The sequence below is a fragment of the Flagellimonas crocea genome, from assembly GCF_033441595.1.
Lineage (GTDB): Bacteria > Bacteroidota > Bacteroidia > Flavobacteriales > Flavobacteriaceae > Flagellimonas > Flagellimonas crocea.
The window spans coordinates 1-115,343 of record NZ_JAUZVX010000002.1; the positions used below are offsets into that span (position 1 = coordinate 1).

Sequence of the window (115,343 nt, forward strand, 5' to 3'; positions counted from 1 at the left end):
ATCTGTCCGTCGCTGGCCCCGCATGTTGAGGGCTGTACGGCCACTGCGGCTATGGTGGGGGCGTCGGGTGACGAGAGCACGACGTCGGGATCCTGTTGCGAGGTACAGCTGTTGACAGTGATGGCCAGGTTGCTGTAGTTGCCGGCTGCCAGTCCCGTTACGGTGGCGGCATTGGATGATACGGCCACGTTTGGGAAACTTCCCCCGTCATAGGCGATGGTATAGTTCCCGTCGGGCACGTTGGCAAAGGTGAACTGTATCTGTCCGTCGCTGGCCCCACATGTGGACGGCTGCACGGCCACGGCGGCTATGGTCGGTGCGTCAGGTGACGAGAGTACGACATCTGGGTCCTGTTGAGAGGTACAACCGTTGGCGGTGATCTTTAGGTTGGAGTAGTTGCCTTCAGACAGTCCGGTGACTGTGGCCGTCCCTCCAGAGACGGTGACATTGGGAAACGTACCCTCGTCATAGGCTATGGTATAGTCCCCGTCGGGCACGTTGGTAAATGCGAACTGAATCTCCCCGTCGTTTCCTCCGCATGTAGAAGGGGGAGTACTGTCCACTACAGTGATGATAAGTGGGGCCTTCAATCCAATTGAAAATACATCTAAATGTTCAAAATCAACATCATCAAAAAAGACATATTGACTATCAGCACTTGTCGCCATAATAAGGTCAACAGTCCCATTAGTAAAATCCCCATTTCCATCTCGATCTATCATAAGATGGATGCGGCATGCATCGTTGGGAAGGATATTGGAACCGGAAAGGTCAAACCGGACACTGACCCCGTAAATGGGATCAACCCCTGTTGAAAATGTTTTTTGGACTTTCCATTCTCGAGGGATTCTAGTTACAATCTCGTCAGATGCAGGTAACTCAATATTTGTTGTGTCCAAACCTGCATGATCATTGCCCCATATCAAATAATTATGACGGTATGAGGTTAGTGATGTTCCAGCCCAAGGATAATTATCGATTTCTGGTCTGGACTGATCTAGATTGTCTGTCGTAAAGTTTGAATCGGTAGACATGGTGACAATGGCCTCATCGTTCTCACTTTTTGCAATGCGTTGGTGCAGGTTGTATCTTAAATCTGGTCCGTCATCTTGATATCTATCTCTTGCCAATCCTGCTATGTCAAAACGGTAGTTGGAATCGATGGTGGGATCCCATATAGTTGTGCCATCTGCAGCCAAGTATGTGAAACCTTGATTTCCTACCACACTTCCCAAAGCACCAGCGTTGTTCAAGGTAATACCATATTTAATGGCCAAATAGGATTGCGCCTGTGTTATGGAAGTTGCATCCAAAGCACCGTCTGCCAATAGTATTTCGGCTATATTCCCTGTGAGGTTGCGGTTGGGGTCGTTACTATTGAAGTGCTTACCGATACTGTTAAAAAAGAACAGACTATTTGCTTCATAAAAGCCAGGTCCTCTTGTTACGGAAATATCGTGTATACCATTTACGAAAGTGTCGAGGTTTTCTTGAAACGATAAAGGGAGTGCGTCTCTGGTGAATACCCCAATAGTCGGTTTACCTTCTAAATCTATTGTCCCTGATTGAAAAAATCCTCCACCATCGTTGAGCCAAGTTCTTCCAATGGAGAAACGGTTGCCATCTGACACGCCCAACGATAAATTTGTTGTACGCTGTTCAACATTGACCGAACTGTGATGTGCATCTACATCGCCGCCAAACAATAGACGTTGGGTCTCTGCTGTGTTTCCTGCTCCTTCTGCGCGGAAGGCTATAAAAATGGTTATATCATCTCTTGAGACAGAACGCATAACAAGTGCATCTCCCTCATCACTTCCATCGAATTCAATGGATGGATTAAAGTTCATATCATTTCTTCGCAGTGTTGGAAGACCTGGGGTCGACCCCGAAGGAGTTAAAAATAAGTTATATGGACCGCTATTTGGAAATGGGTAATCAAAGCCAGCTGGAAATACTAAATTGAAGTTTGAGGAAGGCCATACGACGGCATCTTGTTTATCAGGTACGGTATAATCGACCAAATCGTACCAAGTGTTAACGATTGTTCCATCACCTGGTGCAAAAGGAGTATACAGGTGTAAATCTCCAAGGGGTAAAGGATCACTGTTTACGGCGCGATCTGCACTGTACCATGTGTCTACTTCAATTTGTCCAAAAACAGTGTTTCCTGTAAGCAGGACAATAAATAAGGAGGTCGTGACCAAGATTTTTTGACTCTTGGATTTTTTATAGGGCTTGTTTTGCACTTGAAATGACTTCAATGCATGAGAAAGAGAACTAAGTAGAAGTTTAGCCATAAGGGTCAAGTTTTATTAAGATTTCTTGGTGGGGCCGATCAAGAAATAGATTTGGTATTATAAATTAAAGGACTAATTAGGTAAGAATTAGGGGTGAATTTACCTATGGTGGGTTCCAATTGACGAATGGGCTAAATGGATCAATGTGTGAGAAAGTAGGCTGATTTTCAAAATGTTAAAAATGTAGGAATTTGCCTCATAAATAAATTGATGTTTGTGCCTATCCATAAAAAAGCCGCCAAGGACATCTTGGCGGCTGTGTAGAAGAAGTTTTGCAGTTACACCAAAGCTAGATTTCTACGGGATATTTGAATTACGATATGATGGTTATTTGATCAGGTTAATTTCCACCCTTCTATTCTGCTTTCTGCCCAAAGAAGTGGAGTTGGAAGCTATTGGCTTATCTTCTCCATACCCTATAGCGGACAATCTGTTTCCTGAGATTCCCTCATTGATCAAAAAGTCCCTCACAGAATTTGCACGAGCTTCGGATAGCTTTTGGTTGCTTTCACTGCTTCCCACACTATCGGTATGTCCTTCAACTGTGAATTTAGCCGTTGGATATTCATTAAGTATTTGAATGATATCTACCATGACGGATACGGATTCAGTTTTGATCGTGGCTTTGCCGGTATCAAATAGAATGGTCTTGGCGTAATCGTTCAGTTGTTTTTGTACTTCTTGGGTTACCTCTGGACATCCGTTGTTGCTTACCGGTCCTGCTACTTGTGGACATTTGTCGTCCATATCTGGTAAAGTATCGCCATCGGAATCAGGACATCCTTCATATTCTTTTGCACCAGGTACTTCTGGACATCTATCTTTTTGGTCCACAACACCGTCACCGTCCGTATCCGGGCATCCATTGAATTCTATCAATCCTGATATATTTGGGCAATCGTCATCTTTATCCAATACTCCATCACCATCGGAGTCCTCCCATGGGCATCCGTTGTTTTCCATTGGTCCTGCCTCATTGGGGCAATTATCGTCCTTGTCCAAGATGCCATCTTCATCGCTATCTTCCCATGGGCATCCTTGGTTTTCTATTGGGCCTGCGATTTCGGGACAATTATCTTCTTGATTTATTATTCCATCATTATCCTTGTCCCTTAACTTACTATGGTGAATAGGTACTTTTATACCAGCAAAGAGGTCTAAACCTTTAGAATCTTTGTCCAAAAATGATGAAAGGATAGATCCTGATCCCATGTAAAGGGGGCCTAACCTTAGGCCTGTTCCCCATTGTAAACCAACTCCATTAATGAAACTAATGGGAGAGTAAACGCCCAACCATGTACTTTCAAACCTTGGAGTGAACCTGTATTGGTTCAGAATTCGGCCAGTGTTGACAATATCGGTGGATGTAAGCGAAATATCTGCGTTCAGGTTAAGATAAAAATTGGAATTTAAGCTCCAATCCATATTTGTATGAAGCGCCGTTGGCAATGTATAGTCTCTTGATGGTATATCGTAAACGAGTTCAAAATTGTCGACCAATGCTTCTTCCAGCACATCACCATCAAAATTATCTATGCTCTGGGTTCTGTTAAGATCATAATAGCGGTCCCTACCATTAATCCCTGTTATCTTACCAATATCGGTAATGGATACGCCAACTTTAAGCTTGTATTTGTTTGCTCCTCTGTTAACTACTGAATTTCCATTCGCTTTTAGCTTGGTATACTTGGCATGGTCGGGCCGCCATTCATATATAAAACCTACATCGGCTCCAAGACCGTTCCCATTGTTGAAATCCAATACCTCCCCGGTATGTCCCTGTTCATCTATATCTCCTGTGTCGCCAAGACGCAACCTCCCTGTTGTGGTGACCTCCCTGTTTTCGGAATCGTAGTCTACAGTAAGATCAGACCCAAGTATGTAGGCGTTTCCAAGGGATTGAATCAGCTTTACGGATACACCTCCCTTTAAAAAGTTTTCCCCATCGTTTAAAAGCACTCGGGCATATGTTGCGCCCAATTCGCCCCAAAGGGTAAAAGAGCCGGAAATGTCATCCTCCGTCAAAGTAAAATCTTCTGATTCATTGAACCCGCCTTCTTTTTCCAAAAGATTACCGTTGGCATCATTAAGGTTGAAAAGGCTTCGCCCCCTTGTGAAAATGGCCAAGGAGTGTTTTTCGCTCATACTGATCATTACCGATGGACCTAATATGTCTACGTTAAAGGACAGAAAATTTTCGGTGGTGGGAAATGTGGATGCATCATCAAAAACAGTGCTGAAATCCCTGAAAGCATCCCCCATGTTGACCCCGATATAGTCGTTTCCGTAAAACGCGCTAATACCAGCAAGGTTAACATCTGTTTTAAGTCTGGAATCGGCAATGTTCGCAGGGTTTGAAATTATACCGTGCACACCACTGTAGTTATCTTCCAAGAAACCTACATAGGATTGTGCCGATACGAGATATGCCGAAAAAAGAAGCATAACCGTCAAAAAAATATTTTTTGAATACATAACTTAATTTTTTTAGTCGCCCGATGGGCTAGGGTTATTGTTTTACATTGTTTTGACCTCAAATAGAATACAAATACTTGTTTAAAAGGGTGCTCAATGCACGAAAGGGGTGTTTGAGTTGACGGATGGGGCAAATGGATTTATATAGATTTTTGAAGTAACCGTTTTTTGGTGCTTTTTTAGCTCAATGGATGAAGGACTGAGGTATTGTTTTTTATTTGGAAAGAGGAATAAAAAGGGCATAAAAGCAAAAACCATTACAACCAAGGAATTAAGAAATTCCTTGGCGTAACGGAAACCTCAACTAAACTAAACACTTTTAGGACCAACAGTCATCAAAAGTGAATTGCTATATGTGCATACGTTAAAAATTGATCTTGCTTGTTCAATATTGCTTAACGCTTGATTGCAGTACAAACATAGAATCATTTTATGGGATTAAATGGGTGCGATTGACGAATGCCCTGTTTCAGTTTATGAATGCCCCATTTGACTTGAGGAAGAAAAAAGAGGGCATAAAAAAACAGCCCTTTTTTGGGCTGTTTTTAATATTGTTCGGAATGGAACTGATTATTCAACTTCTTCTACGGATGCACCGGGGGCATTCTTTTTAACAGAGGCGATACCATTTTCCATGGCGGATTCACTGGAATACATTTCGCTATTGCCAATAACTTGGCCGTTGGAAGCTTTTAGGTTAAAGTATGGACTCCCGTCTTTCGCTGTGTTTCTTTCAAAGTTGTCATCGTCCTGTGAATGTTTTTTCACTGATTCGATACCATTTTCGCAAGCAGATTTGGTGGTGTACCCTTGGCTGCTCAAAATAACTTGGCCATTTCCAGCTTTTAAATTAAACCTGAACTTTCCGGCTTTATCCGTGCTAATCTCAAATTTTCCCATATTTTATATATTTTAAGTAATAAATCTAGAGATTTTCTTAAAAAACTACCAATAAATACGTTGAAATTTGATAATAAAATAAAGTTTCAGACCTTGCTGGATGTGCCTTATAAAAAAAAGGAGGCCAATGGCCTCCTTTTTTAGTTTGATATAATATATAGGTTATACCCTTATCTGGCCATCGCCAAATACGTAGTATTTGTTGGTGACCAATTGTTTTAGGCCCAATGGTCCCCTGTGGTGCAATTTATCCGTACTGATTGCGAGTTCCGCACCTACACCCATTTGTCCACCATCGGTAAATCGAGTGGAGGCGTTTTGGTACACGGCCGCACAGTCTACGTTTTCCATGAATGTTTTGGCAACATCATTGTTTTCCGTCATTATGGAAGCGGAGTGTCCACCGGAGTTTTTGTTGATTTTCTCCATGGATTCTTCAATATTATCGACAGCACCGATAACACACTTCATGGCCAAGAACTCTTCTTGCCAAATGGATTCATCGGTAATGGTATCCTCATTGGTCAAGGTTTTTTTGACTTCATCGTCCACAATAATGGATACATTGTTTGCCGTAAGTACTTGTTGTAATTCCTTCAGCTTGTTTTCGTAACCATCAATTTGAGTATCTATGAGGATTTTATCCAATGCATTACAGGCCGAAATTTTATGGGTTTTTGCATTCAAAATCACTTTTAAGCTTTTTTCCCAATCGGCTTGTTTGTGAACATACAGGAAATTGTTCCCTCTACCACTAATTAGTACTGCACACTTGGCATGTTCTTTTACAAAATTGATCAAGCGTTCACCGCCACGGGGAACAATAAGATCAAGCTCTTGGTCAGGATTTCTTAAGAACTCCTGTGTTTGGGTCCTGTCCATCTCCATAAACTGGATATAATCTTTGGACAGACCGTTCTCGGTAAGTGCTTGGTGCCAAAACTTAACCAAGGCCTTGTTGCTATGGTAAGCCTCCTTACCTCCTTTGAGCAATATTTTGTTATTGGCCTTGAATGCCAGTACGGCTGCTTCAATGGTCACATCGGGACGGGATTCATATATGATCATGATTGTCCCGAAAGGCGCCGTTCTGTTGATGATTTTTAGCCCATTGTCCAATTCTCTTGTGGAGATTTCCTGGTTTACAGGATCATCTTGCAAACGGACTTCCTTTACGGCCTGGATCATTTGATCCACTTTATTTTGGTCCACTACCAAACGATCGTACAATGCTTGATCGTCCCTGTTAAAAGCGTCTAAGTCTTTCTTATTTGCTCGGAGCAGTTCTTCCCGATTTTCATCAAGGATACGCTCCATATCTTGTAATACTTTATTTTTTAAATCTGTTTTTAATAATTTCATTGTTGTTATTTTGAAACTTCAGTTCCTACGTTTTTTCCTTCTACAATATCTAAAATGACATTTTCTCTTTTACCATTAACAATGTAGGATGGTATGTTGTCGGCTGCGGCCTTTTGGGCATAGCTTAGTTTTGAGCCCATACCGCCACGGCCTTCGCCTTCTTGTTTGTTTCCTTCTTCAATATACTTGTCCAAGTCTTCTTTTGGTTCGACTTTGCCAATAACCTTTGAGTCGGCCTTGTCCGGATGACCGTCGTAAAGACCATCGATATCTGTCATTAATATCAGCTTGTCGGCCCTCATCAATTGGGCAAGCAAGGTGGCGAGCTCATCGTTGTCCGAGAACATGGACATGGATACGGAAACGGCATCATCCTCATTGGCTATCGGTATAACTCCTTCGGAAAGGAGTCCTTCGAGACAATTGATCATATTGTCACGGTGCACTCCGGGGTTAAAATCCCTTTTTGTGGGAAGCACCTGGGCACATTTCATACCGTAGTCGTTGAATATGTTATAATAATGCCTCATCATTCTGGGTTGCCCAATGGCAGAGTAAACTTGCCTCCGTTGGGTCTTGTCCTTGATTTTGGCTTTTCCCAGTACCTCTTTACCGGCGATTACCGATCCAGAGGAGACCAAAATGGTCATGATATCTCTTTCGTATAGCTCAGCAATTTGTTGCACCAAACTGTTGAGCACTGGTCTTACAATTCTGTTGTCTTTATTGGTCATCACGTTTGTACCTACTTTGATGACCACTAGTTCTTTATACATGATTTAGTATTCTTCGCCTAGTTCCACAGCCCTACTAAAGGCCGCAAAGGCAGCTTCTTTGATTAATTCGTTTACATTATTGTCTTGCATGGAGTCCAGGGCGGCCCTTGTGGTACCTCCCTTTGATGCTACCATTTCCATCCAGGTGTCGGGGTTGAGATTGTTCTGATTGAACAATTCCACGGCCCCGGTAAAGGTTTGGCTTACCAATACCTTGGACACGTTTTCACTAAAGCCCATTTGCAGTGCGGCCTCCATCATACTCTGCATAAAATAGAATACGTAGGCCGGCCCACTTCCGGAAATTCCCGTGGAGGCATCAATGAACTTTTCATTTTTTACCCTGAGCGATTTCCCTGTGGTATCCAACAAACCTTCTACCATAAAGAGCTCCAAACGGGAGACTTCTTCGGCGGAAACATAGCTGGTGAGTCCCTTGCCCACTTGTGCGGGAAGGTTGGGCATGGCCCTGACCACTTTTTTGATGCCAAGGGCTTCCTGTATATAGTTGATGGTGACCCCTGCCATTATGGAAATGAACAATTGTTCCGGGTTAACCAATGGTTTCATGCGTTGAAAAAGTTCCTCGGCATGATAAGGTTTTACTGCCAAAAAGATAATGTCCGCCTGCGGAACGCAGTCTTCAATTTTATCTATGGCATCGAAATAGGCAATTTTGCCAACTTCTTCCAGTTTTTCTTTGGACTTGTCCAATACCATGATGTTGCGTTTTTTCAACATTTTTGATTTGGACATACCTGTGGCATAGGTAAGCCCCATGTTACCTGCGCCAATTACCAATACTTTCATTGTTTATATTAAAGGGTTAAAGAATAAATTCTGGTTGCTTTATGATAGCACATTACATTCCTTGCAATCTTTGATTTTACCGTAATAGGTTCCGCGATATTTGTGCAAAGTGCGGATGGGAAGTCCCATAACATATCTTTTTATGTATGTTACACGGGTGGTAAGCTCCCCCATTTTAACGCTGTAGCGTTTTTCATATCTGGTTTCCCTTTTAATTCTTGAAAGTCTCATTTTGTTTTTGATACTTTGGTTTTTAAAATTATTGGTCTTCCTGTTCGTTCAGGAATTGTTCCTTGTATTGTGCCTTTTTTAATGTTTTTCGGCGTTCTACTGATTTTTTTGTGTATTCTTGGCGACTTCGAATCTGGTCCAAACGCTTGGTGTTCCTGTATTTTCTTTTGTAGCGTTTTAGAGCTCTTTCGATACTTTCGCCTGGTTTTACTTCTATTTTTAACATATAATGGTTTATCTGTTCAATCTCATTTCTAAATGGGTCGCGTTGAACCCTTTCTCTTCAAAAAATTTTTTATTGGGGTATTGATTTTCATCCGTAATGTGAATGGCAACGTCCCCTTTGCAATATTGGAGGGTATAGTCCAATAGCTTTTGTTCGATGTTGTCTCCCCTGTGGTCCCGGTGAATCACGAAGAACACCAAGAAATTTTCGGGGATATAGTCTCCCATACCTGTTTTGTTCACTACGGCCAAACCTAGGATTTCATCTTTGTCCTCCATGGCAAAAACATAACCGCCCAATCCGGGAATGTCCTTTGTGGAATACTGAATTGCTTTTCTTATAGCTTTCTTCGTAGCTTTTTTTCCTTCTTGGTGGGCAAAAAGGAAGTTCGCAAATCGGTCTGCTTCCATGGTAGAAAGCCTGGTGTAGGCATCGTAGGTCTTGATTACCATACTTTTATTTTGAACGATAATGATTTTAATTTTTTAGTTAACAGTTAGAATTAGGGCATAATGGAAATAGCGGAACTTATTTTTCCGAAATTCCCATACTAATTGGGTCAACTTCCCGGGTTAGGGGAAGGTCGTTATCGTGTAGGCGGGATGAACTTATCCGACTGGTTTCTGAATACCAGATAATGGAAACTTAAAATTCTGCAGTTTTTTCTCTCGTGGAGCTTGACGTTCATCGGGGCAAAGGTATGAAAAACCGTCGTTAAATCCCAATTATACTGGGCTTTAAGATTATTATAACGCTTTTTTAAGGCTGTTTCTCCATATCGAAAACGTTGTAATAATGGACAGTTTTAGGATAAAGGAATGCCTCCAGCATCTTATTTAAAAATCATAGATTAACATACCCTTTCTCCTCCTTGCCTGCATTTGTCTTAGCGGTGCCGCCCTTGAAATTTTCAAAAAAAGATATCAGTTTGCTATTCTCATGGTCCCAGTAAAAAGCATTTTCCATGTTTATACTGATCAAGGTCAAATTGGAATCTTCTTTCCCATCAAACCATTTTAGCAGGTTGGAGTTCCAAAGCTCATCTCTTTTTTGGGTCGCTTTAATATGAGTGGCATTTCCGAAAATAGAAATGTAGCTCTGTTTTGCATCATCGGTGTAGATGATCTGCACCCTGTTATCATTCTCAATATCCTTGAAAAGCCCACTTTCTTTGGACACAAAAAACCATAAATCGCCTTTTTCATCCATTTGCTGCAGGGTCATTGGGCATACCGAGATTGGGATTTTATCCAATTGGCTCCCCACCATTACGGTTTTTTGTTCGTCTATCAAGGTTCTTAGTTTTCTGAGCCCTTCCGGGTTCTTCATATAATTTTTTTTATCCATCTTTCTTTTTGTTTTTGAATTTTTGATTCGCTGATTATCTACCTATTTGGCAGTTTTATCAAGCATCAACGGGAAGGTAAGAAGTATAAATCGGTTAGTTTTGCTCAAATGATGTTATGTTTAACGGTTTTGCCAATAATAAATATGGTTGGCACCAACACGGTATCGAGATACGCAAAAGCGTAGCGACAATATTTTGGACGGGTTGCAAATAAAAAAGTAGGATGAGGGTGTGTTATTCGGTTTTTACTTTTGGTAGAATAAGCTTAAAAGTGGTGCCTTTTCCTTTTCCCTCGGATTCGGCCGTTATAGTTCCCCCGTGGGAGTCCATTATTTTTTTTATCATATAAAGCCCAAGCCCTGTACCCTTGACATTGGAATGAAAGCGTTTAAAAGGTGTAAAGAGTTCTTTTAAAGAACTTTTGTCCATACCCGAACCATTGTCGCGGACGCGAAATATGTTCGTTTCCCCGTTGTCCTCATATTCAATATCAATGGTGGGGTTTGGTTGGTCTCCCATGTATTTTATGGCATTATCCAGTAAATTGTTGAAGACCTGAATTATTCTTTTCCGATCTCCATAGATAGGGGGTAGGTTTTCTGATATATTAAGCTGTGTTTTGGAAGTTTCGAGTTTAGCCTTGATCAGGTTGCTGGTATAGTTCAGAATCTCGTTGGTATCCAATACTTCGTTTTGATTTTCAATCTTGCCCAAATGAGCTATTTTGGCAATATCGTCAATAAGTTCGCTCATATTGTTACAGGACAAATCTATCAGGGTCAAATATTCTTCTACCTCTGGAAAATCCTTAAGACTGATTTCCATCGGAATCAGGTTGGCCATTCCCCTAATGTTGTTCAATGGACTCTTAAGGTCATGGGAAACGGCATAGGTAAACCGCTGTATTTCTTCGTTTTTTTGTTCCAGATTTTTCTTTGCCTCAACGAGCTTTGCTTTCTGTTGTTGCAACTCCCTGGTGCGCTCGTCTATTTTATGCTCCAAGATCTGTTGGTTTTTCTTGTAGTTCCTTACTTTGATGTAATAGGCCATGTATAAACAGAATAGAATACATAGTATAAGCAATGTCCTGAACCACCATGTTTGCCAAAACGGTGGGATAATTTGAATGTGCAGACTTGTTTCGTTGTTGACCCAAACACCATCGGAATTGGTAGATTTGATTCTTAAGGTATAATCTCCTGGGCTTATGTTGGTGTAAGTTGCGCTGGATTCATTTCCCACATAGTTCCAATCTGTTTCGAAACCATCCAAATAATAAGCGTAATTCACTTTTTCGGGGTGTCGATAGGTAAGTGCCTTAAAATCGAAATTGAAGACCGATTGATTATAATCAAAGCTCAGTGAATCGGTTTGACCAATGTCTTTTTGTAGAACACCACTACCATCATTTGGGGAGACAGGACGGTTGAATAATTTGAGTTCGGTTATAAGTATGGGCGGGACATCCTCTCTTTTTTTGACTTTTTCAGGGTCGAATATGTTCAGGCCGTTTATACCGCCAAAAAGGTATTCTCCTTTTTCGGTGGTCAGAAATGATTTTGGGTTAAATTCATTTGACTGCAGACCGTCGGCAATGTCGTAATCGATTGTTTCGCCCGTTCCCACATCAAACCTAATCAAGCCACCCTCAGTGCTCAACCATAGTTCGTTATCGGCATCATTTGGAATAATGCCCTTAATGGCATCGTCCACCAATCCATCCGTGCGAGTAAAAGTCTGGAAGGAATCACTGTCGGGAAGGTATTTGTTCAGTCCTCTTTGTGTCCCTATCCATATTGTACCATCATTGTCTTGGACAATGGTATTTACATAATTATTGCTTAAAGATTGTTCGCCTTGATTTTTGTAATAATGTACAATTTCCCAAGAGTTATCCTTTTCCGTCAACTTAAAAAGACCCGAAGTTTGGGTGCCAATCCAAATACGTCCGTTTCCATCTTCAAAAATGCTATAGGTCGAATTGATTTCTGAGCCATCTATCCCTGATGTTAGGGCGATGTCTTTATGTGTATTGGTCTTTGGATCATATAATTGTACACCATCAAAAAGGCTTACTATCCAAATTCGCCCCTGTTTGTCCTTTAACAGGCCAAAGACATTGTTCGATTTTAAAAAGGAGTTTTCGGCGTTCAAAACGGAAAATGTTTTGTTTCGGGTATTGAAGATGGTTATTCCCTTTTCCCAACTGCCCGCCCATAATTCATCCTCCTTTGTCTGGAGCAGCGACAGCACTACATTGCTTCCAAAATTTGAATTTTCGAGCGAAAAGTGCTCAAACGTATCGTTGGACCTGTTCCAGAAATTCAATCCGCCACCATCGGTGCCTATCCATATATTGCCTTGTGTATCTTCAACTAGGCCGTTTACCAGCCTATTGTTAAGGGAGTTTGCATCAAAAGGGTTTGTACTAATGTGCCTGAACTTGATGTACTCGGGGTCATAAAAACTTAAACCATTTTTAAATGGGGCCATCCATATTACGCCATTTTTTGCGGTAAGGAGAGACCAAATGGAATTGCCCGAAATGGAATTGGGTCGGGTTAAACTATACTTTAAATGACGGATGTGCTCCTTTGCTTGATCATAAATGAAGAGGCCGTTGTTTTCGGTACCTATCCAAATGGAGCCATCTATATATTTTGCTATGGAAAGAATGGCAAAACCAGGTGTGATTTCCTTTACTTTAGTTTGGAGACCTATTGATGGGCTTACGGTCAATTCTATTAAAGAACCATTTTTGGTGCCCAATAGAAAGGTTGATTTATCCGATTCCGTTGCTGCCGTGATATAAGTATCCAACTCAATATCGGCCAGGACTTCCAAATTTTTTGAAATAATGAAAACATTGGACCTGGAAATTAGAAGAAGCCTGTTGTCATCCAATGGGGTGATTTTAACCACATAATTTATATTGTAATTTTCAACATTGATCTCATCTTCAATCAAAAAATTTTTCGTCTCACCCGAATTTATGTTATATCTGTACAGACCTTCAGAATAAGTGCCCAGCCAAAGAACATCGTCTGTTTTTGCAATGGAATTAAAGCTATTTGTTTCGATTTCCTTTCCATCATTGCGAAACTCGAATGGTCTTATACGATTTAATTCACGGTCAAAAACATTGATTCCATGGTTTGTGCCTATCAATAGATCGTTCCCGTATTGATAAATGACATTAATGTTCCCGTTGGTGAGGCCTGTTTTTCCATTTTGACTTTCCTCGAATATCTCGAAATCGATACCGTCATATTTATTTAGCCCATTGGTTGTGCCTGCCCAAATAAAACCATAACTATCCTCGAACAGCACCCTTGCCGAACTTTGGGACATCCCAGTTTTTATGTGCTGAAAGTTGAAGGAATCTTCGGTTTGTGCATGTGTTAAGAGTGCCGAAGTCAGAAAAAAGTATAGCACTAAAATTCTCAAAACGTATTTTTGGGCCATCGTTACAACTTCAAACGGATTTAGGTTTTATCAACGTAATTTTAATATTAAAATTGTCTACTTTAACGTTTGCGGATCACTATTTTGGGGGAGGATTTTAGAAACAAACGCAAAGAGTACCAAGTCGAATAGCATGGTGTATGTGTATTCTCTCTCGGATGAAAGTGAACAATCAAATTGGTACAATATCGATTCGTTTTATTGTTTTGGCAAACTTAAATTAGGCTAAAACTTAAAGGTGATTTAATAGTCTCATACTTCATAGATGGTCATGCGTTTCAAATCAGATAATTGGTCATCAAGGATTTGTTGGATTGATCGAAATTTCGAAAAAGCTTGGTAAGCTGAACATACCAAAAGATTCTACGTTTGTGTTTGGCAAAACAAGGCACTACCATCTCCAATGCAAGTTTTTGTTGCAGAGCATTGTTCTCGGTAAAGATTAACTGATCATATCTGCTGTTTATCAGCAATGAAAGAATGGCCAAACGACCTAGCAGGCAATAAGTGATGAAAAGTTTCTCTTGTATACAGCCATAGCTTTCTTTTTCATTCAATGAAATCCCAAAATAAAAATGTTATTGGGACCGATGACATTTTTAAAAGTGTTCGATATAAGGTAAACAACAAACTTCAACACCGAACATTTATGAGAACACGTATTAAAAAAGGGAGCACGTACCTATTGTTGGTATTTTTATTAGTAGGGGCAATAGCCTGCAGTTCAAGCGATAGCGAAACACCTGTTGACCCCAACCCCATTGGAAATCCCGACCCGACCCCTGACCCTGACCCCAACACTCCTGAAACGCAAGAAGATATTTCAGAGGTGGATGATAACGTAACGGATTTTATGCAACTGTACGAAGTGCCGGGAGCTTCACTTGCCGTCAGCGTGAACGAAAAGATGGTCTACTCCAAAGGGTATGGTAAGGCCAATGTGGAGAACGATATCGATGTGTCACCGAACCATCTTTTTCGGATAGCCAGTATCTCAAAAGTATTTACGGCAACCGCAATCCTGAGTTTGGTCGATGACGGACAGCTGTCACTAGATGACCATGTATTTGGTGAGGATGGATTATTGGGTGAAGATTTTGGAACAGCAGTACTTACTGCAGATGAGCTCAATATCACCGTAGACCATCTTTTGCTCCATGCATCGGGCGGTTGGGGCACATCCACCGGGGGAGACCCCATTGATTACCAGCCTGCTTTGGGTCCAATGGATTTTATCTCTTACGTTTTGGAGAACTGGACGTTGAGCCATGCCCCAGGGGAGGCATTTAGTTATAGCAATACAGGGTACTGGTTGCTGGCCAGGATCACCGAACAGGTTTCCGGTCAGACCTATGAGGACTACATAACCGATTTATTGACCCCTATAGGTATAAGCACCTTTAAAACGACAACTTTTCGTGAAGATGACCTGGAAACTGATGAGGTGTACTACTACGGAATGGGTACCGATGCCAATTATATATTCACTATAGCCTCAAGAAGGGATGGTGATGGTGGGGTGGTCATCAGTGCTCCTGACCTGCTACGCTTCTTGTGCGCCATAGACGGGTCCTCTGGAAGACCGGATATACTGAGTGCCAATTCCATTCAACTATTGTCCGAGACCACCGAATTATCCAATCTGGGCAGGGGACTGGCCGTTTGGGCCGAACAGGGCGTCAGGTATTTTACAGGTAGTTTACCAGGAAATCGCTCATGGATGATGATTTCCAATAATGGACATACTGCGACCATCCTGTTGAATTTAAGAAGGACCGATACCGCCCAATTTGACAATGATCTCCAATCCCTGCTATTGGATATTGTAAATAACGGAAACATTCCATGGCAAACCGATTTAAATCAGTTTTAGCAGGTCCTTCAAACACATAAGTAATGTACACAATAACATTAAAAATTAAACATAGCCTTATGAAAAGATTAATGCTAGCGGTGATGCCTTGTCTGTTGATTGTTTCTTGTTGGGGAAAATCCAGTGGCAGTGCACCTGAAATGGATTCTGAAGAAATTGAATATTCCTATCGGACCGTTGATGAAGATTTAGAAGATAGTACCCTCGATAGCCGGGAACATATATCGTCTTCAAAGGGTACACGTTCAAGCTCGACCAAAGTACATCAATTAATAGACGCCAGGACGGGCCTTGTCGTGAACAGTACCGAATATCCGGCAAGTTGGAATGTCATATCCAAACCATCTTATACCATTGACCAAAAATTGCCCGCCTTTTTAATACAGATAACAGGGCCAAATGGGTTAAAAAGCTTTAATACCCCAATACGGTACCACGTGTATTACCAAGACCCTCAGCTGGCCCAAATAATGCGTGACACTCCGTATGGGCAATTGATAAGGCCCCTAACAGATCCCAGGCAAATTTTTAGCGAGGAAGTAAAAAGTCGTATGGTGAACAGTGGTTTTAAATACCTGGGAGAACTTGAGCAGCCCGATTTGACCCAGTACCTGAGGAACAAGATCGCGTCCAAATCACAAATGAATACGTCCTTGTCAATGTATAATACGGAGTGGGAAAATAGTTCTGGGCAAAAAGCAATGGCTAGCATCTCATTGATAAGCATGCAACAACCCACTATATCCGGTAACATGATGGTCTGGTTCTATTCCGTCAATTATACTTTTGTGGATGAGGGGACCTATGAAAGGACGCTTGAAAGTTTGAAGGAGGCCACCTTCAGTTATAGGGAAAACCCGCAATGGGAGCAATATGTGGCCCAGTTGGGACAACAACGGGCACGGGAAAACCAACGAAGGGCACAAGTGGCCGCCGCCCAGCATCAGGACAGGATGCAGGCCCGATGGGCCGCTTTCAATGCCCATCAGGAAAAGATGAAGGGTATCTGGGCCGCCCAAGATGCCAACCACGCCTCCTTTATGAACCGAAATTTTGGGGCCGGGAGCGATGCGGGCCAACGGCAGTTCATCAATATGATCAATGAAGAGGAAACCGTCTACAATCCACTCACGGGAAGCAATTACCAAGTAGATGCCGGTTCCACCGAGTATTGGATGGACAGTGATGGAAACTACATCCAGAACGATAATCTTTTCTATACCCCCAATGGGGATATCAACCTTAATAACCGTGAATGGGTCAAGGTGGAGAACGCCTATTGATGACATTTTTTTATAACCACGATACTTAATAAACCTCTAAACTTTAAGCAATGAAACATTTTAAAATAATTTATGTAATCCTTGCCCTTGTTGTTGGCGTATCATGCTCTAATAACGATGAAGGCGATGCACAACAGGTCATTTTTGCTGGAAATTGGTCAGGTACCTATGTGGGTGATGATAGCGGGACATGGACCGCGTCCATTGACGATGAGGGTACTGTGCAAGGAGAGGCCTTGTCCAACGATTCCGATCAACCTCTTCCTTTGGAAGGGCGCATTGATTCCAGTGGGGATTTCAGGGCTACATTGGGATCCGTACAATTCGGTGCAACCTTTGAAGGTGTCTTTACCCAGGAAAACGCCTCAGGTACTTGGGAGAACGAGACATATGAAATTTCGGGCACTTGGACAGGAACCAAAGATTAGTTGAAGAAGAAAACCAATATAATACACTAAACATGAAAATTCCATATAAGAAAATTGTAATTGTATTCTTTGTTTTGGCGCTCGACATTGCTTGTAGTTCCAATGACAATGGAAATGACCCAATGACTGATGATGATATCTCACAGACCGATGACGACCCTACACCAACAGATGATGACCCAGGCAGTGGTGAAGGATATGAAATGGCGGATGTTCGAGTGTTGTTGCCCGAAAATGGGAATGTGGATCTTACGGATGCCAAATTGGTATCATTGGGTGCCGATTCCGATGTGGATGCCAGTGGGATGGGCAAATTGCCCTTGAACCGTGGAACCGTCGAAGCGGGTTATCTCTTGGATGCGGACAATCGCATTCTGCTTGCCGGCTTTCTTTCGGAGGAACGGAGCGAACTTTCCATCGAGACCACGGCAGAACAGATGGTTTATTATGCACTGAGCTATCATTTGTTGCCCGAAAGCGCCAAAAGTGCTTTTTTGAAAAGCGTAGGACAAACTCCTGGATTTCCAAATTTCGTAGAAGAGATTCGGACATTGTTTGAAAGCAATCCCCTGATGTATAGCGAAGGGAGTTATGAAGCGGCGTTACAGGCTTTTTTGAATCAAATAACCGCAAAGCACCCAAAGGGGGTGGAAAATCGGATTTTCTTCAACGACGAAAATACCAAAAGCGGGGTTACCTTGTCAAGTGTTGACTCTACCAGAATAAAATTGCAAAATTCCCTGCCAAGAAGGTCCAGGGTGGTGATTTACAAAAAGAGTTACAAAAATCGAAACGGAGACCTTTTTGAGATTCCGAACTATACCTCAGACATCTTTGCAAATTTTGATTTGGAGTCGGGAGGGTCAAACACGATACAAGAAATGGAAGTAGGGTACTCGCTCCAACAGATCAATGCCCAACAAGCATCTATAGACAATGCCATAGAGACCGAACCCATCCTATTACCGGTAAACCCTGCCTCTGAATTTGTGGCCGAATATGAAGTGGTCATCATTGGTTCCGGACAGCCCAACTCTGAGGTTCGGGACATGACCGCCCAAGAGCGCGAGATATATACCGAAATCAATAAAAAGACCTACGTGTTGGATTATTTTTTACCTACCCTTCTGGATATAGGCGGTAATAAATCATTGCTGCCCCCCTTTGGCAGCGAGAAGGAGAATGCGCTTTACAATGCGGTACTTCCCGTACTTGAACAGTATCCCAATGTGATTGATGAGGTGGTCCAAAACGAGTTTAAGGAAGCGACGAAAATCTTTCTTCCCGCTTTGTACGAAGATGTTCGTTTGAGCGATGATTTAAGGGGAATATTAACGGATGTGTACAGGGTTTTATCTGGTAATGGAGACTTTCCAAATACGTTTATTCAGAGCCAAGAGTTGATTGAAACCGGTTATCCAAGAACAAAATACATATTGTCCGTTATTGATAAAAATATCAAAGCAACCAATTACTACGCCAATTTTAGCGGCCTTCGTACCACGGCATTCAATTTTGAAAGCTGGGAGGTCAAATCCATTGATGCCGTGGTGGAACTGCAGCGGGACAATGTTGAACTCTGTTTGGGCGAGTCCGCCGAGCTGCGTGTGACGGCCAATACCGATTACGAACCGGAAGTTGAGGATTTTGAGTTCCATTGGAGCACTTCGAACGAATTCGGGGGTAGGGTACAGGATATCGGTGGTGATGCCACTAATTTCGGTGTGTCGATTGTCACAAACAACAATTATGTATCCTACATCAGTACAGCATTGGAGTCTGAATTGGGAGCTGGTAACAATATGGAGACTGTGACCGTAATTTTGTATTTCCGAAATAAAAATACAGGGGAACTTACTGAGGCCGGACGGGACAGCATGACCGTAAATAACAAGAAAGGGTGTGAGTCCTTTACGGTGTCGTTTGAAAGACAGCCAAATATTAGGGAGGTTCCTATCCTTTCTTGTAATGATTATATTGGATACCAAGCTTTTAGCCCCGTTCCCTATACCGCAGATTTTGCCGCGGTGGAAGGTGCTGTCGCTTATAAGGGGATTATTACCTCAAGTAATGGTGTGGTAAATCAGGAAAGGGTTTGGAAACTAAGCGATTTAGAGGATGTTGGAAGCGGTACGCTAAGAATTAACTCTGGGGTTGGTAGCATCATAATTTATGAGACGTGCGATGCTGCCGAGGCGGAGACACGTGCACAAGAGTTCGTGGACAATATCAATGTGGAACCTTCGACTGTTAAAATAACGCCTATTTTCAATTAGGATATGAATTTTATCGAGGAAAATGAGCGTCAATCTTATAAATTAGATAAGAAACTGAAATGTTGTAATTTCCCCATGCTTTCCAAAAAGTATGGGGAATACAAAGAAAAAAGAGACCGACCGGATTCTAGAAGGCTTCAGAAGGAATGAGCAAATCATTCTGGAAGGGGTCTATCGAAATGTTTTCCCTAAGGTTAGAAACTATGTGTTGAACAACAGTGGTGACGGGGCCAAGGCCAAGGACGTTTTTCAAGAGGCCTTTATTGCTTGCTGGCAGAATGTAAAGGACGATAAATTTGATGGAACCGGAAGCTTGGAGGCTTATTTGTTTACCATAGCCAAGAACAAATGGACGGACTATCTCCGATCGACCCAGTACAAAAAAACGGTGCATCAGGATGTTGTACATCTAACGGATGAAGAGGAAGATGAACATCGCACGGACCAAGACATCATCAAAGAACAGGATATACTAAAACAGGCGCTTGGAAAGTTGGGTGAAAGTTGTAAGAAACTCTTAACGCTCTTTTATTTTGAGCGAAAGAACATGGAAGATATCGCAGATATTATTGGTATTAAGGCGGCATCCGCCCGGAACAAAAAATACCGGTGTATGGAGCAATTGCGTGCCTTGGCCGAGCAAATCAAAAACAATGGATAAGAAACCTACATATGGGACCTCAGAAGAGCAAGATCTCTTTGAGAAGTACCTTTTGGATGGAATGGAAGCCCAGGAAAGAACGGATTTTGAGTCCTTGTTACTTTCCGATAAAGGGCTCAATACCCGGTTTTTGGAATTTAAGGCGATGTTCAGGGCCATTGAGGAAGACGGTCTCCGCACTAAACTGGAGGATTTTCATAAGGATTTGGAGAATGATGTGCCCATAAGATCCATACGACCTAAATTTTATCGAAGTAAGTATGGATGGGCCGCGGCCATCACACTTTTGATGGTCATGGGAGGATGGTGGTACGCCATTAGTCCCAATTCAGAAGAAAGGCTTTTCAATGCGTATTTTACGCCCGACCCTGGTCTGCCCACGGTCATGGGGAACAGCGATAACTATGACTTTTATGAGGCCATGGTGGACTATAAACAAGGGAAATATACCACTGCCATACAAAAGTGGGAGGGACTACTGCCCAAGAAAAAGAACAATGATACACTGAATTATTTTTTGGGTGCGGCCTATTTGGCCAATGGAGAAGCCGAACTCGCGATTCCTTATTTTGAGCGGGTGATCAAAAAAGAAGAAACTACTTTCATGACCGAGGCGGGCTATTATAAAGCACTTGCCCATTTGCGCAATGGGGATAGGGAAGCTGCTGAACAAAGTTTGGAGCGTTATTCGGATGAAAAGGGCAAGCTATTGTTGGAAGACCTCAAAGAAGAATAAAAGATATGGACCGGTATTTGGCACATCTGCTTTTTGGGTCTTTACTTTTTATTCAAATCGCTGTGCATGCCCAACAACATCCCGTATTGAAACAATTGGATAGCCTTGTTGAAGTGGACAGTTTCAAAGCGGTCCAGGATATCATTGCCGATCAGGAGGCCTTAGCCAAAAAAATAAAAACGGGGTTGAACTTGGGCAAGCTGGTGTACCCAATGGCAAAAACGGAATTTTTGTTGGACAATCGGACCAGTTTCCCGAAGTCAGAGCAGCTTTTGGAAACCTATGGAGCTACCGGTCAACCTGATTCTGTTCGCTATGAAGCATTTTTGGGAATGGGTCTTGCACATGTGGACCAAGGTACCGTGGATGAAGCACAGAAATATATTGTTTTTGCAAGTTCCATTGCCCACGCCATGCAGGACATCGGAAAAATGGTTGCCTCCGAGTACCACTTGGGGGAGATAGGATTGAAACTTGGCGACATTGGCCAATTGATGGAACGTACCGACAATGCCCTACGGTTGATGGAAAACTATCCTAAGGGGAATTACCCTTTGGCCCCTAGAATATTCAATTATAAAGGGTCTCTCATGCACTTTACGGCGAAACCGGATAGCGCCAATTATTATTTTGAAAAGGCCCTACAACGCATAGACCCTACGGACAGTAATCCAGAATACCGGTACTACCTTCCAGGAACAATTTACGGTAACTGGACCATGGTCAAGCAAAGTGCCGGTGACTACGACACGGCCATGAAACTCACTTTGAAGAGCATATCAAGTTTCAATAATTTCTTGCAAAGGACAAACAATAATCCCCTAACGGAAAAAGTTCACGGCAACCTGTCCATTGCCTATCGAAATCTGGGCAGTCTGTACAACGACCTTGGCGATAAGGAAAAGGCCATTCAAGTGGCCACAATGGGGTATCACCATGCCAAAAAGTATTTTCTTCCCAATACGGTCCAGTATTTTAGCGCGATATTGATGATGGGGGAGGCCCATCTCTACGGGGAACGCCTAGGAAAGGCAAGAACCTTTCTTGACGAAGCAGAGGCATCCTTGAACTCTATACCAGGGGACAATTGGTCATATGCTGCCAATTTATACCATGCCATGGCCGATTTGGAAAAAAAAGCAGGCAATCTCTCTGCTGCCATAACCAACTACCAAAAGACCCTTAAAGCTTATAGTGCTAGCAGCCCGGAGGAATTCAGCCAAAATATTATTTATGCCCGTTCCAATTTGGCCCTGACCTACGCAGAGAATAAACAGTTTGACCGATCAGAAGACCTTTTGGAGCAAACTTATTCAAAAGTGGCGGCAACTTTTGGTAGCGAGAGCTATTTGGCACATATGATACAGCGTACCCAATTGAAGGTGTCCTATTTAAAAGGAGATTTTAAGAAAACCATACAGTTGTGCGAACGGTTATTGGAGGTCTATGGAAATGAGGGAAAACTGGAGAACAGACCATATCTTTGGAGTGAACAGAACGAGATTCTGTTGTTTTTGGCCAGATCAAAATTAGAACTGTTGCCCCATTCGGTGCAAACCCTTGAGGATATAGCGAAGTTGGTTGACGAGGCCACGTCCTTAGTGGAGAAACGGAAATCTCTGATTACAACGCCCGAAGGGGTAAGTAACCTGATCGCAGACAATGAGGAAACCTTCAATTTGGCCAAAAAGGTGTATCTTGAACTATATGACAAAACCAAGAACAAAGATTTTCTGGATAAGGTCGTGGCACTGCACGAGTCCTCGATCTACAACCGTATCCGAGCACGTTTGAACCTCGCCGGAAACATCTTGGTTCCTGATGATATCAAAGAGGAAGAAAGTAATTTACGGGACGAAATAAACAACTTTTTTGAGGTTGCGGAGAACGGCACACGGTTCGATGTTGCCCAATGGGATTCGCTCAATCAATCCTGGAAGAATCATTTGCAATCTCTTCAAAAGAAGCACCCGGAGTATTACAGGATGAGATATGCCGCTATCGTGGCTCCCCTCAAAAATTTAAGAGAGCATACCCCGCACAATACAACACTGGTACGGTATTTTTCTGATGAAGCAAACCTTTATGCTTACGTTTACCAACGGGATAGGTCCAAGTTGTTGAAGTTAGGACGGACTAAGGACCTTTGTATATCCGTTATTTCCGATTACAATACGGTTGGGGAAGAACTGTATGAATGTCTGTATGAATTGTACCAAAAGCTGTGGAAACCGCTGGAAAGCTTAGTATCAACGGAAAACGTAATTATATTTCCAGATGGTGAACTTTTTAATCTGGCTTTTGAGCTCCTCACTCCGCAAAGGGTGCATTCCGATAGTGAATTGGCTACGGGAAGTCTCTTGGCCAAATATAATATATCGTACAACTATAGCTTGTTCATGCTCGATAATAACCAAAAGGTAGTCGGGTATAGGGAGGATTTTGTTGCTTTTGTGCCGGAGTTTGATGAAAAAATGAAGGAAGATTATCAAATGGCCGTTTCCGATTCGTTGTATTTGGACAAGACCTATCTGACCTTACTGCCTCAACCGTTCAGTACTGAACTGGTAAAAAAATTCAGCCGAAAATTTGATGGAAGTTCCTTTTTGAACGAAAGGGCCTCCAAACCTTTGTTCACTAAACATGCGAGAGAGCATAAGATCATACATATTGGAACCCATGCCGAATCCAATAACGTGAGCCCCGAACTTTCACGGCTGGTATTTGCCAAAAACGTATCGGATTCCGTGGATGTCAATGATAATTACCTGTATACCTATGAAATCTACAATCAAAACCTCAGTTCCAATTTGACTATACTGACGGCCTGTGAGACGGGGAGACCGACTTATCAACCTGGAGAGGGTATGATATCATTGGCACATGCATTTAACTATGCGGGCAGCGAAAGTGTTTTGACCAGCTTATGGCAGATTGATGAAAAATCCAGCAATCAAATATTGGAAAGCTTTTACGGCCACCTGTTGAGCGGAAAAGCCAAGGATGAGGCCCTTCGTTTGGCAAAGTTGGATTATTTGGCCCATGCGGAAGGACGTGCCCTGCACCCACAATACTGGGCGGGTTTGATCTTGATGGGAGATACGTCCCCTGTGGAACTCTCACAGACCAAGCTTTGGCCCTTATGGGGCTTTGTGGCCTTGATTCTGGTTTTATGGGTTGTTGTTGTGGTCCTCAAAAAGAAAAGCTCCCATAAAGGGAGCAGATCCAAAACCAACTAACTACTGAGAACACTTTTTTACCCTTGGTTGTTGGGAACATTGGGGTCGTTGTCGTCCGGGTCCTCGTTAGCAGGGACACCGTCATTGTCGTTATCCACAAAAGTGCCGTCCCTTCCTACAAAGAGTTGGAAATTGATGGGAAGAAAGGTGTCCATCACTTGGTCACTGTATTCGTTGCTCGGGGCCGAGGTGACCGAAATGGCAGAGAACGTGCCCCCGGCAAGGTAGGTGGACCTTACCCACACTTGTGCGGTTATGCCATTGAAACGGAGCAGGCGCGCCTCAAACTGTGAAGGGATGCCTTCAAAGGAATTACTTGTAGAGGTCGTGCACAATACATCAGGGGTGCCACTGAAGCCATAGTGTCCAAATACACCATTGATCTCATTGGCTATGATGGCCGTGGCGGAAACCTGGCCATTCAATTGTGTGTTGGGTATCCAACGGAAGACCACTGCATTGTCATTGCGCACCAAGTTGACCCCAAGGGTGCCGGTCTGCGCGTCTGTAACCTCAAAAGCTGAAAACCCTTGGGGATACACAAATCCTAAAAGAGGGTGCAGACTGTGGACAAATTGTCCCCCAGGATCATTGACCGTGGGAACTTGGGTCAAAGGCGCTGGGATAGAGTGTGCAAATTCCCAATAGATACCCGTCAATCCGGTGGCATTTTCACATAGGCCTTGAGGTTCTGCATTGGTCTGGCCATTGTCGGAACCGGAATCCGAACTACAGCTAATAAAGTGTAAGATGATGATTGATAACAATAAGGTTGGAATACATTTCATGATATGTTTCTTTTTCCTAATATCGATGGAAAAGGAAAATGTCATCAAATGTGTAGGGATGCACCGAGAAGTACAAAAAATATTGTCTTGCCTTGATTTAAAGTGGGTCGATGGACTCGATATGGATGCCCACAAAACAATCGTCAATGCACCCCTTTTCCACATAGCCACAAGTGGATATCAAGCCATTGTCCATGGTTTCAAAATATGGGGTAGCATCAGTTCTGTTTCGTAGCCAATCGTTTTTTGCCTTATCGTAGACCTCGTCCATTGTCAATGGCGCTGCACCGTTTGCATGAAATCCGATTTCATCGGCCGTCTCTGTCCATTCCAGTTCATCCTCTGGTATCTCGGAAGATATACCTCCAGTGTTGGTAAATTGGAAGCTTCGCTCCGTTATGGTCCCTGACTCCACGGTAATGGTGGTTTTTGAGCTGAATCCGACCCATGAACCCTGGTTGACCGTGTAGCGATAGGAATTTTTGGCTGACTCTTTAAAATTCTCCCAGGCCCTAAGGCTTACGATGAATTCATCATAATGCTCTAGATTATCGGATTCACAGGAAACCAAACATTGCGCTAATATTAAAATAGCGATTGGAAGCAGCTTTTTCATTTTGGCCTTTATCTATTGGATGCAGTGGTGTAGGAATGGTTGTGCACAAAACCAACAAATTTACAATGTTTGGGCCCTAGGATAAGGGCATTCCATAGCAGTCCATTAACTAATTGCACATGGATTTTCTTTTTTCAGACAATCACTCTGCCAATAAATTAGTTTAAGTGGAATGGCCCAACGTTTTTTGATTGGATACATTTGGGACATTTGAATGGTTCTTAAAACGCAGTATAAAACTTGTGCCCTTATCAATTTCACTTTCGCAAATCAATTCGCCACCGTTCATCTCCACAAAATCCTTTGAGATCAATAGCCCAAAGCCCGTACCTTTTTCACCTTCCGTGCCCCTTCTTGTTTTTGGTTTTTCGTCAGCCTTAAGCTGCCTGAACCAATGTGTATCCATGCCCATTCCAAAATCTTGTACCCCTATTTCGACGGTATCATCGCTGCATTTTGACCAGACCAATATTTTTTGACCGTTGTTGCTGAACTTGATGGCGTTGGAAATTAAATTACGGAGAACGACCTTTAGCATGTTTTCATCCATGAAAAGCTCCCGACAAGAGATGTTCAGCTCTATCGCTATATTTTTATTGTTGGCCATCCTGGTGAACTCTTGGCTTACTGCATGAAATACGTCTTCCAGGTCACAGATGGTTTTGTCCAATTGCACCCCGTCCAATTGTTTATAGGACCATTGCAGTAAATCGTTGATCATTGAAATTCTATCGTAAACTTCGCTTTTTAGTTTTTCTGTCAATCGCTTTAGTTCTTCATCCGCCAATTCGGCCTCGATCAATTGTATGATGACAACAAAATTGTTGAGTGGGGCCCTGACATCATGGGCGAGCAAGGAGAACAATTTATTCTTGAGTTTACTGATCTCTTCAAGCTCGGCATTTTGGTTTTCGAGTTCTGCCTTGGCAACCGTAAGCTTTTTGGTCTGCCGTTCAACTTCATCTTTGAGCTTTGTATTGGCTTCCAGTTGCATTTTCAAATTATCATTCTCAATTTCTTTAAATTTATAGGAGATGAGCAGCGAAAAGAGAATCAATTGGATCGTCGTCAATACTGAAGTTGCAATAATTATTGGGGTTGCGTCGAAATCGAAATACTGTTTTGCAAACCACGCGCCTATATATATTATTGCGGATAACAGGATAGGTGCATAGGAATATAAATAGTATCTGTTTAATTTATGGGCATTGAACAATAGGATACCAGAGAAAATATTTAAAAGTACAGCGGCCAATGCAGTAATCGCTGCTAGCAATACCAGGATTTCGTTCAACCAGACCAGTCCAATGGTAAGTGTGTTGGTGATATGCAAAAACGGAAGGCAAACCACCGTTCCGATCAATAGTTTGTAGGTCCTTGATAGACGTGGATGGTCGTCCTTTTTAATCGCAAGGTAATTTCTTGTGAACTGCAGCAGGCCAAAGGTGGTGATCATTGCAGTTGTAAGGGAAATTTTGTCCGCTACTGAAGTGATTTCACTGCCAAAGGAGTTGTTCATAAAAAAGTAAAGGCTCCAATGAAGGGTGATTCCCCAAATCAGCACCAAATAATCAAGCAGGATTTTGTGCTTTAAAACGAGGTACGAGAGTAGGTGATAAATCCCGAATGCAGCGAAAATGGAGGTGAATACCAAGTTGGTCAGGTATCTAAAATCGAAAACATCCATATTTAATGCATTATTTCTTAACGGTAAATGTAGCAGTATTCAACTGGGTTCGGTCTTTAAAACTATAATTTTTTCGTGAACTATATGGAAATCAAATTACTAAAATATTTTGTGCTGTGGTCCTGTGAATAAGACTGGTACAGGTCTTTTAGGTTATATTTCTTATCGATAGACATCCGAAGATGTCCAGCCCCCTACATATTTTTATACAAACCACGTAATCCCACTCCCTATTTCTGAAGCAGATTTCGTGATTCGTTGGCCTGTTGCGCCTTTGGAATCCTATGTTTATGATGGGGTTGCACTTGGAATGGCCCGTTCTATGCCCAGGAATTGACCAATGCTACCCAAACTCAAGGGTTTGTTAAGGTAACCTAGTACATATTTTCCATATGTGGTCGCTTTTATCTCATCCTTTGGATCGATGGATGAACTGACGATGACCACATCAACCGTAGGAGGGAATTTTTCCAAGGTCATGAACTCCAAGAATTCGAATCCCGTCATTTCGGGCATATTGATATCTAAAAAAAGAAGAATACGTTCTTCGGGGTTTTCTCGAAATCGAAGGCAATCCAAAGCCAATTCAGGGTTCGTAAAGCTTCTTAGCTTATCCTCTAGGCCTAACTTTCTGAACATTAGAGCGTGTACGGTATTGATAAGTTCCTCGTCATCTACCAGGTATATTTCTTTGTACATTTGATTGTATTTAACTGATGAGAAATTAACCTTTTACGGGGCCAGGTCCAATTTAATGTTGTGTAACCATGAAGCTTGTCGATGAGGATCCTAAAAATCGGCATGTGGAGAATATATGTTAGGGTTTTGCTTTATTGAATTGTTATTCCAATAGTAATAATCTCCATATCTAAAGATAAATGATCGATCTAGATCAAATAAAGCGTATTTACAGTATTGCTGGCGACCTAAATTTTTCTGATGTAAAACATTTGCTTCAGGCCGCAGGGCGTAAAACTTTTCTTCACGGGGAATACCTTATAGAAGCGGATACCCTTCAAAACCAAGTGTATTTTATATATAAAGGGTTGGTCCGTATTTACGCTGTCAACGAGCGCGGTGACGAGATTACGACCGAACTGCGCTGTGAAAATGAACTGGTGGCCAGTTATGACGTTATTTTCTTTGATCAACCTTCCCGATTCTATATTCAGGCCATGGAGAAAACGGAAACCTTCCATATTGCCTATGATGAACTCCAACAGGTCTTGGAGCGGAACCGGAAGTTGGATATGAACCGTAAGTACATCCTTCAAAACCTATTGAAGAATGCCTTTGAACGCATTGATACATTTACCTTAAAAACCCCGGAAGAACGTTATCTGCACTTTTTGGAATCCAATCCCAGTTTGACCAATAGGGTACCGGATAAGTATATCGCCAATGTGCTGGGCATCACCCCTGTTTCATTGAGCAGGATACGGAAACGCATTGCGCAAAAGGCCAAATCATAGAAAAATCCCATTTGGACATTTCTTATCTTTTGTTAACGACGTGGGCTATGCGTACAGGCTACATTTGTCTTAAAATTTTTAAACGTATCAGCTATGAAAACATCAAAAATGATTTTGGTAAATGCCTGTTTGGCCTTCGTACTTTTGGCAAATTTTTCTTGTTCCAATGAGGATGATGATTCCAACGCCGAGGAGGCCATAACACAGGAGGAAGCGGCACAATTGGTGGCCAGTTCCTTGGAGGAGGACTCCGGGGGAAGTATCGAAACCATGGTCAAGCTCACCATAGAAGTGCAGGTGACCATTGAAGCGGAATACACTTGCGGTTTTACCTATGAAGATGGTATCTCATACCAATATGATCAAAACGGTATCGATGCCTCTTATACGGGAGATTGGGCCTACCAGATCCATTGCAATGATCAAAACCTTCCGGATTCGGCCACGTATTCTTATGAAAAGACAGCTACGGCAAGTACCCCAAGGATAAGTGCCACAGGTTCTTCCAGCATGTCCGGAAGCTTGGATGGGTTGGAGGCCGATGGATCTACCTATACCTTGACCGGTACCTACCAAGGCGACTACAGCCAACAATTGATCGTTTCCAAAAAAAATGTGGAAAGTGAATTAAACATGCAACTGAACAGCCTTGTCATAGATAAGGAAACCGACTCCATTACTTCGGGAAGCGGCAGTTTCACCTTGACCGGAACCAGTAACAATGCCTCTTTTTCATATTCGGGGACCATTGAATTTATGGGTAATGGCAGTGCCACTGTTACCATTGAAGGGCAAACCTATATTGTATTGTCCAATTGATCTTTCATGGTAAAAAGGGGGCGGTATCCGAACGGGTTCGCCCCTCCCTTATGTAACTTTTTGCACTATGGAAACGTTATTGCCCTATTGGTTTACCATGCTATTCAACATGCTGAGATATGCAGTGCTTGGTGGAATGGCTTTCCTGTCCTTTTATGTACTATGGCCCAATGTCTTTGCCAAAAGCAAGATACAGACCCGTTTTGCAAGAAAAAAAGACTTTGTCCGTGAGCTGTCCTATTCCTTACAGACCATTGTCATTTTTATCGGGATGAACCTGTTGGTGCTCTATACCCCACTAAGAGAATATGGTAAGATTTATGGGGATATCCATGAACATGGCCTTTGGTGGGTGCCCGTAAGTATACTCTTGGCCATAACTTTGCACGATACTTATTTTTATTGGATGCACCGAGCAGTGCACCATAGGTCATTGTACAAAATGTTCCATAGGGTCCACCACAAGTCCGTCAATCCAAGTCCACTGGCATCGTATTCCTTCAATTTTATGGAAGGAATATTGGAGGCGATGGTCGTCCCATTGGTGGTGTTCCTTATTCCCATGCACCCGGTTGCCCTTATCCTTTTTGCCCTGTTTGCGTATTCGTTCAATGTATACGGACATTTAGGGTACGAGATTGTGCCTAGGTGGTTCAGGAAATCCATTTTTTTTGAGATTATGGTGACCTCGGTACACCACAACCTGCACCACCATAAGTTCATAGGCAACTATGGATACTATTTCCGTTTTTGGGATAGACTGATGGGGACGGAAAACCCAGATTATGTAAGGGTCTTTGATGAAATTCAATACAAAAGGTTCGGCACAAAGCGTGTATCAAAATAATATGATTTACACTGTGGATTGATCAAATCCTGTGGCATTGCATTTTCTCATATGGCCCCTCTTTTTAGTCTCTTAAAGGTTTGAGGCCTTGGTCAATTTGTACTCCAAAAATGTGATGGAAAAGGGATAAAGTTATTCGCCCAAATCCTATTGTCAACAGACAAAAGGGCCAAGGACTACGGTATACAGCCATAGCGAAACCGTACAGTTGCCGTGGCAGGAGGTACGTGTCTTACGCTCCGAAACAAGTTTAACATTTTCAACAATCAGATAATCAGTAAATAAAAATCTTTTACGCTATTTATTTAGAATTAATCCAATTAAAATTTGTGTTAAAAAAAGGTTCGTTTTAAATTTGGCCCTTATTATTTAGAATAATTATAAATAAAAAACCACCAAATGAATAAATTGAAGTTGCTTTATCTCTTCTTACTGGGCACAGTTGGTACCACCTTTGGTCAAAACACCTCCATTCAAGGAAAAGTGCTTTCCGATTCCGGAACCCCGATTGCCAACGCCAACGTCATCGTATTGAACTCGAATATGGGTACAGTTACCGGTGAAAATGGCATTTATGAACTAAGAGGGATTACTTCGGGCAAGCACATCGTGCAAGCTTCCTATATAGGCTATGAGACCATTGAGAACTCGATTACCGTAAAGGAGGGAGCGACCCTGTCATTGGATTTTATTTTAAGTGAATCGGCAACAGCGCTACAAGGGGTGGAAATTATTGGGCGAAAGGAAAGAAATTACAAAAACACAACATCCTTCGTTGCCACAAAATCAGCCACAAAATTAGTCGATGTGCCCCAAGCAGTGAGTTACGTGACCAAAGAAGTCATTTTGGACCAAGCAGCGTTTACGGTCAATGATGTGGTCAAAAATGTCAGTGGCGTCAACCAGTTTTCATTTTACAACGACTTGACCATTCGGGGTTTTCGTGTCCAAGGACAACGGAACAATAGTATCCTTCTAAATGGTTCCCGAATGATGACCAGTTTTTGGAGCCAACAGATCATTCCGCATGTGGAACGTGTTGAAGTCATAAAAGGTCCGGCATCTGCCCTGTTCGGAAATGCCTCTCCCGGAGGGACAATAAATACGGTGACCAAAAAGCCTTTGGAAACGACCAAACAATCCATCAGCGCCAGTATGGGGAGCTTTAATACGTTTCGATTTTTGTCCGATTTTACCGGCCCGATGACTAAGGACAACAAACTGCTGTACCGTTTAAACATCGGGTACCAAAATACGGATGGTTTCAGGGATCTGCAATTCAACAAAAACATTGTGGTGGCGCCTTCCTTTTCCTTTATTCCCAGCCAAAAGACCCGGTTGAACTTTGACGTGGTCTATCAGGACAGTAAGGGACGATTGGATCGTGGACAGGCGGTTTTTGGGGACGGTGATCTTTATTCAACACCAATAACCACCTCTTTAAGTGCAGAAAATGACTACCTGAACGAACAAAACCTGAACGTAACCTTATCATTTCAGCATAAGTTCAACGAAAACATAAGCTATAACAGTAGCTATCTGAACTCCTCTTACGACGAAGATTTGTTAGAGCACAGAACTGCCAATAACTTTTTGGCGCTTGGGGATGGTTCTTTTGACATAACCCAAGTGGCGATGCGGGTGTTTATTCGTAAACGGTCTTGGAACAATCAAAACTTTACCAATTACCTCAATTTTGACTTTGACCTTGGAGAAATTAAGAACAAGCTTTTGGTAGGTTACGATTATTTTCAACAAGAACTTGAACCCGGAGGGTCTCAATTGGAAGCAAACGCCTATCTTTTACAAAATGGTACGGCCACCAATTCGTTCAATGTTGCCAACATTGATAGATATGTCCTTGACGAAGATGGCAATCCTGTGGCCAATGTAGCACCTTTTGATTTGACCTCTACGGACGGAAATGCCATGCGGGACATGAGCAATTATGTGTATTCCCTTCGAAACTATGACCGGTACAAGCAAACGGGCAACGGGGTTTACTTGCAGAACCAGTTCAGCTACAAAAAGTTCAATCTTTTGGTAGGCCTTCGGTATGATGACTTTACCGACTATCTCAACTATAACACGGCCCAGGAGGAAAAAGTTAGACAAGATGCCTTTCTTCCAAGATTGGGAATGGTATACAAGGCCACACCGAATGTGAATTTTTATGGTACTTGGGTAAAAGGCTATCAACCACAAACGGCTACTGAAATAAGCAATCCTGAAGCTGGAGGGCCTTTTGACCCATTGACCAGTGAATTGCTCGAAGCCGGGATAAAATCCGAGTGGTTCAACAAAAGGCTGAGTGCGACTTTGGCAGTTTATACGCTGAACCAGAAAGGCGCCTTGTACAATGCCAATGATTCCAGCAATTCTGATTTATTACAACAGGTTGGTGAAGAAAAATCCGAAGGTGTGGAAGTTGATGTTTATGGACAGCTCATGCCCAATTGGAGTGTGGTCATGAATTACGCCTATAACCACGCCTACTTTACCGAAGCGGATGAAACCACCATTGCCACATTCAGCAAACAAAAACCGAATGCCCCTAGAAACACCTTCAACTTTTGGACCAAGTATATCATAGACCGAGGTAATTTTAATGGTCTGGGCTTTGGACTTGGATATGATTACGTAGGGGAACGAAACGGATCTATTGTCAGGGATCCTGAGTTGATCCCTGTTTTTCCAAGTTATGGATTGGTCAATACCGCTGTTTACTATCAAGTGGATAAATTTCAGATACAATTGAACTTCAACAATGTGTTCGACAAGACCCATTGGGTAGGGGGTTATGATTTCTTGCGTGCCTTCCCTGGCAGGCCCAGAAACATTATGGCAACCGTCTCCTATACGTTCTAGCCTTGAAATTGTCCAAGAAAAAACTTTTTAAGATCCATAGCTGGATCGGTACCAAGTTGAGCATACTATTTTTTATAGTATGCTTTTCGGGTACCATGGCTACCCTTAGCCATGAGATGGACTGGCTGTTTATTTCAGAGATCAGGGCCAAGCCGCAAAAAGAGTTTGCTTCTAGAAATGAAATCCTCTCTAATCTCAAAAAGGAATATCCCAAGGGACAGGTTTCCTATTGGATGCGCACGGAAGAACCTTACTTGTGCGATATTATCTATGTGACCGATAAGGGCAGGCTAACCTATGTCTTTGCCAATCCATATACGGGGGAAATACAGGGGAATGCCAACCTCACTTTTCAACGCTTTTTTAGAGACCTCCATTATTTTCTGTTCATGCCTTTTTACCAATTCGGATATTTGATCGTATTGAGCTTTGCCTTTCTTCTTTTGGTTTCCTTTTTAACGGCGTTGTTCTTCTATAAAAAATGGTGGCGAAAACTTTTTGTTCTTGAAACAAAAAAAGGGCCATTGGTCTTTTTCAGAAGTCTTCACAGGCTGGTGGGACTATGGTCCGTTCCGTTCTCCATTTTGTTTTCGGTTACTGGAATATGGTATTTCGTGGAACGAACCAATATTGCCAATGTACGAACAAAGGTCAACCCGAAACTGCCCAAACTGGAGCACATCGCTATGGATGCGGATAGTATCGACCTCGCCTACGATATTGATTATGAAAAGGTTGCCAAAGTGGCCCAAAATGCAATTCCGTATTTTACCGCAGAGGATATGAACATCCCCAATGATCATCGGAGCCCCGTTTATGTGAGGGGAAACTCGGATGTTCCCTTGGTCCGACAACGGGCCAACAGGGTGTATATCAATCCCTACAATTATGAAGTGGTGGGGATCCAAAACGCTAGAAAAATTAGCAATACCATGTGGGTGAACGACATTGCCGACCCGCTTCACTTTGGGTATTGGGGAGGTTTGACGACCAAGATCATTTGGTTTTTTATGGGTTTGGGGATTTCCTCATTGGTACTGACAGGAATCTGGATTACCTTAAAACGGAAGGCCTTGCAAAGGAAAAAGCAGCATAAACCCATATTGGGCAAATGGAAATTCGTCAACTGGGGCATATATCTGTTTATGATGATTAGCATGTATGTGCAATTGGTGGGGCGCTATCATACCTCAATTACTGGAATCATGGTTATCAGCTGTGGTTGGTTGATCTTTCTAGGGCTCGCCTATTATGTTTTTGCGCATCGCTTGAACAAGCTGGTCAAAGCACATTAGATAAAGGCTCTTGGACTGAAACGTAGCTTGCAATTTACGGAATTGGCCACTATACGGTCAAATTCGGTGAGTTGGAAATGATGGATAAGATGAACAACTAAAAGTGGATAACATCGATTGAGGTGAGCAATTTTCAAAAGATGGAAATGGAATACGCTCCGAGTTCCCCATCTTCTAGATGGGGAAAATTGATACTTTTTGGTATCAAAAAAAATGAAAAAACTCAGTAAGCAATTTATTTTACAGGGCTTTAGTTGAATTTTAGTTGGACGGGACTCGAACTTTTTTCTGAAAGTGCCCATTTTTGAAACCATCAAAATCTAAACCCTGAAAATCTTGCGAGTTGTTATTGTTTTTTTTGGTTTTCTAAGGTTTGTATATGTTTGTTGATAGGAACCACTGCTTGTCCATCTACTTGTCCCAAAATCTAACATCTTGATACGGCTCTCCCTTAAATGGATTGTGGGATGGGGTTTAGACGATATAGCTTAAATGGTCAAGTTCCTTACTGTTAAGTGGATTTAAATTCGATTTTGCATACTGCATTACCTAGTCCCGGTTGATAAGGAATTCCGGTTTAAAGTAGTTGGTGTTCCAGAATTGGAACAGGGCCATGTAGGGATTGATATGTATTGGGTTCAATCTAACTGTGTTGGACCTATAGCAAACTACCTTGATCGAAATCCAACTAAAGAACTTCAAGGGCACCATTGTATAATAATTATGTATATTCGTAAAAGCTTTAGGGGTATTCTGAAAAGAATTGAGAGAGTCCCTTGGAACCTGATACGGCTCACACCGACGTAGGGAAAAGCGAAAAGACATCATCTATTGATGTTACTTTCCTTTTGTTTTCCGCAGTATTCCTAAAGCCTTTCAATTAAATCATAAAAGGCAATGGAACAACATCTCTGGAAACACATTCAACTTGTAAGATCAAAGGCGCCACTGGTACATAACATTACCAACTATGTGGTCATGAACAATACGGCCAACGCCCTTTTGGCGATTGGGGCATCCCCGATTATGGCCCATGCAAAGTCGGAGGTCCGCGATATGGTCACTTTGGCACATGCCTCGGTGATCAATATTGGCACCTTGGATGAATATTGGTGCGAAGCCATGCTTTTAGCGGCAGAGACGGCCCATACATTGGGCAAACCATGGATATTGGACCCGGTCGGCGCAGGAGCCAGTCCTTTCCGGGACAAAATACTTCAGGAGCTGTTGAACTTTAAACCCACCATTATCAAGGGCAATGCCTCTGAGATCATGGCATTGGCCCAAACAAACCGGGAAGCCACCAAGGGAGTGGACAGTACGGCCGAGAGCAATGAGGCCATGGATGCCGCTATTGGGCTAGCTAAAACTTATGGTGCCGTGGTATGCATTTCCGGTGCTGAGGATATCATTACGGATGCTGCCCAAAAAGTCCATATCGCCAATGGGACGCCGCTGATGACCAAGGTGACCGGACTGGGCTGTACGGCATCTGCGCTGATTGGTGCTTTTATCGGAATTGTGGAAGATAAAGTTGAATCCGTGGCAGCGGTCATGACCCTATTGGGCATCGCCGGTGAACTGGCCGAAAAACGGTCTGAAGGCCCTGCGAGCTTACAATTGCATCTTATCGACAAGCTGTATACCCTATCGGAAAAAGAGTTCTATGATCACGTCAAGATATCCCGATCATGAAGCTCCATCCCCAATTCCCCTATGCCCTATATCTGGTCATCTCTCAGGAAGCCTGCAAAGAAAAGGATATGATACAGGTAGCCCAACAGGCCATTCGGGGAGGTGTCGATATCATCCAATTGCGTGAAAAGAAGGCATCTGAAAAATTGTTCCTCCACAGGGCCCAGCAGCTAAGGGAACTCACGGAGAAACATGATGTACCCTTGATCATCAATGACAATCCAAAGGTGGCTTCGAAGGTCGGTACGGCCGGTATTCATGTGGGCAATAGGGATGCCCGACCCACGGTCTTACGAAAAGAACCCTATTTCATGGAAAGGATGATAGGGTATTCCATAGAGTATCTGGAACAACTGGACAATGGGGAAACGGCCACCTCCGATTACCTTGGTATAAGCCCTGTGTTCAGGACCGATACGAAAAGGGACACCGTAACCGAATGGGGATTGGAGGGCATTGCCAAAATCCGGCAATTGACCACAAAGCCCTTGGTGGGCATAGGTAACCTGCATCCAGAAAATGCCGGTTCCGTCATCCGTGCCGGAGCTGACTGTATTGCCGTGGTATCGGCCATATGCGGTGCGGAAGACCCTGAGAAAGCAGCTTATGAACTAAAAAATGCAATCCTAAAATGAAAGCATATACATATCCATCGGTGTTGGCCATTGCCGGTTTCGATGGGAGCGGTGGGGCCGGAATACAGGCCGATATCAAAACCATATCGGCATTGGGGTGCTATGCCACAACGGTGCTTACGGCCCTGCCCGTGCAAAATACACAAGGGGTACGAAAGATCTACCCCATTCCTGTCGAAGCCGTTGGGCACCAGATTGAAGCAATCATGGACGATATAAGGCCCGCGGCCATTAAAATAGGAATGGTGCACACCCCTCAATTGGTAGCGACCATTTCAAGGACCTTGGGAAAATATCGGAAGGTGCCCATTGTATTCGACCCGGTCATGGTCGCCACCAGCGGCCATCGATTGATCGAGGAGGCCACCATAGATGCTTTGGTCGAGCAGTTGTTGCCCATCGCCACGATCATTACCCCCAATATGGACGAGGCGGCCCTATTGGCAAAGATGGAGGTGAGGACCTTGGAAGAGATGCGGATTGCCGGAGAACGCATCAAGGACATGGGATGCAACAGTATTCTCATGAAAGGGGGCCATCAGGAAACCGCTAAGATCACCTCCCTGTTTTTTGACCGGCACGAAGGATGCTTTCCGTTTGAAACAACAAAAATCAAAACCAATAACATCCATGGCTCGGGATGTACCCTTTCCTCGGCCATTGCCTCCTATTTGGCGCAGGGCGAAACCCTCTATAATGCCGTTGCATCTGGCCAATCCTATGTACATGATGCCATTGACAGCGGAAAAAACGTACGGACCGGAAGGGGGAACGGTCCCTTGAACCACTTTTTCAATCCTCAAAAAATGATCAAATATGAAATGGACCGAACGGACCTGGAAAAAAATCGATGAAAATTATAGGGCGATCCTTGACATGTCCTTTGTGCAAGAATTGGCCAAAGGGACCCTTCCCAGGGCCAAATTCCAATTTTATATGGCACAGGACTCCCTCTATCTGGAGCATTTTGGCAGAGCACTTGCCTTAATAGCGGCCAAATCCCATCAGGTTGGACATTCCCTTGCCTATATCCGTTTTGCGGAAGGGGCCATCGTAGTGGAAAATGCCCTGCACGAATCCTATTTTGAGGATTTTGGCATAACGGACAAAGGGGCCATACAGCCTGCATGCCACCACTATACCCACTTTTTGAAGAGCACTGCCGCCTTGGAGCCCGTGGAGGTCGCCATGGCGGCCACCCTACCCTGTTTTTGGATCTATAAAAAAGTGGGCGACCACATTTATAATGGCGAACATGGGGACAATAACCCCTACCAGCGGTGGATCGATACCTATGGTGGGGATGAATTCGCGGAAAGTGTACAACGGGCAAAGGACATCTGTGACCATGCTGCGGAACATACCACGCCGGAAATGCGGGAGAGAATGACCGAAGCCTTTATCCAAGCCTCCCAGTTGGAATACCATTTTTGGGAGGCGGCATACGATACAAGAACATGGAATTGATCTTGAAGGACAAAAAGGCGGTCATCTTTGATATGGACGGTGTCCTTGTGGAGAGCGAGGAAATTTGGAAGCAAGCGGAATATGAGGTCTTTTCCTCGTTTGGGGCCACCGTGACCGAAGAAGACAGCCGCCGGACCCGTTCCATGACCACCAAGGAAGTCACGGAGTTCTGGTACCAAAAGTTTCCCTGGAAGGAAACACCACTTTCGGAGGTGGAGGAGATGGTCGTACGCCGGGTCATGGAACTGATTTTATCGAAAGACAGTGCAACGTTGGGAATAGGGGCTTTCATCAAAAACCTGAAAACCCGGAACTATAAGATCGGCCTTGCGACCAATGCCCCGGAAAAGATTATCCCGGTAGTTTTGAAAAAGACCGGCACCAAAAACCTGTTCGATGGTATTTCGTCCGCCGATTTTGAGGAAAACGGCAAGCCGCATCCCGCCATATACCTCAATATGGCCAGGAAATTGAAGGTAAGGCCCCATGAATGTGCGGTAATAGAAGATAGCGAGACCGGGATGGAGGCTGCGAAAAAGGCCGGCATGACCGTAATTGCCTATACCCATGGAGACAACAATATTTCACTCCAATGGGCCGATTACCAGATTGACGGATTCTAGGTTGAGCGCATTGGGGCTTGGTGTTTCTATAAAGTCGGTGAACGATCAAAGGAAGGCCGAGACCTGTTTGACTTTACCTGCTGTATGATATGACAACAACCTGATAATAGTATAGTACCATGGAAAAAACAAAAATTTATATAATCGGTTCCGGGGCCATAGGAAAGGCCCTTGCCGTTTTCTTGCAACAGGAGCACAAAGCAGTGGTGCTTGTCCGGGGCAGTGTGGACCACATACCGGACCGTGAAGAACAAATCACCGTTATCGGTAGGGAACAAACCTTTCGGCAAAAAATCGTCACGACCACATTTAGTGGTCTACAGGAAATCCATGGTATGGTACTGATAGCGTCCAAGGCGTTCGCCAACGAGGAGATCGCTAGAAAGTTGAGGGAAAAGGTGGGGGATTTTTCCATAGTACTACTTCAAAATGGGCTCCATGTGGAACGTCCCTTCCAAGGATTTGAAAGGGTGTACCGTTGTGTCCTTTTTTCCACCAGTCAGGTAACGGGGGGCAACGAGGTCACCTTTAAATCGGTAACGCCATCACCGGTGGGGAACGTACAGGGAAACAATGATGGGCTTGAAGCAGTAGTGGATACAATCAACACCGTACCGTTCAGCTTCCGAAGTGAACCGGATATCACGGTACAGGTATGGACAAAGGTCATTGTCAATTGTGCTTTCAATTCCATCTGTCCGCTACTTGAGACCGATAATGGTATTTTCTTCAGAAATCCGGAAGTGGCCAAGTTGGCGAGGACCGTGATCGATGAATGTGTTTCATTGGCCCAAAAGCAGGGAATCAATCTTGATAGCGACACTATCGAAGAAAACCTTATGCTGATCAGCCAGCGCTCTGATGGGCAATTGATCTCCACTTATGTGGACATTCTCCATAAGAGAAGGACGGAAATCGATAGCTTGAACCTGGAGGTCTCCAGAATGGCCAAAGAACTGGGGGTGCCCGAGACCGTAAAGCATACGAGATTTTTAGGGGAGCTGATCCAATTAAAATCGGCCATTAAAATAAAGTGACCGCACATCCCTGTCATCGTAATTGCTCACCTTTTAGCAAAATTTAACTTTTTTAACATTAAAAATGATGGATTTTGACCCAAAATGTGGATTTGGTTTCGATATGGGTTGGATTATGTTCTCTTCCTAATCCTTTCTTACCAAGTCCCCTATATATTTACTGTCATTGATGAAATCACCTGATTGGACCTTAAGTTTTATCCAACCATCTTGTTGACTTGTAAAAGTGATTGATTTTCTAACTGTTTCCATAATCTTAGTTTATGGTGCGATATAATCCATTTTAGCACCACTTTAAAGACAAAGCTTAAAACCAGCTGTTTTAATAATTATCGTTGGATGCATTAAGAGAAAAACATTAAAAGCGTATAATTTAAGCCACCTCATTTACGGCTTTATATGGATGCTAACCAATAACATATTAGTAATTTGACCAAACTTGATTTTGTCCGACGTTTTCACATGACCCTCTATTTTAAAAAATCTCTAAAACTATCTTTGTTGACCACTGTAATTTGAGCATCATAAGCGGTTACAAAAGCTTTAGGAACTTTTACTTTACTTTTTGGATTCCACTTGATTTCAAAAGCTTCAAGTTTTCCAGCCTCTTCCTCAACATAGTCAATCTCTTGTTGCGATACCGTTCTCCAAAAATGACCTTTGGCCAGTGAACCAGTATAAGAATTATGCTTTAAACGTTCGGCTATTAAAAAATTTTCCCAGAGGTTACCTTTATCTTGGCGAATTTCCATAGCATTCAAATCGCCTATAATCATATTGCGAACACCCGTATCGTAGAAATAGATTTTTTGATTGGTCTTGATTTCGTTTCGTAAATTTTTACTAAAACTTGGGAGCTTGAATATCACATACGCCTGGCAAAGTAAATCAATGTACGTAGCTACTGTTTTTTTATCTATACCTAAGAGCTGTGACAATTCATTATAACTTACTTCGCTGCCTATTTGAAAGGCTAAGGCTCTTAATAGTTTTTCTAAAACCTCTGGTTTTCGAATGCCACCATAGCTTAGAATGTCTTTATATAAATAACTATCGGTAAGTTGTTTTAAGATTTCCTTTTCTGCTCCAAAATTATTTATGACATCTGGATACATTCCATAAATAACACGCAGTTCCAGCTGCTGTTCGGCTTTAAGATATCCTACATTGGATTCAAATTCTGTCCAAGATATAGGGTAGAGCTGATATTCCCATTTTCTGCCGGTAAGAGGCTCCTGGGTATGGCTGTTTAATTCAAAAGCCGATGAGCCGCTCACCAGTAATTGAACTCCTTTAAGTTGATCGGTAATTAGCTTAAGCGTAAGTCCTATATTATCGATTCGTTGGGCCTCATCAATAAATACAGTCTTGAAATTACCAATAATATTTTTGAGTTGCTCTAAATTGGGACTGGAAAGTAGTTTTCGGACAGTAGGATCATCCCCGTTTAAAAAGAGGTAATCCTTATCCTCGAGCAATTTATTGAAAAGCGTAGTTTTACCTACTTGCCTTGGACCAATCAATAGAATGGCCTTACCTGTGCCAAAACGATTTTTTATTTTCTCTTCTAAACTTCTATTTATCATATTTAGGGATTGTATTCCTCAAATATAGCCATATTTAGGGATTATACTCCTTGATTATAATTAATATGGTGTTTGTTTATGGATATGTTTTTCGCTTATTAAATTCTTCAACCTAAAATGATCATGAAATACCGAACCTAAGTATTCTTGAGTTTACATGCAAAAAACCAGACTTGGCAAAAAGTGGAATCAGTGCGAAAAAAAATAAAAATGAATGTTAACTGGATGAGCCGAACCGTTGAGACCACAAAAAACTTAAAATTTGAACAAATACATAATTGAGTAAATCGAGTTGAAACCCTGATTTTCGTAATTTAAAACACACGGCAACCGAAAGCTGCTCCAAAGGTTAATCGTCTTTTATCGGATGTAAGCAAAAGGAGATTTCAAAGATTTTCTATGGTACAGCCACCAGAGATGAGCCCAGAGTAAAGGTATTTTTTGGTTCAACGGGCATATGCAAATTACATGGCACTTCCAGTTTGGAGCAAGACCCTTGTCCTGAATTCATCGAACTCTTTACAAAATTTTTCAAAACGGATCTTTAAAGACTCATGCTGCGCTGTATGCATTGCATTTTTTCCAACGTGTTTGGTTGGGGCCAGTCTCAACAGGTCCGCTTGGTGTCTATCCACTTCTGCCTTGAAATCGGCAAGTATTTCCGCCTTGACCTTGACCATTTTTTTGAAGTGGTGGTGCCTTTCCCGCATCGTGTGGGTCATAACAGTTCCAAAGGCTTCCGAGCTCAACAGTCTGTCAAGGAAAACAACTTCGTTCTCCATATGTTTGACAAGAGATTTCCATCGTCTTATGTTGTAATTGTAGTCCGATAGTATTTCTTCAAAGGTCTCATCTTGTTGGTTCATGCTTATTTGCTTTTACGCTGTACGGAAACTTCTCATTTAAGCGGGATAAACCCTTATTTCTTGGCCAGTTTGAGATATTCCCTAAAATGCAATCTTCCCATGAAAAGCCTTGCCGAATTGTCAACAATCTTCTTCGCACTTTCTTCTGAATAACCAAGCTGCATGGTGTATCCGATCATCAGTTTTTGCTCTAGGGCATTCATATAATGGTGTTTGTAAACCATACTGAACAGCTGATATATCCGTTCCAGCTTTTCCTCTTCATTCTTTGGAGGGAGGGAGATAAATTTTTCTGGATTGGTAACGATATGACCATATTCTTCCGGCCTTATCCCAAGCTTCTCGGAAAATCTTTTGATTACTTTTCCTCCTTCGGCATTGACCGAACCATTGGTGGTCATCATTTTAACAATGGCGGCAAAATGGGCCACCTTGTTTTTGTATTCCTTTGATTCAAAAAAACTGATAAGTTCCATATTTCTGATTTAGTTGATGAATTTGGTGAGTAAGAGGTCAATCACATCAACAAGGATCAAGATGATGATCACCCATTCCAATCGGCTGCTCTCGCGATGATAAGTCATGTCCTTGAAGAGTTCAAGGTTATCCTTGATGATTTCAATCTGATGATGGATACATCTATATCTGTTCTTCAGGTCAAATGTAATCTTAAGGTCCTGGTCCAGTCTGTTCAGGTTTTCATCTTCCCATGTTGCCTCAGGGGAATCGAAAATATAGAGGTTCTCCGAAATCTTATTTTTCACATTGAGTACACGGCCAATATATCTTTTGAGTTTGGCTCCGCTTATGCTCAACCGACCATTTTTTTCCAAATTGGCAGTATGTTTTTCGGTGTCGGTTAGAATCTCTGAGGTAATCCCCGCGTATCTGTTCAATGCCACTGATTGGGATACATATAGCATGATCAAACGGATGGAATCGACACGGAACATGGTTAGGTTTATCTTGTCAAAGGTGACCTTGTTCTCCTTTTTGTCCGTACAGACCTCAATTTTTTCTATAAGATGGGTTTTCAAGGGATTTCTGCAGTGGGGAAGAACCTCCTTGACCACTTTTACCCTTTCTTCTGAATTGGCATTATAGGTGCACACCACACCATACTTAAAGATATGGACAAATTCGCCCTTGTACCGTTCAAAGAACAGTTCATCGTTATCGGAATAAATAAGCCTGCCCTTGAATTTTGACCTACAGGAAGTTATGGAAATTGCCTCGGCAATCTGATGGGCATAGGCAAAGTGCCCGGATGAAGAATCCAATTTTCTTATTCCTGGGGCTATCAAATCCAATGACGTTTTCATGATAATTAAATTTTAAACTGATGTTAGGGGATTTCGAGTATTAATGGACCAAGCAGAAACGAATGTCTCGATAATACTTGCTCTGATTTATCAATGTTGGGCATCGGTATTATGAGCGAATTCGGAAACATGGTGCATAAGCTCAAAATCACTTAGGGCCGAAGATTTTGATAGGCACAAGACTTTGATCAAGGGCATAGTGGAGCTCACTATTTACTTGAGGAGTGTCGCTAACCCCATATGGTACGATTCTAAATTGGATTGACTGTTCCGTTTCACTTTCCATTGCTGGAATCTTGAAATTGTGGCCTTCTCTTCCAGATGTGGAAACGGCCATCTGTCCTTCCCGTTTTTTTGTTGTACGGGTATCAGGATATTCAAAGATTTTTGATACAAGTATTGAAGTGACAAGTGCAGTGAACAAAAAAGATGATTTTTTCATGTCCGGTACATTTAGTATGATTTTACAATGAATCTCGCCGAAAGTTATATCACCTCAAGATCGGTCGCTTTTAGCGGAAATTTGCTCAACAATCCGCATGTGATATGCAAAAAAAAATTCTTTTTACGCTGTAGTTTTTTTAGTTTTCTGTTCTTAAGAGGGTCGTTTCCTGGATGGCCAACTGTTCTTTGTCTGGTCCAGTCGGCTGAATAGGTTATGGGCATAAATCTCAAGACATAGCCTGATCAAGGGGGGCAATTGATAAATAATCCATGGGTTCCAAGGAATGGTTTCTCCCTTGGTATTTGGTGTACAACTGTGAAGATCATCGCCAAGATCCGGCTTCTTAACCGCAAGAACGCTTTTGAAATAGATCTCCTTATATCTCAAAGCCCGAATCCAAAAAATCGGTTTCATCGGGAGAATGGTCTTTTCTTTACAATTTTGACCACTCAAATTCCAACCTAAAGGTAATGCAATTTCGGTCTTGAAGAATTCTTTTGTGTTAAATTTAAGGAATATGTAAGTGGCTTTTTATCAGTTAAATAAGTTCTAATTTGTGTTTGTTAATAGTGAATACGACAACGTATGGGCATAAAAATGCAAGTACTAACCCTCCTTGCCCTATAGTTCCTTTCAATTGATGTTTTTGAGAACCGGCCTTTAATCGGGTTCCGTATTCTATTTTCCAGTTTTCTCCTTAAAAAGGAAGTATGTAGGGACCCAAGAAAAAACCAAAGGACAGTTTTGTAAAAATTAGCTAAACTTCAATACAATATATCGGTTTTTTCACTTCCTTTGGATTGTTATTTAAGAGCCTCGCTTAGGGCGAAGGGCCATGCTTGCAAACAACAATGTCGGGGTTTTGGTGTCTAGGGAATTCGTCTCCAAAACCATCTACAGGGTAGGTGCCCGACAAAGAGGATGTATTCCCAAAATCATTGCACCAACAAGTGTTCCATGCCTTGGTCTCCAGACTAAGCCTCCAATTTTTTTACACAGCCTGATTAAGACCTGTTCCATACAAGAGGCCTATTATTGGACCTCCTCTTCGTATTCATTCAGGACAGGTGATTCTTTTACTGACAAATACTGAATTTATTGATCCAAAATTATGTACTATGAAAACTGTAATTATTTTAATGACCCTTGTTTTGTCCTGGATAGACATGTCCCAAGAGAATACCATTACCGCCACTTATGATGGCCTGGAAGAAGAAATCTATTATTTCACGGATGAGGATGGCAATACCTATTCGTTCCAAAGTGTGGAAGATGCCGTGTTGAAATCGTATGATCTTTCCGATGAATCCCTTGTGGGCCGCAATTTCAAGGTGACCTATATCATAGAGGAAGAATTGGACGGGGATACTGATGAAACCTATGAGAACTATGTCATAACTGGACTTTCATTGATTGATTGATTCCAAAGAGCCGTCATTTCTTATCATGGGGAAGCCAAAAAAGCAAGAGCAAAAGGGGAATAGGATGTTGTTTGTTTCACGCTGGGGCGAGATTTTGGATGTTGCCCTTGCCGTAAAAAATGAGGGACATCATGTCAAACTGTTCATAGAGGATAGATCGTCGCGTGAGATTGGGTATGGTTTTGTGCCCAAAGCCTTTGATTGGAAAAAGCACATCAAGTGGGCCGATTACATTGTATTCGACTATACGGGGTATGGTGCAGAATGCGAAGATTTAAGGGCCACGGGAAAATTGGTCTTTGGAGGTTCCCTATACACGGATCGTCTCGAACTGGACCGTAACTTCGGTCAGGCAGAACTTCGAAGGCACAAGATAAAGACTTTGGCTTCCAGGGATTTTGACTCGTTTTCTGAGGCCATTGCCCATATTGAGGCCCACCCAAATACCTATGTGCTCAAACCGTCTGGAAAGACACAAGAGCTTAAACAGCTGTTGTTCGTGGGCAATGATGACCGTGGACTGGATGTGATACGGATGTTGCATGCCTACGAGAAATCCTGGGGAGACCGATTTGGTACTTTTCAACTGCAGCATAAGGTAAAGGGTGTTGAGGTTTCCATAGGGGCCTACTTTAATGGAAAACAGTTTTTACAGCCTGTGAACATCACATTTGAGCACAAGAAACTGTTTCCCGGCGAACTGGGGGTTTCAACTGGGGAAATGGGCACCAGTATGTTCTGGACAAATGACTCTCCGTTGTTCCAGAGGACATTGAAACCTTTCGAAAGTACTTTGGCGGAACAGGGGTTCCGAGGGCATATTGACCTGAACTGTATTGTCAATGGCAATGGGCTATATCCCTTGGAATTCACCTCAAGGTTTGGATACCCCCAAGTGTTTATCCAACGGGCGGGTCTTTTGGATCCTGTCAGTGCGCTACTTATGGGAGTCGCGGATGGGACCAAAACCCAGATCCAGGTAAGAAAGGGGTTCCAGGTCGGGGCATATATTGTTGTGCCCCCATTTCCTTACGATGACAAAAAGACGTTTGAGCTTTTTTCCAAAGACGCGGTGGTGGTGTTCAAAAAGGACCAGAAAGAGGGAGTACATCCAATGCATGTGAAAAAAGTGAACGATCAATGGCTCATTACTGGAAATACGGGAATCGCTGTTTTGGTGACCGGGACCGGGATTACCATGCGGGATGCACAGCGAAGTATGTACAACCGTATCCAAAATGTCATTGTCAACAATGGATATTACCGTACTGACATCGGTGACCGATGGCTGGAAGATTCGGATAAACTGTGGTCATGGGGACTGTTATAGATTTTGACCAGAATGGGAGACGATTTTTAAAGTGGGAAAAACCCCCAGATCAGTTCTTGGCAGCTATGCCTGAAGAATGGCAGTGGGATTTTTACATTTATCTGGAGAATACTGTGGACCATATGGAGTTATTTGCTATCACGGAACAGGACCATATTTTGGGGGGAGGAATGGTATTCAAGGGTCTTCCACCAGAGATGAAAATTTTTGAAAAGGAAGTGGAAACTTTTGTAGAAAGAGGTTATTTATATATTGGTTTCCTATTTGTGGTACCGAAGTATAGAGGGCAGCATATAGGAAGCACCTGGTTGGAAAGTATGAAGGCTTTATACAGTGACAAAGGTTTTTGGCTCACCGTTGAAGAACCGAGCCTAATTGAATTTTATGAAAAAAATGGGTTCAAATGGACGGGTACCCTTGTCCAGGGCAAACGGTCTGAAGAACTCTTGACGTTAGAACCATCGAACCATTTTGGAGGTTAGCCAAAAGCATCTTAGCGGGAATTTTTTTTGTGTTTGTAGCTACCATAATTTCAAGAACCCACTTCTAGGACAACATAAGCCAAAGTATAGGATTTTATGTCCAACCATCGTTCTGGATTAGGGATATCAATCATATCCCAAGGGATTTTATTATATAGGCCATCAAAATACTTATGATAAGACCTATGTTCACTTTTGCAAAATCCCTTCCAATGACCCTATAGGTCGATTTCAGCTCCTTTTTCTTTAAAGAATAGCCCAAGGCCACCTCCCTTCCTGCCAAAATACCCACAAACGCCCAGGTCGTACTCATGGGCACATTGGTCAGGTTGCCAAACCCCATAAGCAATAGGCCATAGCACAGGTCTATAATTGTGGCTGAACGGATATTCTGCGTATTGACCTTTTGGGTAACCACTTCTTGGATCTTACCACCCCGTTTTTGGAACGTGTAGGCCATCAAGCTTAAAATGACCACCAAGGAAATTAGCAGTTCGCCCATAGTAAGTCTTCGTGGCAAAAAGACAAAAATGTTGGCAAAATCCTGAATCAACCATTGCGTCCATAGAAAGGCAGTTGAACCCCATTGCGCCGCCAGCCAGAACCTTTTTTGTTTCTTGATGTCCATGAGTCTCAATGAAGCCTTCGATTCCAACGTCCTTGCCACAAGAAGGTAAATCAAAAATGCCGAACCAAAAGCAACAGCATATCCCATGAGTGATTTCAACAGCATTTTTTCGATGACCTGGGTCGATGAAAAAACACTCAAGATCATAAAGGTGGTGCTTACCGGGATACCGAACCGTGTAATGATCAATAAAGATACTGGTGCTATCAAATACCACCAGTGCAAGCGTTCCGGCAAGGGAATTTGTTCCAACCTACCATAGGAAACATCCCCTTGAAATTGTAGCCACCCGAAAACCAAGGTGATCAACAAAATTACTCCCGCAAAACCCCACAATAAATACCAAGGTCTTTTGTGATTTGACGAAAGGAAAGTACCCAGGGTCTGTATAATATCATTTGCAATAACCGCATATGCGGCTATTAGGAAGCCCAAATAACCAACAATTGATTCCATGTAGTTGATTTGGGCACAAAGTAAAGGAATAGTTGATCATCGAAATATTTGGATACAATATCCCAAACAACAATTAACAATTACTTAACCGAAGAAAAGCTAACTTTGATTAAAATTTGATTTAAGTGGGTTTCTTAAAGCTACTTTTATTTGTACACTTTCTGTGGACATTTAGCCAGCAATGCCCTGCTTACGCTTTTGTAGAAAACCAATCAATTCAACGTATTGGAGAAAATGAAAGAAAATCATTCCCTGAGACGTATTTTCTTCAAGAGTCCAATTCCAACCCGTCCTCGGTTCAAGATCACTTAAACTTTAAGATCAAGCCTAGTCCAAAGAATTTATTTGCTTCTGGAGCGGTAATCGCAAACTTGCCGGAAAAAGGCGTTGGGCGGACCGAAAATTCCAGGCTGATCCATATTCGCTGCAGTCGACTCCTATTGTATCCTTTCCATAGTTTTCCATGACTATCCAAACCCTATTGTAAATGGGGTTTAAATTAGGATAATGACACATTTTTGGATATTAATTTTATTGACTATGGAATTTTCAATGGGCCTTGTGTCCACAATTTTGACGGCTTCAATATTCTTGCCTTTTTTCTACGCTGCCTATTTGGGCAGGCAACAAAATAAAAAGATCGAACAATTCTTTAACAAAGAGATCATCCGAAGCGGATATTCCTTTGAAGATTATGACCATTGGGGGAATACATTCATCGGATTGGATAAAAGACATTCAACCCTGGTTTATATGCGCACTACCATAACAGGTTTGCTCAAGGAGGAAATCCCCATGCTAAATGTAAAGGAATGTGTCATCTCAACAGAAGTAATAAATAAAAGGCAAAATGGGAAGGTATGTACACACCTCAAGAAAGTAAATCTCAGTATTGGCTTTTTTGGTCAAAAGGAACATCCGTTGCTTCTGAACTTTTATGATATTGATGGACACTATATGGAAGATCATGAAATCGCCAGGGCTGAAAAATGGAAAAATTTGGTGCTGGGCCATTGCAATCCCCTGAGACCTTTGAGGTCTGCGGCCTAAAAAGGACATAATTGCTTGATGTATGGCAACACCCTTGGTTATCATTATATTCATTGTTGGTTATCTTCTCATTGCCCTTGAGCATAAAATACTGGTGAACAAGGCGGCTACCGCCCTGTTCATCGGGGTACTATCTTGGGTCATTTTGTCATTTCAGATTGAAGAAATGGTGACCTTTGATGAGTTGGCCCTTCATTTTGAACAAATTGCAGAAATTTTATTTTTCCTGCTCGGAGCCATGACCATTGTGGAACTCATTGACGTGCACCATGGGTTTGAAATAGTGCAAAGTTTAATTCGGACCAAGAACAGGACTTCCCTGTTATGGATTCTCGCATTATTGACCTTCTTTCTTTCTGCAGTACTCGATAACCTTACCACCACCATAGTAATGGTCGCTTTATTAAAAAAGATCTTCCCTAACACGGAAGATCAGTGGTTTTTTGCCGGTTTTATCATCATCGCTGCGAATGCAGGTGGGGCATGGTCCCCAATTGGGGACGTGACCACAATAATGTTGTGGAATGCAAACTATGTCGGTTCCATGGAAATCATAAGGACGGTTTTTTTGCCAAGTCTCGCATGCTTGCTGATACCGCTGTTATTGATAACGTTTTCGGATTCGAGGATATTAAAAGGACCTCTCAAGTCCGATTCTGGGTACATTGTTTCATCACATCGAAAGGTCAGTAAATTTATTTTAATACTAGGAGTCATGTTGCTTTTGTTTGTTCCACTCTTCAAAAGCTTTACACGCTTGCCACCGTTCATGGGCATGTTGTTTGCCTTATCGGTGTTATGGTTGGTAACCGAGATCATGCACAGAAAAGAGGATAGGGAAATCCAAAGACAATATTCAGTGGCAGAGACACTACGGCGGATAGATACCCCAAGTGTCCTCTTCTTTTTGGGTATCCTATTGGCAGTGTCTTCCCTTGAAACGCTTGGAATATTGCAAAGTTTTGGAAAGGCCACGGACCAAAGCTTGGGCAACTTTTATGTTTCCAATGCATTGCTCGGTCTTTTATCGGCAATTGTGGACAATGTCCCCCTTGTTGCAGGTACCATGGGCATGTATTCCTTGGATGTTTACCCCAGCAACCATGCTTTTTGGACCTTTTTGGCCTATTGTGCCGGAACAGGTGGAAGCACCCTAATTATTGGTTCGGCTGCCGGAGTTGCTGCAATGGGTCTGTTGAACATAGACTTTCTTTGGTACCTCAAAAAATTCACCATCCTTGCGCTAATGGGATACATTGCCGGTATTGTGGTTTACTTGATCCAATGATGAGGGGAAACTTCTATAAGGTAGCCCCAAGCGCTCTTTTGGTTACCTTGGGAATCGTTTTCGGCGACATCGGAACATCTCCCCTTTATGTTTTTACAGCAATTACCAAAGGCACAAATTTTGGACCCGAACTCATTTTAGACAGTCCCTATTATGTCTTTTGGACCTTGATGCCCATTGCAACCATTAAATATGTCCTTTTGGCATGGAACGCGGATAACCAGAGGAAAGGCGGTGTTTTTTTCCTATACGCCCTTTTAAAAAAGACCGCAAAATCAAAGTGGATCAGTTATCCCATCCTTATCGGGTGTGTCCACTTAATCTATTTTTAAAATCAATAGGCTTGAGCGCTATTGAGGATCTTGGTTTGGACAGCTCAAACACAATGGAAGAAAACCCTATACCAAGGTAGTGGCCTTTACCATGTTTGACCAGGACGAGGCTGTAAAACAAATGCTGGAAGTTGGAGCCCATGGCTATATTCTAAAAAATAGCAGTCTTGAAATAGTTTTGGAAGCCATTCGAACAGTGACCTCTGGTAAAAGCTACTACGACAAAAAAATCCATTTGCCCAATACCGAAAAGAATAGCTCTAAAAGTGTTCTTTCCACCCGAGAGCGGGAGATATTGCAATTAATAGCTAAAGGGCGTACCTCCCACCAAATTGCCGATGAACTCTTTATCGGCAAAAGCACGGTGGACACGCACCGTAAAAATATGATTCGAAAACTTTGTTTAAGTGGAGCTGGGGAGCTGTTACGCTATGCAGTTGAGAAGAAATATGAGTTTTAACTTTTAGTCAATTTCTTGTTTGATTCAATGGAGCTTTCGCTCCATTTTTTGTTTAAAGCATTTACATAAGTAGGTAATTGGATAAAAAATCACTAGGAATGGGTATAGTTTTACCAGGTGTTTTTTTCAGTTTTGACTAAACAAAATAGATCAAACATGAAAAACCTAATTATACTCACCGTATGGATTCAAGGACAGGAAAAATTGTTTATCGACTTAAATAAAGAAATACTGAACCAAGAAATTCTGGTTGAAAGCACTGAATACGAATTAGAAATTTTAAGTAATTCAAGTATCGTTATCGAAGAGGTTCTAATGAGGAAAAATGCATCAAAATATAAACCTCTTGTATGGCCACCAACAGAATCTGATAGCATCAAACAATTTAACAAACAAGATGAATCTATACCCTTATTCCCAAAAAAATTAAAGTTTAATGACAATACTGAGTACACTTTTCTTTTTAAAATTGAAAAGGATGGCTCTGAACAGACTCGAAAGTATATATTCAAGAGCCAATCAGATTGGGACTGGTCTAGTACCTTTGGTATTAATGCGGTTTTTTTATTGAACAGTGATACCTATAAAACTATTGCAGATGGTGAGACATTTCAAATTGTGGGTGATCAAGGACAGAATATTATTGATTATGTACCGAGTATAATGTTCAGTTTTATGAACCTTTCAAAAAATTGGGCATTTGGACCATCTGCGGGACTAGGGTTCGATTTAGAACAAGTTTCAATTTTTGGAGGTTACTCCATGATGATTGGTCAGAACTTTGTTTTCACGGCAGGAGTTGCTTTCCATAGCCAAGAAAGATTGGATTCCAAATACTTCATAAATGATACGGTCGACGCTTCACTAAGCTTTGATGAACTTCATGAAAAGTATTACAGATTTAACCCATTTGTCTCTTTATCCTTGAAACTGGATAAAAAACCATTTTAAAATAATGATTAGTTATGGACAGCACGGAAAAAAATTACATTGGTACGCTCGAAATAGTATTGGCGGTTTTCTGTATATTAATCCCTGTTTTTTTGAGAATTGCAGATGACGGAGCACCTTTCAGACCAAGTATCAGTGATTATGTCCTCATGGAACGAGGGCATGTTTTTGGAATGGTATTGACCATAGCTGCAATGCTTTTTATTTATAACGGTGTGATCCAAATTACTCTGAACTCTGGTTATTCCTTACTAAGCGGGAATTTTTGGAAATCACACGGATATAATATCTTCCTTGGCTTCCTGCTTTTTGGTGTTCTGCTGTTCCCTTTGAATGTGTGCCCCAAAACACATTATGCTTTAGCCATATTATTTTTTGTAGGTAGTAGCTTCAGTATTGCTTTTTTCGGAAAAGATTCAGATAGAATCATTAGATATATCATTGCTGTCCTATCTATTATAGCCCTGGTTGTTCATATAATTGATAAAAACTTAATCAATCTTTTTTGGGCAGAATGGCTTGCTCTATTTGTAATTGGCATTAGAGGCTAAGGGAATTATTACTTTGACTTAAAGATTCAATTCTATGGTCCCTTACTTGCTATTGTTATAAAACAAGAAATTAGTTAAACTTGAATTTATAATCTTGATGGGAATAGCGGCTAAACAGATGCAGTCGCAAAAACCAAGGGGGTGATTAAAAAAAAGAAGTTGATTTCCTCCCATATATAGTTGTCAAGCCTGATTCACTTTTAGTTGAATATTTCCAAATGGTTTGGTATGCTTGCAGCATGAAACAGGTTTCGCCAAATTTTGCATTATGGATTTTTACGGTCTTGAATGTATCTATGAATACATGCATCCACTGATGCTTTTTCTTTATTCATTAAAATCACTAGAAATATTAGGATACTTGTACAAGGTTTACTCACAAAAATTTGACGGCTTAATGTCTTTAAAATGATCGTTTTACGAAGAAGTTCCAAACCTGGACGAAAGCGTCATCTGAAGATTTTTAGTTAAAATTCTTGGAATAATTCCATACCGTTTATTCGATTTTTAAATTCTTTCCAATAATTGAGTTCTTAAAAACAGTTTTCATGCTGAAAATGTAATTTTAAGATAGTAAAACAATCAAAAATCCAACAAAGCATCGTTTTTTTTAACTATCAGAAAAACAATATGTTAACTAAATTTTTTAACAAAAAATTATAATAAAATATTTTTAATCGCGGTATTTACGGATTAAAAAATAATCTACTTTTCTTACAAAATATTCTGATACATGAAAGTAAGATTACTTCTATTATTTCTGGTGTTTTCTCCACTGCTTTCCGCACAACAGAAGTTAAAGTTCACCTATGACACCAGTGGCAATCAGATTTTACGGGACAGGGTATGTGCTACATGTCTAAAGGCAGTTCTGCCAAAGGAAAATGATTCTTTACAAGCCATGGTAGATGAGGATGCATTGACAGTTGAGGAGGCCATGGACCGGATGGAAATTGTGGCCGCTCCCAACCCTGTTACAGACCTTTTGACCGTTGATTGGACAGTTGACCCACAATTGGTGCCCACCTCAATTCATTTGTTTACCGTTGATAACCGGATGTTGAAATCTTTCAATATCCGTCGTAGACAGCTGGAACAACAGTTTGAATTTTCGAACTATCCGCCAGGAATGTACATCATCCAGGTACATTTCAATAGTGGAAAATGGCGCAGTTTTAAAATTATCAAGCGCTGAACCTAAAGCGATCACCGTTTTCTTTCTGGATTCTTGGAGGAAATCGGACCCGACTTTTCAAAAAATTATCCTATCCATTACATCCTGATTACATTCTTAGTAATCAGAGCCAACCCTTAATTGCCATAATATGAAAAAACTTTTACTTTCCGTATTGATGATCCTGGGTATCCATGACCTTTTTGGACAAGTGGATTACAATGAATATCCATTGCAATCCTCTTCATTGCCATTGGTGGAACGAGAGGAGGATACCTCCGAAATCATGCCTCCCTTTCTGATGTTCGAACCTTCGGCACAAATGTCGTCCATGGCCGGAGGTGCTGAAAACATATCAGAGACCCTTGGTGAGGCCTCAGTATCCTTGACCGGCGGTGCTTCTTATACAATACCCATCAAAGTACCTCCTGGAATCAACGGAGTGGTCCCGAATATTGCCTTGGCATATAACAGCCAGGCGGGCAATGGTCTGGCTGGATACGGCTGGAATATTTCGGGTATATCTGTGATTACCCGGATACCCAATACAAAATATCATGATAATTATGTCGATCCAGTGGATTTTGACGGTAATGATCGTTTTGCATTTGATGGACAACGACTCCTGCTAAAGTCCGGGACCTACGGTGGTGACGGGGCCGTATACGAAACGGAGAACTTTTCAAATCTTAAGATAACCTCCCATTTGGTTTCTACCTATGGGTCAACCTATGGTCCCAAATATTTCACGATTACCTATCCCGATGGCTCCATTGCCACTTATGGCAATAGTACGGATAGTTATTCAAGGACCGATTATGCCATAACCAAATGGAAGAACCCACAAGGGGTTGTGGTCGATTATACCTATATCCTCACTGATAATAGTCTGAACATCAGTAAAATTAAATTTGGGCATAAGGATGGCGGATCTGCATTGAACGAAATTGAATTCGTATATAAGACCAGGACCCGTGCTGAACAATCCTTTATAGGCGGTCAAGATTTCAGAAGAAAGACAATACTCTCAGAAATTAGGGTAAAGACAGGAGCGGTAGGCTACCGAAATTATGTTCTGGCCCATAGTTCCAATGATCTCGGTTATGATAGGTTGACCAGTGTTACCGAAAAGAATGGGGATAATACCCTATCCCATTCCCCAATAAGCTTTACCTATACCTCTTCTTCCCCAACATTGAATTATGGAAGTGTGACCACAAGTTTGAGCGTTTCCAACATTGAGACCCGAACCGCGGATGTGGTACCAATGGACTACAATGCCGATGGAAATATGGATTTTATCCTGGTCCCAAAGGATCAGGCACAGCGGAACAAGGTCTGGATATTTGACAATGTGAAACAGGGCAGTGCGGAACCTGGAAAATTGGTAAGCGGTTTGACCTCCTATGTACATGTTGCGGCCATCAACCATCTGAATGCCGTGAACCACATGTCAAAGACCCAAGGTTTTTTGACCGTTACCAATGGTTCTGGAGCGCAGGTTGTATTCAGGGTCAATGGACCGACAGGGACAAGTTATGCCGCCCAGCTCTACTCCAAGAGTTGGAACGCACCCAGTTACCAGAGCCGATCAAGTTGCTCCGTGACCGCCACTACCTATAAAGCGCCACTGGTGTATGTGTCGGGTGATTTCAATGGTGACGGGCTTACAGATGTCATCGCCATCAATAGGCCCTATAGTTACAACAACTGTACGTTACGGGCCTCCACCCCTGAAAATCCATGCGGGGGTGGTGGAAATCCCCAAATGCAGGTACAAGGGATAGGTTTGGTAGGTGAGGAAACGGAAGCAGCTGCAGCGGCTGCGGCCGGAGATTGTTGCGAATGCAATAATACCATTGTAAGTAGTTCAAAGGCGTATTTCATCAATCTTGATAGGCGTTTGACCACTGGCTTTTCAGGAACTTCGGGAACCTTGTCCGTGGCCTATAATTATGGGGATCAATTATTGACTGCTGATGTGGACGGGGATGGCAAAACGGATCTTTTGCATGTGACCAATGGAAAGATCTATGCCTATGGTTTCAGTGCCACATCCTTTACACTACAACCCATTGGCACGACCACGGATACCAGGATCAAAAAGGATTATCCAGTATTGTTGGGGGACTACAATGGGGACGGCAAGGTCGATTTTATGACTCCTACAGCCACCAATAGTGCCTTATTTGCCTTATTTCTATCCAATGGGCCCACCTTCACCAAAAGAGAGGTCTCTTATCCGTTCACCTATAAGCTCTCGCAGACCGCGACCAGTCCGGTGACCACTTATAATTTGATAGCATCAGACATCAATGGGGATGGCAGAACGGATATTTTAGAGTATTACAGCAATACGTCCAATGGCAGTACCAATGGCACCCAGACGTTGACGATGTATAGGAATATCAAATCAACGACCACGGATGTCACACCCCAGTTTTCAAGTGGGGTCGCAAAAACCAAGACGGGCAATCTGGTCCATTTTCCCATACCGGTATTTCTTTCTTCATCGGACAAGCAGAATACGAACTTGGACTTTGCCACGATAAGCAATAACTGGGTGACCTACTTCACCTTTGGGCAGGACAACCGACAGGATATGTTGTTGCGCACCGTAGGCCAGAATGGCGTTAATTATGATTTTACCTATCGCAAATTGGATGCGGCGTCCAGCAATGTGGGCAACGACGGTATCAAGATCTATGAAGAAAAAGATGATCAACTCTTTCCCTACGTGGATATTGGAAGTGGCACGGGACTGCTCGTGGTCAGCTCTCTAAAACGGAGCAGCACTTATGCGGGCACCACCATTTGGCAGGATTTCTCCTATCAAGGTGCGGTAAGCAATACCGAGGGTCTTGGTTTCATGGGGTTTCTTGGACTGGCAAGGAGCCATTGGACCACTGGAAACACGGATCGGATTTGGGATATTTCAAGACAGGATATGAACCTTCGCGGAGCGGTAACAACATCTTATACAACCCCGTACACCATAAATTATTCAACGGTGCCCTCCGATTATATGACGGCAGTTACAAATTCATATGGGTCATCTTTGTTGTCCAATAAGGTATTCAAAATTTGGATGAACACATCCATTGCCCAGAATCGATTGGAAAACACTTCCGTTTCCACAAGTTATCTGTATGAAACGAACAATCCCTACAACCTTCCCATCAAGACCACGGTCGATTACAATGGGTCGGGAACAAGGGTGACCGACGTCACCTATGCCCATAGTACTGGAGCAACCTATTACATAGGAAGGCCCACAATCAAAAAGGAAACAGGCACCATAAATGGGAACACGTTTACCACGGAGGAACAGTACACCTACACAGGATACCTTCTGACGACTCTCAAGAAAAAGGGCAATGGGACCCAGTTCGACACCGAGGTCTATACCTATGATGCTTTTGGCAACATTACAAAGAAGGTGACCACACCCTATAACACAGGGGCCCGCCAGGTGGATTTCACCTTTGATTCCTCTGGTCGATATCTGTTGACCAGTAAGGACGTTGAGTCCCTGATCACGACTTTCGAATATAATACTGCAACAGGAACCCTAAAAAAGGAAACGAATCCACACGGTTTGATTACGCAATATTTTTATGATGGTTGGAACCGATTGACCAAGGTGACAGACTATTTAGGGAAGAATGCCAACACCACGTATGTGGAGTCATTGTACAGCTATACCGTTACAGTTTCGGCAGATGATGGCAGTAGTACCATCACCGTATATGACCCTTTAAAGCGAACCACAAAAACATCAAAAAAGGACGTTCTTGGTCAATTGATAAGCCAATCTTTCCAATATGACAAGTTTGATAGGCTTTGGAAAAAGAGCGAACCTTTTATCGGGTCTTCCGCTTCACAATGGAATACCATCGATTATGATCTGTATGGGCGAGTGAAAACCATTACGGAATATACGGGAAGGGTCAGCAATTATACCTATTCAAACCTCTCTGTGACTGTCAATAACGGTACCAAAAGTGTCACTACTACAAAGGATCCCATGGGCAATGTTACCCGTGTTGTAGATCCTGGAGGGACCATGGATTACACCTACTATGGCAATGGGGGATTAAAGACAACGGTTTATGGAGGGATTACCCTATCCATGGAGCAGGACGGTTGGGGCCGCCGCACCAAGTTGACCGATCCTTCCGCCGGGGTTTATACCTATTTGTATAACGGGTTTGGAGAGCTTATTAAGGAGACCACCCCGAAGGGTGTGACCGATTATGTTTATTCAACTCTTGGAAAACTTACACAGAAAAAGGTGACTGGTGATGCCACGAACATGACCATGGACTATGCCTATGATGGCACAACTAAGTTACCCACATCCGTCACTTTGACCAATACGGATGGCAATAGTGGAACGACCACCTTCGCCTATGACAGTTATAAAAGACTTGCCACTTCCGTTGAGACGAATACTTATGCCAAGTTCAGTACATGGCTCACGTATGATACCTATGGAAGAATAGCCACGGAAGAAAGGGAGGCACGGTTGCTCAGCAATAATAAGTTCAGCAAGATCAAGACCAAGAATACCTATGCAAACGGTCAACTAAAGAATATTAATGACTTTACCTCGAATGAGGAATTGTACAATATCACAGGACTCAATGCCAGGGGCCAGGCCACCACGGCAACTATGGGTGTGGGCCTGAAACGGACCAATACCTATGATACAAATGGCTATCTCACCCAGGCATTGGCCCAGAAAAATGTGACCACAACACCTGTTGATGTCATGAAGCTCACCTATAATTTTAATGCACAGCGCGGCATTCTCAATAGCCGTACCAATAGTTTGTTCACTTGGTCGGAGAGCTTTACCTATGACAGCATGGACCGTTTGTTGACCTTTAACGACAACAATGGGAACCGGAACCAAACCTATGACAGCAAGGGTAGGATTGATGTGAATAGTGTACTCGGGCAATATAAGTACAGTACCACTAATTTTCAACAGACCGAGCTAGCCTTTAATGCTATGGGAGAGGCCTATTACAATAACTATGGGGCACAGAACGTGAGTTATAATGCATTCAAAAGCCCTGTTGAAATCAAGGAGACCGGCAAAGAGTATTTTAGCTTTCAATACAATGCCGGTATGGGTAGGGCAAACATGTTTTATGGGGATACCCAGACCGATAAGCTCCAAAGAAGATATCGAAGACACTATAGCGAGGATGGGAGCATGGATATCACTTGGGACAAGAACACTGGCAAGACGACTTTTGTTACCTATGTCAATGGAAATGGCTATACCTCTCCCGTCATATTTCGTTCCGAACAGATCAGCACTACAGTTGCAGAATACCAATATCTTCATAGGGACTATCTCGGAAGCATTTTGGCCGTTACGGACAAAAATGGCAATCTAAGGGAAAAGCGCCATTTCAACGCATGGGGGGAAATCGTTAAATGGACCAATGGCAGCGGGACCACTATCGCTGGCGGCATGGCCGGTGGAGCCATGTTGGATAGAGGGTTTACAGGGCATGAACATTTGTTCGGGGCCAATTTGGTCCACATGAACGGCAGGTTATATGATCCAATACTACATAGGTTTTTGATGCCGGATAACTTTGTTCAGGACCCTTACAATTCCTTGAGTTTCAATAGATATGCTTACACATGGAACAATCCGTTGATGTATACGGACATCAATGGTGAGTGGCTGGGTATTGACGATATAATCGCAGGTGTAATCGGAGGGGTTGTGAATTTAGTGGTCAACATAGTTCAAGGTAATATCCAAGGGAATTTTTGGCAAGTGTTGGGCCAGGGGGCTGCAGCGTTCGGGGCGGGTTTTGCGGCGGGCACTTTGGCCTTGTACGGCCCGGCTGGATGGGCCGCAGGAGGGGCTATAGTTGGAGGTACCAATGCCTGGCTTTCGGGAGGAAACGTTTGGGAGGGAATAGGTATTGGCGCGGTATCTGGCCTTGTAGGTGGCCAATTTGGCAAATGGGCAGGGCAGCTCGGAGGAGTGGTCATCAATGGAATAAGGACTTCCAGCCCTCTGATTAAGAGCTTGGTCGGAGGCGTAATTGGTGGGGCCCTTGGTGGAGGAACCACAAGCTTTGCGATTGCGTTGGGTTCCGGTGCAAGCTTTGAGGAGGCACTTGATGCTGGATGGCAGGCAACCAAACAAGGCGCTGTAATTGGTGCAATGACTGGACTTGGGGCCGGCTATGCCCAATCACGTGTGGACAAGGTTAACTTTTTGACCGGTAAATCTTTGGTTACTCCAACGGCGCAACCCACTTCCGAGGCGAGCACATCCACATTGACCAAATATTATCCTGAAAATGATGGAGCCGTTCCAGGAACCTTTGAAGACACTTATTTGTATGAAAATACAATTTTGGACAGATTTGGCTCTTTGGGGCCTAAATCGGATTACTTGGCACCATTTGGTACTCCCAAGGAATTTCTCGCGTTGCCGCCGAACAATGATGGAATCTTCAGCAGATATCAAGTAATAAAGCCTTTTCCGGTAAGAGCTTCGCTTGTAGCACCGTTTGGGTTAAGTAACCAATACCAGACCCCAGTACCAATTAATGTACTTTTACGCCGAGGAATAATCATTAAAATTAACTAGATGAACAAATTCGAGCTTAAGGAAATACTAGAAAAAGAAGGGATTGAAAGTAAGCTATATTCATTGGATGGTGATATTTCTAAACCGGGGTCTTTGGTATTGCAAGAATTATCCAATAGATGGGAAATCATAGGAATTTCCGATAGAGGAGCGCAGGAATTGCTGAGGGTCTTTGAAAATGAAGCGGATGCCTGTCAATATCTATACAAAAGATTGCAGAAATTCAAACAAACCATGGATAAGGCCAATCAAATTAAGAAAAGGAAAGGTGGCAATAACAATAATGATGATGTCATCAAATTATAATTTGCGTGCATTAATGAGGGGATTTTTTTTCGTCAACTTCCTTATGCTATCAGCATTTATGGGGTTAAACGCCCAAGTGAGGCATAAAGAGGCTATCAAAGTCGAGATAGGGTTTGGAATGTCCTCCCCATATAATAGCTCGGACGAGATTGTGGACACTGGGCTGTTTCTTCAAGGAACTTATGTTGTAAGGATGGCATCATGGTTTGATGTCTGTCCTTATGCCGGGGTTATTTTGACAAAATCCAAGGGGAGGGATGTCCATGACGATCCAACGGATGAAAAGGCCACTTCAAGTGCTATTCTGGTCGGGGGAAAAGGGAGGGTCAAAGCTCCGATTCCATGGGTTGCCCCGTATATTGAATTAGGGGTGGGGGTTTCAGTGGGGAGATTTGAGACCTTCACTTACTTTACCGATATTGAAAAAAAGGGATTGGTCTATCACATACCCTTTTCATTGGGGTTTGAATTGGGAAGAAACCATGGTGTTGACATAGGGTTGAGTTATTACTACCAACCCACTGTGGAACAATACGCTGGAGCATTAGCAATTGGCCTTTCCATACCCATAAATGTGAGAAACCAATGAAACCAACCCTGAAATCCCATTTATCCACTTCCAAACTATTTAAAATGAAAACCGAATTTCTTGTTCTTGTGATCATGGGTCTTTTATGTACTCACGCTAACGCACAAAATGGTGTAGTGGTCCAAAGTGAATTGGATAAAAAAATAGGGAAGAACCTTGGGGATGGCACTCCCATCCTTGCCAAAGAATATCTTTTTGAGGATAGGGTGAGTGATTTCACCATTGATACCTTATCGAACCACATCGATATCCAACTGCGGGGATTGAGCAAAAATGGAAAATGGCTCAATAATAAGGGTAACCTTTTACGGTATGATACCCAGACAAACAGGGTCCTATGGTCGGAAAAGGTGAATTACCAGTTGGATAAAATTGAACAGTTTGGAGGGGTAACTTTGATCACAAAATCAGGAAAGACTTTCTGCCTGGATAATGCCACGGGTGAAGAGCTATGGGAACTTAAGAACTCGATAGTTTATGTGGACAGAACGAAAAAAGTGGCACTTGGTTATCGATTGTCCAATTCCAACAAGGATTCCCGAATTTTGGAAGGAATCGACCTTCGAAATGGAAATGTTATTTGGGAAAGATATATAAGCCGAGAATATGGCTGGAACAATATCTATCAATTGGATGAAGAGGCCCTTATTATTGTGGCAGGTGGAATACATACCTTGAACATTCATGATGGTTCAGGGTGGGATTATGATACAAAAACGGGGAAGAAAGATTATACCGCTTCGGCTGTGGGTACAGGGCTTGGAGTCGTGGCCGGTATTCTAACGGGGACCTATGCAGTGGCTACAGGGCATGACTTGGTCAGGGATATTGCATCCAATGTTCTTAAGGACAGTTTGGGTCTATTCTTTGCGTCCAACGAGCAATTGGTAAGGTTGGATTTAAAAGGGGGGCTTAAATGGCAAGCCAAGTTGCCTGAAGATAAGACCAGCAAGTCTGAAATCTTTAAAAAGGGGGAACAATTGTTCATGGTGAACAGAGGATTTGCCTTTATGGGTAATCGAAAGCTTGATATGGGTATCCCCTTTATCGCGGCATTCCAAAGTGGAAACGGGATGCAAAAGTACTTTACAGAGGTAGGGGAGGAAAAAGATGACAATATTCTTGGGACCAAGTTTAATGGCAATGAACTTTTGTTGCTGTTTTCTAATCGCATTTCCAGATTTGATTTGGAGAATGGGACCGTTTTGGAAAATATTCCTTTCAGTGAAGTGGCCTATGGAGGCTTGATTCATTTCATAGGGCAACAAGTTTTTATCGAGAGGGACGACCATTATATCAGTTTGACAGAAACAGATTCATCAAAAGTACACGTCCTGTCAAAAAAGAATAGCATAATTGTATTGAATTCCGAACTGCAACCTGAAGGGCAAATTGAATCCAGTGAATTCTATATAGAGTATTTAAAATGGAAGGATTGCCGTTTTCTTAAAAGGGATGGAACGACCCAAGTAATCGATGATAAAGGCCGGAAAATTGCAGAGATGGGTATAGATGGAAATACAAGATTGCTGGGTCATCATTTATATAGTGTTGAAGAAGACCGTCTTTTGGTAATAGATTTATATCAAATAACGACTTCCAAGCAATAATTTTGATAATAACATTGCACCTGACATTTGTTTTATTGACCAAAAGAAACTTTAATCAGGAGACAACCTATAAATTGAATTAAAAAGATTCAAATTGACTTGGCAAACTCTAATAAAGCAGGCTCGTTTTTTAATCTTTCCATATCATCTGAAATTTTACTGTCCAGAACCTTGGCATAGATTTGTGTCGTTTTCAAGGAGGTGTGCCCAAGCATTTTACTGACGGATTCTATGGGCACGCCATTGGAAAGTGTCACCGTTGTGGCAAAGGTATGTCTGGCCAAGTGTGTGGGAAGGGTTTTATTGATCTTACAGCCAGCGGCAATTTCTTTCAAATAAAAGTTGGTCCGTTGATTGGTGTAGACAGGGAGCAGGGTCCCTTTTGCCATCACCCTGGGATGTTCCTTATACTTTTCAATGATGGCCTCTGGAATGCTCAACAGGGGTATACTGCTCAATACCTTGGTCTTTTGGCGATGGGTCTTTATCCATTTTTGGCCCTTGATGTCTTTGACGATGTGGTCCTTGTTCAATTTTTCGACATCGACGAATGCCAGGCCCGTATAACAGCAGAATAGAAAAATATCCTTTACGGTCTGCAATCTTACAATGTCGAATTCCTTTTCAAAAATTCGGGTCAGTTCCTCTTGGGTGAGATATTGCCGTTCCTTATGCTTCCAACTGGCCTTCCAATGGAAGAAGGGATCCCGTTCGATCCATTGGTTGGCATAAGCTATCCTGATGATCTTTTTAAAGTTCACGATGTACCTGACCGTGGTGTTGTGGTTACAGTTCTTTTTGGACCTAAGGAAATATTCCAAACCGGTTATGAACTTGTGGTCCACCTTTTTAACGGGGATGTCCTTTCTTTGGTGGGCATGTTGGATATAATTGTAAACATGCCTCCTAGCTGCATTGTAACGCTGTAAGGTCCCTTTGCTGAAGCCCCTTCCTATCAAGCTTTCGACTTCCCGGTTGTGGTCATCGAAGATCTCAAGGAGCATATGCTGGTTCTTCCCCTTTCCCAGATAGGCGTCCCTGACGATCGTGGCAGAGATATCCTCCCCTTCCTTCAGCAGGTTGTCATACACCTCAAAACAACGGTTTTTTACGTTTTCAAGGAACCTGTTGAAATTGGCGACCTTTGGGGCCGTTCCCCTGAGTTTTCCTGCTCTTCGGTCCCATTTGCGCTCCTCTACCCTCCTGCGGAGGCTGAACTCACTGCGCTTTCCGTTAACGGTGATACGGGTATAGATGGTCACTTTTCCATCGGTGTCCGAATCCATTTTTTTCGGATAGAACAATATGTTCATTGGTCCAAACATTGACAAGGGTTTTGAATGATTGGCGGGGAAGGTATAAAAACCAAATGTTAAAATTTCGGCGTAAAGATTTCTTTAACAGTCGATTATAGCGATGTTGGTGAGTCTTTCAAAGAGACATTTAGACTCACCTTTTTTTTGATATTATTTGGTGAGTTTTGGAGATAGATAAAATTAAAAAGCCCGTAAATTATTCATTTACAGGCTTTTGCGGATTCTTTAACGCTATCCAAGCGGTCTGGACGGGACTCGAACTTTTTGCCAAAATAGCCTATTTTTCAGGGCCTCCCAGAGGGTCATTTTTTGGAGGCACCGAATTGCTCACCTTTTAACAAAATTTAACTTTTTTAACATAAAAAATGATGGATTTTAATGCATTAAAAGAGTCTAGTTTCAATATTTCCAAATTAGTGATTTAAATGTTCGAAAAACGTATTTATGAAAGATGTTTTTGAATTGGATTTTTTATGCCTTATTTGAGCCTATAATTTTTCACTTGCTAATTAAATTTTAGTTCTCCAATTTTGAATTTAGAATTGCCAATTTCTTCAGTTTTTCGAAATAGTTGTCCCATAATTTGGAATCATTGGGGTTATTGGAAGGATTTGTTGCATCGTTGTATAGGAACACCTTATGTATTTCATTATTGTCATCCATTTGGGCCGAGCTTGGATCATCCGCCAAATCCATCAAAAACTTATCGGACAATTTTCCATAATCAGTATACATAAAGTCAGAATCAGGGACATTTTTGAATGAATCATATTCACCCAAAGGTTTATATTCCCTATTGAACGCAGTCCATTGACCGTTTTCATTGCGCTTAATTCCATAGGGTAAATTGATTTTAAAAAAATTACTTAGTGCCATATCTTATAAGTGAATTTTTATAAATGTAAAAAAATACCCTCAAATAATGTTGCTAAATACGTTCAATCCTATTATGTAAATTAAACCTGGGTTTTTCTGAACCCAAAATCATTTGAAGTGGATTTAGTAGGAAGTGAAGAGGATTTCATGTTAAAGTACTACACTTGTAAAAACTTGTTTTTGCATTTTGTTTTTAATCAGCTTTTATTGGAATCGTTTATTTGAACTTTACCAGCTGGGATAAATGCATTATCTCGAATGATATTGCATTTAGGTGATGTTATACGTTTGTTTTAATTACTTGTTCGCATTCTCAAGGTAATGACACCTATATTATAAGCATAAATTGATGCAGGAAGAAAGGTGAATTTTAAATTATCCACAACCTTCTGACCCAATTGATCAATTGAAGTTATTACTGCGGAATCAAATTTATTTTCCCTACAAAAACTCATCAGACTTTTTAGTTCTTGAGGCTTATCAAAATATCTATTGCTCCATTTGATTTCTACTCCCCAGACAGGTTTATAATTTCTGTCATCCACTAACACAAGGTCAACCTCTCCTTCTTTTCGACCATCTTTCCACCTAGCATAAGTAAGGTCCAATTTTTCACGGTGCATCCATTGGGAAAGAACAGCCGTTTCGATCATATTCCCCATTTCACTGTCAGTTTCAGTTATTGGAGAAAATAAGGCCGTACGAAGGGATGGATTCGTTAGGTAAACTTTGAAACTCGTTATTCTTTTTAACCTTTTTGCGTTGATACCAACTTTGTTCAGAACTTTAATCAAGAAAGCAGCCTCTAAATATTCTAGATATTTTTTCAAAGTATCCTTTTGAATACCGCTTTCCTTGGACATGGTCTCATAGGAAAATTCATTTCCAGTGTTATAAGCTATATAGGTAAAGAACCTATTTAATTCTTGCACGTCCTTAATTCCATACAAGCTAGGAAGGTCTCTTAATAGCACCTTGTCCACAATGTCATTCTTTACATATCGCCCCATATCACTTTGTATTTTTTCTGATAGGACTACTTCTGGATAACCGCCAAAATTTAGATAGTGAACAAACTCCTTGTTCAATTCCTTTGTATCATGGGCCAAGCAATAGGGTACACCTTTTTCACCGTATTGGATTTCTCCATCATAAATAAGGTGTTCCAGGTTTTTCAAATGAATGTACTCTTGAAATGTTAATGGAGGTAAAAGGAAATCCGTAAATCTACCGGCACCGCTCTCTGTACTATGCCATCTCAAAGCAGCAGCAGCGGATCCTGAAACTATAAACTTTGTTTCAGGGTAAGAGTCAACTAGTACTTTTAAATGTCTTTCCCAATCCTTTAGGTATTGAATTTCGTCAAAAAACACAAAACACCCATCTAGGTTTTTAAGAGTTAGGGACTCCTTACAAAGAGTTAGAATATCTTCTAGGCCCAGATTCACGTAAATTGGGTTATCAATTCCAATAAAGAACAGCTTTTGAGGGTTGACTCCATCTTTTATCAGATCATCAATACAATGAAAGAGCATTACAGTTTTACCCACCCTTCGTGGTCCCATTAGCACTAAAGCTCTCTTGATACTTCTTTCAAGGACAAAAGGATAAAAAAGATTAAAATAGAGTCTTTTGGACATTGAACTAAATGCCTTTGGTATTTCTTTCGTCACCCACCACGGATTTTCATAACGCAGGCGCTCTATGATTTTATCTGTCGGAATAATGTTTGCCATTAATGTTTTAATATCTTAATTGTGCAAATATAATATAAATAAGAAGATTACAATCAACCTATATGTACATTTCATACTAGATTAGAATAAAATTGGTGTAAGAAAAGGTTTAGATTTATCAATGAAGTACAACCGGCTCATATAACCGTGTAGGCTTTCCCGAAACGGTCGAGATTAATGATAGTTTTATGAATTTAGCGATGTCCTAAAAAGAGGTAAGGCTACACCACCATCAAAGTAGATGAAAAAGAATTTTATAACTAGGGCAATTTTCTACTTCAATGTGGTCTTTGAATCTTATCAAGACTCATTGCAGAGCCTTTTCAAATACCTTCCAAAGTGATTGGATTTCATAGGAGCATACTTTCCTTGATCATTAGTATTTATTTTCTGCTCCATCAAGATTCCTGCCTTCTATTTAATGGGGTCCATGAAGCGACGGACTATCCCTTGATGAAAAAAGGCATGTGTATATCATCTTGTTGTTGTCTTTGACACCTCCTTGTTGTCATGATTCCTGCTGACGGTCAACACTGAAAGTGCATTGTTCCCATGGAAAAAATATGCAGGGAACACTTGGTTGACTATTCCTTTTAGAATGTCGTAAATCGATTTACCGGGGTGAAATGTGCATGGGCGCAACTAAGTTCGTGGGAGCTGTTGATGATGGTCGGTACCGGTTCCAAATATCTTTTACAATCTATTCAGGCTGAATTCCAAGGTGGTTTTGTCAATTTCTTAAACGGGTATAGGGCCGAAGCGGGCAAACGACCGATACTGGATGTGAGTCGCTCAACGGAAGTTCCTTGTTCGACGCAGGTGCCCACTACTGAATCGGCAAAGAGACCATAGCTTTTTTACATTAAAGTCAAAAAAATAATCAGGTTTAAAGATTTTTTTATAATTTGTTAACGTTTTTTGGAAATAATATTATTGGTTTTTAACACATGCTATTGTGAAATGCCCTTTCCTGTTTATTGAAAGATTGTTTCAATAAGAGGATTGACTCTTCTTCATAAGGCACATTTTTCGTTTATGATTTAAGCCGGTCGAGAATATCGATGTAAAGGTCTTAGGTTATGAAACAAAGCGTTCCGTGCAAACAGTAAGAATTCGATTGCACCGAAACCTTACCGGAACAGGAGCGCTTAAAAGAAAGGCGAAAAAATGGATCGACATAGCTTTACCAAAGAATCTTATCTATTGGAGCATTTAAAAAGAGGCTCCACGGCTGCCTATGAGCATCTATTTACACTATACCATAAAGAACTCTGTAATTATCTGTCGGCAATTACCGGAAACCCAAAGGTTGCCGAAGATATTGCCCAACAAACCTTTATCAAGATATGGGACAATCGCGAGAAGTTACAGGTCGAGGATAACAAACTTAAGCGATACCTATTTAAAGTGGCCTATAACCTTTTCATCGATGTACAACGAAAGAGAAAAAAGGAATTTAAGCTGCTCGAGAAATTAAAACAGGAGGCTTATCTCGATCTCACCGATGTGGATACCTCCCTTTTCGAAGAAAGGCTCAGGAAAGTTGAAAAGGAAATCGACAACCTCCCCGAACAGTGCAAGAAAGTGTTCATCCTAAGTAAGCGAGAGGGTCTTAAGTACCGAGAAATCTCCGAACAACTTCAAATTTCCATAAAGACCGTGGAAGTACATATGGCCAAAGCCATGAAGCGGCTTAGGGCCCAGCTCACCAGTTTACTCTAATTTTCACCATTCCATTATTGCTTTATCGTGGTTGGATTTCCACAATAAGTGGGTTATATATGTACTTTCTCCATTTAAAATGTTAAAATTTTAGATTTCTATAAGGGTTTTTTGAAAAAGTTACGTCTCTTAATAAAGTGACAAAATACATCAAATGACCAAACTTGATATTAGAAGAATCATCACTAGGTATATCAACCAAGAGGCTTCCCAGGAAGAATTGGCCATTTTATATGAATGGGTAAAGAAAGGAAACAACAAAGAAGTCTTTAAAAAGTTGGTACAAGCCGACTATCTGGTCAATTACGAGGCTAGGCCATGGGATACCGAGGTGGCCTTTGAGCAGTTCCTGCATACCATTAAGAGCAAGGAAAATGGAAAGGTGAAAGGACTTTACAGCCGTCCTTACCTCTGGAAATATGCTGCAATTGCGGTTATTTTCTTGGGGTCCTCATTATACTTTCTTCTAAATCAGCAACTATTTGAAAAGGTTCCTCTGAATGTAGGTCCCGACCAGATTACCTTGGAACTGGACAATGGAGAGGTACTGGTCTTGAAACCATCATCAAACAATACCGTAAAAAGCAAAAATGGAACTACGGAGGTCTCAGTGATTAACGGGGTGTTGACACAAAGGGACAACGGAAAAACCAGTGGGCCTACACGCAAAAACACTTTAAGTGTGCCCATAGGGGAGCGTCTATCGGTAACACTGGACGATGGTTCCGTTGTAATGCTCAATGCGGGCTCGACCATGACATACCCATCAAGTTTTGAAGGTGCTGACCGGAGAGAGGTGCTTGTAACAGGAGAGGCCTATTTTCAGGTGGCCAAGAACCCAAATAAGCCATTTATTGTGCGGACCTCCAAAATGTATACCCAGGTCTATGGTACCATTTTCAACGTTTCGGCTTACCCAGAAGATAACATCAATGAAGTGGTATTGGTTGAAGGTTCAGTTGGGGTAGGCACTGACCTTAGGGAGTCCTTAGAGGGCCCCCAAATGCTAAAACCTTCCCAAAAAGCCTCCAGTATCCCAGGGGAAGGGAACGAATTTCTTATCGAAGATGTTGATGTTTCCCCCTATATCTCATGGACCAAGGGAATCCTTGTTTTTGAGAATGAGCCAATGGGAAAAATCATCAAAAGATTGGAACGACAGTATGGTATCCAGATAGACAACAGATTTGAACAACTTGAGGAGAGACGCTTCACCGGTATGTTCGATGAAGAAAGTATTGATCGTGTCCTTAGAACCATACAGGCGCATACCCACTTTAGTTACGATGTAAAAAATGAAATGATAATAATAAACGAACCTCATAAACAATAGTGCCTATGAAGTAAAAACCAATGACCAAAAAACAATTACTAACTAACTACACTAATTCAATTATGAAAAAAACCATAACAATAGGTGCATCGTTGCCGAAATTGGGCAAAAAAATGCTGTACAGCTTGTTCCTGATCTTTATTTTCGGTCAGGTAAATGCAGCTTCCTGTGCACAGTACGACAAAGTGGACAAAAGCTTCTTCGATACCAAACTGAGTGAAGTTTTTGAGACGGTTACCAAGACTACGGGCTACAAGTTTTTTTATGAGGCCTCGGAGGTGGATCTGGACCGAAAAGTGACCGTTCTTGGTAAAAACCTCTGTGTAGAGGACTTTTTTAAGGAAGTATTTAAGGATACAGACCTTACATTTAAGATTATTGCCCGGCAGATCGTCATAAAAAAAAGCGAACCATCCGTGCCAAATCTTGTTCCACAACGAAAGATAGAAACGGAAAACCCACAAGCCACTTTGAAGGGGCTTGTATTGGATGAGTCTGGAATTCCGCTTGCAGGTGCCAGTATTATCGCAAAGGGAACCACTGTGGGCGTTACCACCGATTTTGACGGTAATTTTGAAATTACCTTGCCTTCAGGAGTAACGGTGATTCAAGTCTCCTATATTGGATATAAGTCCAAAGAGGTCAATGTAGCGGGACTTTCCACGGTCACCGTGAATATGGAACAGGACGCTGCCTCCTTGGAAGAAGTTGTCGTTGTCGGATACGGTACTTTGGCAAAAAAGAAAGTTACCGGGTCAGTGGTTTCTGTTAGCTCCGAGACGATTACTGAGGTCCCTGCCCTCACACCAGAAGCAGCACTGATCGGTCAAGTGACCGGTGTTCAAGTACAAGAGGTATCAGGAGAGCCCGGTGCCGCTCCCAATATCAGGGTAAGGGGCTCAGGTTCCATTTCAGCGGGAAACGACCCACTGTTTGTTGTGGACGGGATTCCTATTTCACGGAACCTTACCTCCTCCAGCCAATTGGGTGGGGTGTCAAACAGGCGATCGGCCTTTCAGCCACCAACGATTAATCCACTGGCTACGCTAAACCCTAACGATATTGAGTCCATTCAGGTCTTGAAGGATGCCAGTGCCGCTGCTATCTATGGCTCTAGGGGTGGCAATGGGGTATTATTGATTACCACCAAAAAAGGTTCTAATGGAGATGAAGGGGTGTTTTCCTTTGATTCATTCTTAAGCCTCCAATCTGTGGCCAATAAGCTTGATCTGATGAACGCACCGGAGTTGATCGACTTTACAAGGGATGCTAGAAACAACGCCTATCTTCAGTCGGTGGACGGAGCGTCCATAGATGACCCCATTGGTCCTGGAGACAGAGGTAACACCAATTACGAAATGCCTGAATCCTTTATCAACTGGGATGGCACGGATACAGATTGGCAAGATTTACTTTTTAAAACAGGTATTGTACAGAGTTATAATTTCTCCTATGCCTCACCGATACGGAACAAGACCAGTTTTTATCTTTCCTCAGGATATTTTTCACAAACAGGAATTATTGATAAGGCAAAGTTTGAGCGTTATACAGTTTTGCTTAATCTCAATTCCCAATTGACGGAAAAATTGAACTTGGATGTGCGTTTGGCCCCAACAGTGACCGAAAATCAAAGGGTACCGGCTTCTGCACCTTATTTTGCAACCCCTCCGGGAATCGTTTATTCCGGTATCGTACACTCGCCAACCGTAAGCCCTTACAATCCAGATGGTACGATCAATCAATTGAACAATCAATCGTATTTGGGCGGTGGTACCACAACGGCTAGTAACCCTTTGGCTATCATAGAGGCTGTGGATGACCAGATATTCCAATTCCAGACTAGGGGAACCCTTGGATTGACCTATGACATCCTGCCGGAATTGAGTTTTAAAACCTTTGGAGGTGTTTATATCAATCTCTTCAACCAAGATTTTTATAGGGCAAGCTCCCTATTGTTCCGAAATTCAGCGGATGGTAACCCTTACGGTCAAGCGTCCTCTTCCACAGAGACCAATTGGCTCTGGGAAAATACATTGAATTTTAAAAAGGAGTACGGCGATCACTACGTGGATGCGGTACTCGGTTATACCGCGCAAAAGGATAACCTGACCTTAAAACAGGTACTTGCCAATAATTACCCGGATGATTTGGTCCCGACCATAAGTGGAGGTCAGGTATTTGGCGGAACCTCTATCCAGGAACAATGGTCTTTATTGTCTGCCCTTTTTAGGGTGAATTACAGTTACAAGGACAAATACTTGTTCACTGGAACGATTCGTTCAGATAAGTCCTCACGATTTGGTAAAAATAATCAGACCGGCTACTTCCCATCCTTTTCTGTAGGTTGGCGATTGAACGAGGAGACATTTTTAAAGGATTCAGAATCCATATCTGAGTTAAAGCTCCGCCTAAGCTGGGGCCAGACCGGAAACTTTGAGATTCCCAACTACGGTGCCGTAGGGCTTCTTGCGCCTCAAAACTATAATCTCGGGGGCAACCAGATCAATGGACTGGTTCAAAGTACGATACCCAATCCTAACTTAACTTGGGAAAAATCCGAGCAAATCAATGCAGGTATCGAATTGGGCTTGTTCAATAACAGGGTCTTCGTTTTGGCGGACTATTATGATACGCGCACAAAGGATTTATTGTTGAATGTGGCCATTTCTTCCGTATCTGGATTTGAGACCAACTTGAGAAATCTGGGAGAAGTAAAAAACTCGGGTTTTGAAATCGCCCTGAGCACCAAGAATTTTGTTGGCGACTTCACTTGGAATACGGATGTCAATTTTGCAACCAATAAAAATGAAGTGCTGTCATTGAATGTAGACAATGAGCCCATATTTTCTTCTGGAAGTGCAGGCGTAAGGCACGTCACCCAGGTAGGGGATCCTATCGGCAGTTATTATGGATATGTGGTAGATGGTATCTATCAGTCGCAAGAGGAAATCGCCAATGCACCGGTCGATACCCAAGCTCCCGATCCAGCACCGGGTGACTTTAGGTTCAAGGATATCAACGGGGATGGACAGATCACCCCGGACGACAGGACCGTTACCGGTAGTTATTTCCCTGATTTTATTTGGGGTATCAACAATCGACTGACTTTCAAAAATATTGATTTTAGCTTTTTGATTCAAGGAACGGAGGGCAATGAAATATTGAACCTGACCTCCCGGCACATGAAGAACGGAGAGGCCAATTTCAATTCCTACGCAGTTTTCAACGAACGATGGAGATCCCCTTCCGACCCGGGGAACGGGTCCATTCCCAGGGCGGATAGATTGTCCGGGAACCATGGGAACAATAACAGGCCCTCTTCTTTTCAAGTTGAGGATGGGTCTTACGTACGTTTGCGTAACGTGACCCTGGGTTATACGCTGCCAACGGATAATTTTTTTGGAAGTAAGATCCAGAGACTTAGGTTCTATGTTACCGCCACCAACCTCTTTACCATAACCGATTATCTTGGCTATAACCCAGAGGTGAGCAGTATTACAACGAACAGTTTGACACCTGGGGAGGACTATGGGGCATTCCCATTGACCAAATCCTTTACCATGGGCGTAAACCTTAAGTTCTAACCTAAAAACCTCAGAAAGATGAAACGAATTTTATATATAATGCTATGTACGGCTTTATTGACCGGGTGTAGTGAAGAATTTACTGATCTTGCCCCAATTTCCAACAGAAATGAGGCAGACTTTTACAATGCCCCGGAAGACTTTGAGGTGGCCATTAATGCCAGCTATGCAGGTCTACAGAGTACGGGTATCTACGGACGGGGTTATTGGACGATGTTCGAGATGCGCAGCGACAATACCGACCAAGGCCCAGATGCCACTGGTTTGGCGAGGCAGTATACTGAAATCAATTCCTTTACGGAGGATGCGCTCAACGAACAGATTACCGCAGCTTGGAGCGAGTCATATCGGGTAATTGCCAACTGCAATGTCATTTTAGATCGTATACCTCCCATCGAATTGGATGCGGAACTCAAAAATAGGATTACAGGGGAAGCCTTGTTCATTCGATCGTTGGTCTATTATCACATGGCCATCGGTTTTGGAAATATTCCGCTGCAACTGACCCCTTTTGTTAGCGGTGATGAATTGGTGCAGGTCGATGAGACCACCATATTGCAACAATTGGTAACAGATTTGACCGAGGCCGAGGCGAACCTTCCCGTTTCCTACTCAGGGAACCAGGTGGGAAAAGCGACCAAAGGCGCTGCCGCGACCTTACTGGCCAAAGTACTGCTGACCTTGGGCAACAATTCGGAAGCGGAAACCGTCTTAAGACGCATTATTGGGAACTATGGCTACGAACTGTTGCCCAATTATGCCGATTTATGGGGCGTTGCCAATGAAAATAATGCCGAGTCGATATTTGAAGTGCAATATATCAGTGGTGGAATTGGCCAAGGAAGCGTTTTCACCAATGATTTTTCACCAAGTACCGATTTGCAGACCGGAGCTGGGTTTGGACGTAACCGTCCTACCATTTCCATGCAAGAGGCCTATGAGGACGGGGACTTGAGATATGAGGTATCCATGGGTGCCACCTATATCAACGCGGAAGGAGAGGTGGTCGAAGCCAGGCATGTCCGAAAATACCAATCCGATTTGGCCATTGAAAACGACTCCGATATCAATTTTGTGGTCTTTCGATATGCTGATGTGCTCCTCATGCTGGCAGAAGCCTTGGGGGAAAGCTCGGAGAGTTACGACCTAATCAACGAGGTAAGGAACAGAGCAGGGCTTCCGGATATCGATGCTTCGACACCAGGGACTTTTCAAGACAAGTTGCTACAGGAAAGAAGGGTAGAGCTCGCTTTTGAAAATCACCGATGGCCCGACCTCAAACGCTTTGGTGCCGTAAATAAGGTCCTAGAGGCAGAGGACTTCATAACGGATACCCGTGAGTACTTCTTTATCCCGCAAAGGGAAATTGACATCAATCCAAACTTTGTACAGAACTAAATAAGCAAAGACATTAAAAACAAGTGCATGTTTTCATTCATTAGGTTAGTTTGATTGATCCCAAACCGTGAATTTCCTACTTATTGCTTTAGGTGAATCACCGAATTGATCGTTTTAAAACATGTCACCGTGATAGTTGTCCCTTGTGGGACGACCAGACCTTGAACTGAAAAATTTTAATGAACCATTTATCCAAAACAACATGAAAAAAATAGTACTGGCCATTTGTCTATGCTTTGCATTTTCAACCATTCAGGCCCAACAAAAAAAAGTATTGAACATTTTAGCCATTGGAGCACATCCGGATGATTGCGACTCCAAATTTGGGGGCACGGCGGCCTTGTTTGCAAAAATGGGCCATAATGTGAAGTTTTTGTCCTTGACCAATGGTGATGCAGGTCATTATGCGATGGGCGGCGGTGTCTTGGCCAAAAAACGAAGGCAAGAGGCCAAGGACGCTGCAAAAGCATTGGGGATATCCGAGTATGAGGTATTGGACAATCACGATGGTGAATTGTTCCCGACCCTTAATGTGAGATTGGAGGTAATTCGCAGGATTAGGGACTGGGATGCCGATATTGTTTTAGGACTACGGCCAAACGATTACCACCCAGATCATAGAAATGCCGGTTCGGTAGTACAGGATGCAGCGTACATGAACATTGTACCCAATGTCGCACCCGATACCCCTCCCCTCAAAAAGAACCCAGTGTTTTTGTATATGAGCGATCACTTTAAAAAGCCCTATCCCTTCCAAAAAGATATTGCGGTCATTGTTGATGATGTCATCGATACCAAAGTCAAAGGATTGGCTGCCCACGATTCACAAATGTTCGAATGGCTGCCATGGACAAGGGGAGTAGACGTCTCTACCATACCCACAGAGGAAAAGGCAAGATTGGCTTGGTTAAAGGAGGCTTGGATGAACAGGGCACCTGATGCCAGTACTTTGGAGGCCTTAAAAAAATGGTACCCAGGTGTCGATGTTTCCCAAGTGAAACAAGTGGAGTTCTTTGAAATCTGCGAGTATGGAAAACAGCCGTCGGATGAAGAAATAAAAATGTTGTTTCCCATGTTGGGAACCAAATAATGGTAAAGAACACCCCAGGTAGCATCCAAAAATAAATAACCAACCCACCACCCATGGATATTAGCAAGCCCAAGACCAAAAGATACGTCCATATTATCGCATTGGTGATGATCGTTTTCTTTGTGATCTCATTTATCACCAATATTCTCAACTCCATCATAGTGGATGTCAAGGATAGTTTTGATCTAAGCCTGACCTTAACAGGCCTATTACCGTTCACTTTCTTTATAGCCTATGGCATCATGTCCATACCGGCGGGCTTTTTATCCGAAAGATATGGTGAGCGATCATTGCTTTCCATTTCATTTTTGGTCATGGGCCTTGCTTCCCTGGGGTTTGCCATTTTTCCCCAATATGCGGTCTTTAGCGTTACGTTATTTGTGTTGGGCTGTTGTATGGCTGTTTTACAGGTCATCATCAATCCAATGCTACGGGTCGCCGGTGGCGAGGAGCACTTTGCGTTCAACTCGGTGTTGGCGCAATTGGTCTTCGGTGCCGCTTCCTTCCTTAGTCCCTATTTGTACAAGTATCTGGTAAGCAAGGACAATACCGATGATACCATAGCCGAAATGCTACGGGGATGGGTGCCAAAAGAGTTGCCTTGGGTTTCCTTGTACATCGTATTTGCGGCCATTTCATTCCTATTGTTTGTTTATGTCTTTTTGACCAAGTATCCCAGATTTGAAAAGACCGAGGAAGAAAGGGCAGGGGATAAGGGCTCTTATTGGGACCTGTTGAAGAACAAATGGACGCTATTGTATTTTCTGGGCATCTTTTGCTATGTGGGAACGGAACAAGGGGTCGGAAACTGGATTTCCCAATTCCTGAACCAATACCATGGCCTTGACCCACAGACCATAGGAGCCGATACCGTTTCCTATTTCTGGGCCATGTTGACCGTAGGTTGTTTACTGGGCCTTTTGCTTCTCAGGTTTATGGATAGCAGAAAACTGCTCATTCTTACAACGGCCATTACCATGCTGTGTTTGATTTTGGCCCTTACCGGAACGGCACAACTGGCGTTGATCGGTTTTCCTGCAGTGGGATTTTTTATATCCGTTATGTATTCCATCATATTTTCTCTGGCACTTAACTCGGTCAAGGAACATCATGGTTCTTTATCCGGTATACTTTGTACGGGCATTGCAGGCGGTGCCGTAATCCCATTTATAGTAGGGGGTTTGGGCGAATTGATGTCTTTGAAATCAGGAATGTTCTTTTTACTGGTTCCCTTGGCCTTTATCCTGACCATAGGATTTTGGGCCAAACCTTTGGTGAACAATAAGACGATACGTTTAAAAAAGGATTAGTGGAAAAGGAAAACAGGACTGTTGTCGGGGTCGATATAGGAGGTACCAAAATTAAATCGGGAAGGGTTATGGGCACGAAAGTGGAACAGACCGGATATTCCATGGTGGTGAAAACGGATCCACTGGAAAACTCCCTATCCAAATTATACGATACCATTGAAGAAGTAATGACGGAGTCCGTGACCGCCATCGGTGTTGGGGTGCCAGCAGTGGTAGACAAAGATTCCGGAGTTGTTTTTGATGTGCAGAACATTCCGTCCTGGAAAATGGTGCCCTTAAAACAACTCTTGGAGGATCGGTTCAACGTACCCGCTTTTTTGAACAACGACGCCAACTGTTTCGCTTTAGGGGAAAAGCATTTCGGAAAAGCAAGGAATTATGCAAACTGTGTTGCCCTTTCCTTGGGAACAGGGCTTGGTATGGGAATCATAATAGAGAATAAATTATATAGCGGAGTTTTATGCGGTGCCGGAGAAGTTGGAATGCTATCCTACAAAGATGGTATTCTGGAAGAATATACGGGCAGTTTCTTTTTTGAAAAGGTCTATGGTACATCAGCAAAAACGCTTTACGGGAGAGCATTGAAAAATGATGCGCAAGCTCTTGCTGCCTTTGTGGAATATGGTGTGCATTTAGGGGAGGCGATAAAGAACATACTGTATTTGTTTGCCCCCGAAGCCATCATTTTAGGAGGCTCCATTAGTAGGGCACATCCATTTTTTACATCTGCAATGGATGAGGCACTCAAAACATTCGCATACCAAAAGCAATTAGAAAATTTTAAAATAGAAATCTCGGATTTGGTGGACACTCCCATCTTGGGGGCTGCCGCACTTTGTCTTTAAAAATTAACCTTACTGAACATGAGAATATTACTATCAGTAATTCTGGTAAGCTTGTTACTTCAATCCTGTACCCAACCAAAGGCGACAGGAAACCAGCTAGCCATTACCGTTGAAAACAACATAAAAGGGGCGCCCATTACCTTAGGGATACCTTTTCCGAAAGGAGCATTAAATTCAGTGGACCATATTCGTTTACTGACATCCGATGGTATGGAAATCCCTTGCCAGACCACAGAGGTAAGTACCTGGGACCCTATCGATGATAGCATTAAATGGGTATGGGTATTTTTTTTCTCCGAAGAAACAACGGATTATGTATTGGAGTATGGCAAAGGAGTGGTCCCAATGGGGCCTAAGGAAAAAATCATATCGGCCAACAATATGCGGCCAGGTGGTGGGATCGAAGTAAATACCGGGGAGATATCCTTCACTATCGATAAAAAGGGTGACGGGTTTTTGGACAAGGTATTTTTGGATTCCAACAACGATGGTAAGTATTCGGAAAAAGAGTTGATCGCATCTTCCCCTGGAAGTCATAGGGGATCCTTCTTCGATTTGCTCGATGATGCCGGAGTTGATACATCCAAAGCATTTATCCATGAAGTATTCCGGGAGAAAGGATCAGGCCCCATGCATTCCATTTTTAGAATAGAGGGGACATATACCTATAGTAGGGAAGATAACAACATTTCCCCTTTTACCATTTGGTTGCATACCTACGCAGGAAAAAGCTACATCAAGGTATTGCATACCATGACCTATACGGGGATTCCCGATAAACACAAAATTCAGGAAGGGGAGCACGCCAATATTGCGACCCAAAATAAAAAAATCATTTCGGAGAACACAGCGGACGATCCGGGTTGGATGCAGCCCAACGATCAAATAGCTGGGATTGGCCTCCAACTTAAATACCATCTTGACGATAATTCATTGGTTTCCATGCCATTGCAACAGGGTTCATGGAAGAAGGATAAAGCACCAACCGCCTTGCAAGAAGTTAGTCTTGATGATTCCTCCGTTCAATTACTACAAAAGGGACCGGCTAAAAAAAATCCACCGACCTTGAGGGATGTCTATCTCAACCAATTGGACGAAAACAGTGATGGGAACATCAACAATGACAAGGAATTCCAAGCAACCGTTACCCTTGGAGAAGACGATGTGGCCACGTCACAAAGGGCCAAAGGTTGGTTGAACGTGACCGATGGAAAAAGGGGGATCGGCGTAGGAATCCGAAACTTTATGAAAGAATATCCCAAAGGGATAAAGGTAGACCCGGTCAACCATATACTTTTGGGAAGCATTTGGCCGGAGGAGAACGGACCGATGAGTTTTGAAAGGCACCACACTGCAATGGACGGCGGCATGTTGTCCAATTTTGCCCAAGGGATAACCAAAACGACCGAATTCATTTATTATTTCCACGACAGCAAGAGCGATGTTGCCGAAACTATGGATTATGTTGTGGAAAGTCCTGTTGCGCATGCTGCACCGGAATGGTACACCAATTCCAAAGTGTACGGTAACATGGCACCGGCCTCATCCGAGCATACCGAGTTCGAAAATGCACTTCAATATCGATATCAATGGTGGGCCTACAACCAAAAGAACCAACCCTGGTACGGCATGTTCAACTATGGTGATGGAAAGACCTATTATTATAACGGACATTGGGTACAGTGGACCAACAATGAGCCCACCGTTGATTTTATGCTCTGGACCAATTTTATGCGTACGGGAGATCCACAATATTTTGAGATGGCCCAGGCCATGAGCAGACATACCATGGATGTGGACAATGTGCACTGGCCCAAAAAACGAACGTATTATGGCCAGATCAACGATGCCATAGACTTTTGGAATTTCGAGGACGAGCCGGAATCCACACCCTACCTGGGAATTGGAAGGAGACATGCCGCAGAACATTGGTATTCCTTATTGAGCGCACACGTTTGGATCCAGGGTTGGATTGCGGACTACTATCTAACAGGCGACCATAGGGCTTTGGAAGTAGCTAAAATGACCGGTGATACCTATATCAACCGCATATGGGGAGAGCATGATCTACGGGGTAGAAGATTGTATTTGTCCGTACTCAATATGGTGGAGTTATACGATGCGACCAAATTGCAGAAATATAAGGATGAACTGGACGATAGGGTACGATTGATGCTTGAATTCCAAGAGCGTCAGGGAGGAAACCTGGTGTTGGATAGATATGGTTATTCGCAGCCCTATGTGACACAGGGACTTTATAAGTATCAACAGATCACTGGGGATGAAGAAGTACGAAAAGCCTTGTTGAAGCACGCGAGATGGGTTCGCGATGTGCCACCGTTGAACCACGAGATGGAATCTTATTTAGCAACCATATCTCCATTGTTGTTAGGATTTGAGTTTAGTGGCGAACAGAGCTATCTGGACGAAGCCTTGGCAAGGGCAGAAATGCTCAAGGTAGGTGAGTTGCCAAAATCACCGGATGAATATAAAACATCAGAAGAATATAGCAAGGACCTTTTGGGAATATCCAATCTGCCCATGAGCAAGGGGCGCTTCACGAATTGGCAGACCAATCAAGGACTCCGGGTATTTGGTTGGACACATGGCTACAATATTCCATACCTGCTCTATTGGATGGATGAGGCCAATATCAAGTAAAACGTGTAATCTTCGGAAAAGGGATGGCCAAACCTTCGGGAGCCATCCCTTTTTTATGCCAAATTAGAAAGACTGGATATGAGCTATAAAAGACTGGGCTTGGTGTTGGGACCGTTGCTCTTCGTTTTGGTAAGTTGCTGTTTTGAGCCCCAAGGCCTTTCCCATGAGGGACGTGACGTGCTGGCGGCGACCCTTTGGATCGCTGTTTGGTGGGTGTTTGAGGTTATCCCGATTGCGGTTACCGCTTTGTTGCCCATCGTTCTGTTTCCACTCATGGATACCCTTCCATTGGGGGATACCACCGCAAGCTATGGCCATAAGTATGTGTTCCTGTACATGGGAGGTTTTATATTGGCCATGGCCATCGAAAAATGGAACCTCCACAAAAGAATAGCGTTGCATATCATAAGGGTCATTGGCACCAATATGTACCGTATTGTACTGGGCTTTATGGTAGCAACCGCTTTTTTGTCCATGTGGATATCCAATACCGCGACCACGGTAATGGTATTGCCGATGGCCATTTCCATTGTCAAGCAATTAAAGGACAATCCAAATACTCCAGTGGATGAGAATACGGTGTTCAGTAAACTGTTGATGCTGGCCATCGCTTATGCCGCTTCCATCGGTGGTATTGCCACTTTGATAGGAACGCCCCCAAACCTGGTATTCGCCGGATTTGTCCAAAAGGCTTATGGCTGGGATGTGGGGTTTTGGGATTGGATGAAGTTCGGTCTACCCTTATCATCCATCCTATTGGTATTGGGATGGCTTTATTTGACCCGCGTCGCCTTTCCTTTAAGAAATGCTGTTTTTCCTGGGGGAAAAAGGGAGATCGAGCGATTGTTGAACGAACTGGGCCCTCTGCAAATGGAAGAAAAAAGAGTGCTCTTGGTTTTTGTGCTCACTGCGCTGTGCTGGATTTTCAGGTCTTTTTTGCTGCAAAGGTTCATTCCCCATATGGACGATACGATTATAGCCATAACCTCGGCGGTGCTATTATTTCTGGTACCGGCAAACCAAACAGGGCGTCCGTTGATCAATTGGAAGGAAGCGGTTCGCATACCATGGGGCATCATTTTACTGTTCGGAGGGGGCATGGCCATCGCCAAAGGATTTCAAGATACCGGTCTGGCCTCTTTTCTGGGTGCACAGATGACGTTCTTTGAGGGTCTTCCACTGCTTTTGCTTTTACTTTTGATCATTGCCTCTGTCAACTTTTTGACCGAGGTCACATCAAACTTGGCCACCACAGCCATGTTGCTCCCTGTTTTGGCACCCTTGGCCCTTACTTTGAAAATAGACCCGCTGATGTTGTTGGTGGCCTGTACCACGGCAGCGTCGTGTGCGTTTATGTTGCCGGTGGCAACACCTCCCAACGCCGTTGTTTTTGGTTCGGGCTATTTGCGTATTCCCGATATGGTACGTGCCGGACTTTTTATGAACTTACTATCCATAGTTCTTATTTCGCTTTTCATTTATTGGGTGATGCCCTTATTGATGGGGCCGTTTTGATATCGACTGGAGAAGTCTTGGCATAGCGTAAAGACCTGACTACATGAACCGGGCATTGTTATTTCGTTTCATGGACCGGTCCATTACTGCTTCATCCAAATCGGACATGTGTCGGCGCTATGGTCTGCTCCCAATATATCCTTATAGAGCTCTGGTCTTCGGGCATTTTTATAGCGCCAACCACCGGATAGCTGTATTTTGTCCTTTGTAATTTTTGATAGGGTTATTTCGTCATCAAAAGATCGTATCTCGGACAAGACCTCGCCATAGGGGTCCAAGATCATGGAGTTCCCATTTTTAAGATGCTCACCGTCATATCCAATTGGATTCGAGAAGGCATAATAAACACCATTGTCATAGGCCCTGGCAGGTAGCCACCGCATCAACCAGCGCCTTCCCTTGGGTCCATCAAACTCCAAACGCAGCGAAACGGGATCATTTATGCGATTGTCCCAGTATTTATGGTCTACATAGCCCCGGTGTGGCATGGAGGATGGTGTGCAGCCAGTGACATGTGGGGCAAATATGATCTCTGCTCCCAAAAGACTTGTAGCGCGTACATTTTCAATGACATTGTTATCATAACAAATCAGGATACCACATTTCCAACCCAATAGGTCGAATACACAATATTGGTTGCCTGCGGACAAATGTGCATTGATGAACGGATGGATTTTACGGTATTTGGCCACCACCCCTTCGGCCGTAACGCAGATGTAGGTATTGTACAACTTTCCTTCTGCCTTTTCCACCAGACCGGCAAGGATGGGGATGCCCAGTTCAGCTGAAATGGATGTCAGATCCTTAGTACTTTCACCGCTTGGGATTGCTTCTGCCAAACTGTTCAAATCCTCTCGGTCCAGGTCCTTGGTGAAGGTGTATCCGGTCACGCACATTTCATGAAAACTGATTACATCTGCTCCTTTGGCACAGGCCTTTTTGGCAAGTTTGCGGATGACGGAAAGATTATAGGCCTTATCGCCGTCCTTGGGCTCAAATTGTGCTACTGCTATGGTCATGCTATATAAAGGTCGATTTATGTCAATATTTAATTTATGTATACTGCTTTATAGGGTTGTTTTAATCGAGGTTTTAAAATAAGGTTATTTATCCGAACGGCATTGGAACAGGGACACAAATGTGGTGCTATGGCATACCTTTTTTACGCTTCATGGTTGATTTGAAAGGATCAACTCAAATAGGGCATTGATCGAAGCGTGGGTTTTCTTTCATAAAGATGGATGCCTCTGAAAGGCGATGTCCCAATTGGAGTCGTTATGGACAATCCATTTGCTTATATGGATATTTTGGCCAAGGTGAAGGTGATAATTGAAATCAGGTTTTGAATGAGCACCATATGGGAATCATTATTGAAAAGTAGCGTAAATGTAATGGAGCTATTTTTCAATACGTGCGGTAACACCCCCAAATGGGGCAGTCATTATCGATCGTTAGCACAGCATTATTTTGAAATGTGATTAGCCCCGCTTCAGCTATATGTGGCTAAACACTTGGTAGTATGCATTGGATTCACTACATTAAAGATTAGTTTCAGACAACCTCAATTATGTGCTACGATGTCAATGCCCAGCTTGAAACCCAGCTCAAAAGGGCCATGCGGGATGCGGATGAACATGCCATCCGTGAAATCCGTGAAAAAATGGCCAGGGAGACCGATCTGCCCCTGTTCCATGTGACTGGTTTCCAACATCCGAAAATGATTATTTATACCAATGGAAACCCTAATGCACCTGTGGTGTCCCAATGGGGCTTGGTTCCTTTTTGGGCCAAGGATAAAAAAGATATCTGGAACAAGACGCTCAATGCAAGAGGGGAGGCCATTTTTGAGAAGAATTCCTTCAAAACTTCCGCAAAGAACAAACGGTGTCTTATTTATATCGATGGGTTCTATGAACACCATCACCATGGGAAGGAGACCGTTCCCTACTATATTTCCCGAAAGGACCTGCAGCCCATTGCTCTGGCGGGTCTTTGGAATGAGTGGACCGACCCCGAAACCGGGGAAATCCGAAACACCTTTTCCATTGTGACTACTGAAGGTAATCCCATGATGGCCGAGATCCATAACAATCCCAAGATGGCGGGACCTCGTATGCCGGTGATCTTGCCCGATGGATTGGAAGACGAATGGTTGAAACCGTATCGGGACGAGCTGGACCAAAAGCAATTGGAAGAACTGTTGCGACCGTACCCTGAATCGGAACTGGCGGCCCATACCGTTGGGAAACTGCGGGGCAAGGATGCCGTGGGCAATGTGCCCGAAGCCATGGTCCCAGTGGTTTATGATGATGTTAAAACAACCTATTGATGCGGATATACGACTATTTGGCACTGTCCAAAGAGGAACAATGGGAGACCCTGTGGAACAATGCGGTCTATGTGGCCTCCTTCAGATCCATCGACTGTTGTTTTCAACTGTATGCCATGGACCGGTTTTTTATCGAACTGGAACTTTGCACGCAACATGGTTCCATACTGAACATGGGCGTGTTCGTGCATGGTAAGAAAATGGACAAATATACCGATACGGTCTATCAGGACATTTTGGGTTTTCTATGATTACGAGTTTAGAACTGTTCGGTATATGAAGAACCTGGTGCACGGGTTGGACCTTTCCGATACATTTGCCCATCGGATCCAGGCTTCCGATGATTTCAATGCACTCTTGCTGCAGCACTATATCCTGTTCAGTGACGGGGCAACTATGGTGGACTATGCCATACGGGAAAAGGCCCATCTTTTCTCAGGAACCTACGGGTTTGAGGATTATCATGGAAAGGTCAGTGCCTACATCGCATTTCTTGATCGCCTTATCCAAGGATGACCTTACCTGAGTACCGTCTTTCGATTGCTGTCATCCTGGTTCATTCCAAAAACACATTGGACCAGCCGCTTTCCCTGTTATCCAATACCTACACAAGTTAAACGTCGCATCCCGGTATCGGACAAGGGACGGCATAAAGCCCCCGCTGTGGCCATCTCCTGCCCATGGACAGGCCTATTTATTCCGTTTCCTTGCCGCTCAACGTGCTGCCTTCCGTTTGTAGACCACTGTAATTATTGTTTAACCTAAAATCATAAAAAGATGTATGTAGACAACTTACAGCAGGATGAGGTATTTGTGCCGGTACAGATCAGACCTCTAAACGAATTGACCGGAATGCCCGTACGAAAGGGCCTGGAACAGGCCGTGGTCAGCAACGGCAAGATCGTGAACATCGTGTCCCATCGCTATGGGCATATTCCCAACCAACTGTTCTTCAAAAAGGCGGAGCAATTGCTCGTTGATGCCGATCTGACCTACTCCCGTCAGAGCATTAACCGCTCGGACCGTAGTTTCAGCGTGGACTTTGTCCTTACCGACAGTACCCAGTTCTCGGTAGGGCAAGGTGAGGATGTCATTTTACCTATGCTGCGGTTTACCAATGCCTACGATGGGAGCGAACGTACCGCAGGCCATTTTGGGTTCTACCGAAAAGTCTGTTCCAATGGCCTGCACGTGGCCCGGACGGAAATCGGCTTTTCCATCAAGCACCATAAGAACGCCGTGCAGCTCATCATGCCCGAGCTCCAAGGACTGTTCCGCAAATTCCTCGACAATGAGTTCTACAGTATTTCCGGTAGGTTCCACCAGATAATGACCGTGGAACTGCTGGATACCAAGGATTTTGTCCGGGAAGTGCTGGAGCGGACCCAACTGTTCCGCTATGAGTGCAGCGATACCAATGATGCCCCCTCCAAAAAGGCCCGAGAGGTCCTTGAGATCCTTGATGCAGAGGCATTGCAACTGGGTGGTACCCCAAACCTCTGGTTGGGCTATAATGCCTTCAACGCAGTATTGCACCGTAACCTCAAGAAGGGCTTTGCCAAACAGCAACAGTTGGACAGGCAATTGTTCGAGACGGTTTATGAAATGGCCTAACGGTCCAAAGGGCCGCTCCGGTGCCCGTCCAAACCGGAGTTTTGCCACCGATTACACTACAACCTCTACAGTATTTCCCTTTTTTCACCAATCCAAGATTCAAAACGGAACCGTTTGAACATTGGGTACCCGCCGTTAGTAAGGCATTCGAGATGTTTGTTTTGGTACAATTTAAGTTCAGGGATAATTCATGCTTTTGTAGGTAGATTCGAAATCAACCATTTTATGGCGCGAAATGGTGATGTCTTGCAGCTCGGTCGCTGTTCTTTCAATTTACGAACCCATTCTTTTTTTTATTTGGGAGTCATAAGAGTCCAGCACCTTTCTGATATTCTTATGTTTTTCCAATAATTGACCGGCTAGTTTTTCGTCAATATCCAATTCCTCCATCAACATTCTTTTGCCACGGTCGACCAACTTTTTATTGGACAATTGCATATCCACCATCTTGTTCCCACGAACCCTGCCCAATTGGATCATAATGGAGGTGGAAATCATGTTCAAGGCAAGCTTTTGTGCCGTCCCGGCTTTCATCCGTGTACTGCCGGTGACAAATTCAGGCCCCACGACCAACTCTATGGGATGATCGGATAGCTTAGAAAGTGGCGCATGGGCATTACAGGCTATACTTCCCGTCAAAATGGAATGTTCCTTGGACTTTCGTATTCCCCCAATGACATAGGGCGTAGTACCTGAGGCGGCAATCCCCAGTACAATATCCTTTTCACTGATATTGAATGCTTGAAGGTCTTTCCAGGCTTGATCTAAATCATCTTCCGCATTTTCCACTGCCTTCCGCAAGGCTTTGTCACCCCCGGCGATCAGACCGATGATCCAATCATCGGACACCCCAAAGGTAGGGGGGCATTCCGAGGCATCGAGGACACCCAGCCTTCCACTGGTGCCTGCGCCGATATAAAACAGTCTGCCCCCTTTTTTCATTTTGGCAACCGCATGATCGACAAACTCCTTGATTTGAGGAATTGCCTTTTCCATCACCAAAGGAACGCCCTTATCCTCATGGTTGATATTGGTCAACAATTCGAGGGTATCCATCTTTTCGAGACCGTCATAATTCGAAGGCTGCTCGGTCATATACTTGTTATTACTCATTTCTTTGTTTTAATTAAAATCAATCCTAAAAAAGTTAAACCACCGTTTACGGCAATATTGATGAAACCCATATCGAAATCATAGGTGTCCTTGAGAAACAGGCTCAAAAGATAGGTGGCTATGGGAGCCAGAACACATATGATCGGGACCACATGGTCCTTGATTTTTATGGTAGTAAACATTCCAAATACATAAAGCCCCAGTAAAGGACCATAGGTATATCCAGCCACATTGAAGATCAAGGAAATTACATCGCCCCTGCTATTTGAAAATAACATAATGATCCCAAAAACAACTATGGAAAAACCAAACAATACGATGTTCTTTATTCGTTTGGGGTTTTTAACGGTTTTGTTTGAAATGTCCAAGAAATCATAGGTAAAGGACGTAGTCAATGCCGTCAAGGCGGAATCGACACTTGAAAAAGAAGCTGCTATAACGCCCAACAGAAAAAAGATTCCGGTCACAGGGCCCAAATGGTTCAACGCAATATTCGGGAATAAGGTATCGGTATCCAATAGCGTACCATTTGCGTCCATGGGCAACCCTAATCCCATATGTTCGGCATAGATATACAATAAGATGCCCAGCCCCATAAACAGAAACTGGGTTATGGCCAATATGGAACTGTAGCTCAGTGTATTTTTCTGTGCCTCCCATACATTCTTGCAACTAAGGGTCTTTTGCATCATATTCTGGTCCAATCCGATCATCGCTATCGCTACCAAAATACCTGCAATGAACTGTTTGAAAAAGTTATTGTCCGACTTGGGTTCCCAGTTGAAGACATCAAAATAGGGATGGTCGACAATCTCATTTATCGATGCCGTAAATGTGAGGTTCAATGAAGTAATTACATAGTAACACGTGATCAGGGCACCTAAGATCAAAAAGATGGTTTGAAGGGTATCCGTCCAAACAATGGTTTTGATGCCGGACTTATACGAATACAGCCAAACCATTAACAAAATGGCGATAACGGTAATTGGGAACGGGCTTCCTATCTTTTCAAAAAACACAAATTGGAGGATCTTGGCCGCCAACAATAACCGTAGCGAAGCACCAAAGGACTGGGAAATCAGGAAAAACAAAGATCCGGTTTTATAGGCCCTATTACCAAATCGTTCCAATAAATAGGAATAGATGGATACCAACCTTAGCCGATAATACAGCGGGATGAGTACAAAAGTGATAAAGAGATACCCGACGACGTTACCCAGTATGAATTGGAAGAAATGAAAATTATTGTTTCCCACCATCCCGGGCAATGACACATAGGTTACTCCCGAAAGTCCGGCACCTATCATACCAAAGGCAACCAAAAACCAGGGAGATTGACGGTCCCCGGTAAAGTAGGTCTCATCGCCACTATTTCTGGAAGTAGCATACGAAATGGCCATGAGCACCAGAAAATAAAAGAGAATGACGAAAAAGATCAGGGTAAGGTCCAACGAAAACGGTTTTTGTGGTTCAACAATAAGCTACTGGCTATTGCGGTTCGTAAATGATGCCGGAGGAGGAATCCTTGGACGCCCCTGTGACGGAGCTCAACACATTGGTTTCATTTACCATTTTTAGCACGCCCATCAATGCAAATACAACGGCTTCTTTGAACGCTATGATTTCCGCAGGCGGGATGACCAATTTCCCCGTCGTCCCCAACTGCTCCTGCAGGACCCTTATCAAATAGCCGTTCATTGCACCTCCACCGGTCACCAGCATACTGGCCTCTTTTTGGGAGCGGTTTAAATTGACCTGTACAACTATCTGTTCGCATATATGATGGATACAGGTATGCAACAGATCTTTTGGGTCATTATCGTAATGATCCAGAATAGGCACTACTTGTTCCATGAACCATTCAAATCCGGTTGATTTGGGAAAGGGTTGCTGATAATATTCTAGCTTGTTCAAATCATTTAAAAGTTTGGGAAGGAGCCTTCCTTTTTGCGCCAGTTGTCCCCCATCGTCGTAGGGTAATCCGATCTTTGCCGTGATGTGATTCAATACCATGTTCGCGAGACCGATATCGTAAGCGATTCGCCGGCCTTTGTGCTCAAAAGAAATATTGCTGATTCCTCCCAAATTGAGGCAAAAATCGTATGCATGGAAGAAGTGGCTATCCCCTATGGGAACCAAGGGGGCACCTTGGCCTCCCAAGGAGATATCCTTATTCCTAAAATCACAAATAACTTTGTACCCAGCGGTATTGGCCAGGTACTGCCCAGAGCCCAACTGATGGGTAAAGCCAAGTTCTGGTCGGTGATGGCTGGTATGCCCATGACTCGCAATAAAGTCTACTTCAATTCCGGCACTTTGAATAAAATCCTTTACCCTTTCACCCAGCCAAATACCATATTTCACATCAAAAGCCAGGAGTTCACTGGCAGATAGATATATGGATTTCCTAAGCTGTTCTTTCAATCCATTGTTATACGGTATGCCTTTGGTCTTCTTGATCTCAAAATCCCACCTATCGCCTGTTCTCCAGATATGACAATAGGCGATATCCAGGCCATCCAAGGATGTTCCCGACATTAAACCAATTACCTTAAACGTCTTCATTTCAATCGATTTTCAATATCAGGGAAATCGGTCTGCCCTCCGAATTCAAAACTTCTTTGATGCTGTTCAGCTGTAGGGATGATTCCCCGATGATGTTGACCCAATCTTCCAAAGTCCTCGCATACCACTCGTGGCCGTCCCTAAAATTACCGGGTAGCCCCTGCCATGAATCGGAAATCAGTTGACTTTTATAATCCAGTCCATTATCGAACATAAAAAAGGGGTGCAGCGTTTGAATCAAGATCTTACCTTCCGTATGCAACTGATTTTTTGTGGCACGCAAAAGATCGGTAAGGCCTTCTTTTTGATAAAGACAAAAGTTGAATACCGCGATGTCGAAAGGAGCTTCTGGTATGGGCTGTCCCTCCATGAGATCCTCATAGGACATTTGGTGATAGGACTCAGGCCCTTTCGATCGGGCTGCGACCAATAGCGGCTCGATGGCATCTATTCCTACCGCTTTTTTTCCCATTTCCGTTATGGCCCTTGTGAGCCATCCCTCTCCACAGCCTATATCGATCACCTTATCCCCAGCAAGGTTTTTTAGTTCGCCAACAATGGCCTTATTGGTAAATCTCCTGGACCCGATTTCTTCGTTGGCAATGACTTTTATCCATTCCTTGGCGTTTTTGTTCCAAGCGTCTATAATCCTTTGGTTCATCATATCCTACCGTTCTAAAATTAATTAAGCGTAAACCATGATTGTACATAAAAGGCCTACAACAAAAACAGAGGTTGTAGGCCCAGTAAACTAAAACTAACTCAAACCGCTATGCTATAGTAGTTTATATGCTCGGGTCATCTGGGGTATTCGGATTACTGTTTCTCTCCAGATCGGGATACGGATAGAAGTTGCGGTTTCTTTCTTCCGTGTAGATCATTGATGTCCCACTGGGTTCCGGTCTACCGAATCTCCTGCTGTCTTCCAAGCTCATACCTGTCAAGAAGAGTTCTGCCCTTCGATTTTTATATACTTCCATCAAAATGGCCTCTGATGTTGACGCACCGGCATAAGGGCCTACATTGGCATTGATTCCGAAAGGATCATCGGTATCGGTAAGCACTTCGTTCAAGGCGGCCACGGCAGCACCAAGGTCAGGACCCGACTTTCTGATATTTGCCTCCGCCACTATCAAATTCATCTCATCCGGAATGTAAACAGGTATGGAACCGGTATTTACGTTGAAAAAGCCCGCCAAGTCCTCAATCGGCAATCCGTTTTGATTGGTTTCGTCCAAGGGCACCAAATAGAAAGCGTTACGCCCATCGGCAGGATCGAAGACAAATTCGGACGGGAGGCCAAAATTATCCCTTGGCTTAAAGTTGGGTGCATTGTTCAGAAAGACACGGCTCCAAATGGGATTCAAATTGATGGCATCATACTCAAACGTGGACGTGCTTGTAAGGTCCACGCTGTTTGCAGCGGTTATTGCGGCTTCATAATTTCCCGCGAACAGATTGTATCGTGCGAGCAATGCATTGATGGCATTGCGGACATCGATATTCCCTAAGGTTACGGCATTGATGAACTCCTGTGAAACGGGATTCTCATCGATGGCACTTTTTGCTTCGTTCAACAAAGTAATGGCCGTTTCATAGCCAGATACCCTTGGGACAAATTCAGCCTGATTATCCGTATTGGAGACAACGATGACCTGTTCAAAATTCTGTGCCAAATTTCCTATGGCCAAAGCCTTGAACAGTTTGGCATGCGCTATCAGGCCGCTCTGTGTTCCTGCCTCCAATTCAATGGTTCCTGCATTGGCCTCGATATCCTCGGCTATTTTTATGATGCGCAACATGGAAGACCATAAGCCCTGCACATTTGAATTGAAATTGGGCAAGCTTGTTCCGCCATCCTCAAGTTCGATCATATTCTGGAAGGTGGTCGTAATACCGCCTTCCCGCGTCGTTATCGCAGGGGTTTCCACGGCCCATCGTACCCCCGTGGTCGAGTACAACTGTTGTAGTCCGACGGATGCCGCGAGAATACCTTCACGGGATGAAAAGGTTTCATCTACCGTTGCGGCATTGGGATTGTCGAAATCGGTCTCACAAGAAGCCAATAGTACTATTGACATCAGTGTTAATACGGTGCTGTATATGTTATGTTTTTTCATCGTTGTTCTTTTTTAGAAGTTGACATTTATACCTATTTGATATGTGCGCGGGATAGGTACCCCGGCAAAATCAAATCCTCTAACTCCATTGCTCTGTCCGGCAGAGTTGATTTCAGGGTCCCAACCACTGTAGTCATCCCAAGAAATCAAGTTCCTGCCCACTAGACTGATCTTCAAATTATCGACCCCTTTGAACGGTTCCCTTAGATTATAGCTTAGGGCCAATTCCCGAAGCTTTACAAAAGAACCATCCTCAACAAATTCCTCGAAAATACCTGCCTGTGCACCTCCGAAACCTTTAGGTCGGTTACCCAATAATTCCTGGCCTACATTGAACCCGCCTCCAAAGATGACGTTGTCCAACAATCTTCTGTTCCAGTTGAAGACATCGAATCCTTGAACGGCATCGAACTGGACCCTAAAGGAAAAGTCCTTATAGGTAAATTCATTGATCAGGGAACCGAACCATTCTGGGTTGGGATCACCGATCACTTTCGATGTGGAACCATCTTCCGTGACCCCCGTAAAGGGATATCCATTTTCATCCAAGGAAATACTTCCATCGGGATCGCGAGCATAGAACTGTCTGTAGAATACCCCCAATGGTTCACCTTCGATGACAAAGTTGGTCGAGAAACTGCCCGCGAGCGCAAACTGCCCTCCACCGGCGACATTGGTAACCGTATTCTCATTCTTGGAGTAGGTGGCGGTAATGTCCCACGAAAAATCCTCTGATTTTATGGGGGAACCCTTTAAAAGAATTTCCAGACCTTTGTTCTCCAAGTTGCCCACATTCTCTATTCGGGAAGCGAAACCGGTCGATGGGGCAAGCTCCCTGGGCAATAATAGGTCCGTGACATCCTGCTTGTAATACGTCGCTTCGATACCCAGTCTATTGTTCAAGAACCCGGCGTCAAAACCGAACTCTATTTCCTCTTGCCGCTCCGGCGCTATATTCAAATCCCCCTGTTGGGTACTTGGAATCAAACTTGGAGAGCCATTGATGGCTGCCGGATTGAGCAAGGTAAAACGCTGAAATGCCGTAAGTGCGGTAAGGTTCCCCGCCTGTCCCCAGGAGGCCCTTACTTTAAATGTGCTAAAGGCATCCCCAAAGGTGTCCTCCCAAAAGTCCTCCTCGGAAAGAATATAGGACAGACTCGCTTTGGCATAGAGCTGGTTACGCTCGTCCTCCCCAAAGGTAGAGGCGCCATCCTGCCGCAATGCACCGTTGATATAGAGTTTGTCCTTATAGCCAAACGATTGTTGGATAAAGGCACCCCAATACGATATCTGTGACCTGCCCTCTCCTTGGGCCAATATGCTGCCGCTTTCCGCGGTTTCCACGATGGGCGGAAGTCCGTCGGCGCTGATGCCAATACGGTCAAACTCCTCATACTGCCAAGAGCCGCCCAAGGTAGTTGTTGACGTGATCGCTTCATTGATATTGGTTTTATAGGACAGGTTCAAATCACTGTTATATTGAAAATTGTTGATGTCCGATCTTCTGGCAAATCCGTTCCCGTTCGGTGAGGTATTGTTGATCGGGATAAATGCCGTAGCGGATTGATTGAAATAATCCAATCCCAAGGTATAGTTGGCGGAAAGCTTCTCGGTGATTTTGGCGTCCAATCCGATACTTGTGATGAAACGGTTGACCTTTTGTCCGAAATCAAAGCGGTTGACCGCTTCCAGAGGGTTGGTCCGTGGAACTAAATTGGAGGTCACGGGGTAAACACCGGATTCATTGGGAAAGGGGTTGATCGAGTTATCGCTGAACACAAAGCCCGTAATGGCCCCGTAAGCCGCATTGATACCGCCGTTGGGAATATCGTTACTTACACTTCGCACGTAATTCAGTCCTGCATTTACGGTCAGCCAATCAAAGGCCTTCTGGGTCAAATTCGCCTTAAAGCCGATACGCCGAAAATCCGTGTTCTCTATGATTCCCTCATTGTCCAAATGGGATGCGGAAAGAAAATAAGAGGTCTTCTCATTGCCCCCATTCATGGAAATATAGTTTTCAACACCGAATCCCGTGCCAAAAAATTCATCCTGATAGTTGTATCGGGTTGCCGGAACTGTCTCTAGGTTATTTCTATCGAACGGGTCGACCCATGATAGTGGGACCGTGTTATAATCTATTTCTTTACGAAGTTCATTGACCCTTACATTCGTGGAAAAACTGAACCTTGGTTCCCCGGACCTTCCCTTTTTTGTAAAAATTTGTACCACACCATTACTGGCCCTAGATCCATAAACGGCTGCCGCAGCGGCACCTTTTATGATTTCGATACGCTCGATATCGTTTGGGTTCAAGTCGGCCAATCTGTTCTGTGCATTACCTCCTAGGTCGATCAACTGGTTACTTGAATTGCTAATAATAATCCCATCCACGATATACAAGGGATCTGAACTTCCCAGAACGGTGCTGGGGCCCCGCAAGCGAATGCTTATCCCTCCGGCAGGGTCACCTGAGTTTTGTTGGACCAAGGCGCCGGTGACTTTTCCGGATATGGCCTGGTCTACAGCAGTGGCACCATTATTCACCAAATCCTCCGACTTGACCGAAGAAATGGAATTACCCAAGGTACGCTTGTTCACTCCTACCGTAGAACCGGTGACCACGACTTCGTCCAAGCTCAAAAGGTCTTCTTGAAGCATGACGTCCGTTACCACGTTCCCTTCCGAACCTATGGTAATCGGCACCGTCTTGGTGGTGTACCCTAGATAACTTACCTGCAATTGATAGCTCCCGCTGGCCACATTTCCAGTGAAGGAATACTTTCCGTCAAAGTCGGTTACTCCCCCTATGGTAGTATTCTTGATAAATACGGATGCACCTGGAATCGGTGCCCCATCGCTACTATCGCTAACCGTACCGCTAAAGGAATAATCTGATGTTTGTGCAAATGCGAAAGCGCTTGCGAACAGCATCAGAAAACCGGCCAGTCTGGATAGGATCTTGTTGTGATTTAAACTTCGTTTTTCCATTTTACACTGAGTTAATTAATTGATTTCGAGAATTAATGTCATTTTTTGAAAGTTGTACGTTTCCATAAAAGTAACCAAAAAATGATAACTTGCAATATTTTGCGGTTTTAATTTGCAATATATCGAAAATATAAATTAATTTTCAGTTATATGGCAAAATCCTGCTACATTTAATGCGAATAGTACCGAACCAACCCATACCAACACCATGCTCAAGGAAGAAAGACACCAACTGATATTGAATGAAGTAGCTTTACATAACCGGGTCTTATTGGCCGATATCGCTGAGGTTCTCAATGTTTCGGTGGACACGGTCAGAAGGGACGTGATACAACTGGATACCGAAAAAAAGTTAAAAAAGGTGCACGGTGGGGCCGTTTCCCTGGCCTATGCCAATAATACCGGGGAACAGACCAAGGTCTACGCAATCGAAAAGAAACGGATCATTGCAAAAAAAGCGGTGCAATTATTGCGCAATGGCAATATCATCATCATCCATGGGGGAACGACCTGTCTGGAATTTGCCAGGAACATTCCCGAAAAAATGAGCCTTACCTGTTTTACATTGAGCTTGCCCATTGCCATAGAATTATGCAAAAAGCCGAAGCTGGAGGTCATTTTCTTGGGAGGCACCATAGCGAAAGAGTCCCAAATTGCGTCCGGTGGACAGGCAATCCACAATTTGTCGAAGATCAATGCCGATTACGGCTTTATCGGAACAGGATATGTCGATGCGAACTATGGGCTAACGGAGTTTGATTGGGAAAGTGTTCAGGTCAAAAATGCGGTCATTCAGGCTTCGAAGAGTACAGTACTCCTCACGATATCGGAAAAGCTGAACTCCAGGAACCGATATAAAACTTGTGAGATGAGCGATATAACTACGATGATTACGGAACTGGAGCCTACCGCTAACATCTTGGAAGATTTTAGAAATACAGGTGTTCATTTGGTTTGATTGGTATGCGCTGTAGTGCTCTCCAAAACAGGAAGTCATATTTTCTTTCCTTTCAGGTCTATCCTGTTTAGTGAGTTGATCGTTTTTCACCTCTTCCACTATGAATTGGCCTTTTTCTCCCAATCCTTGATATAGGCATCTAGGTTGAGCAAGGTGTAATTTATCCGTTCCAAGGGAAATTTTTGGGAATCGTAGCGACCATCTATAGCGGTAAGTTTGCTATTTGCCCACGCTTTGGTTTCCTTATGTTCCGGGTGTCTGGGTTTTTCCAAGATCCTTAAAAAATCATAAAAGCCAGATACACCACCGACATCCTCTGGCGGGCAGCTCAATGTTCCTGCACAACAGACAGGAAAGGGGATGGACAGATCAGGTATGATTAGCTCCACAGTCAGAATATGTTGCCAGTAATCCCCAAAATCATATAGATATTCCAATTGCTGTCCCTTAAGCTGCAGTACATCGCCAATGGTGATCGTTTTCGAATCGATGACTTCATTTGGACCATTAAAACCATCGTCCTCAAATGGTTGGCCAATACGATAGCTATCCATGGAGAATTCATACAGATGGTAGTTTTCCCATCCCATTACAATTTGAATGATATGATGTAGCCTATAAAACTTGGTATCGGATGAGACCAAAAATTCACGCCATATTTTTGGTGAGGTTCCATCCAATTCGATGCGAAACTTGAATGTTTTGTTCAATGTACAATGCTTACTTAATGAATTGGGCCCAATTTTATAACAAAAAGGGCATAAATAAAAATGGTATCGAATTGAATTCCCGAAACGGTGCTTCCAGCAATCGATTTTATGGGATTTGGATACCAGTGCACTTTCTTTTGGAAAGGTTAAATGGGCACACTTTGACCCATACCCATTAGTGTGCAACAGGATGGGGATTTTTTACAACCTGCCAAAGTGGATTCTTAAATTCTATATAAGACGGCTATATTTTCTATCCAATATTACAGAAAGTTAAGCTCGCACAATTTCTCGGACGAGGGGTATAAAGCCGTTGCCGAGGCCACTCACGAAATGCAGTCGGCCGATTTTCCGTTTCCTCGCCACTCCAAAATTTTATCTACCGCTCGGTTACTGCTCGAGTATTGTTTAACCAAGATCCTAGAATCAGGTAAAAACAAAAAAACAAAGAGTGGCCCGTAAGGACAACCACCAGTTCAATGAAGTGGTGGAGATGATCCGGAAGACTGACTATATCGATCGGAAGGAGCCCTTAAACAGGGATGAAACGGTGGCCCTTGCCATCTCACTGTTCAAGAACAACATCGGATAGGAAGACCTAAGGGAGCATTTCAGACGGTTCTTAGGTATGGATTCCAGTTTGTCCAAGGAAGAAATAGTGGCCAGTTTCAAGGAAAACTTCAAAAAGAAGCCCTCCCATAAATTGCTTTGGTTCCTTTTGACCCGTCAGGTAGACCTTGGGGAAAGCAACCACACCAAGAATTTGACCAATAGGCCCTTCTATGTGGTGATGCATTCCATTTACAAGGACACGACTTCAACCATTGAGCAAGCCTATTCAAAAAAGTGTCAAAAACAATAAGGCATGAAACATGGAAAGGGTAGCGGATATGGAACAACAGGCCAACGCCATAGGGAATTAGTTTACATGAACCGAGGGGTCTGGAAACAGGCCCCTCTTTTTTTACGATTAAGCCATTGGTATGGTCATCCATTAAATTACCCCTACGACGTAAGGAAGGTTAGATACTGAATAACCCAAAAAGCGCACATTATGAACCATTGTAGGTTTTGATGTAGGGGTTTTGATTTTCAACTGCCTTTTACTGATTGTGCTATGCGCAATTTTAGCGACCCATAGGATAAACCTTGTCCCATCCTTCCATATAAACCCACACCTTGCTATAACCATGGGTCAGACAATAATTAACTGTTCTTTAGGGTACGCTTGCCCGAATGATGAATTCATATGAAAATACGCTTGAGTAACCCCTATCAAGGCCCATAGCTCTATTTCCTGTTACACCCATTATCCCATTCTCTGGCCAATATTCGCATCCATTGTATATTCCCTTGAAAAGGGTATTTTGGGACGCCATCCCCATTGATATCGTTGATTCGTTCAATAAGACAATTAAGTATGGGCCTTCCCGATTATTGGTACTGTGTGGCTATTTCTTAAAGCCTCGTACTATCAGGCAAACCTTGCCCTATCGACCTTAAAAACCCTTTGAATTTTTTTATAAAGCCATTAAGGTTTAGGTGTCGGGAACTTCCATTCCCAAGGAAATACAGGTTAGTGATGTGCAGGAAAAGGGCGTAGATAGCCACAATCAAAGAGATTCCGATTGCTAATTTTCCCATATCCGAATAGTTTTAGTTCATTTGTTTGTTTTATTCTGCTCAACACTTCCGGTTTACTGTAACCATTCATCCAGTCTCCGGTTGGCATGGTCGTAGCCAAGGACAAATGCCTTGTCGATTCCTTTTTTGTCCAAAACACCAATTTTCCCAAGTTCTTCGGGCACGATCAACAAATCTGGTATGTACAGTTTGTCCATGGCATTGGCGTGCAGCATCAAAAGATTGGCCCTTTGTGAAATTTGAAGGGCACTCTTGATCTGTCCCTTGACCACTTCCCTCATGGACGTGGCATAACACCCTATGATCACGTCGGAAGCCCCGGTGAGCGGCTCCACGGGAAAATTGTTCATGATTCCACCATCGGCAAAGAGCTGCCCATCGATGGAAACAGGGCTGAACACTGGAGGCAAGGCCGCCGAGGCCAACAAGGGGCCAAATAATTCACCTTTTTCAAAATACACAGGTTCACCCTTCAACAGGTTCGTGGCCACTACCACAAGCCGCTTGCCAAGTTGCTCGAACCGACGTGCCTTGAAAAAGTCATCAAAGAAAGGAAGGTACTTGTCCGTATCGAACAGCCCTGGTTTGTTCAAGGTTACAAAATTGTATTTGAGCAAAGGGGTTTCCTTGAAGAAAAGGAGCATCTCCTCAATGCTAGCCCCATCCGCGTAAAGTCCACCAACGAGCGCCCCGGCACTTACGCCGGATATCTGGCTTGGATTGACCCCACGTTGTTCCAGGGCCTTCAAGAGCCCAATATGTGCCATCCCTTTCACCCCTCCTCCCGAGAGTACCAATCCAATTGTGGCATCGATCAATGTTTCCGATTTCATATTCAAAAGTTTTCATTGAAGGAGATATTACACTCCCTTTTCTTCAAACTTACATTCTAAAAGAAGCTGGGTTTGGTCAACAATAGGTCTGTACTATGTTCGCTGAACACTGTCCTTTTCTTGGACCCCTAGGTCGGAGCGGTACTTTTCCAGGAACTTTCTTTGTCTTTCCATCATTCGCTTTCTGATGTTGTCAAGTTCCATAAAGTCCTCCCCGAAATCGCTTTGAAAAAAACCGTCGTTGAAGAACCTTCTGCTAAAGAGTGAATCCGGTGAAAAAATGTCCCCGAACCCCTGGTCCCTGAACTGTGAGAAGTGGCTATAGAACTTGGATTCAAAGTTGCTCAAAAGGCTGTCCCTGTCCAGACCAGAGAGGTCGTTCAACGAATCGGAAGACCAAGAATAGATACTGTCGTAGCGAATGAGGTTTCCGTCCTCATCGTATTCCCTATCTACCTTCCAACTGCCCTTGGGCTGTGCGACCTCTTTGTGGTCGCCTTCCTCGACCATTTTGCTTTCCTTCTTTTCTTGGCCCTGACAACTGTTCAGGGCCAGTAACAAACCTGTTAAAAATAGTATTTGAATTTTCATCCTTCTTTTTTTTTTTGGTTCAACATAGTTCCTAACCCCGAGTTTGATGGGCCTTGAACATTCATTTTAGTTGCATTACCTTGGAAAGGCGATTCTGGTGGAATATCCTGGATCTTCGCTCGCCATTGCGGTACCATACACATTCCACATAGGTATCCCTGTCCACAAACCCAAATATGGGTTCCTTCTTGGCGATATATTTGAGGACCTCCATTTTGGGGCCATCGGAACCTCCCTTTACCTTGACCCGGTCACCTGCCTTGAACTTTCGCACCATGAACAAACTGTTTTAATACTGAACAGTCAAAACCAGGCCACCTTGAGGAGCCGTCTATACATTGTTTCCCTATTGGAAAAGCGCACCTGCCATAACCTGTTCTCAAGGATGGCATGTATGCTCTCAGGGACGATGTCCCGTGGGACGTCCAAGGTCTTATGGAAGGAGGCGCGTGCAAATTCCCTTCGCACCCCATTTCTTTTCCTTACTTCCCGATAATGTTCCTTCTCACGGCTAATGATAAGAGTGTTGCCCTGAAGTTCCATCTTTATATTGTCCTTACCGAACCCGGGCTTGGGGGTGGAAAGTCCAAATTTTGTCTCCCCAATAGTGCTGCCCGTCGATGGCATGGCCATCGGTCTAAGCTTGCCAATGCCCGTTATGTGCTTTACCCATTTCTTAACCCATTCAAGGATTGGTGGGAATTGGATTGCCTTACCCACCTCTTTGCCAAAAATTTTCATTTTGCAAAAATTTAGCTTCAACAATTGTTGGGTTCAATGGAAAGGGGACTATTGGCCCCCGGTCCATTGAACTATTAAAAAATGTGTAATGTTAGGAGATTTTGATGGTCCTTGCCGGCTTTTTCCTTGCCTCTTCCTTCTTCGGAAGATGAATGCTTAGAATACCTTCGTTGTACGAAGCCTTGATCTTGCCATCGTCAACGGAATCAGGAAGTGTGAAAGACCTCCTGAAGCATGTATAGGTGAACTCCCTACGGGTGTAGTTGTCCTCCTTGCCCTCCTCTTCCTGTTTTATCTTGGTCGAGATGGAAAGCTGTTGGTTGTCCAGATCGATTTGGAAGTCGGATTTTTTCATTCCGGGGACGGCCATCTCTACCCAATAGGCATCCGCTGTTTCCTTGATGTTTACTTTGGGTACGTTAATCCCGGTGCTGAAATTTGAAGTGAACACTGGAGGCAGGTCCGAACTGAAAAAACTGTCGATCCAGTTGGACCAGGTCGGGAAGTCCAAGGTTGATTTTGCCAAACTTCCATTTTTTGGTACAGAAACTAAATTGCTCATGATTTAAAAAAAATTTAAGTTTAACATATTGCCTAAAAGTATGGGGCTATCCATTCCCCGATTTTAAATGAACAAAGGGAATGCCAAAATAGATTTTTGTCATGTTCTTGTTAAGAGCTTCTAAAAATCCCTGTCATTTTTTCGGAATGTTCTGGGTTTAAAAATGTCATTTTAATAAAATATTTACATTAATTACGTCATATTGGCATTTTAAACAGCATCTTGCCAAGAATAGAGTCGAAGAGATTATAGGGGTTCAACTTTGGAACGGAATTTGGCCAAATTAAAACGGTATTTTTTTATGGTTTAACTTTTTTAAAAATTTAGGTTATGGAGAAAAAACCACTCAATGTACGGCTCATCGGAAAAAAAGGAAATTACTATCAGATCCAGTTCCCCAATCTTCAGACTCCCGTCAACGTGGACGAGACCGCGTACCATCGAATGCTCCACAGCGAAGAATACGAGTTTGACCATTCCCGTGACAAAATCAAGCGACCTTCCTATTCGGCTTAAGCACTGGAATTAAAATTGATGGATTAAGCGGGCTACCTTTGAATTAGATTCGTTGGTCGCTTGAATGTAGTTGTTGAGCGGTAAATTTTAAATAGAATTGGTTGGGGTTGGTGTTGACAGAAGTGAAAAACCATCAATAATGTTTAATTCTTATCATTTTAAATCTTACCCTGAATAAACGGGTTGTAGGACTTTTTGGCTATATCAAGATGCTGCGGTAAGTTCTTTAGGGATGGAATGCTGCTTTGCTGTTTCTCATGGAGCAGCAGACCAAAATAATTGAAGATTGATTCGTAGATAGCGTGGAGTCTGGAAACAAAAGCCTCCTTTTTTATGGTCACCCATAAGAAGGAGAGAATTCTTCGTCGTTCACTTTGTCCGTGATACCAAGATGGTTGGATTCGATGGTCCTACTATAGAGGTCCTTGGTTACCGGATGGACCTCTAGTTCCCATCCCCAGGGATCATCAACAATGAGATCCTGTACATCTGAGGCCATATTGCCATAGTGCAGCCAAGATTCCAAATTCCCGTCGCCGATGATTACCGGACGCCTTTTCTACTCATAATGGTCAACGTTAAATTCATGGTGAACGTCTCCCAATTATATGCCCAATTCAATATAGCAATTCCATGGTTGTTGGCATGGAAGTAAATGAGCTCCAGGTCGGTTTCGGTATCGTCTTACATTGACTTTACCAAGAGCCATCGCTCCAATGCTTTACGTTCATGGATCTGTCTGGTTGAGAAACACATTTCTAAAGCTGTATGATATGATAAAAAGAGACACAAATTCCATGATGTTTTTGACACGATGCCAAATTTTCGATGGGATGGTCAAACGGAATATCACAACAGTTTCAGTTCCTTCTGGGGGTCCATGAAAATATTTGTAGTTGTAAACTGCCCATGCCGAAGCCGTCCGTCCGGATTTTTGTGTCGTCCTTCCTTCGCAAAGCCTTCTTGGGGCTTTGCCTGTAAGGCCTCAAAATTCCGTCCGTCCGCCGGTCAAATTTTAAGGGTCCCGTAATAAAAGAAGCCCCGGTCGTTTTTCGGGGCATCGAAAAACAGGGCAGTGCCCGGTGCCTTCCAATCAGGACACCAAGGACTTCACTCGCTCAACTTCCCGTACGCTCTTTTGCCCTTGGGTCTGAAGGATGCCCAAGGGCCCTTATCGAACCTGTCAAGGCCAGGCTTTGTTCTGTCCGTAAATAGGGTTTCCACTTCCTTGAAAACCTTGCCTGCCTTTCGTACGGCCAAAGGTTTTGCTACGTCGCGGAGCCTCCCGATTTCCTGTCCATAAGCCTTGACAGAACCCCCTTCTTTTATAATGCTGCGCATGTAAGAAGCAAACAAACGCCCCTTAAAATTTGGGAGACAATGACCAAAAAAAAAGAGGGGAAATCTTTAACCCTGTTTGCCGATCTATCACAAGGTGTGGACGGCAGACCTTTAAAACCTTTTTATCATGAGTACATTGAGAAACAAAGTGCAATTGATCGGAAACGTGGGACAGGATCCCGTGATCACCGATCTGGACGGTGGAAAACGTGTGGCACGCCTGACCCTGGCCACCAACGAGCACTACAAGAACAACCAAGGGGAGCGCATCACCAATACCGAATGGCATACCGTCATCGGATGGGGGAAGCTGGCCGACATCATCGAGGGCTTCGTGACCAAGGGCAAGGAGATCGCCATCGAGGGAAAACTGACCTCCCGTTCCTACGAGGACAAGGAAGGGAACAAGCGTTATGTCACCGAAGTGGTGGCCAGCGAGATCCTATTGTTGGGCGGAAATACCAACGAGGGATAAGGGAAAGGGGTGCCCAAGTCAAAAGCTTGGGTACCCTTTCCTTTTTTAAAACCATAACACCACAAGTATGGAACCCAAAGTCAACGAAATACAGATCAGCTATCGGGAGAAGCTCAGTACCCTGAAATCGCTTTCCCTGACCAACTCCAAGGAGGTGGCGGAACTGCTCTTCAAGAACTGGGACGCCGATACCATAGGATTGCACGAGACCTTCAAGATCTTATTGCTCAACCGCTCCAACAAGGTCAAGGGCATCTATCCGCTCTCCCATGGGGGCATCACGGGTACCTTGGTGGATGTCCGCATCCTATTTGCCATTGTGCTCAAGACACTTTCCGTGGGGATCATCCTTGCCCACAACCACCCCTCCGGACAGCTCAAGGCCAGCGAGCCCGACAAACAGTTGACCCAAAAGATCAAGGCGGCGGCACAACTCTTCGATGTCCATGTGATCGACCATATCATCTTGGCACCCGATGGACGCTACTACAGTTTCGCGGACAACGGCATCCTATAAATTTTGCAACGATGACCGAAAAAAATAGGATGTACGATCCCGAAACTGGCGAAACGGAGGACCACGACCCAAGGGACTATCCCGATGGGTTTGACCCTGACCTTTATGGTTTGTAGCAAAACAAGTCAAGCCGTATGAATACCCACCCTCTTTCAGAAGGCTCGGGCAACAATTCGACCCAATCATTATGATTGGGTTTTTCTGTGTTCAAGGGCTTTATTTTGCTATTTTTAAAATGCTGAAATACGGCTGCTATTATGTACGGCAATCCGATTTGACTTTCCCAAAGTCCGTACGATCTGATTTGACTTTTTAGATAAGATGCAACTGGTTTTTAAACCATGTTGTGCGATTCATTTTTGTCCCTGCGGGACGGAAAAGAGAAGCAAGAGGGTAGCACGCTCGCGCGTCCTACCGATTATGATTGCTCCGCAAGGTCCCTGTTTATGGGTATTTGGAGATTCAAAACGATTCGGGACCAAGTGATTTTTGTTGAAAAAATGGGCCCAGCCCAGTAAAACCAAGGAATTTTTGTTGAAAAAATGGATAAAGGATACGAAAAAGAGACGTTTGCAGGATTGAGAATCAAGATATCGGTGGCCTTAAAATTCAGGAGCTTTTCCAAGCGTCAAGGGAAATCCCATTCCATGACCCTGTTGGCCATGGTCGAGTTTTTTGAGCACAACGGAATCTCCCCCGACGAACGGATGCACGAGACAATCGCCAGCCTCAAATACCTGATCAAACGCCGCTTCAATGCCATGGTGGCCATCATGCGGAGTATCGAAAAGGAACAGACCTTGCCCACCGTGAGCATGATCCAAGCCCTCTTTGAGCAGGAGCTGGCATCCGATGACGAAGAATGGGACAATGACTTTGACTTTATCGAACAACAGTTGACAGAGGCCAAACCACCTAAAGAACCGGAAACTTTTGATGGGGAGGTCACTGTGCCCAAGATCCGTTATGACCGTTTGCTGGAGCAAATGGAAGAGCTCAAGGAGGATTTTAAATACGTGCTGGACCATGTGAGCGTGTTCCATAACCGTTTTGGCAAGGATCACCTCAAATTGGACTTGAACCCCGAGGCCATCGAAAAATACCGCACAAAACTTAAAAGGCAATAAACATGTACATCGCCATCACACGCCAACAACTGGGGGACAATTTTCGAGGTAGTGCCCGGGATTTTGTCAACTATTTGGAAAAGGAGAACGAAGGGAAGGAACCGGAACAGCAAGAAGGGTATTTTAACCAGGAAGAGAACAACATCGATGCGGAACGGGTCATTGCCGAGATCGACGCCAATACGGCCAAGCTCAAGAAACGGGAACCCAAGTTCTATTCCCTGGTGGTGAGCCCCTCACAAAGGGAGCTCAAACATATCGGAAACAACACTGAAAAATTACGGGAATACACCCAGGAGGTCATGCAGGCCTATGCGGCCTCCTTTTACCGGGACCGGAAGGTGACCGTCAAGGACATCCTTTATTTTGCCAAACTGGAACGGGAACGCACCTATTCCGAAAAGGATCGCGAGGTCAAGGAAAACCAGGCCCATGCCAGCAAGATCTTGGAAATGCAACACCGGGTCAGGGCCATCAAGGAAGGTCGCGAGCAAGGGGATATCGCCCAGCTTCAGGAGCGGATACAGGTCTTGGAACGGGAAGCCCCCCATCAACAGAACGGCAAGCGTATCGTACCGGGCATGGTCAAGGAAGGGCACCAGAGCCATATCCATATCATCGTCAGCCGGATGGACAGGACCAATACCCATAGCCTTTCCCCGGGATCCAAGTTCCGTACTTCGGAGACCACCCTTCATGGGCAGCCCGTCAAACAGGGCTTTGATAGGGATAAGTTTTATCGGGCGGCGGAAAAGACCTTTGATAAACAGTTTGGCTATCGCAGAAACTTTGTGGAGACCTACCATGCCCGTAACCTGTTGGACAAGGACCCCAAACGGTTTTTTTCGGCCCTGTTGGGATTGCCTGCCAGCGAGCGACAAGCCGCTCGACAGTTGTTGTTCAAGGCAGGTATCAACGTGCCCACTATTCCCACCAACAAGGCCCAATTGGCCTACAAGGCCATGATGCAGCTCAAAAAGGGCATCGGAAAGGCCCTGGAATCAGGATCAATCGGAATATAAAGGGTAGTGCTATGGAACACATGGGATGGATTGAAATAGGGATTGGTTTGTTGCTAGGGGGAGGGGTTTCCTTTCTGGCGAATCGCTATCTTAAGTATGGGTTTTTCTACGTTGTTGTAGGCCTATTGGTTCTTGTAGTGCTTATTGGGTGGATATTAAGTTGGGAGGTGCTATTGGGGCAAGCACTGAGCCTATGGATTCCTTTGTTTTTCTTGCATACCGTAATCTATGGGCTGGTGGATCACCATAAGGATACCGGTAAACTACCAAAGGTGTTCGAGGTCAGGTTGAAGGTCCGGGGAAGGCCTTTGGTGTTGGGTAACATTAGAAGGGGCATATCCGTGATGGCCTCTGCTGGAAGCGGTAAGACCGAGAGTGTGATCTATGGTCTGTTGCAGCATTTCAGGCAGCAGCGGTTTTCCGGGGTCATTCATGATTACAAGGATTTTGAGATTACGGAAATGGCCTGTCCTTTGTGGAAGGACCAAAAGGTTCCCTTCCGTATCGTATCCTTTGGGCCCATCTATCACCGCGTGAATCCCATTGCCCCACGATACCTGCCCGATGAGGAAAGTGTGCATGAGGTATCCCGTGTGCTTTTGGAAAATTTGATGGAACACAAGGATTCCGATGAGAACAGCACCTCTCGGTTCTTTAAGGATGCGGCGGAAGGTTTGATCAGTGGCTTGATTTGGCGGCTCAAAACCGATTATCCCGACTTCTGCACACTGCCCCATTTGATGGCCCTGTACCAACAACTGGGAACCAAAAGCTTGATCAAGTTTCTGCGGGAGAACCTTACCTCCCGTGCCATGGCCGATGCCTTTATCAGTGGGGTAGGGTCAGAGCGGCAGACCGCAGGTGTAATGAGTACACTGGCCAATGCCATCAAGAAGATCAGTACCCGGAAAATATTCATGGTGCTGTCCGCCGATGAGATTCCTTTGGACATCAACAATAGCGAGAATCCCTCGGTCATTGCCCTGGTGAACAATCCCCAGAAGGACGCCTCCCTGTCTCCCGTGATCGCTACCATTATGCATACCATCTCCAAACAGATGAGCCAACGCAACCGAAAACCTTCCTTTATGCTGTTGGAGGAGGCTTCTACCTTACGGCTATTAAACATGCACAGAATACCGGCTACCTTGCGGAGCTATGATATTGTAAGTGTTTATGTCCTGCAGGACAAGGTCCAGAACGATATGATGTACGGGGAGAAGGCCAGTAAGGCCATTTTGTCCAATCTATCCTATCAGTTTTTTGGTAAGGTGAACGACCCGGATACCGCTCGCTATTACGAGCGTTTCTTTGAGCTGGTGAAGATACCCACTAGGAGCGTGAGTAAGAGCTCAGGGCTCAACCTGGAGCGTCGGATTACGGAAGGGGAGAAGGAGGTGTCCAAACGCAGGGCAGAGGTGTTCTTTCGATTGAAACAAGGGGAGTTTGTGGTATTTGCGGACGGCAAGGATCGAAAGGTACGGTTTCCGAGGCCCGATATCCCGAAAGGGTTACCAAAGGCTAGGGAATACTCCGAAAAGGATTTGGAGCAGCATTACTTAAAGGTGCATCGGGAGGTGAGTACCTTGTTCAAATAAACAGACTTTAAAAGATTACAGGCATTGGAAAATTAATGTTGCCTCAGATGATTTAAGATAAAATCCGCTCGTTCCAAAACGGGGCGATAGGTGATTTCGTTAATCAAGTACCTGTAAGATAGATTGAACGTAGATTTTTGTGGTGTAACATAAATTGTGAATTTGGTTTACGCGATTCCATAAAGAAAAGCAGTATAAGAATGGTATTTTTATAGACTACAACGCAATGAGATTGGAAATCGGTCCAATTGATCTTGAAAATGATATATAGGATATTTAATGCCAAAGCCAATGAAACAACACATCACGAAGTATAGGGAATCAATCGACCAAGTAAAACGGAAAATTAAATATGATTTGATGGATTATTTCAAATCAATGGACCTTTACAAGAAATCCAATGATTTTCAGGTATTGCAAATCCGTGATGAGACCGATTTGGACAAATTATGGTACAACTCAGGATTTTATTTGATTTTGACCGACTATCAGGTCAATGGTATTGACAGTTGTTCTTTGGAGTATTCCAATTACAAAGTGATCTATCGAGGACATTCATATTTTACAAAAAAAAGAGTTATCAGCCATTTGGCCAATGATACCTATAACAGTTCGCACTCTGGTAAGGGTGTTCACTATGGAGTATGCCTAAAAATGGATAACTCAGGTAGAAATGGAATAAACATCAACCAAGAACCTTATAACTCTTGGGGCTGGATGGTCATCGTATTCAAAATGAAGGACAGTGACAAGTTGATTCGAGAACAAGCCGAAGTCGCTTTTGACGAGGTTTTCGGGCGACCGTGTAGATCAATGGAAAGGTAACAATTATATGATTGAACTGAAAAAGAAAAAACGTATGGAACATGTTAAACCCATAGAATGGATCTACATGAACAATGGGAGCAATGAATTAAGGTACGCCTTGGGCGAAAAAGGAAATCGAATGGTTGGCTGCATCGGGATAAATCCCAGTACAGCCAGACCGGACGACCTGGACAATACTTTGGGTTCTGTTAAGCGTATCGCCGAGTTTAACGGGTATGATGGTTGGGTGATGTTCAACATTTGTCCACAAAGGGCCACGGACATCAGCGAAATTGATTATGAGGTCAATCCTCATGCAATCAAAGAAAATCTATCCATAGTGAAACGCACCCTAGTAGAATACAATATCGGTACAGTATGGCTGGCCTTTGGTAATTTGATCGAATATAGACCCTATCTGAAGATGTGCTTTTTAGAAATGTTTGCTGCTCTAAAGGGCATAGATGTCAATTGGAAGATCATTCAGGAGCCAACGCAAAAGGGACATCCTAGACATCCACTCTATAAGCCTGTGAAAAGTACATTTGTAGATTTTGATATACAGCGATATGTATCGGAGGTCCTTAAAGGATAACCGTAACCACTAATGGGGATGCATGCGTTAAGGTAAAGGCATCCAAATGAAAACCCATTGTTCTTAATCCTTTGTGATAGTATTGAATTCTCCTATTCCTCCAGGTATGAATCTTCCCGATTGGTATGCATCGGTATACGGGTCATGATGATATGCTCTGTAATTGCCTTTAAGGTCTTACCTGTAATGGGATGTAATCCGGGGGCGGTATAGTATTCAGTCTCATCGTTACTTTTGGTGTAATACCAGATTAGTGGTTGTCCCGTCTGTTCTGAAAAAAATTGGGTCGCCATATCCACTTCTACTTTTTTGAAACTTTTCATTTTAATGGGATCTATAGGTACGATTGGGGTCCCATGTGTTGATAAGGGTCCTGCATCGCAGGATATTGGGACATAAAGGGTGTCGGCCCATGTCATACAGTTTGCATTGGTGGTACTTTTTTCTTCCTTGCCTGGCCATAGATATATAATGGACATAATGGCTATCGCCCCCCCAGCCATTATAAAAAGCGGGTTTCTCCTTGTTGTTTGCGGAGTGGTCGTTCCTAGGCTATTGTTTTCTTGGGATTTTTCCTTGACATAATGGGCAAAATCGTTATATCCCAGATAGGTACATAATAAATCGATGCTGTCTGCCTGTAATTTGTAGCCCTTATTGGTCCGGGTCACATATTTGTCATAGGCCCTTTCCAAAGTCTTGGAGCTTAGGTTGGTTTTTGACGCTACATGGGTAGCCAAGGCAAATCTTGTGTGTGAAACAGTTTCCCGTTCCGCCTTTCTAAAGACATCCCATACCAAATTTTCGATTCTAATGTCTTCCATATCGCTTAAAAATACAAAATTCAGATGTACAAATCCTTGGGCAGTTCACGTGTAAACCCTTAGTAACAGTGGTGTCTAAAACTTGTCCAATAGAAGTCCGATCATTGTCTGCAATCCAAAGGAACACCTCAATTTACTTTGTCACAGAAAATGGATTCGCTATGTGTTGCTAACATAGTCGTTCTAGAAAATTCATTTTTATGGGATGCTGTAATGTGACCTGTATAGGGTTCATTGGAAAGTAACCTAAAGGGTCACATGCAGTTTCCACTTTCCAACACTAGCAAAGGAGTACTCCAAACTCACAGGTGGCTGAAAAGCACCAACGCACCGGAAAATCCGGACAGCCCCCTCTTTGTCCAATCTTAAAATTTCATAAAAATGAAGAAAGTGTTTTTGGCCTTGATGGCCGTTGTTTTGAATATGTTTATGTTCTCATGTTCCACTACCGATACGGCTGAGATTGAGAGCGAATACGACATGGTCGCTACCGAAGGAGACGACCAAGACCCGACGCCACCACCACCTCCGCCACCACCCGGAGGAGGCGATCAGTAAGAATAATTTTACTAATTTGAGCCATGTCTGGAAATCAGGCATGGCTTTTTTTAATAAACTAACCTCTTATACTTGGAACGGTATATATTGCTGATCATAGCGACGATTTTTGTTTCTTGTGGCCCACCCAATAAGAACGGAGCCAATGATTTATCTGATGCTTACGACAGTATTCATAGGTACTATAACCTTGCCTTACAAAAGGATATTCCACTGCATCAAAAAAAGGAGAGCATAAATAGGGCTCTTTATTTGGCAAGGAATCTAAAGGAGGATTCTATTTATGGAATGTTGATGTATCAAAAGAGTTCCTTGTTATTTCAGGCAGGGTCTTACGATAGTCTAGTGTTGCATCATGACAGCTTCATTACAGTGCAATCCCGATTTGGTAGGCCTAGATTATCGGGATCCCATTACTACCTGATGGGGTACTATTATGACCAGGTTCAATCTGATTATCGTAAGGCATTTGAAAATTACAGTGCTGCCAAAAGCCAATTCGAGTTGGCAAAGGACAGCAGCTGGACAGGTAAGTGCCTATTGTTTATGGGGGTAATCCAGAAGAACCAAAATGATTTTTTTGGGAGCAAGGAAACCGTGACCGAGGCTCTTCAATTTTTTAAAGAATCTCGTGACAGTACTGACATTGTCCAATGTTACGGGCTCTTGGCCACCAATCACAGGAAGTTATTGAACTTTGAGGATGCAGTATCTTACTATACCAAGGCGATTAACAGTAGTAGCTCCATGTATGATAAGATAGCATTTGAGAATAATCTAGCTGCCGCTTATATTGATGATGGAAGATATGAAGAGGCAATAGTTCTTCTAAATAGAATCAAGGGTCATCTAGGATTGGATTCATCAGCAGTGGTTTATGCAAGGATATTGGATAATTTGTCCTATGCCCAATGGCTCCTAGAAAAAAAGGATGTTGAGGCTTCATTTTTGAAAGCCCTTCAAATCAGAAAGGAAAAAAAGGATTGGCGTGGGCAATTGGCTAGCTATACCCATCTGGGTGAATTTCACATGGAAGATAGGTCCGACATGTCCAAAGCTTATTTTGATTCGGTCATTCAGGTGTCCCAAAAAATCAAAGTACCAAGGGCGGAGACCGATGCATTGAAGTTCCTAATGCAGCTAAACCCTGAAAATGTAAAACTCCGAGACCGATATATATTATTGAGCGATAGTCTGGATACTAAAGAAACTATGGTCAAGACCCAATTCGCCAAATACAAATATGATGATAGACTAAAACAGGAATCCATATTACGCTTGGAAAAGGAAAAGGCGGAACAAGCGTTGTTGGTTACAAAGCAACGAAACCAAAAAACCATATCCTATCTAGGTTCCATGGTATTGCTATTGGGATTAGGTTTTGCCATCTATTTTTTTAGACAACGTACCAGACGTTTAAAGGAACAGAATGAGTGGACACGGTTGGAGGCGACACTGGAGACGGAAGCAGAGATGTCACGAAGGTTACATGACGATTTTGGTGCAGGGCTCAACCAAACCATGTTAATGCTAAATACAGATGTGGATAAGACAGCTGTCTTGGATAAATTGGATGGGCTTTACCATCAAAGCCGAAACTTTTCAAGGGAGGTAAATGAAGTGGCCACTGGAGAATTATTTAAAGAAGCGTTTTTGGAAATGCTCCGTTTTAGGACCCCGAGTGAAGCGAACCTATTCATGACAGGTATCAAGGAGGTCCCATGGAATGAAATGGCCCCTTTGTCACAAAAAGTGCTCTTCAAGATAGTACAGGAACTGATGATAAATATGGGCAGGCATAGTGAAGCCAGCATGGTCACCATTGTTTTTAAATCCACAGGAAAATCAGTAGTAATCAATTACTCGGATAATGGGGTGGGGGCATCTCCAAAGGAACTCAATGCCAAAAATGGACTTCGGAATACGGAAAAGCGTATTCAGGCCATTGGAGGAAGCATTACTTTTGATTCCTATAAGGGTCAGGGCTTTAAGGCTCAGATCATGATTCCATTATAATTCAAAGCATCGCTATGTTTAAAAAAGTATTGATAGCAGAGGATTTTCAGGATACCAATCAAGGGATATCGGAGATGTTGCGTGAGAAATTGCAAATTCCATTCATCCAGGACGAACTTTATTGTGATAAGGCCTTTAATCGCTTAAAACTTGCCTTGGGCCAAAATGAACCCTATGGATTACTGATTACAGACCTGTTTTTTAAAGGAGATCATGTGGAACGCAAACTCACCTCTGGATTGGAACTGATCAAAGCGGCCAGAGCGGTACAACCGGACATAAAGGTCATCGTGAACTCCATGGAAGACAATCCGTCCAAGATCAATTCACTTTTTAAGGAAAAGAAAATCAATGCCTATGTCTGTAAGGGACGGCATGGTCTTACGGAATTGGTAAAGGCGGTCCAGGAAGTGTACCACAACCGAACCTATGTTTCTCCAGAAATTGATCTGAATGTTTCCAATAATGTATTTGAACTGGAAGAGTTCGACTTGATGATCTTACAGTGTTTGGCTGAAGGGTTAACGAAAAAAGAGATTTCGGAAAAGTTCAAAAAGGAGCATATCACCCCCAACAGTGAAAGTACCATTGACAAGAGGGTCAGTAAAATGTTCGATGAATTCGGGGCCAAGAACACCAATCATTTGATTGCCAAAATGATTCGGGAGGAAAAAATCTGATTTATAGGTTGTAAGTGAATTGTTGAGTTTCCCTTGTAGATATCTGTAAGGGATTTTTTTGCTTCAAGAATAAATTTGAAAAATAATAAAATCAGAATGGAACATTCAATCACCATTGACACAGTTAGCAAAGCTCAACTAAATTCTAACAGAACTTCGTTGATCCTTAGGTCAATCCGAAAATTCAAAATAACGGCCTTAATATCGATTCTTATTTGCATAATAGCTCCACAACAACTAAAAGCCCAAAGTGACGGGGCAGCTATTGCAGGTGCCGTTGGCGCATTGGCGTTGGTTGGAGCTGGTGTAGCTGCAGTTGAACAAATGAAGGAGAGAGCAGAGCTCACTGCAACGCAATGGGTATTGTCCAACCATCCGGAAATGTCCAGTTTTTCGTTAAAGACAGTTGACTTTGATGGAAAAAAAGTAAAGGACATGTCATCCGCATCCGTAATCACTTTCAAGATTCAAGAATTTGAACCAGAAGACAATCCTGTTCTGAACGGTAAAAAATATGTACTTCTTGGGTTCACCAGTCACGGATGGATTAATGAATATGGCATTGATTTTAATAAGGTTAAGTGGTTTATGATCAATAAATCAGAATGGACAAAAATGATGGTGGCTTACGTAAGAGTGGCCTCTGGAGTAACCTCCGACTTGGAGAGTGACATTATGAATGGAAAGATTGTCAATAGAGGAGTCAGGGTTAAAGGAAAAAATATGATTCCATTTTATAAAATGGAAGGAGACATGTATGTGGTAACGGATTACTCCAACGAAATGAAGTTTGTTTATAATGAAAGGTCCCTAGGTATTTTCTTGAAAGATACCCGTGACCTTGTCCAAATAAAAAGAGGTAGCCTAATAGAGCTCCATGATTTCTTTTATGAGGAGAATTGATATAATATCACACACTGACCACTGCAATAGATGTGTAGGATAGTTCAGCCTACTGCACGTGAATTGCACAACTTGACAATCCCTTACGGAAATCTGTAAGGGATTTTTTTTTAATAGGGGTAGGTTTGGTTAAAAATATGTCCAAAGATGGAACTACAGAATCAACTCAAGGTCTTGGCCGAAAAGGTTATCAAACTCAAAGAGAAAATAGATACCGAGGAATCCACCAAGCACGCATTCGTACTACCATTTATAAACGTGTTGGGTTATGATACCTTCAATCCAACCGAGGTCGTACCAGAGTTTACCGCGGACTTGGGATTGAAAAAAGGTGAAAAGGTGGATTATGCGATTTTTCAGAACGGTGTTCCCATCATTATCATTGAGTGTAAAAACTGGAAAGAAAAGTTGAATGCCCATAATTCCCAATTGTTCCGGTATTTCCATACGACCAAAACCAGATTTGCCCTGCTGACCAATGGTATCGAGTA

102 protein-coding genes, 1 pseudogene and 1 riboswitch (1 of these 104 running past the window's edge) are annotated in these 115,343 nt (G+C 43.2%); of the genes and pseudogenes, 62 read left to right on the plus strand and 41 right to left on the minus strand.

Features of this window, described 5'->3' with window-relative positions; genetic code table 11:
* From SD449_RS05210 to SD449_RS05260, 11 genes and pseudogenes are all read right to left on the minus strand, one after another.
* Positions 1-2,300, minus strand: a pseudogene (locus SD449_RS05210) (hypothetical protein); the annotation flags it as partial.
* A gap of 327 nt (positions 2,301-2,627) precedes the next feature.
* Entirely contained in the window at positions 2,628-4,775 is a 2,148-nt protein-coding gene (locus tag SD449_RS05215) for a DUF5723 family protein (protein WP_318309203.1), read from the minus strand.
* A gap of 570 nt (positions 4,776-5,345) precedes the next feature.
* Positions 5,346-5,675 carry a YegP family protein gene (locus SD449_RS05220; RefSeq protein ID WP_318309204.1) on the minus strand — a complete coding sequence of 110 codons (330 nt, stop codon included), beginning with the start codon at positions 5,673-5,675 and terminating at the stop codon, positions 5,346-5,348.
* A gap of 162 nt (positions 5,676-5,837) precedes the next feature.
* Entirely contained in the window at positions 5,838-7,037 is a 1,200-nt protein-coding gene (locus SD449_RS05225) for a glutamate-5-semialdehyde dehydrogenase (protein WP_318309206.1), read from the minus strand.
* 5 nt (positions 7,038-7,042) lie between these two features.
* On the minus strand, positions 7,043-7,813 hold the full coding sequence (gene proB / locus SD449_RS05230; protein WP_318309207.1) for a glutamate 5-kinase: 771 nt from the start codon (positions 7,811-7,813) through the stop codon (positions 7,043-7,045).
* 3 nt (positions 7,814-7,816) lie between these two features.
* Positions 7,817-8,623: a pyrroline-5-carboxylate reductase gene (gene proC, locus SD449_RS05235; RefSeq protein WP_318309208.1), complete on the minus strand. Its 807-nt coding sequence runs from the start codon at positions 8,621-8,623 to the stop codon at positions 7,817-7,819.
* Positions 8,624-8,662: 39 nt separating this feature from the next.
* On the minus strand, positions 8,663-8,854 hold the full coding sequence (locus SD449_RS05240; RefSeq protein ID WP_318309210.1) for a hypothetical protein: 192 nt from the start codon (positions 8,852-8,854) through the stop codon (positions 8,663-8,665).
* Between the two features lie 28 nt (positions 8,855-8,882).
* Entirely contained in the window at positions 8,883-9,080 is a 198-nt protein-coding gene (gene rpsU / locus SD449_RS05245; RefSeq protein ID WP_014033016.1) for a 30S ribosomal protein S21, read from the minus strand.
* Between the two features lie 8 nt (positions 9,081-9,088).
* Entirely contained in the window at positions 9,089-9,532 is a 444-nt protein-coding gene (locus SD449_RS05250; protein ID WP_318309213.1) for a GNAT family N-acetyltransferase, read from the minus strand.
* A gap of 391 nt (positions 9,533-9,923) precedes the next feature.
* The gene (locus tag SD449_RS05255; RefSeq protein ID WP_318309215.1) at positions 9,924-10,427 is read right to left on the minus strand and encodes a pyridoxamine 5'-phosphate oxidase family protein; all 504 of its coding nucleotides are present in this window, start codon (positions 10,425-10,427) and stop codon (positions 9,924-9,926) included.
* 235 nt (positions 10,428-10,662) lie between these two features.
* Positions 10,663-13,875, minus strand: a complete 3,213-nt coding sequence (locus SD449_RS05260; protein WP_318309216.1) for a two-component regulator propeller domain-containing protein — start codon at positions 13,873-13,875, stop codon at positions 10,663-10,665.
* Positions 13,876-14,542: 667 nt separating this feature from the next.
* Between SD449_RS05260 and SD449_RS05265 the strand changes: the two genes are divergently transcribed.
* The 7 genes from SD449_RS05265 to SD449_RS05295 all read left to right on the plus strand — a co-directional run bounded on the left by SD449_RS05265 (position 14,543) and on the right by SD449_RS05295 (position 24,389).
* The gene (locus tag SD449_RS05265) at positions 14,543-15,766 is read left to right on the plus strand and encodes a serine hydrolase domain-containing protein (protein ID WP_318309218.1); all 1,224 of its coding nucleotides are present in this window, start codon (positions 14,543-14,545) and stop codon (positions 15,764-15,766) included.
* Between the two features lie 59 nt (positions 15,767-15,825).
* Positions 15,826-17,049, plus strand: a complete 1,224-nt coding sequence (locus SD449_RS05270; RefSeq protein WP_318309219.1) for a hypothetical protein — start codon at positions 15,826-15,828, stop codon at positions 17,047-17,049.
* Between the two features lie 50 nt (positions 17,050-17,099).
* Positions 17,100-17,477, plus strand: coding sequence for a hypothetical protein (locus SD449_RS05275; protein ID WP_318309221.1), 378 nt, complete (start codon positions 17,100-17,102; stop codon positions 17,475-17,477).
* Between the two features lie 32 nt (positions 17,478-17,509).
* Positions 17,510-19,753, plus strand: coding sequence for a hypothetical protein (locus SD449_RS05280; protein WP_318309223.1), 2,244 nt, complete (start codon positions 17,510-17,512; stop codon positions 19,751-19,753).
* Between the two features lie 91 nt (positions 19,754-19,844).
* Complete coding sequence (locus SD449_RS05285; RefSeq protein WP_318309225.1) at positions 19,845-20,414, plus strand: RNA polymerase sigma factor; 570 nt, start codon at positions 19,845-19,847, stop codon at positions 20,412-20,414.
* Positions 20,407-21,150, plus strand: coding sequence for a tetratricopeptide repeat protein (locus SD449_RS05290; protein ID WP_318309226.1), 744 nt, complete (start codon positions 20,407-20,409; stop codon positions 21,148-21,150). Before SD449_RS05285 ends, SD449_RS05290 begins: the two co-directional genes overlap by 8 nt.
* 5 nt (positions 21,151-21,155) lie before the next feature.
* Complete coding sequence (locus tag SD449_RS05295) at positions 21,156-24,389, plus strand: CHAT domain-containing tetratricopeptide repeat protein (protein WP_318309227.1); 3,234 nt, start codon at positions 21,156-21,158, stop codon at positions 24,387-24,389.
* 17 nt (positions 24,390-24,406) lie between these two features.
* On the opposite strand, the gene SD449_RS05300 is transcribed toward SD449_RS05295, so the two are convergent.
* The 4 genes from SD449_RS05300 to SD449_RS05315 all read right to left on the minus strand — a co-directional run bounded on the left by SD449_RS05300 (position 24,407) and on the right by SD449_RS05315 (position 28,179).
* Positions 24,407-25,177 carry a hypothetical protein gene (locus SD449_RS05300; RefSeq protein WP_318309229.1) on the minus strand — a complete coding sequence of 257 codons (771 nt, stop codon included), beginning with the start codon at positions 25,175-25,177 and terminating at the stop codon, positions 24,407-24,409.
* A 97-nt stretch (positions 25,178-25,274) separates the two neighbouring features.
* Positions 25,275-25,793, minus strand: coding sequence for a hypothetical protein (locus tag SD449_RS05305; protein ID WP_318309230.1), 519 nt, complete (start codon positions 25,791-25,793; stop codon positions 25,275-25,277).
* Between the two features lie 163 nt (positions 25,794-25,956).
* Entirely contained in the window at positions 25,957-27,480 is a 1,524-nt protein-coding gene (locus SD449_RS05310) for a sensor histidine kinase (protein WP_318309231.1), read from the minus strand.
* Between the two features lie 288 nt (positions 27,481-27,768).
* Entirely contained in the window at positions 27,769-28,179 is a 411-nt protein-coding gene (locus SD449_RS05315; RefSeq protein ID WP_318309233.1) for a response regulator, read from the minus strand.
* Positions 28,180-28,358: 179 nt separating this feature from the next.
* Here SD449_RS05315 and SD449_RS05320 point away from each other — a divergent pair, with 179 nt between their 5' ends.
* From SD449_RS05320 to SD449_RS05370, 11 genes are all read left to right on the plus strand, one after another.
* Positions 28,359-28,952 carry a Crp/Fnr family transcriptional regulator gene (locus tag SD449_RS05320; RefSeq protein ID WP_207032802.1) on the plus strand — a complete coding sequence of 198 codons (594 nt, stop codon included), beginning with the start codon at positions 28,359-28,361 and terminating at the stop codon, positions 28,950-28,952.
* A 93-nt stretch (positions 28,953-29,045) separates the two neighbouring features.
* The gene (locus tag SD449_RS05325; RefSeq protein ID WP_318309235.1) at positions 29,046-29,771 is read left to right on the plus strand and encodes a hypothetical protein; all 726 of its coding nucleotides are present in this window, start codon (positions 29,046-29,048) and stop codon (positions 29,769-29,771) included.
* Positions 29,772-29,838: 67 nt separating this feature from the next.
* Complete coding sequence (locus SD449_RS05330; RefSeq protein WP_318309236.1) at positions 29,839-30,618, plus strand: sterol desaturase family protein; 780 nt, start codon at positions 29,839-29,841, stop codon at positions 30,616-30,618.
* Positions 30,619-31,017: 399 nt separating this feature from the next.
* Positions 31,018-33,486, plus strand: coding sequence for a TonB-dependent receptor (locus SD449_RS05335; protein WP_318309237.1), 2,469 nt, complete (start codon positions 31,018-31,020; stop codon positions 33,484-33,486).
* 8 nt (positions 33,487-33,494) lie between these two features.
* Positions 33,495-34,781: a PepSY-associated TM helix domain-containing protein gene (locus SD449_RS05340; protein ID WP_318309238.1), complete on the plus strand. Its 1,287-nt coding sequence runs from the start codon at positions 33,495-33,497 to the stop codon at positions 34,779-34,781.
* A gap of 734 nt (positions 34,782-35,515) precedes the next feature.
* Positions 35,516-35,608: riboswitch (TPP riboswitch) on the plus strand.
* Between the two features lie 70 nt (positions 35,609-35,678).
* Positions 35,679-36,476 carry a hydroxyethylthiazole kinase gene (gene thiM / locus SD449_RS05345; protein WP_318309239.1) on the plus strand — a complete coding sequence of 266 codons (798 nt, stop codon included), beginning with the start codon at positions 35,679-35,681 and terminating at the stop codon, positions 36,474-36,476.
* Positions 36,473-37,111 (plus strand): thiamine phosphate synthase, encoded by a 639-nt coding sequence (gene thiE, locus SD449_RS05350; protein ID WP_318309240.1) that lies wholly within the window; start codon positions 36,473-36,475, stop codon positions 37,109-37,111. Before thiM ends, thiE begins: the two co-directional genes overlap by 4 nt.
* On the plus strand, positions 37,108-37,965 hold the full coding sequence (gene thiD / locus SD449_RS05355) for a bifunctional hydroxymethylpyrimidine kinase/phosphomethylpyrimidine kinase (RefSeq protein ID WP_318309242.1): 858 nt from the start codon (positions 37,108-37,110) through the stop codon (positions 37,963-37,965). The genes thiE and thiD overlap by 4 nt, the downstream gene beginning before the upstream one ends.
* On the plus strand, positions 37,928-38,578 hold the full coding sequence (tenA, locus tag SD449_RS05360) for a thiaminase II (RefSeq protein ID WP_318309243.1): 651 nt from the start codon (positions 37,928-37,930) through the stop codon (positions 38,576-38,578). Before thiD ends, tenA begins: the two co-directional genes overlap by 38 nt.
* Positions 38,569-39,201 carry an HAD family hydrolase gene (locus SD449_RS05365; RefSeq protein ID WP_318309244.1) on the plus strand — a complete coding sequence of 211 codons (633 nt, stop codon included), beginning with the start codon at positions 38,569-38,571 and terminating at the stop codon, positions 39,199-39,201. Before tenA ends, SD449_RS05365 begins: the two co-directional genes overlap by 10 nt.
* Before the next feature lie 119 nt (positions 39,202-39,320).
* Positions 39,321-40,238 carry a ketopantoate reductase family protein gene (locus tag SD449_RS05370; protein ID WP_318309246.1) on the plus strand — a complete coding sequence of 306 codons (918 nt, stop codon included), beginning with the start codon at positions 39,321-39,323 and terminating at the stop codon, positions 40,236-40,238.
* A gap of 126 nt (positions 40,239-40,364) precedes the next feature.
* Here SD449_RS05370 and SD449_RS05375 read toward each other — a convergent pair whose 3' ends face one another.
* The 6 genes from SD449_RS05375 to SD449_RS05400 all read right to left on the minus strand — a co-directional run bounded on the left by SD449_RS05375 (position 40,365) and on the right by SD449_RS05400 (position 44,454).
* The gene (locus tag SD449_RS05375; protein WP_318309247.1) at positions 40,365-40,490 is read right to left on the minus strand and encodes a ribbon-helix-helix domain-containing protein; all 126 of its coding nucleotides are present in this window, start codon (positions 40,488-40,490) and stop codon (positions 40,365-40,367) included.
* A 218-nt stretch (positions 40,491-40,708) separates the two neighbouring features.
* Positions 40,709-41,824 (minus strand): ATP-binding protein, encoded by a 1,116-nt coding sequence (locus SD449_RS05380; protein ID WP_318309248.1) that lies wholly within the window; start codon positions 41,822-41,824, stop codon positions 40,709-40,711.
* A 464-nt stretch (positions 41,825-42,288) separates the two neighbouring features.
* A complete protein-coding gene (locus tag SD449_RS05385) occupies positions 42,289-42,690 on the minus strand; it encodes a hypothetical protein (protein WP_318309250.1) in 402 nt (133 codons plus the stop codon).
* 53 nt (positions 42,691-42,743) lie between these two features.
* A complete protein-coding gene (locus SD449_RS05390) occupies positions 42,744-43,166 on the minus strand; it encodes a hypothetical protein (protein ID WP_318309251.1) in 423 nt (140 codons plus the stop codon).
* A 9-nt stretch (positions 43,167-43,175) separates the two neighbouring features.
* Complete coding sequence (locus SD449_RS05395; protein WP_318309252.1) at positions 43,176-44,012, minus strand: RMD1 family protein; 837 nt, start codon at positions 44,010-44,012, stop codon at positions 43,176-43,178.
* A 148-nt stretch (positions 44,013-44,160) separates the two neighbouring features.
* Positions 44,161-44,454, minus strand: a complete 294-nt coding sequence (locus SD449_RS05400) for a hypothetical protein (protein ID WP_318309253.1) — start codon at positions 44,452-44,454, stop codon at positions 44,161-44,163.
* Positions 44,455-45,575: 1,121 nt separating this feature from the next.
* Here SD449_RS05400 and SD449_RS05405 point away from each other — a divergent pair.
* The 3 genes from SD449_RS05405 to SD449_RS05415 are packed head-to-tail and all read left to right on the plus strand — an operon-like array spanning position 45,576 to position 47,690.
* A complete protein-coding gene (locus SD449_RS05405; RefSeq protein ID WP_318309254.1) occupies positions 45,576-45,878 on the plus strand; it encodes a hypothetical protein in 303 nt (100 codons plus the stop codon).
* A gap of 25 nt (positions 45,879-45,903) precedes the next feature.
* Positions 45,904-47,208, plus strand: a complete 1,305-nt coding sequence (locus tag SD449_RS05410) for a phosphoribosylamine--glycine ligase (protein WP_318309256.1) — start codon at positions 45,904-45,906, stop codon at positions 47,206-47,208.
* Positions 47,193-47,690, plus strand: coding sequence for a GNAT family N-acetyltransferase (locus SD449_RS05415; protein ID WP_318309258.1), 498 nt, complete (start codon positions 47,193-47,195; stop codon positions 47,688-47,690). Before SD449_RS05410 ends, SD449_RS05415 begins: the two co-directional genes overlap by 16 nt.
* Positions 47,691-47,820: 130 nt before the next feature.
* Here SD449_RS05415 and SD449_RS05420 read toward each other — a convergent pair whose 3' ends face one another.
* Positions 47,821-48,774 (minus strand): hypothetical protein, encoded by a 954-nt coding sequence (locus SD449_RS05420; RefSeq protein ID WP_318309259.1) that lies wholly within the window; start codon positions 48,772-48,774, stop codon positions 47,821-47,823.
* A gap of 540 nt (positions 48,775-49,314) precedes the next feature.
* Here SD449_RS05420 and SD449_RS05425 point away from each other — a divergent pair.
* From SD449_RS05425 to SD449_RS05475, 11 genes are all read left to right on the plus strand, one after another.
* Positions 49,315-49,824: a hypothetical protein gene (locus SD449_RS05425; RefSeq protein WP_318309261.1), complete on the plus strand. Its 510-nt coding sequence runs from the start codon at positions 49,315-49,317 to the stop codon at positions 49,822-49,824.
* 22 nt (positions 49,825-49,846) lie between these two features.
* The gene (nhaD, locus tag SD449_RS05430; protein WP_318309263.1) at positions 49,847-51,112 is read left to right on the plus strand and encodes a sodium:proton antiporter NhaD; all 1,266 of its coding nucleotides are present in this window, start codon (positions 49,847-49,849) and stop codon (positions 51,110-51,112) included.
* On the plus strand, positions 51,109-51,444 hold the full coding sequence (locus tag SD449_RS05435) for a KUP/HAK/KT family potassium transporter (RefSeq protein ID WP_318309264.1): 336 nt from the start codon (positions 51,109-51,111) through the stop codon (positions 51,442-51,444). Before nhaD ends, SD449_RS05435 begins: the two co-directional genes overlap by 4 nt.
* 79 nt (positions 51,445-51,523) lie before the next feature.
* Positions 51,524-51,904, plus strand: coding sequence for a response regulator transcription factor (locus SD449_RS05440; RefSeq protein ID WP_318309266.1), 381 nt, complete (start codon positions 51,524-51,526; stop codon positions 51,902-51,904).
* A gap of 156 nt (positions 51,905-52,060) precedes the next feature.
* Positions 52,061-52,855, plus strand: a complete 795-nt coding sequence (locus SD449_RS05445) for a hypothetical protein (RefSeq protein WP_318309267.1) — start codon at positions 52,061-52,063, stop codon at positions 52,853-52,855.
* Positions 52,856-52,869: 14 nt separating this feature from the next.
* Complete coding sequence (locus SD449_RS05450; protein ID WP_318309268.1) at positions 52,870-53,406, plus strand: DUF7103 family protein; 537 nt, start codon at positions 52,870-52,872, stop codon at positions 53,404-53,406.
* A gap of 733 nt (positions 53,407-54,139) precedes the next feature.
* Positions 54,140-54,601: a T9SS type A sorting domain-containing protein gene (locus SD449_RS05455; RefSeq protein WP_318309269.1), complete on the plus strand. Its 462-nt coding sequence runs from the start codon at positions 54,140-54,142 to the stop codon at positions 54,599-54,601.
* A 130-nt stretch (positions 54,602-54,731) separates the two neighbouring features.
* Complete coding sequence (locus SD449_RS05460) at positions 54,732-61,211, plus strand: FG-GAP-like repeat-containing protein (protein ID WP_318309271.1); 6,480 nt, start codon at positions 54,732-54,734, stop codon at positions 61,209-61,211.
* Entirely contained in the window at positions 61,212-61,517 is a 306-nt protein-coding gene (locus tag SD449_RS05465; RefSeq protein ID WP_318309272.1) for a hypothetical protein, read from the plus strand.
* A gap of 43 nt (positions 61,518-61,560) precedes the next feature.
* Positions 61,561-62,106, plus strand: coding sequence for a hypothetical protein (locus SD449_RS05470; protein ID WP_318309273.1), 546 nt, complete (start codon positions 61,561-61,563; stop codon positions 62,104-62,106).
* A 44-nt stretch (positions 62,107-62,150) separates the two neighbouring features.
* The gene (locus SD449_RS05475; protein WP_318309274.1) at positions 62,151-63,716 is read left to right on the plus strand and encodes an outer membrane protein assembly factor BamB family protein; all 1,566 of its coding nucleotides are present in this window, start codon (positions 62,151-62,153) and stop codon (positions 63,714-63,716) included.
* Between the two features lie 89 nt (positions 63,717-63,805).
* Here the strand turns inward: SD449_RS05475 and SD449_RS05480 are convergent, their stop codons facing one another.
* Positions 63,806-65,041 (minus strand): site-specific integrase, encoded by a 1,236-nt coding sequence (locus SD449_RS05480; RefSeq protein ID WP_318309275.1) that lies wholly within the window; start codon positions 65,039-65,041, stop codon positions 63,806-63,808.
* 155 nt (positions 65,042-65,196) lie between these two features.
* Between SD449_RS05480 and SD449_RS05485 the strand changes: the two genes are divergently transcribed.
* Positions 65,197-65,370 carry a hypothetical protein gene (locus tag SD449_RS05485; protein WP_318309277.1) on the plus strand — a complete coding sequence of 58 codons (174 nt, stop codon included), beginning with the start codon at positions 65,197-65,199 and terminating at the stop codon, positions 65,368-65,370.
* A 178-nt stretch (positions 65,371-65,548) separates the two neighbouring features.
* Here SD449_RS05485 and SD449_RS05490 read toward each other — a convergent pair whose 3' ends face one another.
* A complete protein-coding gene (locus SD449_RS05490) occupies positions 65,549-65,908 on the minus strand; it encodes a hypothetical protein (RefSeq protein WP_166250121.1) in 360 nt (119 codons plus the stop codon).
* Positions 65,909-66,201: 293 nt separating this feature from the next.
* Positions 66,202-67,644, minus strand: a complete 1,443-nt coding sequence (locus SD449_RS05495) for an ATP-binding protein (RefSeq protein ID WP_166250122.1) — start codon at positions 67,642-67,644, stop codon at positions 66,202-66,204.
* Positions 67,645-68,811: 1,167 nt separating this feature from the next.
* On the opposite strand from SD449_RS05495, the gene SD449_RS05500 reads away from it, so the two are divergent.
* From SD449_RS05500 to SD449_RS05540, 9 genes are all read left to right on the plus strand, one after another.
* The gene (locus tag SD449_RS05500; protein ID WP_166250123.1) at positions 68,812-69,366 is read left to right on the plus strand and encodes an RNA polymerase sigma factor; all 555 of its coding nucleotides are present in this window, start codon (positions 68,812-68,814) and stop codon (positions 69,364-69,366) included.
* 154 nt (positions 69,367-69,520) lie between these two features.
* Positions 69,521-70,699 (plus strand): FecR family protein, encoded by a 1,179-nt coding sequence (locus tag SD449_RS05505; protein WP_166250124.1) that lies wholly within the window; start codon positions 69,521-69,523, stop codon positions 70,697-70,699.
* A 62-nt stretch (positions 70,700-70,761) separates the two neighbouring features.
* Positions 70,762-74,283, plus strand: a complete 3,522-nt coding sequence (locus SD449_RS05510; protein WP_166250125.1) for a TonB-dependent receptor — start codon at positions 70,762-70,764, stop codon at positions 74,281-74,283.
* 18 nt (positions 74,284-74,301) lie between these two features.
* The gene (locus SD449_RS05515) at positions 74,302-75,681 is read left to right on the plus strand and encodes a RagB/SusD family nutrient uptake outer membrane protein (RefSeq protein ID WP_166250126.1); all 1,380 of its coding nucleotides are present in this window, start codon (positions 74,302-74,304) and stop codon (positions 75,679-75,681) included.
* Positions 75,682-75,883: 202 nt separating this feature from the next.
* Positions 75,884-76,771: a PIG-L deacetylase family protein gene (locus SD449_RS05520; RefSeq protein WP_166250127.1), complete on the plus strand. Its 888-nt coding sequence runs from the start codon at positions 75,884-75,886 to the stop codon at positions 76,769-76,771.
* Between the two features lie 53 nt (positions 76,772-76,824).
* On the plus strand, positions 76,825-78,081 hold the full coding sequence (locus SD449_RS05525; RefSeq protein ID WP_166250128.1) for an MFS transporter: 1,257 nt from the start codon (positions 76,825-76,827) through the stop codon (positions 78,079-78,081).
* On the plus strand, positions 78,081-78,926 hold the full coding sequence (locus SD449_RS05530) for an ROK family protein (RefSeq protein WP_166250129.1): 846 nt from the start codon (positions 78,081-78,083) through the stop codon (positions 78,924-78,926). The genes SD449_RS05525 and SD449_RS05530 overlap by 1 nt, the downstream gene beginning before the upstream one ends.
* 18 nt (positions 78,927-78,944) lie before the next feature.
* Positions 78,945-81,587: an exo-rhamnogalacturonan lyase family protein gene (locus SD449_RS05535; RefSeq protein WP_205791796.1), complete on the plus strand. Its 2,643-nt coding sequence runs from the start codon at positions 78,945-78,947 to the stop codon at positions 81,585-81,587.
* A gap of 78 nt (positions 81,588-81,665) precedes the next feature.
* A complete protein-coding gene (locus tag SD449_RS05540; RefSeq protein ID WP_166250130.1) occupies positions 81,666-83,102 on the plus strand; it encodes an SLC13 family permease in 1,437 nt (478 codons plus the stop codon).
* An 83-nt stretch (positions 83,103-83,185) separates the two neighbouring features.
* On the opposite strand, the gene SD449_RS05545 is transcribed toward SD449_RS05540, so the two are convergent.
* Positions 83,186-84,121, minus strand: coding sequence for a nitrilase family protein (locus SD449_RS05545; RefSeq protein WP_166250131.1), 936 nt, complete (start codon positions 84,119-84,121; stop codon positions 83,186-83,188).
* 548 nt (positions 84,122-84,669) lie between these two features.
* Here SD449_RS05545 and SD449_RS05550 point away from each other — a divergent pair.
* The 4 genes from SD449_RS05550 to SD449_RS05565 all read left to right on the plus strand — a co-directional run bounded on the left by SD449_RS05550 (position 84,670) and on the right by SD449_RS05565 (position 87,045).
* Positions 84,670-85,431, plus strand: a complete 762-nt coding sequence (locus SD449_RS05550) for an SOS response-associated peptidase (RefSeq protein ID WP_166250132.1) — start codon at positions 84,670-84,672, stop codon at positions 85,429-85,431.
* Positions 85,431-85,682, plus strand: a complete 252-nt coding sequence (locus SD449_RS05555) for a hypothetical protein (RefSeq protein ID WP_166250133.1) — start codon at positions 85,431-85,433, stop codon at positions 85,680-85,682. The genes SD449_RS05550 and SD449_RS05555 overlap by 1 nt, the downstream gene beginning before the upstream one ends.
* Positions 85,683-85,707: 25 nt before the next feature.
* Positions 85,708-85,947 carry a hypothetical protein gene (locus SD449_RS05560; RefSeq protein ID WP_166250134.1) on the plus strand — a complete coding sequence of 80 codons (240 nt, stop codon included), beginning with the start codon at positions 85,708-85,710 and terminating at the stop codon, positions 85,945-85,947.
* 261 nt (positions 85,948-86,208) lie between these two features.
* On the plus strand, positions 86,209-87,045 hold the full coding sequence (locus SD449_RS05565; protein WP_166250135.1) for a DUF932 domain-containing protein: 837 nt from the start codon (positions 86,209-86,211) through the stop codon (positions 87,043-87,045).
* 273 nt (positions 87,046-87,318) lie between these two features.
* Here SD449_RS05565 and murQ read toward each other — a convergent pair whose 3' ends face one another.
* From murQ to SD449_RS05595, 6 genes are all read right to left on the minus strand, one after another.
* Positions 87,319-88,158, minus strand: a complete 840-nt coding sequence (gene murQ / locus SD449_RS05570) for an N-acetylmuramic acid 6-phosphate etherase (RefSeq protein ID WP_166250136.1) — start codon at positions 88,156-88,158, stop codon at positions 87,319-87,321.
* A complete protein-coding gene (locus SD449_RS05575) occupies positions 88,155-89,609 on the minus strand; it encodes a sodium:solute symporter (RefSeq protein WP_240905085.1) in 1,455 nt (484 codons plus the stop codon). Before SD449_RS05575 ends, murQ begins: the two co-directional genes overlap by 4 nt.
* 37 nt (positions 89,610-89,646) lie before the next feature.
* Positions 89,647-90,723, minus strand: a complete 1,077-nt coding sequence (locus tag SD449_RS05580) for an anhydro-N-acetylmuramic acid kinase (protein ID WP_166250137.1) — start codon at positions 90,721-90,723, stop codon at positions 89,647-89,649.
* Position 90,724: 1 nt separating this feature from the next.
* Complete coding sequence (locus SD449_RS05585) at positions 90,725-91,387, minus strand: class I SAM-dependent methyltransferase (protein WP_240905086.1); 663 nt, start codon at positions 91,385-91,387, stop codon at positions 90,725-90,727.
* A gap of 121 nt (positions 91,388-91,508) precedes the next feature.
* Complete coding sequence (locus SD449_RS05590) at positions 91,509-92,843, minus strand: RagB/SusD family nutrient uptake outer membrane protein (protein ID WP_166250138.1); 1,335 nt, start codon at positions 92,841-92,843, stop codon at positions 91,509-91,511.
* A gap of 12 nt (positions 92,844-92,855) precedes the next feature.
* Complete coding sequence (locus SD449_RS05595) at positions 92,856-95,834, minus strand: SusC/RagA family TonB-linked outer membrane protein (RefSeq protein ID WP_166250139.1); 2,979 nt, start codon at positions 95,832-95,834, stop codon at positions 92,856-92,858.
* Positions 95,835-96,042: 208 nt separating this feature from the next.
* Here SD449_RS05595 and SD449_RS05600 point away from each other — a divergent pair, with 208 nt between their 5' ends.
* Positions 96,043-96,792 (plus strand): DeoR/GlpR family DNA-binding transcription regulator, encoded by a 750-nt coding sequence (locus tag SD449_RS05600; RefSeq protein WP_166250140.1) that lies wholly within the window; start codon positions 96,043-96,045, stop codon positions 96,790-96,792.
* Between the two features lie 98 nt (positions 96,793-96,890).
* Here SD449_RS05600 and SD449_RS05605 read toward each other — a convergent pair whose 3' ends face one another.
* On the minus strand, positions 96,891-97,502 hold the full coding sequence (locus tag SD449_RS05605; RefSeq protein ID WP_166250141.1) for a plasmid pRiA4b ORF-3 family protein: 612 nt from the start codon (positions 97,500-97,502) through the stop codon (positions 96,891-96,893).
* 451 nt (positions 97,503-97,953) lie between these two features.
* On the opposite strand from SD449_RS05605, the gene SD449_RS05610 reads away from it, so the two are divergent.
* Together SD449_RS05610 and SD449_RS05615 are read left to right on the plus strand one after the other, a co-directional pair.
* Positions 97,954-98,094: a hypothetical protein gene (locus tag SD449_RS05610; protein WP_166250142.1), complete on the plus strand. Its 141-nt coding sequence runs from the start codon at positions 97,954-97,956 to the stop codon at positions 98,092-98,094.
* A 36-nt stretch (positions 98,095-98,130) separates the two neighbouring features.
* Positions 98,131-98,364 (plus strand): hypothetical protein, encoded by a 234-nt coding sequence (locus tag SD449_RS05615; protein WP_166250143.1) that lies wholly within the window; start codon positions 98,131-98,133, stop codon positions 98,362-98,364.
* Positions 98,365-99,199: 835 nt separating this feature from the next.
* On the opposite strand, the gene SD449_RS05620 is transcribed toward SD449_RS05615, so the two are convergent.
* The 5 genes from SD449_RS05620 to SD449_RS05640 all read right to left on the minus strand — a co-directional run bounded on the left by SD449_RS05620 (position 99,200) and on the right by SD449_RS05640 (position 101,873).
* Complete coding sequence (locus SD449_RS05620) at positions 99,200-99,979, minus strand: patatin-like phospholipase family protein (protein WP_166250144.1); 780 nt, start codon at positions 99,977-99,979, stop codon at positions 99,200-99,202.
* Positions 99,980-100,072: 93 nt separating this feature from the next.
* Entirely contained in the window at positions 100,073-100,570 is a 498-nt protein-coding gene (locus SD449_RS05625) for a hypothetical protein (RefSeq protein WP_166250145.1), read from the minus strand.
* 61 nt (positions 100,571-100,631) lie between these two features.
* Positions 100,632-100,847, minus strand: coding sequence for a hypothetical protein (locus SD449_RS05630; protein WP_166250146.1), 216 nt, complete (start codon positions 100,845-100,847; stop codon positions 100,632-100,634).
* A 26-nt stretch (positions 100,848-100,873) separates the two neighbouring features.
* On the minus strand, positions 100,874-101,332 hold the full coding sequence (locus tag SD449_RS05635) for an Hsp20/alpha crystallin family protein (RefSeq protein WP_318309289.1): 459 nt from the start codon (positions 101,330-101,332) through the stop codon (positions 100,874-100,876).
* Positions 101,333-101,402: 70 nt separating this feature from the next.
* Positions 101,403-101,873 (minus strand): Hsp20/alpha crystallin family protein, encoded by a 471-nt coding sequence (locus SD449_RS05640; RefSeq protein WP_166250148.1) that lies wholly within the window; start codon positions 101,871-101,873, stop codon positions 101,403-101,405.
* Between the two features lie 330 nt (positions 101,874-102,203).
* On the opposite strand from SD449_RS05640, the gene SD449_RS05645 reads away from it, so the two are divergent.
* Positions 102,204-102,389, plus strand: coding sequence for a hypothetical protein (locus tag SD449_RS05645; protein ID WP_166250149.1), 186 nt, complete (start codon positions 102,204-102,206; stop codon positions 102,387-102,389).
* A 337-nt stretch (positions 102,390-102,726) separates the two neighbouring features.
* On the opposite strand, the gene SD449_RS05650 is transcribed toward SD449_RS05645, so the two are convergent.
* Entirely contained in the window at positions 102,727-102,888 is a 162-nt protein-coding gene (locus SD449_RS05650; RefSeq protein WP_166250150.1) for a hypothetical protein, read from the minus strand.
* A 611-nt stretch (positions 102,889-103,499) separates the two neighbouring features.
* Positions 103,500-103,730: a hypothetical protein gene (locus tag SD449_RS05655; protein WP_166250151.1), complete on the minus strand. Its 231-nt coding sequence runs from the start codon at positions 103,728-103,730 to the stop codon at positions 103,500-103,502.
* 127 nt (positions 103,731-103,857) lie between these two features.
* Between SD449_RS05655 and SD449_RS05660 the strand changes: the two genes are divergently transcribed.
* The 7 genes from SD449_RS05660 (at position 103,858) to SD449_RS05690 (ending at position 109,871) form a co-directional block, all read left to right on the plus strand.
* Positions 103,858-104,205, plus strand: coding sequence for a single-stranded DNA-binding protein (locus tag SD449_RS05660; RefSeq protein WP_166250152.1), 348 nt, complete (start codon positions 103,858-103,860; stop codon positions 104,203-104,205).
* 67 nt (positions 104,206-104,272) lie between these two features.
* The gene (locus tag SD449_RS05665; protein WP_166250153.1) at positions 104,273-104,722 is read left to right on the plus strand and encodes a JAB domain-containing protein; all 450 of its coding nucleotides are present in this window, start codon (positions 104,273-104,275) and stop codon (positions 104,720-104,722) included.
* Between the two features lie 542 nt (positions 104,723-105,264).
* Positions 105,265-105,849 (plus strand): BfmA/BtgA family mobilization protein, encoded by a 585-nt coding sequence (locus tag SD449_RS05670; protein ID WP_318309293.1) that lies wholly within the window; start codon positions 105,265-105,267, stop codon positions 105,847-105,849.
* Between the two features lie 2 nt (positions 105,850-105,851).
* A complete protein-coding gene (gene mobB / locus SD449_RS05675; RefSeq protein WP_318309294.1) occupies positions 105,852-106,871 on the plus strand; it encodes a MobB family relaxase in 1,020 nt (339 codons plus the stop codon).
* An 11-nt stretch (positions 106,872-106,882) separates the two neighbouring features.
* On the plus strand, positions 106,883-108,469 hold the full coding sequence (locus tag SD449_RS05680) for a type IV secretory system conjugative DNA transfer family protein (protein WP_166250156.1): 1,587 nt from the start codon (positions 106,883-106,885) through the stop codon (positions 108,467-108,469).
* 291 nt (positions 108,470-108,760) lie between these two features.
* Positions 108,761-109,294, plus strand: coding sequence for a hypothetical protein (locus SD449_RS05685; RefSeq protein ID WP_166250157.1), 534 nt, complete (start codon positions 108,761-108,763; stop codon positions 109,292-109,294).
* A gap of 34 nt (positions 109,295-109,328) precedes the next feature.
* Entirely contained in the window at positions 109,329-109,871 is a 543-nt protein-coding gene (locus SD449_RS05690; protein ID WP_166250158.1) for a DUF1643 domain-containing protein, read from the plus strand.
* A gap of 92 nt (positions 109,872-109,963) precedes the next feature.
* On the opposite strand, the gene SD449_RS05695 is transcribed toward SD449_RS05690, so the two are convergent.
* Complete coding sequence (locus tag SD449_RS05695) at positions 109,964-110,695, minus strand: hypothetical protein (protein ID WP_166250159.1); 732 nt, start codon at positions 110,693-110,695, stop codon at positions 109,964-109,966.
* Between the two features lie 381 nt (positions 110,696-111,076).
* On the opposite strand from SD449_RS05695, the gene SD449_RS05700 reads away from it, so the two are divergent.
* From SD449_RS05700 to SD449_RS05720, 5 genes are all read left to right on the plus strand, one after another.
* Complete coding sequence (locus tag SD449_RS05700) at positions 111,077-111,253, plus strand: hypothetical protein (protein ID WP_166250160.1); 177 nt, start codon at positions 111,077-111,079, stop codon at positions 111,251-111,253.
* 72 nt (positions 111,254-111,325) lie between these two features.
* Positions 111,326-113,269 carry a tetratricopeptide repeat-containing sensor histidine kinase gene (locus SD449_RS05705; protein WP_166250161.1) on the plus strand — a complete coding sequence of 648 codons (1,944 nt, stop codon included), beginning with the start codon at positions 111,326-111,328 and terminating at the stop codon, positions 113,267-113,269.
* Between the two features lie 14 nt (positions 113,270-113,283).
* On the plus strand, positions 113,284-113,949 hold the full coding sequence (locus SD449_RS05710; protein ID WP_166250162.1) for a response regulator transcription factor: 666 nt from the start codon (positions 113,284-113,286) through the stop codon (positions 113,947-113,949).
* 96 nt (positions 113,950-114,045) lie between these two features.
* A complete protein-coding gene (locus SD449_RS05715) occupies positions 114,046-114,852 on the plus strand; it encodes a hypothetical protein (RefSeq protein ID WP_240905088.1) in 807 nt (268 codons plus the stop codon).
* Positions 114,853-114,999: 147 nt separating this feature from the next.
* Positions 115,000-115,343: the beginning of a type I restriction endonuclease gene (locus SD449_RS05720; RefSeq protein WP_166250163.1), read on the plus strand. 706 nt of this gene lie beyond the right edge of the window; the window shows 344 of its 1,050 coding nt (coding positions 1-344); the start codon lies at positions 115,000-115,002; its stop codon lies off the right edge, out of view.

What these genes read in the sequence shown, in the direction of transcription:
- SD449_RS05215 (WP_318309203.1), bottom strand. Translation starts at nt 4,775, where the DNA reads ATGTATTCAAAAAATATTTTTTTGACGGTTATGCTTCTTTTTTCGGCA.
- SD449_RS05220 (WP_318309204.1), bottom strand. Translation starts at nt 5,675, where the DNA reads ATGGGAAAATTTGAGATTAGCACGGATAAAGCCGGAAAGTTCAGGTTT.
- SD449_RS05225 (WP_318309206.1), bottom strand. Translation starts at nt 7,037, where the DNA reads ATGAAATTATTAAAAACAGATTTAAAAAATAAAGTATTACAAGATATG.
- proB (WP_318309207.1), bottom strand. Translation starts at nt 7,813, where the DNA reads ATGTATAAAGAACTAGTGGTCATCAAAGTAGGTACAAACGTGATGACC.
- proC (WP_318309208.1), bottom strand. Translation starts at nt 8,623, where the DNA reads ATGAAAGTATTGGTAATTGGCGCAGGTAACATGGGGCTTACCTATGCC.
- SD449_RS05240 (WP_318309210.1), bottom strand. Translation starts at nt 8,854, where the DNA reads ATGAGACTTTCAAGAATTAAAAGGGAAACCAGATATGAAAAACGCTAC.
- rpsU (WP_014033016.1), bottom strand. Translation starts at nt 9,080, where the DNA reads ATGTTAAAAATAGAAGTAAAACCAGGCGAAAGTATCGAAAGAGCTCTA.
- SD449_RS05250 (WP_318309213.1), bottom strand. Translation starts at nt 9,532, where the DNA reads ATGGTAATCAAGACCTACGATGCCTACACCAGGCTTTCTACCATGGAA.
- SD449_RS05255 (WP_318309215.1), bottom strand. Translation starts at nt 10,427, where the DNA reads ATGGATAAAAAAAATTATATGAAGAACCCGGAAGGGCTCAGAAAACTA.
- SD449_RS05265 (WP_318309218.1), top strand. Translation starts at nt 14,543, where the DNA reads ATGAGAACACGTATTAAAAAAGGGAGCACGTACCTATTGTTGGTATTT.
- SD449_RS05270 (WP_318309219.1), top strand. Translation starts at nt 15,826, where the DNA reads ATGAAAAGATTAATGCTAGCGGTGATGCCTTGTCTGTTGATTGTTTCT.
- SD449_RS05275 (WP_318309221.1), top strand. Translation starts at nt 17,100, where the DNA reads ATGAAACATTTTAAAATAATTTATGTAATCCTTGCCCTTGTTGTTGGC.
- SD449_RS05280 (WP_318309223.1), top strand. Translation starts at nt 17,510, where the DNA reads ATGAAAATTCCATATAAGAAAATTGTAATTGTATTCTTTGTTTTGGCG.
- SD449_RS05285 (WP_318309225.1), top strand. Translation starts at nt 19,845, where the DNA reads ATGGGGAATACAAAGAAAAAAGAGACCGACCGGATTCTAGAAGGCTTC.
- SD449_RS05290 (WP_318309226.1), top strand. Translation starts at nt 20,407, where the DNA reads ATGGATAAGAAACCTACATATGGGACCTCAGAAGAGCAAGATCTCTTT.
- SD449_RS05295 (WP_318309227.1), top strand. Translation starts at nt 21,156, where the DNA reads ATGGACCGGTATTTGGCACATCTGCTTTTTGGGTCTTTACTTTTTATT.
- SD449_RS05300 (WP_318309229.1), bottom strand. Translation starts at nt 25,177, where the DNA reads ATGAAATGTATTCCAACCTTATTGTTATCAATCATCATCTTACACTTT.
- SD449_RS05305 (WP_318309230.1), bottom strand. Translation starts at nt 25,793, where the DNA reads ATGAAAAAGCTGCTTCCAATCGCTATTTTAATATTAGCGCAATGTTTG.
- SD449_RS05310 (WP_318309231.1), bottom strand. Translation starts at nt 27,480, where the DNA reads ATGGATGTTTTCGATTTTAGATACCTGACCAACTTGGTATTCACCTCC.
- SD449_RS05315 (WP_318309233.1), bottom strand. Translation starts at nt 28,179, where the DNA reads ATGTACAAAGAAATATACCTGGTAGATGACGAGGAACTTATCAATACC.
- SD449_RS05320 (WP_207032802.1), top strand. Translation starts at nt 28,359, where the DNA reads ATGATCGATCTAGATCAAATAAAGCGTATTTACAGTATTGCTGGCGAC.
- SD449_RS05325 (WP_318309235.1), top strand. Translation starts at nt 29,046, where the DNA reads ATGAAAACATCAAAAATGATTTTGGTAAATGCCTGTTTGGCCTTCGTA.
- SD449_RS05330 (WP_318309236.1), top strand. Translation starts at nt 29,839, where the DNA reads ATGGAAACGTTATTGCCCTATTGGTTTACCATGCTATTCAACATGCTG.
- SD449_RS05335 (WP_318309237.1), top strand. Translation starts at nt 31,018, where the DNA reads ATGAATAAATTGAAGTTGCTTTATCTCTTCTTACTGGGCACAGTTGGT.
- thiM (WP_318309239.1), top strand. Translation starts at nt 35,679, where the DNA reads ATGGAACAACATCTCTGGAAACACATTCAACTTGTAAGATCAAAGGCG.
- thiE (WP_318309240.1), top strand. Translation starts at nt 36,473, where the DNA reads ATGAAGCTCCATCCCCAATTCCCCTATGCCCTATATCTGGTCATCTCT.
- thiD (WP_318309242.1), top strand. Translation starts at nt 37,108, where the DNA reads ATGAAAGCATATACATATCCATCGGTGTTGGCCATTGCCGGTTTCGAT.
- tenA (WP_318309243.1), top strand. Translation starts at nt 37,928, where the DNA reads ATGAAATGGACCGAACGGACCTGGAAAAAAATCGATGAAAATTATAGG.
- SD449_RS05365 (WP_318309244.1), top strand. Translation starts at nt 38,569, where the DNA reads ATGGAATTGATCTTGAAGGACAAAAAGGCGGTCATCTTTGATATGGAC.
- SD449_RS05370 (WP_318309246.1), top strand. Translation starts at nt 39,321, where the DNA reads ATGGAAAAAACAAAAATTTATATAATCGGTTCCGGGGCCATAGGAAAG.
- SD449_RS05375 (WP_318309247.1), bottom strand. Translation starts at nt 40,490, where the DNA reads ATGGAAACAGTTAGAAAATCAATCACTTTTACAAGTCAACAAGATGGT.
- SD449_RS05380 (WP_318309248.1), bottom strand. Translation starts at nt 41,824, where the DNA reads ATGATAAATAGAAGTTTAGAAGAGAAAATAAAAAATCGTTTTGGCACA.
- SD449_RS05385 (WP_318309250.1), bottom strand. Translation starts at nt 42,690, where the DNA reads ATGAACCAACAAGATGAGACCTTTGAAGAAATACTATCGGACTACAAT.
- SD449_RS05390 (WP_318309251.1), bottom strand. Translation starts at nt 43,166, where the DNA reads ATGGAACTTATCAGTTTTTTTGAATCAAAGGAATACAAAAACAAGGTG.
- SD449_RS05395 (WP_318309252.1), bottom strand. Translation starts at nt 44,012, where the DNA reads ATGAAAACGTCATTGGATTTGATAGCCCCAGGAATAAGAAAATTGGAT.
- SD449_RS05400 (WP_318309253.1), bottom strand. Translation starts at nt 44,454, where the DNA reads ATGAAAAAATCATCTTTTTTGTTCACTGCACTTGTCACTTCAATACTT.
- SD449_RS05405 (WP_318309254.1), top strand. Translation starts at nt 45,576, where the DNA reads ATGAAAACTGTAATTATTTTAATGACCCTTGTTTTGTCCTGGATAGAC.
- SD449_RS05410 (WP_318309256.1), top strand. Translation starts at nt 45,904, where the DNA reads ATGGGGAAGCCAAAAAAGCAAGAGCAAAAGGGGAATAGGATGTTGTTT.
- SD449_RS05415 (WP_318309258.1), top strand. Translation starts at nt 47,193, where the DNA reads ATGGGGACTGTTATAGATTTTGACCAGAATGGGAGACGATTTTTAAAG.
- SD449_RS05420 (WP_318309259.1), bottom strand. Translation starts at nt 48,774, where the DNA reads ATGGAATCAATTGTTGGTTATTTGGGCTTCCTAATAGCCGCATATGCG.
- SD449_RS05425 (WP_318309261.1), top strand. Translation starts at nt 49,315, where the DNA reads ATGGAATTTTCAATGGGCCTTGTGTCCACAATTTTGACGGCTTCAATA.
- nhaD (WP_318309263.1), top strand. Translation starts at nt 49,847, where the DNA reads ATGGCAACACCCTTGGTTATCATTATATTCATTGTTGGTTATCTTCTC.
- SD449_RS05435 (WP_318309264.1), top strand. Translation starts at nt 51,109, where the DNA reads ATGATGAGGGGAAACTTCTATAAGGTAGCCCCAAGCGCTCTTTTGGTT.
- SD449_RS05445 (WP_318309267.1), top strand. Translation starts at nt 52,061, where the DNA reads ATGAAAAACCTAATTATACTCACCGTATGGATTCAAGGACAGGAAAAA.
- SD449_RS05450 (WP_318309268.1), top strand. Translation starts at nt 52,870, where the DNA reads ATGGACAGCACGGAAAAAAATTACATTGGTACGCTCGAAATAGTATTG.
- SD449_RS05455 (WP_318309269.1), top strand. Translation starts at nt 54,140, where the DNA reads ATGAAAGTAAGATTACTTCTATTATTTCTGGTGTTTTCTCCACTGCTT.
- SD449_RS05460 (WP_318309271.1), top strand. Translation starts at nt 54,732, where the DNA reads ATGAAAAAACTTTTACTTTCCGTATTGATGATCCTGGGTATCCATGAC.
- SD449_RS05465 (WP_318309272.1), top strand. Translation starts at nt 61,212, where the DNA reads ATGAACAAATTCGAGCTTAAGGAAATACTAGAAAAAGAAGGGATTGAA.
- SD449_RS05470 (WP_318309273.1), top strand. Translation starts at nt 61,561, where the DNA reads ATGCTATCAGCATTTATGGGGTTAAACGCCCAAGTGAGGCATAAAGAG.
- SD449_RS05475 (WP_318309274.1), top strand. Translation starts at nt 62,151, where the DNA reads ATGAAAACCGAATTTCTTGTTCTTGTGATCATGGGTCTTTTATGTACT.
- SD449_RS05480 (WP_318309275.1), bottom strand. Translation starts at nt 65,041, where the DNA reads ATGTTTGGACCAATGAACATATTGTTCTATCCGAAAAAAATGGATTCG.
- SD449_RS05490 (WP_166250121.1), bottom strand. Translation starts at nt 65,908, where the DNA reads ATGGCACTAAGTAATTTTTTTAAAATCAATTTACCCTATGGAATTAAG.
- SD449_RS05495 (WP_166250122.1), bottom strand. Translation starts at nt 67,644, where the DNA reads ATGGCAAACATTATTCCGACAGATAAAATCATAGAGCGCCTGCGTTAT.
- SD449_RS05500 (WP_166250123.1), top strand. Translation starts at nt 68,812, where the DNA reads ATGGATCGACATAGCTTTACCAAAGAATCTTATCTATTGGAGCATTTA.
- SD449_RS05505 (WP_166250124.1), top strand. Translation starts at nt 69,521, where the DNA reads ATGACCAAACTTGATATTAGAAGAATCATCACTAGGTATATCAACCAA.
- SD449_RS05510 (WP_166250125.1), top strand. Translation starts at nt 70,762, where the DNA reads ATGAAAAAAACCATAACAATAGGTGCATCGTTGCCGAAATTGGGCAAA.
- SD449_RS05515 (WP_166250126.1), top strand. Translation starts at nt 74,302, where the DNA reads ATGAAACGAATTTTATATATAATGCTATGTACGGCTTTATTGACCGGG.
- SD449_RS05520 (WP_166250127.1), top strand. Translation starts at nt 75,884, where the DNA reads ATGAAAAAAATAGTACTGGCCATTTGTCTATGCTTTGCATTTTCAACC.
- SD449_RS05525 (WP_166250128.1), top strand. Translation starts at nt 76,825, where the DNA reads ATGGATATTAGCAAGCCCAAGACCAAAAGATACGTCCATATTATCGCA.
- SD449_RS05535 (WP_205791796.1), top strand. Translation starts at nt 78,945, where the DNA reads ATGAGAATATTACTATCAGTAATTCTGGTAAGCTTGTTACTTCAATCC.
- SD449_RS05540 (WP_166250130.1), top strand. Translation starts at nt 81,666, where the DNA reads ATGAGCTATAAAAGACTGGGCTTGGTGTTGGGACCGTTGCTCTTCGTT.
- SD449_RS05545 (WP_166250131.1), bottom strand. Translation starts at nt 84,121, where the DNA reads ATGACCATAGCAGTAGCACAATTTGAGCCCAAGGACGGCGATAAGGCC.
- SD449_RS05550 (WP_166250132.1), top strand. Translation starts at nt 84,670, where the DNA reads ATGTGCTACGATGTCAATGCCCAGCTTGAAACCCAGCTCAAAAGGGCC.
- SD449_RS05555 (WP_166250133.1), top strand. Translation starts at nt 85,431, where the DNA reads ATGCGGATATACGACTATTTGGCACTGTCCAAAGAGGAACAATGGGAG.
- SD449_RS05560 (WP_166250134.1), top strand. Translation starts at nt 85,708, where the DNA reads ATGAAGAACCTGGTGCACGGGTTGGACCTTTCCGATACATTTGCCCAT.
- SD449_RS05565 (WP_166250135.1), top strand. Translation starts at nt 86,209, where the DNA reads ATGTATGTAGACAACTTACAGCAGGATGAGGTATTTGTGCCGGTACAG.
- murQ (WP_166250136.1), bottom strand. Translation starts at nt 88,158, where the DNA reads ATGAGTAATAACAAGTATATGACCGAGCAGCCTTCGAATTATGACGGT.
- SD449_RS05580 (WP_166250137.1), bottom strand. Translation starts at nt 90,723, where the DNA reads ATGAAGACGTTTAAGGTAATTGGTTTAATGTCGGGAACATCCTTGGAT.
- SD449_RS05585 (WP_240905086.1), bottom strand. Translation starts at nt 91,387, where the DNA reads ATGATGAACCAAAGGATTATAGACGCTTGGAACAAAAACGCCAAGGAA.
- SD449_RS05590 (WP_166250138.1), bottom strand. Translation starts at nt 92,843, where the DNA reads ATGAAAAAACATAACATATACAGCACCGTATTAACACTGATGTCAATA.
- SD449_RS05595 (WP_166250139.1), bottom strand. Translation starts at nt 95,834, where the DNA reads ATGGAAAAACGAAGTTTAAATCACAACAAGATCCTATCCAGACTGGCC.
- SD449_RS05600 (WP_166250140.1), top strand. Translation starts at nt 96,043, where the DNA reads ATGCTCAAGGAAGAAAGACACCAACTGATATTGAATGAAGTAGCTTTA.
- SD449_RS05615 (WP_166250143.1), top strand. Translation starts at nt 98,131, where the DNA reads ATGGATTCCAGTTTGTCCAAGGAAGAAATAGTGGCCAGTTTCAAGGAA.
- SD449_RS05620 (WP_166250144.1), bottom strand. Translation starts at nt 99,979, where the DNA reads ATGAAATCGGAAACATTGATCGATGCCACAATTGGATTGGTACTCTCG.
- SD449_RS05625 (WP_166250145.1), bottom strand. Translation starts at nt 100,570, where the DNA reads ATGAAAATTCAAATACTATTTTTAACAGGTTTGTTACTGGCCCTGAAC.
- SD449_RS05630 (WP_166250146.1), bottom strand. Translation starts at nt 100,847, where the DNA reads ATGGTGCGAAAGTTCAAGGCAGGTGACCGGGTCAAGGTAAAGGGAGGT.
- SD449_RS05640 (WP_166250148.1), bottom strand. Translation starts at nt 101,873, where the DNA reads ATGAGCAATTTAGTTTCTGTACCAAAAAATGGAAGTTTGGCAAAATCA.
- SD449_RS05645 (WP_166250149.1), top strand. Translation starts at nt 102,204, where the DNA reads ATGGAGAAAAAACCACTCAATGTACGGCTCATCGGAAAAAAAGGAAAT.
- SD449_RS05650 (WP_166250150.1), bottom strand. Translation starts at nt 102,888, where the DNA reads ATGGCCTCAGATGTACAGGATCTCATTGTTGATGATCCCTGGGGATGG.
- SD449_RS05655 (WP_166250151.1), bottom strand. Translation starts at nt 103,730, where the DNA reads ATGCGCAGCATTATAAAAGAAGGGGGTTCTGTCAAGGCTTATGGACAG.
- SD449_RS05660 (WP_166250152.1), top strand. Translation starts at nt 103,858, where the DNA reads ATGAGTACATTGAGAAACAAAGTGCAATTGATCGGAAACGTGGGACAG.
- SD449_RS05665 (WP_166250153.1), top strand. Translation starts at nt 104,273, where the DNA reads ATGGAACCCAAAGTCAACGAAATACAGATCAGCTATCGGGAGAAGCTC.
- SD449_RS05670 (WP_318309293.1), top strand. Translation starts at nt 105,265, where the DNA reads ATGGATAAAGGATACGAAAAAGAGACGTTTGCAGGATTGAGAATCAAG.
- mobB (WP_318309294.1), top strand. Translation starts at nt 105,852, where the DNA reads ATGTACATCGCCATCACACGCCAACAACTGGGGGACAATTTTCGAGGT.
- SD449_RS05680 (WP_166250156.1), top strand. Translation starts at nt 106,883, where the DNA reads ATGGAACACATGGGATGGATTGAAATAGGGATTGGTTTGTTGCTAGGG.
- SD449_RS05685 (WP_166250157.1), top strand. Translation starts at nt 108,761, where the DNA reads ATGAAACAACACATCACGAAGTATAGGGAATCAATCGACCAAGTAAAA.
- SD449_RS05690 (WP_166250158.1), top strand. Translation starts at nt 109,329, where the DNA reads ATGGAACATGTTAAACCCATAGAATGGATCTACATGAACAATGGGAGC.
- SD449_RS05695 (WP_166250159.1), bottom strand. Translation starts at nt 110,695, where the DNA reads ATGGAAGACATTAGAATCGAAAATTTGGTATGGGATGTCTTTAGAAAG.
- SD449_RS05700 (WP_166250160.1), top strand. Translation starts at nt 111,077, where the DNA reads ATGAAGAAAGTGTTTTTGGCCTTGATGGCCGTTGTTTTGAATATGTTT.
- SD449_RS05710 (WP_166250162.1), top strand. Translation starts at nt 113,284, where the DNA reads ATGTTTAAAAAAGTATTGATAGCAGAGGATTTTCAGGATACCAATCAA.
- SD449_RS05715 (WP_240905088.1), top strand. Translation starts at nt 114,046, where the DNA reads ATGGAACATTCAATCACCATTGACACAGTTAGCAAAGCTCAACTAAAT.